The organism is Sphingomonas sp. SORGH_AS_0870, assembly GCF_031453175.1.
In the GTDB taxonomy this organism is placed as follows: domain Bacteria; phylum Pseudomonadota; class Alphaproteobacteria; order Sphingomonadales; family Sphingomonadaceae; genus Sphingomonas.
The window spans coordinates 2333324-2448666 of sequence record NZ_JAVIYW010000002.1; the positions used below are offsets into that span (position 1 = coordinate 2333324).

Consider the following 115343-nt stretch of genomic DNA (forward strand, 5'->3'; position numbering starts at 1 on the left):
GTCGGCGACCGCTTCGTGACCGATGTCAACGACGTGAAGGTGGCGGGCTATACGCTGGTCGATCTCGACGCGCAGATCGGGATGGAGTGGATCGGCTTGAAGAAGACCTATCTCCAGTTCAACATCGTCAACCTTCTCGACAAGGCCTATTTCTCGAACCTGGGAACGGTGGCCAGCAAGGGCGGCTATTTCAACTTCGGGAATCCGCGCACGGTGATCGCCAGCGTGCATTTCGAGTTCTGACGGCGGGTCGCGGCGGCGGCTGACCCGCTCGCCGCCGCGAAGGGACAAGGAGGGGCCGGGCACGATGGAGGGACACGCCATCGCGTCCGGCCTTTGATTTCGAGACGAAGGCAAAGGTCATCATGCGCAAGGTGATGCGGAATATCGGGGCGATATTGGCGATCGGGCTGGGTGCCACGGCGTCCATGGCCGGAAAGGACGGGACCCTGACACTGGAGCTGATCGGTGCGACGGCGATCTCCCATGGCACCCGCTTTCAGGGCCTGCCGATCGGCGGATTGTCGGGGCTCGACCGGCTGCCGGGCGGCGACTATCTTGCCATTTCGGATGACAAGGGGGACGGGCGGCCGCCGCGCTACTATCGGCTGGCGATCGCGCTCGACCCCGCCCATCACCGGATGCACGTGCGGATAGAGGCACAGCAGGTGCTGCGCGATGCCCATGGCCTACCATTCCCCACCGATCATCCGGTGGTCGATCCCGAGGCCATTCGCCACGCCGGTGGACATCATATCTACTGGTCGTCGGAGGGGACGTGGAACGCCGACCCCGCGCGGCGGGTCCAGCCCGCCATCTATGAGGCCGATGCCGCGGGACGCATCCTGCGCAGCTTCTCGCTGCCGCCCGCCTATCTCTATGCCGACAACCGAAGCCGGGGCGCGGCATCCAACGGGGTGATCGAGGGGCTGGCGGTCGGGCCGCACGGAACGGTCTATGCGATCAACGAGGTTCCCGCCTATGAAGACCTTGCCGTCGATGACCGACCCGGCCAGGCCACGCGGCACCGGTTGACCAGCTTCGACCCCAAGAGCGGCCGGCCGCTTCACCAATATGTCTATGACGTGCCCGACGGCCAGTATAGCGTTTCCGAGCTTCTGGCGATCGACGACCGGCATTTCCTGTCGATCGAACGGGTCGTCCCTTTCGACTCCCGGACGGGCGTGAGGGCCAGGATCATAGTGTCCGGCATCACCGATCGCACGACCGACGTCCTGTCCTGCCCGGCGCTGCCGTCCTGCCCCGCCGTTCCGATGACCCGCACGGTGCTGCTCGACCTGCCGCAGCAATATCGGGGCGTAAAGATCGACAATCTGGAGGGGATGGCCTGGGGACCGAGGCTGCCGGATGGTCGGCGGACCCTGATCGTCGAGGCGGACGACAATTTCAACAAAGATCAGATTTCGCAGTTCCTTGCTTTCGCATGGCGGGGCAGGCTGGTGACGCCCCGATCGGCGATGTAATATTATTTCCTAACGCTGCGAGTGGTTTGTGCGGAGTGTGAACCAGCTGTCATTTTGTTGATATTGACTCGCATTACTCTTGAATGGAGGGGCGCCCCCGGACTTATCACGAGGGCGGAATGACAGTCGCAAAATATTCGGCAAAGATGGTGATCGGCGCGCTTGCCTTGTCGGCAAGCGTCGCAGCCATGGCCAAAGGCAATATCATGTCAGACGCGGCGCACCCCACCGCCGCCTCGCCACGCGTGAAGAAGGACGAAGGGGCGGATCGGTCGAGCACCGGCGACATCGTCGTCACCGCGTCGCGCCTCGACATGCTGGGCAAGGGGACCACCGCCAGCGAGGGGCGGATCACGGCTGACGAAGTGGCGCTGCGGCCCATCTATCGGCCCGGTCAGTTGCTGGAAACCGTCCCCGGCCTGGTGGTGACCGCGCATTCGGGCGAGGGCAAGGCATCGCAATATCTGTTGCGCGGTTTCAACCTCGATCATGGCACCGACTTTGCCAGCTTTCTGGATGGCATGCCGATCAATCGCCCGACCAATACCCATGGACAGGGCTATGCCGATCAGAATTTCATCATGCCGATGCTGATCGCGGGGATCGACTTCACCAAGGGGCCGTATCACGCCGAGGTGGGCGATTTCGGCGCGGTCGGCTCGGCGCATATGCGACTGGTCGACCATATCCCGACGACGCTGTCGCTCAGCGCCGGGACGCTGGGCGATTATGGCGTCTCCGGCGGGACGACGATCGCGCTGGCACCCGACCACCGCCTGCTGCTGGCGGCCGAATATGGCCATCTCGACGGCCCATGGACGCATCCCGACGATTTCGACAAGGTCAATCTTGCCGCCCGCTATAGCCAGGGAACGACCAATGACGGCACCAGCCTGACCGCGCTCTATTATGCCAGCAAGGGCAATCTGACCACCGACCAGCCTCGGCGCGCGGTCCGGCAAGGGTTGATCGACCCGTACGGGACGCTCGACCCGAGCGATGGCAGCCGGTCGCATCGGTTCAGCCTGTCGGGCCGGTTCGCCAAGCCGGTCGGCGACGCCGCGATCGACGCCAGTGCCTATTATATCCGGTCGGACATGATCCTGTGGAACGACTTCACCCATTATCTCGACGATCCGGTCAATGGCGACCAGGAAAAGCAATATGAGAACCGCGATACGGCGGGCGGCCGGATCGCCTATCGCCGCAGCGACGAATGGCTGGGTCGACCCAGCGTGACGACGATCGGCCTGCAGGCGCGCTATGACCGGGCCTATGTCGCGCGGCTTCATACGAAGGATCGCGTGCCGCTATCCTATTGCTCGGTCGAGGGACCCAACGGGACGACGCAGGTGCCCGCGGCGGGCGGTATCTGCAATGCCGACGACGTGACGCTGCTCGATCTCGGCGGCTTTGTGGAGAACAGCACCGACTGGACGCCGTGGCTGCGCAGCACGATCGGGCTGCGCGAGGAATATTATGGCGCCACCGACACCAGCCGGACAACCCGCTTTTCGGGCCGTGCGCATCAGATGCTCTTCCAGCCCAAGGGCAGCATCGCGATCCGCCCCTTCGACACCACCGAATTCTATATCAGCGCCGGACGCGGCTTCCACAGCGACGATGTGCGCGGCGTCTTCGGCACCGTGCCGCAGCAAGGGGTTCCCGGTTCGGCCGGCCGGACGCCGCTGCTGGCGCGGGCGGTCGGCTATGAATTCGGGTTGCGGACGAATGCGATCCGGCGGCTTGCGGTGCAGTTCGCGCTGTTCCGGCAGGATTTCGAGTCCGAACTCGCCTATAATGCCGATGTCGGCCAGGACAGCGCCTCCGCGCCGAGCCGCCGCGTCGGGATCGAATTGTCGTCGCAATATCATCCGACGCGCTGGCTGGAGCTGAATGCCGACATCGCCTTCGCCAAGGCGCGGTATCGCGGGGATTTGAAGCCGTTCGGGCTGACCGGGCGCTTCATCGCCAACGCACCGCGCTCGACCCTGTCCTTCGGCGCATTGGTCAAGGATCTGGGGCCCTGGTTCGGCGGCTTCCAGATCCGCAATCTCGGTCCCTATCCGCTGGTCGACGGTCCGCGCGAACCGCACGACCCCGGCTATACCGAGGCCAATCTCGATGTCGGATACCATCTCGGCGCGCGAACGACGGTCCAGCTCAGCATCTTCAACATGCTGAACACCCATGCCAACGCATCGGCCTACTACTATGCCACGCGCCTGCCGGGCGAGCCGGACGACGGCGTCGAAGGCTATCAGTTTCACCCGCTGGAGCCGCGATCGGCAAGGCTCAGGCTGACCGAAACCTTCTGATCGGGTGGTGCCCATAAAAATGCTCCCCGACGGCATCGCCGTCGGGGAGCATTCCTTGCGACCCGGGTTTCACAACCCGGGATCGATCATCAGAACTTGGTCGTGACCGAGAACTGGATGTAGCGCCCGTAAATGTCATAGAAATTGACGGGCGAGTTCTGCCATCCGTTGATCGAATAGGTGTTGTTGCCGCCGCGCGCCGGAATGATCGGCGGATCCTTGTCCAGCACGTTGTTGATGATGACCCCCAGCGTCATCCGCTTGGCGATGTTCACGTTCGCCGCCAGATCGAAATAGCTGTAATCGGGGATGCGCGCGAAAGTGTTCTGCGTCGTACGGCGCAGCGTGCCGCTCTGGGTGCCCGAAATGAAGCGCCAGTTCGCCGAGATCTGGAAGAGCCCGTCCTGTCCGGTGAACGTCGTGCGCAGATTGTGGCGCCACTTCGGAATGGGGTTGCCGACGCCATCGCCGAAATAGCCGACGCTGCCCGACTGGTTCGAGACCGAGCGGGCGCTGTTCACCAGGCCACCGTTGAAGTCGGCGGCCAGGGTGCCGGTGCTGACCGGCAGGTCGTAATGCGCCTGGAAGTCATAACCGGTCGTGCCGATACGGTTCGGCACGTTCAGGACGAGCGAGCTGACATAGCCGGAATTCGGGTTGTTGATGTTGCCATACAGCGTGCCGTTGCCGTTGCGGACGAACTGCTGACACGAGATCTTGTTGAGCTCGGTCGGATCGGTGGCGTAGTTGACACAGTTCGCGACCAGAGTGTCCTGATCCAGCCCGACGATCTGGTTCGTATAGCGGATCTCATAGTGATCCACCGAGAAGCTGAAGCGTGGCAGGAAGCGCGGCGTGAGCACCAAACCATAGGTCAGCGTGTTCGCGGTCTGCGGCCCCAGCGCCGGATCGACCGCGCCGTTGCGATAGATGCAACCGGCTTCGGGACAACGGATGGACGTGCTGCCATAGCTGGCGGGATTGAACCCGGGTTGCAGCTGACACGCCGCGAGGCTGGCGAGCGGGGCACCGCCCGCAGCGGTCGACGCGCCGCAGATATCGACGAAGTTCAGGCTGCGGCTGAAGTTGATGTTCTGCGTCGCTTCGAACACGCCAGGTGCGCGCGAGGCGAAATTGCGCGCGACGCGGAACCGGATATCCCGAACGGGCGCCCAGGTTCCCTCCAGCTTCCAGGTGCTGAAGAAGGGGCGCGACGAGGTGTCGTAGTTGGACGCGCGATAGCCGCCGCTGAAGCCCAGCAAGTGGGTCCAGGACTTGTCCTGGATCAGCGGAAGCTGAAGCTCGGCGGCCAGTTCCTTGGCGGTCTGCGTACCGCGCGAGAAGGAGGACGGGTTCGGCGTACCCTGGATGATCGTGTTATAGTCGGCGCTGGTGAAGTTGTTCGCGATGTCGCGACGCAACTCCGCCCCGAAGCTTACCTGAGCGCCATCGGTCGCCAAGGGCGAGCGGATGCCATATTGGCCCAGGTCGCCGCTGATATTGGCCTGCACATCGAAGAAATAGCCGACGTTACGCCGCGGGCCATTGGGCGCATATTGGAAGATATACTGATAGACCGCCGGATCGCTCGAGTCCCCGCGGAAGATATCGAGTGGCACGCAATTCGGATCGGTGCCGTTGACCTTGGACACGCAGGTCGGCACGCCGTTAACGCTGACGACGTTCAGCGCCTTGGCGATGTTGGCGCCCGAGGGTGCCCAGTTGCGGTTGATCGCGCTTTTGACCAGGCTCTTGGCCCATACGCCGCCGACATCGTAATGCCACGCGCCGCCGAAGTCGCCGCGAACGCCAAAGGTCGCACGGTTGTAGATCTGCTGATAATCGATCGTGCGGGTCGGATAGTTCTGGAACCGATAACCGAAGTCGATCGGCACGGTCGCCGAGGTACCGGCTGCCGCGCCGCACAGCACCTGCGCCTGCTGCGCCGACATCAGCGGGTTGTTGCAGTTCAGCTGATAGCCGCCCGCGCCATTGGTCTGCTCGCCGATCGTGGCGGGCAGGTACGTCCCCTGGCTGGTGTTGCGGGTGAACATATAGCTGCCGTAGAATTCAGCCCAGTCGGTCGCCTTGAACGACAGGAAGCCACCGGCATTATAACGCTCGTTGGCGCGCAGCATCTGATAGCTGTCGTCCATGCGATTCTGACGGTCGGTGGTCGCATCCTGGGTATTGCGATACGGCCGGAAGGTGCGGCTGCCGTCGCTGGCGTTGATCTGCGCAACCCGATTGTTCAGGTTGTAGATATAGCCATAGCGCGAATAGATCGAGGTGTCGCAGCTCAGCGCGCCGTCAATGCCGGCCTGCAACAGGTGGCAGGCCTGCGAAGAGCGCGAATTGTACGGCAGATTATCGGTATGCCGATAGCTGAAATAGCCCGACAGAGACAGGCGATCGTCGAACAGCCGCTTACCGGCGGCCACGTTGATCGTCGCGCGCCCGCCATCGTTGGTCCAGCCCAGCGGGGTCGGGAAGCCACGCGACCGGGCCGTCTGGGTGACGATGTTGTCGCGATTGAGATGGTTGAAGAAGCCGTAATTGGCGTCGATCTGGAGCCCTTCGAAATCCTTCTTCAGGATGAAGTTGACCACGCCGGTCAAGGCGTCGGGGCCATAGACGGCGGCGGCGCCGCCGGTCAGCACGTCGACGCGCTGGATGAGGGCAGGGGGAATGGAGTTGACGTCGGCCGCCACCTGGCCGCCGAGGCGCTGACCGTCGAGCAGAATCAGCGCGGCATTGCCCGATCCGCCGATGTTGCGCAGATTGACGCGTGCGGTGCCGTTGCCTTCGTCATCCGCCTGCGGGGCGTAAGGCACGACCTGCGGCAACCGGTTGAGAACATCCTCGATGTTGACCGCGCCGCTGAGCTTGATTTCCTGGGCCGAAACCGCCTGGACGGGCGCCGCCGATGCCAGGTTCGGGTTGACGATCCGCGAGCCCGTCACGATCACATCGTTGGGCGACGTCTCGGCGCGATCCTCCCGATCGCCGGTATCCAAGCGGACATTCTCACGTTCCGCATTCTTGCGGCTTTCGGACTTGGCAGCGTTCGCGTCAGTGGCCGGCGTCGTTTTTTCTGACTGCGCGGCAACAGGCGCGGCCCACATCATCGCGACGCAACTGGTGGCCAGCAAAAAACCAATATGTCTCATGTACTTCCCCCCATTTCGACAACTTCGCTGCCCCCTTTTTCGACAGCGAAGCCGAATCTCATTCGATCGATGAGATGGGAATTTCAAACATGTTTCATCCTTGCGGGCAATATCAATATATGACTTTTCAATGAATGGTATTTAACAGGTTTGCTAAGCATTTCTGATGTAATGACATTTTTGTAATACGGTGCGCTGTGTTGACCGTTATTGGTCTTTACGGTGCTTTTTTAGAGGCGTTTCCAGGCCGATACGCCCGACAGGGGGCGGCGAATCCAAGAGGTGCGGATCATGCTGGCTCTGACAGCGGCAAAGCCGTGATATTGAGCAACGATGTGCAGGTAACACGCTCCCGGCAAATACCGGCGGGAAGGGCTTTCGATCCTTCCCGCCGGGAGTGACCTCAGGCCGAGGGTTGGAGCGAAGCCGCATCCAGGTCGACCGACAGCTCACGCGGCCAGAAGCGCAGCGCGCGGCACTGGTCGACAAAGCCCTTGGCGTCCTTGGGCTTGGCCAGTGCGACGAAGCCTTCGTCCCGCTCGGTCACGCCCGCCGCATCGAACAGTGCGGACGCGGCCGCGCTGTGGCCGATGAACTTGCAGTGCGCGAAGGCGTCGGCGACGAAGTCCTTGGCCGTCGCATCCTTGGCGAGTATCGCGACACCCGCCTCGGAGGGCAGCACCGCCACCGCGTCGTAAAGGACCGAGGGGCCCTCCGTCGATCTTCTGCTTGGCGGCGACCTTGGTGCCGTCGTCCAGCGTCACGCCGCCGATCTTGGGCGCCACGACTTCCCATAGCGCGCCTTCGGCCTCGAGCGCGTTCGTCACCGCCGCAAACAGCGCCGCGCTGCTGCCGTCGGTCAGCAGGATGCCCATCTTGCGCCCCTTGAAGTCCTGGGGGCCGTTGGCGAGGATGCTCAGCTTGGGCGAGGAAGGCAGGTCGAGCGTCGGTTTCGCCGCCTTTGCGGGCTCGGGCAGGTCCAGGCCGAGCCCATCGGCGACCGTCGCCGCAAGCCCTTCGTCGATCAGCCGGAGGTGGGAGACGGCACGGGCCCGGATATCGACCCGTTCGACCTTCGACAGCTCGAACACCAGCGCGTCGCCGATATGCTTTTGCTCGATCGGCTGCTGGCTGACGAAGAACTGCCGGGCCTGGCTGTAATGGTCGGCGAAGGTCTCGGCACGGATGCGCTGCTTGGTGCCCTGCACCTCGGCCGGGAAGCTGCGATAGCCGATCGTCGGATTTTCGCGCGGGCCGCCATCGGGGCCCCAGCTGTTCGGCTCGTAATTGGCGCGCCCCTTGGGGTTGCGCATCGCCATATGACCGTCCTGCTGGAAATTCATTACCGGGCAGCGCGGCGCATTGACCGGGATATGGGTGAAGTTCGGCCCGCCCAACCGCTTCAGCTGCGTGTCCAGATAGGAGAAGTTGCGGCCGTGCAGCAGCGGATCATCGGAGAAGTCGATGCCGGGCACGACATTCTGCGTACAGAAGGCGACCTGTTCGGTATTGGCGAAGAAATTGTCGACATTGCGGTTGAGCGTCAGCGTCCCGATGATGCGGACAGGGATGTCCTCCTCGGGGATCAGCTTGGTCGAATCGAGATGGTCGAAGGGCAGGCGGTCGGCCGTTTCCTGGTCGAACAGCTGGACGCCCAGATCCCATTGCGGAAAGTCGCCCGCCTCGATCGCCTGCCACAGGTCGCGACGATGGAAGTCGGGATCGGCGCCGTTGATCTTGACCGCCTCGTTCCACAGCACCGATTGCAGGCCCTGGCGCGGCTTCCAGTGGAATTTGACGAAGGTCGACTTGCCCTCGGCATTGACCAGCCGGAAGCTGTGGACGCCAAAGCCCTCCATCGTGCGGAACGAGCGTGGGATCGTCCGGTCGGACATCTGCCACATCACCATATGCCACGCCTCGGGGCTCAGGCTGGCGAAGTCCCAGTAATTGTCATGCGCGGACTGGGCCTGCGGAAAGGCGCGGTCGGGCTCCTGCTTGACGGCATGGACGAGGTCGGGAAACTTGATCGGGTCCTGGATGAAGAAGACCGGGATATTGTTGCCGACAATGTCCCAATTGCCCTGCTTCGTATAGAATTTGACAGCAAAGCCCCGGACGTCGCGCGCCAGGTCCATCGAGCCCTTGTTGCCCGTGACGGTCGAGAAGCGGACGAAGACTTCGGTCTGCTGGCCCACCTCGCTTAGTATGTCGGCGCGGGTATATTCGGCCAGGCTGTCGGTCAGCTCGAAGACGCCGTGCGCGCCATATCCACGGGCATGGACCACCCGCTCGGGAATGCGTTCATGGTCGAAGTGGAAGATCTTCTCGCGCAGGATGAAGTCTTCGAGCAGCGTCGGCCCGCGCTCCCCGGCGCGCAGGCTGTTCTGGTTGTCGGCGACGTGGACGCCCTGCTGCGTGGTCAGCGTCCGGGCCGTGTCGTCGGTGGCCTGATGCGTCTCTCCGCCATGGCCCTGGGGCTCGGCATAATGGGTCGGCATATCCGCCCCGGCGGGAAGGGAGGGCGCTTGGGCGGGCGATACGCCCTTGGCCTTGCCGCTGCCCTGCTTGCTCTTCGAACTGGCCATGATGGTGTCTTTCATCGTTGAGGGAACGTGCCCGTCCAACGCGCGGATCGGCCAATCGCCCTCCAACTAAATGCTTGATATTCATCAAGGTGTTTCCTGCCGCCTTTGGGTAAACCCATGCTAGTGATCGGGATCAGCCCTCCGTTCCCGGCCGTGCGGGGCCTCGGTGAGTTTCGGCGGCGGGAGGGAGAAGGCTTCTGTTCGACGACGCGCCCGTGGTGATGTGCATCCCCGCCCGAAATGAAGAGGCGATGCTGCCCGCGCTGTTCGCCGCGCTTGCCGCGCTGCGCGTCGATGGGGCGAAGCTGGAGGCATGCCTGTATCTGGACGACTGCCGGGATGGCAGTGTCGCGCTGGTCGATCGTCTCGGCCCGACCCTGCCGTTTCGGCTGCATGTCGCCAGGGGCGGGCGCGATGCTGTGCCCAATGCCGGGGCCGCCCGGCGCGCGGCGCTGGCGATGGGGCTGTCCGTCCTGGCGGGGCGCGAGGGCCTGCTCTTCACGACGGATGCCGACAGCACGCCGCAGCGCGACTGGATCGCGGCGGGTCGTCGGGGGCTGAGCCAGGCGGAGGTCGTCGCCGGGCGGATCCAGCGGGTCGATGCCGCATCCGATCCGCAGCAAAGCCGCATCGAGCATTATTACGACCGATTGCACCGATATCGCCGGGCCATCGACCCGGTGCCATGGGAGGCGCGGGACACGCATCACTTCGGCGGTGGCGCCAATATCGCGATACGCGCCTCCGCCTATCGCGCGCTGGGCGGGTTCCTGCCGATCCCGTCGGGAGAGGACGCCCGCCTGCTCGACGATGCCGCGCGCGCCGGGCTGCGCGTCCGTCGGGACGCGGCGATGATCGTGGAGACCTCGTCCCGCCGACAGGGGCGTATCGGCGGCGGGCTTGCCGGCCAGTTGCTGGCGCTGGATCAGGGCGAGCCGCCGCGCATGGCCGATCCGCGCGGTGCGGCCTGGCAATGGCGCGCCCAGGCGGCCGCGCGGCACAGCTTCGCCATGATCGACCGGGTCGACCGGCGCATCGCGCTCGGCGAGCGGCTGGGCCTTTCGGCGGACCATGTCCTGGGCGTCGCGCGCGATTGCCCCAATGCGGAAGCGTTCGCGATGCGGATCGTCCCGGCACCGGCCGTCCATTCCGGCCAGGTGTCGCTGTCGGACGCCGAAGATCTTCTGACCGAACTGGAGAGCCGATGGTGCGAGATCGCGGCATGACCACCATGGCCGACGAACTGCGAAGCGCGATTGCCGCCATGGGCTGGGCCGAGCATCCTCCCAGCGATCCCCGGACGGTCGAGGATTATGTCGTGCTGCTGGCCCGGCTGTATGACATCGGCCGGCGCGATCTCCCGCTCGGGCGGTTGGTCGAGGGTCATGTCGATGCGGTGCAGATCGTGCGCCGTTACGGATCGGCGGCGCAGGTGGAACGGCTGGGCGGGATACTGGCTCAGGGGGCGACATTGGGCGTCTGGAATGCCGGATTGGCGGGCGAGCCCCTGCGGCTGGACGGCGAGCGGTTGACCGGGGGCAAGAGCCATGCCTCGGGCGCCGGGGTGTTGAGCCACGCCGTGGTCACGGCGGACACGGCCGAGGGAGTGCAACTGCTGCTGCTCGATCTGGCGCGGGTCCCGCCGGTGATCGACCGCGACTGGTGGCGGGTGACGGGCATGCAGCGGTCCGAAACGCATCTGGTCCGCTGGCGGGACGGCGTCATCGCGCAGGACGACCGGATCGGCGCGCCGAACCTCTATGCGCGCGAACCCTTTTTCAGCGGCGGGGCGCTGCGGTTCGTGGCGGTCCATGCCGGGGGCGTGGCCGGGCTGTGTGACCTGACCCGCCGCCATCTGGTCGAGGCGGGGCGCGCCGACGATCCGTTCCAGTCGGCCCGGCTCGCGCGGTTGTTCGCGCTGGCGGAGCTGGCCGCGGCCATCGTGCGGCGCACGGCGCGATGCTGGTTCGGGGAGGAGGGCGAAGAGGCGCGGCTGGCGCGGGTCGCCGCTGCGCGCATGGCGGTGGCCGATACGGCCGAGCAGGCGATCGTGATCGCTCGGGAGGCGGTGGGGCTGGCGGGGCAGTTCCTCACCCATCCGCTCTCCGCGATGCTGGCCGATCTGGCGGTCTATCTGCGTCAGCCCATGCCCGACGCGCAACGCCTTCGGGTCGGGCAGGCGGTGGCGCAGGGCTTGCTGGAGCTGTCGCTATGAGGCTGGACCTCAACGGCGTCCGCCGGGCCGTCATCGTCGCGCCGCATCCCGATGACGAGATCATCGGGGCGGCGGGGCTGATCCAGGCGCTGCGGCGGCGGGGGAGCGGGGTTTGGGTCGTCGTGGTCAGCGACGGCGCCGCCTCGCATCCCGACAGCCGGACATGGCCCGCCGCGCGTCTGATCGCCGCGCGCGAGCGGGAAAGCCGCCATGCGCTGCGCCGTCTGGGCGTCCGGAGCGACCGGGTGATGTTCCTCGGGCTGCCCGATGGTGGACTGATGGCGGAGGGCGATCCTTGCCGCGAGCGGCTGCACCGGGCGCTTCGGAAACAGCGGGGCATGGACCTGCTGGTCGGGCCCGCCGCCACGGATGCCCATCCCGATCACCAGGCGGTCGCGACCGCGCTTGGCGGTTTTCGCTTCGGCGGGCGGCGTCTGACCTATCAGGTCTGGCCGCCGCAAAAGCGGCTGGCGGCGCGGAGCCGGACCGTCTCGATCCCCGGCGGCGCGGCGGCGAAGCGCGCGCTGATCCGGGTGCATCGGACCCAGCTGGGCGCGATCACCGACGATCCTCGGGGCTTTACGATCGCACGCCATGAACTGGCGGCCTTTTCCCACCCGGTCGAGCGTTTCCTTGCGGTGAGGCGATGAAGGCGATCGACCTTGGCGGCTTTGCCGAGAAGTTCGCGGCGGACGACGATCCCTGGCGGACCTTCTCCAACCGGGACGAGGCGGTGAAGCGCCGGGCGATCCTGCATGCGCTGGGCCAGGGGCCATGGGGCAGGGTCCTGGAACTGGGCAGCGGCAATGGATCGAACAGCCGCGCCATCGCCCGCCGCGCGCTTCGGCTCGACGCGACCGAGGGGACGGTCGAGGGCACCCGCCTGACGGTGCGGGCGATCGCTGCCTGGCCGCGAGCACGGGCGATAACTTTGGTCTTGCCCGCGCGGTTTCCGCGACGGGACTATGATGCGATCGTCATCGCCGAGCTGCTCTATTATCTTTCGCCCATCGCGATGCGGCATGTCGCGCGTGGCGTCGCCGCGGCCTTGCGCCCCGGCGGGCGGCTGGTCCTCGCGCATCATCGCATCGACTATTATGATTTCGCGCAGCACGCCGCCGACATCCAGGAATGCTTCCTGCGGATGACCGGCATGACCTGGCAGGTCGAAACGATGCGCCGCCGGGCGCGCTGGCATGTCCTCGTCGCGCGGCGGTGCGACGCAGGGCCCCGGACGGGTCTTTCCTCCCGCCATCGATAATCATTTGCTTACGGGCCGTAAGCGCCTAGACGACGCCATCCCCGGGGAACCGCTGATGCGCGGTCGAGAGATGGGCAGCAGCCCATGACCCGCCGAACCTGATCCGGCTGATACCGGCGTAGGGAGGGTGGCGGTTCCTTCGTCGTCCTTCCGTGTGAAGTGGACGAGAGACGATGGCTGTTCTGATTTCGCGCGATCGCAAGACGATCCGATATGGTGCCCTGCTGCTGTCCGCCGCGTGGCTGGCGCTGCCCGGCGCGGCCTCGGCGCAGCGGGCGGCCGACGCGCCTGCCGATATTCGCGTGATCGGCCACCGCGATCCCGAGGGGCTGCTGCCCGATCAGACCGAACCCAAGGCGGTCAGCGAGATTTCCTCGGACTTCATCGTCAAGCAGGCCCCGACGCTGAACGCCTTTCAGCTGGTGAGCCTGCTGCCCGGCGCCAATGTCGCGTCCAGCGATCCCTATGGCCTGTCGACCAGTTCCAGCCTGACGCTGCGCGGTCTGGGGCAGGATGAGATCGGCGTGCTGATGGAGGGCGCGCCGCAGAACGACATCGGCTATTATTACCCCTATCCGTCGCAATTCGCCGATGCAGAGAATGTGCGGGCGATCCGGCTGGCCCAGGGGGCGGTCGATCTCGCCTCGCCGACCGTCGGCGGCGCTGGCGGTCTGTTGTCGCTGTCGCTCGACGATCCCAAGGCGGCGCGCGGAATGCTGGCCGATCTGTCGCTGGGGTCGTACAACATGTACCGGGCCTTTGTCCGGGTCGATACGGGGACGATCGGAAATACCGGGCTGAAGGCGTTCCTGTCCTATTCCAACACCCGTGCGGACAATTGGCGCGGCGCGGGCTATGATCTGCGCCAGCATGTCGATGCCAAGCTGCTGGGCGAATGGGGAAACGGCAACCGTGCCAGCCTCGCCCTGTCGTACAACGACGCCAATTCCTCCAGCTATGCCAGCCCCACCCTGGCCGATTGGCGCGCGCGGGGACGCGGGTTCAATTATGATGCCGAGTATGTGTCGGGGGAAACCCGTTACTGGGAACTGTACCGCGCGCCCTTCCGCAACCTCTATGCCTCGGCCCCCGTGCATCTGGTCCTGGGCGACCGGCTGACGCTGGACGCCACGACCTATCTCCAGTTCGGCTATGGCAATTCGCCCTATGGCACCCAGCTTGCGACCACCGGCAATTTCCTGGGCAACGAAGAACTGGCGCAGCCGATCGCGCTGCCCGGCGCGGTGAATGGGGTCGCGACGGTGCTGGGCAATTATACCGGCGATCAGATGCGGGCCGGCCAGGTCGCCAGCCTGACGCTGCGCGCGGGCATCCACCGGCTGACTGCGGGGCTGTGGTTCGACTATGGCACCGACCGTGTGACCCAGACCTATACCGCCGTCGGCACCGACGGACGCCCGGCCGACCGCTGGGGCTATCGCAGCAAGGCGATCCGCACCGCCGATGGCCGCCTGCTCGCCTATGAGGACCAGCGCACCGTGACCGTAACGAAGAGCGTCTTCGTGGCCGACAGCATCGCGCTGAGCCCCAGGCTGACGGTCGATATCGGCTTCAAGGGCGTCAACCTGCTCCGCAACGGCCGCAATTACCTGCCTGGACCGCAGACCCGCGTGCGCAGCGACAGCTTCGCCGCCCTGCCGCGCGCCGCCGTCCATTATGATCTCGACGATCGCCAGCAGGCCTTTGTCAACGTCACGACCAATTTCCGGACGCCCAACGAATTCACGCTGTACGACAGCTATGATGGCGGCGTGGTCTCGACACGCGGGACGGACGCGTTGAAGAACGAATATTCGGTGTCGCAGGAACTTGGCTATCGCTATATCGGGCCCAGCCTTTCCGCCTCGGTGACCGGCTTCCACTACAAGTTCCGCAACCGCCAGCTGGCGACCGTGGTCGACAATGGCGGGGCGCTGGTCAATTCGACGCTGAACGCGGGCGGACAGACGTCCTATGGCGTCGATGCCGAGATCGATTATCGGCCCGCGAGAGGCGTCAGCGTCTATGTTTCGGGCGAATATCTGCGCGCGCGGGTCGATGACGATCTGCCGGTCGGCGGAGACTATCTGCCGACGCGGGGCAAGCGGGCGGTATCCAGCCCGACGCTCCAGTTCGGCGCCGGTGGCACCTATGACGATGGGCATCTGTTTGGCAGCATCGCGGGCAAATATGTCGGCCGCCAATATGCGACGTTCATGAACGACGAGAGCATCCGGGGATATGCCACGCTCGACCTGGCGATCGGCGTCCATCTGGCCGATTGGCTCGACGGCAAGCGGACCGACCTGCGGGTCAATGCGATCAACGTCACCGATCCGCATGTCCTGGCGGGGGTTCAGTCCGTCACGACCAACGCGCGCGATGTCGTCGGCCGCGGCGGCACGATCATCAAGGGCAATGCGCCGTCCTATTATATCGGCGGCGGATCGGCGGTCGTCGCGACGATTTCGCGCGGGTTCTGAGCATGGCTATCCCGGACGAGGCGGGCGCCGGTCACCGCGTCCATGGCATGGGGCTGGCGATGGAAGCCCCCACCTGGCCCGCGATCACGCCCGAGGAAGCGGCGGCCGTGCTGGCGCATTATCCGCAGGCGGCCCGGATCGAGGCGCTGCGCTGGCACTCGCCGCGTCCCTTTTCCGCCGCGACGCTGATCGACACGACGGAGGGCATGCTGCTCGTCAAGCGGCATGATCGCCGGGTGCGTACGGCCGCCGGACTGGCGGAGGAGCATCGCTTCATCGCGCATCTCGCCGCTGCGGGCGCGCCGGTGCCCGAGATATGGCGCACGGGGGAGGGGGAAAGCGCGGTCGCGCTGGGCGAGGCGACCTATGAGGTCCATCGCCAGGCGCCGGGCGATGATCTGTATCGCGACCGGCTGTCCTGGACGCCGTTCCGGTCGCTCGCGCATGCCCATGCCGCCGGGGTTTCGCTGGCGCGGCTGCACCTCGCGTCGCTCGGCTATGGTGCGCCGCCGCGTGCTGTCCAGCCCCTGGTCGCCAGCTTCGGCATCCTGTCTGCGACCGATCCGATGGCGGCGGCCGAAGCCTATGTCGCCGCGCGTCCGGCCCTGGCCGCGTTTCTCGCCGGGCATGCCTGGCGCCGCCGCCTGTCGTCGCTATTCGCCGCATGGGGCGAGGGGCTGGCCCGGCATATCGCAGGTCAGCCGCCCCTGTGGACCCATAATGACTGGCACCCCTCCAACCTGTTATGGGCGGCGGACGAGACGGTCCGGACCGTGTTCGACTTCGGGCTGGCCGATCGCAGCTGTGCCGCGCATGATCTGGCGATCGCGATCGAACGGACCGCCTTTGCGTGGCTGGACCTGGGGGAGGGGCACGATGACGCCATCGCCGACCCCGCATCGGCATTATCACTGATCGCGGGCTATGAGGCGATCTCCCCCATCGACCCCGCCATGATGGAAAGCATCATCGCAATGTTGCCGCTGGTCCATGTCGAGTTCGCCCTGTCGGAGATCGATTATTTCGCCGGGGTCGTGGGCGACCGGGACGCCGGCATGCTGGCCTGGGAGGGGTATCTGCTGGGTCATGCGGACTGGTTCGGATCGGCGGCGGGGCGCGATTTCCTTGCGGAGCTTCGGGCGAGGCGGAAATTGTGATGTCGACGCTCGAGATGGCGGCGGTGGCGATCAGTTTCCTGGCGATCTGGCTGACCGCGCGGCGAAGCCTGTTCTGCTGGCCGCTCAACCTCCTTGCCTGCGCGCTGTATTTCAAGCTGTTCCTCGACGTGCGGCTCTATGCCGACATGGCGTTGCAGGCGGTGTTCGGCGTGGGCATCCTCTATGGTTGGATCGTCTGGAGCCGCGAGCGCCGCGATACGGGCGCGGTCGTGGTGATGCCGCTGTCGCGTCCCAAGGCGCTGGCGGGGCTGGCGCTGGGCGCGTTCGGCGCGGTGGCGATCGGCTGGTTCACCAGCCGACATACCGATGCGGCGCTGCCCTGGATGGACGCCACGCTCAGCGCCTTCAGCCTGGTCGCCCAATATTGGACGGCGCGGCGTCACCGGGAGAATTGGCTGCTCTGGATCGTGGTCGATGTCGTCTATGTGGGAATGTTTCTCTACAAGGGATTGCTGCCCACTGCGGGCCTTTACGCCGTGATGATCGGGCTGGCGGTGATCGGCTACCGGGATTGGCGGCGGCCCTCGGCGGCATCGGAAGGGGAGCGTCCCACCCTGCCGCCGACCGCCTGGTGAAGAAAAAAAGCGCAGCGGTCAGATTTCGATTGAGCGGGGCCGATATTTGAGCGTTAGGTTCTCCTATGCGGCATGGAAGTGGATGTGGTCGATGGTTCAACGCTGGCGGTGCCATGCGGGGGACGCCTATGGTCCCTTCGGCGCTCTGGTCGCGCCCGCGATCCGACACCAGCCGCCCCGCCGTTAACACCGACGCGCCGAGTGCCGCATGACGGGCCCCAAGGTCGCGCCGCCCTGGAGCGAGGAAGCCCGTGTCGCGGCGCTGCACCGCTATGCGATATTGGATACGGCGCGCGAGGTGGAGTTTGACGATATCGTTCGGCTCGCCGCCGATATCTTCGATGCGCCGATCGCGGTCGTCAATCTGATCGCGGCGGATCGTCAGTGGTTCAAGGCGGAGGTCGGCATCGGCGCCGACGAACTCCCGCTCGAAGTGTCGCTGTGCGCCCATGCGATCCTGCAACCGGGCATCTTCGTCGTACCGGATACCACGACGGACGAACGGTTCGCCTGCAACCCGCTGGTGGTGGGAAGGCCGGGCCTGCGTTTCTATGCCGGGGCCCTGCTGGAAACCCCGGACGGGCTACCGATCGGCACGGTGTGCGTGCTCGATACCAAGCCCAGGCCAGAAGGCATCACCGAGCGTCAGCGCCTCACGCTCGAAGTCCTGGCGCGGCAGGTCATGACCCAGCTGGAGCTGCGTCGCGAGATCACGCTTCGCGACGAACGGGCGGAGCGGCTGGAGGCCGAGATCCTCAGGCGGCGCGCGGCCGACCATGCGCACCGCGAGAGCGAACGGCGGCTGAACGCGGTGCTCGACAATACCCGCATGGCGGTGTTCCTGATGGATGACCATCAGCAGTGCGTCTATGCCAATGCGGCGGCCGAGGGCCTGACCGGCTATGCGCTCGCCGAGATGCAGGGGCGCCCGCTCCACGACGTCGTCCATCACACCCATCCCGACGGATCGCATTATCCGCTCGAGGAGTGTCCGATCGACCGGGCCTTCCCGGAACGCGCGCAGATGAGCGGCGAGGAAGTGTTCGTCCGCCCGGACGGCAGCTTCTATCCGGTCGCCTTCACCGCCAGCCCGCTGCTCGGCGATGACGGCCAGCCCATCGGCACGGTGATCGAGGCACGCGACATCACCGCCGAGCGCGCCAGGGACGCGGCGCTGCGCGAGTCGGAGGAGCGGTTCCGCAACATGGCGGATCACGCCCCGGTGATGATGTGGGTGACCGACCTTGAAGGACGCTGCACCTATCTGAACCGTGCATGGTACGCCTTTACCGGCCAGGACGACCGGGTGGCCGAGGATTTCGGCTGGCTGGAGGCGGTGCATCCCGACGATCGCGACTGGTCGACCAATGTCTTCCTGGCCGCCAATGCCAGGCAGGAAGCCTTCCGGCTGGAATACCGTCTGCGTCATCGTGACGGGACCTATCGCTGGGCGATCGACGCCGCATCGCCGCGCTTCGGCACCGATGGTCTGTTCCTGGGCTATATCGGCTCGGTCATCGACATTCATGAGCGTCGTGAGGCCGAGAATGCGCTGCGTATCAGCGAGGAACGCTACCGGACGCTGTTCGAGGCGATCGATGCGGGCTTCTGCATCGTAGAGGTCGATTTCGACGGCGATCGCGCGCTGGACTATCGCTTCGTCGAGGCCAATCCGGCCTTTGAGCGGCAGACGGGGCTGGTCGACGCGGTCGGTCGCACCGCTCGCGAGCTGGTGCCGGGCCTCGAACAATTCTGGTTCGACCGCTATGGCCATGTCGCGCGGACCGGCGAGGCGATCCGTTTCGAGAACGGCTCCGACGTGATGGGTCGATGGTTCGACGTCTATGCCCTGCGGGTCGGGACGCCCGAGGCGCGCCGCGTCGCCATCCTGTTCAACGACATCAGCGCCCGTCGCCGCGCCGAACTACAGCTGCGCGAAATGAACGACACGCTGGAGCGTCGGGTGGAAGAGGCCGTCGCGGAGCGCAAGCTCTGGGCCGATGTCATCGAGAATACCGACGCACTGATCGCCGTGGTGTCGCCGGACTTCCGATTCCTGGCGTTGAATTCGGCCTATGTAGTCGAGTTCGAGCGCATCTATGGCGTCTGCCCGCATGTGGGCGACGCGCTTCCCGACCTGATGGAGCGTGTTCCGGCGCATCGCGAGGCGGTGCTCGGCATCTGGCAGCGCGCGCTGGACGGCGAGGAGTTCATGGTTGTCGAGGCATTCGGCGATCCCGATCGGACGCGCCCATATTATGAATTGCGCTTCAACGCCTTGCACGACCGCGACGGCGCTTTCGTCGGTGCGTTCCAATATGCGGTGGATGTCTCCGCCCGGCTGCGCGACCAGGCGCGTCTGGCCCAGGCCGAGGAACAGCTCCGTCAGGCGCAGAAGATGGAGGCGGTCGGCCAGCTGACCGGCGGCATCGCGCACGACTTCAACAACCTGCTGGCCGGGATCAGCGGCAGCCTGGAGGTGATCGAGCGCAGGCTTTCGGCGGGGCGGACCGACGGGATCGACCGGTTCATCAACGGCGCCCAGACCTCGGCACAGCGGGCGGCGGCGCTGACCCAGCGGCTCCTGGCCTTTTCGCGCCGCCAGACGCTCGACCCCAAGCCGATCGACGTCAACCGGCTGGTCTTCGGCATGGAGGATCTGATCCGCCGCACGGTCGGTCCGTCGATCAAGGTCGAAGTGGTCGGTGCCGGCGGGCTATGGGTCGCGAAGGTCGATGCCGCGCAGCTCGAAAGCGCGCTGCTCAATCTGGCGATCAACGCGCGGGATGCGATGCCCGGCGGCGGGCGGCTGACGATCGAGACGGCCAACAAGTGGCTGGACGATCGCGGCGCGCGCGAACGCGACCTTGCGCCGGGGCAATATCTGTCGATCTGCGTCACCGACAGCGGCACCGGCATCCCCAAGGACATTGTCGACCGCATCTTCGATCCGTTCTTCACCACCAAGCCGATCGGGCAGGGCACGGGTCTGGGCCTGTCGATGATCCATGGCTTCGTGCGCCAGTCGGGCGGGCAGGTCCGGGTCTATACCGAGGAAGGGCATGGGACGACCATGTGCCTCTACCTCCCGCGCTTCATGGGTGAGGTCGGTCAGGAGGACGAGCCCGACGAAGCGATCCCGGACGATGGCGCCGGGCGGACGGTGCTGGTGATCGATGACGAAGAGACGGTCAGGATGCTGATCGTCGAGGTTCTGCAGGACGCGGGCTATACCGCGATCGAAGCGGACGACGGGCCATCCGGCTTGCGGATCCTCCAGTCGGACATCGACATCGATCTGTTGATTACCGATGTCGGCCTGCCCGGCGGGATGAACGGCCGCCAGGTGGCCGATGCGGCCCGCGAAGGGCGCCCGGACCTCAAGATCCTGTTCGTGACGGGCTTTGCGGAAAATGCCGCGGTCGGGAACGGCCATCTGGCGCCCGGCATGGAGGTGGTCACCAAGCCGTTCGTGATGACCGAGCTGGGCAACAAGATCGCGGAGATGCTCGAACCGCGATAGGTCGGGGGCGCCGTGATCGGGACAGGCCGCGACCGATATGGACGTCCTGTGCAACACTCTGACGAACAATGGATAATCCCCAGAGGTGATCGCGCGCGGGAAGGCTATGTCGTCGGGTCGATGGCAGTTCGGCATGTCGATCAGACGCCTGTCCCGATGCCGTGACATGTTTGGAAACATTGCATGTATCGTTAATCAGATATTTCTATGGTGCTTCCCGTCGAGTGCCATGATTTCAACTTGTTGCATTCCGTAACTACAGGTCCATCATTTTTAACGAGCCGGTAACTTTGCGTGCCGTAAGCGCTCCCGCACCGCAGTGCCAGATCATGGCGAGTATCAAACTGGCGACAAAAGTCGCCGCTGCGTGAACAGGGAAGGGCTTGGTGACTTTGATGAATTCCGCATTGTGTACCCTGCGGTTTGGGATTTCGACGGTGGCTCTGCTGACCGCGATCGCTGCTCCGGCTTATGCGCAGGAAGCGGTGGCGCCACAGGCGACCGATACCGCCGAGCAGGCCGAAGCGCCGCAGACCCCGGTCGCACAGGATGCGAATATCCAGCAGCGCCCCGCCGCGCCCGTGGCAAAGCGCGAGGCACCGCAGAGCGGCACGGTCGTCGTCACCGGCACGCTGTTCCGCGATTCCAACGCCAGCTCGATCTCGCCGGTCACCGTCCTGACCTCCGCGACGCTCCAGCGCGCGAACATCACCACCGCCCAGGACGCGATCCGCTCGGTCTCGGCGGACAGCGCGGGCTCGATCTCGACTGGCTTCCGCAACGGCTTCTCGGCGGGTGGTGCGGCGGTGTCGCTGCGCGGTCTGGGCGTCTCGTCGACCGTGGTGCTGATCGACGGCCTCCGCTCGGCGAACTTCCCGCTCAACGACGATGGCCATAACGCCTATGTCGACCTGAACTCGATCCCGTTCAGCACCATCGACCGCATCGAAGTGCTGAAGGACGGCGCATCCTCGACCTATGGCGCGGACGCGATCGGCGGCGTGGTCAACCTGATCAGCAAGAAGAATGTCCAGGGCATTCAGGGCTCGGTCCAGGGCGGCACCACCGAAAAGGCCGATGGCTCGCACTATCGCGCGACGCTGACCGCCGGGTTCGGCGACTATCGCGAACAGGGCTTCAACTTCTATGTGAACGGCGAATATACCTATGACGGGTATATCACCAATCACTCGCGCGGTTACCCGTTCAACACGCTCGATCTGACCCCCAGTGGCCTGCTCGATCGTAACCGCAACGATGACTCGCTGGTCCAGCCCAATCCGCAGGCGGTCGTCACCCGCGTTCGGCAGACCGATCTCAACAATCCGCTCGCCGGTCAGGTCGGTGCGCCGCTGACCAACCAGTATCAGCTGCTGATCAATCCCAGCGCTTGCCCCTTCGGCAGCTTTACGGTCTCGTCCGGTTCGGCGCAGGGCACCGGTTGCAAGCACAACCTGCCCGACGAATATTCGATCATCCAGCCGCGCCAGGAGCGTTACTCGACCACGGCCCGCCTGAACGTACGCCTGGCCGAAGGTTGGGAAGCATTCGCGAGCGCCAGCTACTCGCATTCCGAAGTCGATATTCGCGGCACCCCGTCGGGCATCCGCCAGACCCAGCCCTTCGGCGGTTCGGCGGCGCTGGCGTCCAGCAGCCCCGGCATCGTCCTGCCGATGTATGTCTGCTCGGCGGGCGTGAACTGCGCCACGGCGGCCGATCGCCGTCTGAACCCGAACAACCCCTATGCGGTTGCCGGTGCCGATCCTACGCAGAGCGCGGCGCGCATCTATTATCTGTTCGGCGACATCCCCGCCAACAGCCATCGCTATGTCGACGTTTTCCGTGCGACCGGCGGTATCTCGGGCGATCTGGGCGGCGGGTTCAAGTTCCGTCTGAACGGCGTCTATGCGCGTGACAATTTCAGCGTGACGCAGCGCGGCTTCATCAACATCCAGGGCCTGCTGAACGCGATCAACACGGGGTCGTACAACTTCGTCAATCCGGAACAGAACACGGCGGCGGTGCGCAACCAGATCTCGCCGGATCGCACGACGCCGTCCTATTCGACGGTGGCGACAATCGGTGGTTCGCTGCTCAAGTCGCTGATGGAACTGCCGGGCGGCGAGCTCAATGTCGGCGCGGGTTTCCAGATCCGTCGCGAGACGCTGATGAACCGCAACCAGAATGCCGACCTCAGCTATTATTCGCTGAACACGTCGTCGGCACAGGGCCGTCAGACCGTGACCGCCGGGTTCTTCGAGATCGATGCGCCGTTCCTGCGGAACTTCGACCTGAACGTCTCGGGCCGTTACGACCATTATTCGCAGGGCTATAGCCACTTCTCGCCGAAGGTGGGCGCCAAGTTCACTCCGGTCGAGCAGTTCTCGCTGCGCGCGACCTATTCGCAGGGCTTCCGCGCACCGACCTTCGCGGAAAACAACCCGGCCAGCAGCTATTCGGGCTTCTCGTCCTTCACGCCGCCCGCCAGCTTCATCGCCGCGCATCCGGGCAACAGCGCCTATACGAGCACCTACAGCATCGGCAGCGGCTCGACCGGCAATGCCAATATCCTGCCCGAAGTGTCGCGCAGCTTCACCGTCGGCACGATCTTCAAGCCGGTGAACTGGTTCAACCTGACCGTCGACTATTACAACATCAAGAAGTCGAACCTGATCGTCAGCGGACCGCTCCGCGCCCAGGCGATTGCGGCCTATTACGGACAGACCAACGCGACCGCCGGATGCGCCGCGCTGGCGGCGGTGGGTCCGGGCTATCAGTGCAACGTCATCGATGCGCCGGATCCCAACAATCCGAACGCGCTGCCCCGTCTGCTGGTGTTCAACGTGCCTTACGTCAACGCCAACTATCAGATCAGCTCGGGCATCGACGTGCAGGCCAATGCCGCTTTCGAGCTCGCCAATGGCGCGCGCCTGATCAGCCGCCTCGACGTCACCCGCGTGCTTCGCCTCGATCTGGTGACCCCGGCGGGCGTGGTGCAGAAATATGCCGGTACGCTTGGGCCTTACCAGCTCTCGTCGGGTGGCGGTACGCCGCGCATCCGTGGCAACTGGCAGAACTCGCTGGAGGTGAACAACTTCTCGATCACCGCGACGACCTATTATGTGGGTCGGATCAAGCAGGTCGCGGCCGATCAGATCACCCCGGTCAACGGCGTGATCGACCTGTCGTGCAAGAACACGATGGCGCCCATCGTGCAGGGCAGCGACGTGAACAACCAGTGCTATATCCGCCCGTTCATCTACACCGACCTGAACCTGGGCGTGCGGGTGAACGATCAGTTCCGCTTCTTCTTCAACATCCAGAACCTGACCAACGCCCGCGCTCCGCTGGCGGCGGCCGCGTACACCAGCAATCCGAACTATCTGAGCAGCTGGCATTATGCGGGCCTGGTCGGCCGCAACTTCAGCGCTGGCGCGAACTTCAACTTCTAAGCCAGTACGCCTGACCCTTGCGCACCGGACGGACTTTATGTCCGGCCGGTGCGCTTTCGTTTTGGGGCCGGTTCGTCGGCGACGAAACCGGGCCCGAACGTCCGCGCAAGAATGCGTGGACCAAAGTCGATCAGCGGGAGTTTGCGTTTTCCGAAGGGAAAACAGATGAACGATCGATCGGGGCAGCAGGCGTCGGCCGCCAGCGTGACCGCCGCCAAGGTGCCCAGCCGCGACGGATTGCTCGGCCTGGCGGTGGCCGTCGTCGTGGTGGCGGGGCTGTTCCTCGCCAAGGACGTGCTGATTCCGATCACGCTGGCCGTCCTTCTGTCGTTCGTCCTGTCACCGATCGTCCTGCTGCTGCGGCGGTTGCGGATACCAAAGGGCCTTGCCGTGTTCGTCGCGGTGCTGAGCGCGCTGGGCGTGCTCGGCGGTATCGGGACCCTGGTCGGCGTCCAGGCGGCTTCGCTGTCGGACGAGGCGCCGCGCTATGTCACCAGCATCCAGTCCAAGATGGAGAATGCGACGGGTTTCCTCACCAGGTCCCTGCCGTTCCTCGGCGCCAACAGCCCGGCCCCGGCGGTGGGCGCCGATCCCCGGCTGGTACGCGGCACCCGAACCCACCCGCTGAACGTCCGCGTCGTCGAGCAGAAGGCACCGGTCCTGCAACAGGTCGGTGGCTATCTGGAGCCGGTCCTCGCCCCGTTCGAGACGTTCGTGATCGTGCTCGTCGTGGCGATCTTCATCCTGATGCAGAAGGAGGATCTGCGCGACCGGCTGATCCGGCTGTTCGGATCGTCCGACCTGCATCGCACGACCGCCGCGATGGACGATGCCGGGCGACGCCTGAGCCGCTATTTCCTGTCGCAACTGGCGGTGAATGCCAGTTTCGGCCTGACGGTCGGGATCGGCCTGTGGCTGATCGGCCTGCCGGTGCCCGCTTTATGGGGCATATTGGCGGGGGTGCTCCGCTTCGTCCCCTATATCGGTGCGCTGCTGGGGGCGGCCCTGCCGCTGGTGGTCGCGGCCGGGATCGATCCCGGCTGGTCGACCATGTTGATGGTCGCGGGACTGTTCATCGTCTTGGAGCCGGTAATCGGCTATGTGGTCGAGCCGCTTCTCTATGGCCATTCGACCGGGCTTTCGCCGCTGTCGGTGGTGCTGGCGGCGGTGTTCTGGACCTGGATATGGGGGCCGGTCGGACTGGTCCTGTCGATGCCGCTGACCTTGCTGCTCGTGGTCCTCGGGCGGCATATCCCGAGCCTGGAATTCCTCGACGTGCTGCTCGGCGATCGCCCCGCGCTGACCCCGGTCGAAAGCTTCTATCAGCGGATGCTCGCCGAAGACCCCGACGAGGCGCTGGAACAGGCCGAAAGCCAGCTCGCCGACCGGTCGCTGACCGCTTATTATGACGAAGTGGCGCTGGCCGCGCTGAAGCTGGCGGCGGCGGATGTCGAGCGTGGTGCGATCACCCGCGACCGCGCGACGCGGGTCGTGGACTCGATGCTCGTCCTCGTCGGCGAGTTGGACCATCAGGATGATACCGCAAGCCCGCTGGAACCGCGCGGCGGGTTGTTGCGGCCGCTGCCCGACGACGGTTCGGGCTTCGACGAAACGGCGCCCGCTTCGCTTCCTTCGGCGCCGTCCGGCTGGGAGCGGGGTGGCAGCGTATTGTGCATCGCGGGGCGCGGCGTGCTGGACGATGCCGTCACCGCGATGCTTCAGCAATTGCTGACGAAGCGGGGCTTCGGTGCGAACCGGGTGCCGCACGAGGCGGGCTCGCGCGCCAATATCGACCGGCTCGATGCGTCGGGCGCCCGCATGGTGTGCATCTCCTACCTGGAGATTGGCGGCTCGCCATCGCATCTGCGCTATCTGGTCCGCCGTATCCGCTCGCGCGTCGGGCCCGTCCCGATCCTCGTCGGGCTGTGGCCGGAGGGAGAGGCGGCGCTGACCGACCGCGAGATCCAGCGGACGCTGGGCGCGGACATCTATGTCGGCACGCTGGGCGCGATGGTCGAGGCCTGTCTCGACCATGCGGGGGCCGAGCGGGAGGCGGCGGCATGACCGCGGCGGACAATCGTGCAGGCGAGGGTGCCCGGACGCCGTTGCAGGTGCCGCCTCGCGGCTGGCTCGCCATTCTCCGGCGCACCTGGGCGGAGATGGGCACCGACAATATCGGGATCATCGCGGCCGGAATCGCCTTCTACGTCTTTGCCGCGATCGTGCCGACGCTGGGCGCGGTGGTCCTGAGCTATGGCCTGTTCGCCGATGCGGATACGGTTCGGCAGAATGTCGAGGGGCTGTTCGCTTCGCTGCCGCGCGATGCCGCCTCGATCATCACCGACCAGCTGCTGACGGTGGTCGAAAGCTCGAAGAACAAGCAGGGCCTAGGCCTGGTCGTCGCCCTGTTGCTGGCCTGGTACGGCGCGACCAAGGGGTCGTCGGCGATCGTCACCGGCCTGAACGTGGCCTATGATACCCAAGAGACGCGCGGCTTCGTACGGCTGAACCTGTTGCAATTTGCGATCGTGGCCGGGGGCGTCGCGTTGATCTTCGTCGCGATCGGCACGACGATGCTGCTCGCCTTTCTCAGCGGACTGATCCCCGACGCGCCGACCCCGATCCTGCTGCTCATCCGGCTGGGGGGCTATGTGCTGCTGGCCTTGCTGGTCGTCACCGCGGCGGCGATCCTGTTCCGGTTCGGCCCCGATCATCGCCATCCGCACTGGATATGGCTGTCGCCGGGGTCGGTGGGCGCGACCCTGTTGTGGCTGGCCGGAACGGCGGGGTTCGGATTTTATGTGTCCAACTTCGGCAATTATGGCGCGACCTATGGCTCGCTGAGCGCCGTCATCGTCACGCTCACCTGGCTTTGGCTGACCGCCTATGTGTTCCTGATGGGGGCGGAGCTGAACGCAGAGTTGGAACGGCAGGTGGAAGGCGAGGGGGCCGAGGCGAACACCGCAACCGATGGCCCGGTGACGCCGACAAAGCCCGATCCGAAGCAGGAACCCTTGGCCAGCACCCCGACCGCGACCCTGCTGGCCTGGGCGGGGAACGGGACCATGGCCACGATCGGTTTCGCCCTGCTGCGCCGGGGGCGGCCGGTCGGGATCGTCGCCCTCTCGCTTGCCGCGCATGCCGCATGGCGAAGCCGGTCGCCGCGCCGCCGGGTCTGATCCTTCCACCGGCGAGCACAGGCTATCCGTGCGCCGGGATGTGGCTTAAACGACGGTCGCAGACCCTGCCGCCTTGCCTCGTTCGAAGGATGTTTCATGCGTCTTCCCGTTACCCTGCTCCTTGCGTCGTCTCTCGCTTTTCCGGTGCAGGCGGCCGTCCATCGCTATGGCGGCCTGACCCTCGCGCCGTCGGGTGGTGAGGTGGCCACGATCGAGCTGGATGGCGGCACGCATCCGGCCGTCGTGCTGCGCAATGCCGGGGACGGGCGGGTGGTGCGCCGGATCGATCCCTGTGCGACGTGCAGCTATTCGGGGCTGACCTTCACGCCCAAGGGGGACGGCGTGGCCTTTCTGGCGCGCGACCGGGAGCGGGGCGTCGTGACCCTGATGATCGCGCGCGGTGACGGGGTACGCCCGGTCGCGACCGTCGAGGGGCTGGCTTCGACCCCACGCTTCTCGCCCGATGGCAAGCGCGTGGCGATGCTGATCACGCTGGGCGCGACCAAGGATGTCGGTGCGACCCAGGCCGGGGCAAGGCAGGTCGGCGAGATCGGCGTCGCCAATGACGAACAGCGTCTGGCCATCGTGCCGGTAGGAGAGGGGACGACCAAGGCGATGCCGCTGTCGCCGCAGGGCCGCTATATCTACGAATATGACTGGACGCCTGACGGGAGTGCGCTGGTCGTGACCTCGGCGCTCGGCAATGGCGATGCGAACTGGTGGGTGGCGACGCTCGACCGGGTGGATGCCACCACCGGCGCGGTCACCGCGATCGCCAAGCCGTCGACCCAGATCAACATGCCGCGCGTCTCGCCCGATGGGAAGACGGTCGCCTATATCGGCGGGCTGATGAGCGATTTCGGCTCGATCGGCGGGGATGTCTGGACGGTGCCGCTGGCCGGGGGCACGCCGACCGACCAGACCAAGGGGCAGCCGATCACCTTCACCTCGCTGGCCTGGACCAAGGGCGGGCTGCGCGCCGCGACGCTGCGCAACGACCAGATGGGGGCCGTCGCCATCGAGCCTGGTCGCGCCCCGCGCCCGCTATTCGCCCGGCCGGTGGGCCTTTCCGCCGGGGACGGCCGGATCGCCTGGGATGCGAAGGGCGAGATGGCCGCCAGCGTCGTCGAGGACTTCACCCATGCGCCCGCCATCTATGCGGGGCCTGCCACCGCCTTGCGCCAGATCACCCATGACAATGACGCCGCGCAGCCTGCCGTCCAGGCGCGCAGCGTGACCTGGACGAACGAGGGCTTCACCGTTCAGGGCTGGCTGTTGTCGCCGCTGTCCGCGCGGCCCGGCGTGAAGGCCCCGATGATCGTGCAGGTCCATGGCGGTCCGGCGGCGGCCAGCACGCCGCGCTTCATCGAGAAGGGGTTGGCCAGCGCGTTCGAGGATGCGGGCTATTACCGGTTCCTCCCCAATCCGCGAGGCTCCTATGGTCAGGGCGAGGCCTTCACCGCCGCCAACAAGCGCGACTTTGGCGGCGGCGACCTGCGCGACATCCTGGCGGGGATCGATGCGGTCGAGAAGCTGGCCCCGGTCGACGATGCGCGGCTGGGCCTGACCGGCTGTTCCTATGGCGGCTTCATGGCGATGTGGGCGAATACCCAGACCAATCGCTTCAAGGCGATCGTGGCGGGCGCGGGGCTGTCCGACTGGGTGAGCTATTACGGCACCAACGGCATCAACACCTGGATGATCCCCTATTTCGGCAAGTCGGTCTATGACGACTACAAGGCCTATGAGGACGTCTCGGCGGTCTATCACGTCAAGACCGCCCGCACCCCGACCTTCATCTATGTCGGCGAGCGCGATATCGAGGTGCCGCCGACCCAGTCGGTCGAATGGTGGAATGCGCTGAAAAGCCAGGACGTGCCGACCAGCCTCGTCATCTATCCCGACGCCGGACATTGCGTGCCGACCCAGGCGGGCGATGTGATGAACCGGCAACTGGCATGGTTCGGCAAATATCTGGGCCAGCCCCAGCGCTGACCGCCCGCCCCGCCCGCCGAGGGACGGAGCGGAGATGGCCCCCGCCTGCTGGCGGTGGCGTCGTTCAGGACGGCGTGGCCGGTATCGGCCCGGCGGGTTTCGGGGGCAGGTCCACCTTGATCTCGACGCGGCGGTTCTTGTCGCGTCCTTCGGGATCGTCCGACCCGTCGGGCTTGCGGTTGGGCGCGACGGGGTTGGCCTCGCCCATGGCGATGACGGTGATCCGGTCGGCGGCAGTGCCCTTTTCGACCAGATAGTCCCGCACCGCCTCGGCCCGGCGGCGCGAGGCGATCAGGTTGGACGCATCGGAGCCGTGGGAATCGCTATGGCCCCAGATCGTGATCGCACCGCCCATGCCGAAGACGGGTTCGGCGATCAATGCGTCTATCTGCGCAAGCCCCTTGTCATCGGGCTTGGCGCCCTTGGCGGGGAAGGCGATGGTCAGGTCGATCGGCTCGGGCGTCGGCGACGGGGTGGGGGCGGGTTCGATATCCGGGCGGATGATCGATTTGGTCTCCACCTGCTCGTTCGCCATCGCGCTATTGTCGGGCGATGCCGTATTGGCGACGGGCTCGGCCTGCGTCGTGTCGTTCGCGGGCGCCGGGCCCGCTGGCTGACAGGCGGCGATGCCCAGCGCGAGGGTCATCGCCGCGAGCGATTGCGCGGCCCGTTCGTTCAGCCTCTTGGTCGTCATGCGACAGCCTCTCCATTCTGGAATTGCAGTCTAGCCTCCGGATCCGCGTGGCGCGAGGGTCCATAGGACACGACGATGTCGCCCTTTTGCGGCATGGGCCGCGCGGCATGGGTGAAGAAGCGGATGCGGCCGTCCTTGCGCAGGACGAACAGCATGTCCGCCTCGTCGGGCAGCGCCGAGCGGGCATGGTCGAAGTTGAACTGCTCGCTGATCCGGGTGCTGCGGAAGGTCCAGCCCGCCGCCTCGCGCCGCAGAATGTCCTCGACCCCGTGCCCGGCGGTGAACATGGCCCGCCCGCGCAAGGCACCCGGCAGGCTGCGATGGTCATGATCGTCGCCGCTGCCACCCAGCTGATAGACCGAATCCCGGCCGATATGATGGGCGAACTCGCTGCAGACCAGCGCATTATAGGCCTCGTTCTCGGTGGTGGCGACCAGCACCTGGAACTGGCTGAGGTCCAGCCGTTCCTCCGTCGCTTCCGCCAGCAGTTCGCCATGATAGGTCGCGATCCCGACCTGCCGCGCGGCCGACAGCCGCTGCCAGCTCGAATCCGTGATGCTGACCGGCAGTCCCAGCGACTGGATCTGGCGGGCCAGCGCGATGCTCCATGGCGTGCTGCCGACGATCAGCAGCCCTTTCTGCATCGCGCCCGTGACCTTCAGCCAGCGCGCGACGAAGCGGATGCTGAACCCATGGGCGATGATCGTCGCGACCACGACGGCAAAGGACAAAGTGACGAGGATATTGCCATTGCCATAGCCGAGCTGGTCGAGCCGCAGCGCGAACAGCCCCGACACCGCCACCGCGACCACACCGCGCGGGGCGATCCACGCCACCAGCAGCCGCTCGTTCCAGGGGATCTTGCTGAAGGCCAGCGCGATCAGCACGGTCGCCGGACGCACCAGGAACAGCAGTGCGAGCAGGAAGGCGGCGAACCGCCATTCGAATAGCCGCAGCACCTCGAAATTCAGCGAGGCCGACAGGATGACGAACACGCCGGAGATCAGCAGGACGGTGACATTCTCCTTGAACGGGTGAATGTCGCGCAGCGAGTCCAGCCGCATATTGGCGACCGCGACGCCCATGACCGTGACCGCCAGCAGGCCCGTCTCCTGCTGGATCAGGTTGGACAGGACGAAGGTGCCGATGACCGCGACCAGCAGGACCGGCGCCTTCAGATATTCGGGCACATGGCCGCGCGGAAAGGCCCAGGCGATCGCGCGGGCCATCGCATAGCCGATCAGGCCGGACACCACGGCCGCACCGAGCAGCGCGACGACCACCGAAATCAGGGTTCCGCCCTGGTCGACGCGGCGGAGATATTCATAGGTGATGACCGCACATAGCGCACCGAACGGATCGTTGACGATCGCTTCCCATTTCAGGATCGCGCGGGGCCGCGCCGCGATGTTGCTTTGGCGAAGCAGGGGGATGACGACGGTGGGGCCGGTCACGACCAGGATGCCCGCGAACAATATCGCCACCGGCCAGACCAGCCCCGCGACATAATAGCAGGCCAGCGCCCCCAGCACCCAGCCGAGCGGGATGCCGATCATCATCAGCCGGGTCACCGCGCCCTCGGTCTTGCGCAGCTCGCGGAAATTGAGGCTGAGGCCGCCCTCGAACAGGATCAGCGCGACCGCGACCGAGATCATCGGCTCCAGCAATTCGCCGAAGATATGTTCGGGAACGATCAGCCCGGTGATCGGCCCGGCGATGACCCCCGCCGCCAGCATCAGGGCGATGGCGGGCCATCCCGTTCGCCAGGCAATCCATTGCGCACCGATCCCCAGGACACCGATCAATGCGAAGACAAGCGCGTGTTGTTCCATAGGGCCACTTAACACCCGGATACGGCAAAGGTAACCGTAGCGGCCGCCGATGCATCGCACTTGCCCCCCGGTCCGCCGGGCGGTCGCGCGTATGACGGGTCAATAGGGTGGCGCGATGCGGGCCCGATGTTCGCGCGCGGCCGCCGCCCACCAGCGCAGATCGTCGGCAAAGCGCGGAAAGGCCTTGGTCAGCGCCGTGCCGCCCTCGCCGGTCGGCTGCCCCTGGCCGTCCAGCGCATGGCCGATCCCGCCCACCGCCAGCGTGCTCGACACGACGACCATTCCCATTTCCGACAGCGTGCCGTGCCATGCGACGCTGGCATGGGCGCCCGCGAGCCGCCCCGCCGAATAGCTGGCGATGGCGGCCGGACGCCAATACCATTCCTCCAGGAAGTGATCGGTCAGGTTCTTCAGGCCCGGCTGTTGGCCCCAATTATATTCGCCGGTCACGAAGACGAACGCATCGGCGCTGCGGATTTTGGTCGCCAGCCGCTCCATCGCCTCGGGCGCTTCGCCCACGGGATATTCCTTGTACATCCGGTCGAGCATCGGCAGGCCGACCGCCTGGGCGTCGATCAGTTCGGCCTCCGCGCCCCGTTCGCCGAACGCGCGGACCAGATAGTCGGCCAGGCGGATGCCCTGCCGGTCGGACCGGTACGAACCGTAGAAGATCAGGATAGTATCCGCCATCGCGCACCTCGCGGCCCGATCATGGCCGTATGAGATGATCCCGGCAAGTCACTCTTATCCCCTGATATATCGCGTCACATTGGTGGCCAGCACGTCCAGGGGCACATTGCCGCCGTCCACCACCGCCTGATCGAAGTCGCGCAGGTCGTAGCGAGTACCGAGCGCAGCCTTGGCCCGGTCGCGCTGGGCGACGATCTCGGCGCGTCCGACCTCATAGCCACAGGCCTGGCCCGGCCATGCGCAATAGCGGTCGACCTCGCTCACCGCATTGCTGCGCGGCAGGCCGGTGGCGGCGATGAACTCGGCCAGCGCCTTGTCACGCGACCAGCCGAGCGCGTGGATGCCGGTATCGACGATCAATCGCACCGCGCGCCATGCCAGCCCCATCAGATAGCCCAGCCGCCCGGCGGGATCGTCGCGGTACATGCCCAGCTCGTCGGCGAGCTGTTCGGCATAGAGAGCCCACCCCTCCGAATAAGCGTTGAACGCCAGGATCGAGCGGATCAGCGGCAGTTCCTGGGCATATTCGCCCTGCCAGACATGGCCCGGTATCCCCTCGTGATAGACCAGATCGGGAATGGTGACGCGGTTGTGGATCGACGGGTCGCCCAGATTGACCCAGACCTTGCCCGGTTCGCGCCCGTCGATCGTGCCGGGCCCGCCATAGGCCGCCGGTGCGCCCGGTTCCTGTGCCGGGGGCATGCGGCGGATTTCCAGATGTCCCCGCGCCAGACGCCGGAACGCTTCGGGCAGGCGCGGGCGGATCGCGTCGATCCGGCCCTGCATATAGGCGATGATCTCGCGCCGTCCCGCATCGCCGTCGGGAAAGCCGATGCCGGGACGACGCTGATAGGCCATGGTACGCTCGGCGACGCTCCCCTGGGTCAGTCCCGCCTGGCGCAGGATCGCATCCATCTGTGCCTGCAGATCGGCCAGCCGTGCGCGGCCCATGGCGTGTAACTCGGTCGCGCTGCGCCGTGTCGTCGTGCCCGCACGCAGGCCCCATGCATACCATTCGGGGCCGTGAGGGCGGCTGTTCATCCCCGCCGCATCGGTCGCCACCGCCCGCTGCGCGCGCAATTCGGCGAGCTGTCGCTCCAGCGCGGGCACGATCGCGGCGCGGACGATCCGTGCCGCCTGCGCGGTCCAGTCGCCGGGGATGGCGGCCGCCTTGCGTGCCAGCGGACCGATCAGCGGGCCGTCGCTCTTCGCCGCCTCCGCGATCGTGCCGGCCATCCCCGCGATCGTCTTGTCGAGCAGGAAGGAGGGCGGCACGACGCCCTGCTGGCGCGCCTGGCGGATACGCGTCGTCTCGCCGTCCAGCTGGGCGGGCATGGCGGCGAGGCGGGCCAGATAGGCCTCCGCATCCGCCTTGTCGCGGACCGGCTGGTCGCCGTCGAGCAACTGCGGCACGTCCAGCCACGCCCCGACATTCTGGATTACGGCATAGGGCGTGTTGCGCCAGTCGCCGATGGTCGCCACGCCATAGGGCAGGGCCATGCCGTCCAGCGCGATGCGAAAGGCGGTCTCGACCACCGCCAGGCTGGTCGCGGTCGCGGCATCCAGGCCGGTTCGCGGCACCCGCGCCAGATCGCGCAGCCCTTCGCCCAGGAAACGCTGCCGCGCCGCCACGCCCGCAGGCGAGCGATCCTCCAGCCTGCGCCGCAGCCCGGCATGCACGCCTGTGTCGACACCCAGGCTGGTCGCCCGCTCCGGCGCCAGCGCCAGCAGCTGCCAGGCCAGCCGGTCGAGCAGCGCGCCTGCATCGCCGGTCGCGGCGGCCCGTCCCTGGGTCGACGCCGTGACGGAAACGGCGCCGAGCCCGATCAGCGTGTCGCGGCGGGAAATAGCTCTGTTCATTCCCGATAGATGACCGGCCCGAGGCGCGGCGTCAAATGACACCGGCCCGACAGGTCGGCAGCGCGATTCCGGCGCCTTCCGCAAAAAATTTCAGGACCTCGTCCCCTGACGATCGGTTCAGCTTGGCGTAGGGTTGCGTCGTGCATGGGGCGTTCCTGCGACGACATTGGACTGAATAGGGGCTATCACACCAACATGACCGTATCGCGTTTTTCCGTCTCCGGCCAATCGGTCGCCCGGCTTCTGGCCACCCTCGCGACCGGCACGCTGGTCGCGGCACCCGTGATGGCGCAGATCGCACCGCCGCCCGTCATGGTGCCCGCGCCCTCGACCCAGACGCCCCCCGGCGCGACCGTTCAGCCCGTGCCCCAGGCTGTGCCGCCCAGTATCGTCGCGCCGGTGTCGATGCCCAGCCTGACCGATGCCCAGGCGCACCAGCTCGCCACGCTGATCGCCAAGGGCGAGGTGACGCAGGGGCTGCGCTCCGGCGCGCAGCGCGATCTGTCGGCGTTGTCGCCCGCTGCGCTGATCCGCGTGGCGCTCGACTATGCCCATGCGGTTCATGCCGGTCGGCTCGATCCCTCGGACTTTTCCAAGGACTGGGGCATCAGGCCGCAGCCCTATGACCCGCTGCCTGGCTTTGCCGAGGCGGTACAGAAGGACCGGCTGGCGGCCTGGGTCGCCTCACTGCCGCCGCCCTATGCGGGGTATGACGCGCTGGTGACGGGGCTGGCGCGATACCGGGCCATGGCGGCGGCGGGTGGCTGGTCGCCTCTGCCGTCCACGACCATCGCTTTCGGGTCGAGCGGCCCGCTGGTCCAGCAGCTGCGCAAGCGACTGGCGATGGAGGACCCCGCCGTCAGCGCGACCGGCGCGACCTTCGACGAAAACCTGCTGGCGGCGGTGCGGCGGGCGCAGCGGCGCTACGGCCTCAACCCGGTCGGCACCGTCGGCAGCCAGACGGTCGCGGCGTTGAACGTGCCGGTCGGCCAGCGCATCCGCCAGATCATGGCCAATATGGAACGCTGGCGCTGGTTGCCGCAGCAGCTGGAGGCCAAGCGCGTTCAGGTGAACATCGCGGCCGCCGTGCTGACCGTGTTCGACGGCGACAATCCGGTCATGTCGATGAAGGCCGTGACGGGACGGCCGGGCAACGAGACGCCGATGCTGGTTTCCTCGATCCACAGCATCGTGCTCAACCCGCCCTGGAACGTGCCCAGCTCGATCGCGAACAAGGAGCTGTGGCCCAAGGAAAAGGCCAATCCGGGCTATCTGAAGCGCAACGGCTTTCGCGTGATCGACAATGGCGACGGCAGCAAGCGGTTGCAGCAGGCTTCGGAGAAGAGCGCGCTGGGGCGGTTCAAGTTCGACTTCCCCAACGACTTCGCGGTCTATCTCCACGACACCCCTGCCCAGTCGGGCTTCTCGAAATTCGACCGGCTGGCCAGCCATGGCTGCGTCCGATTGGAAAAGCCCGCCGATCTCGCCGCGCTGATGCTGAAGACGACGCCCGAATGGCAACCGGCGCAGGTCGACGCCGTTCTCGCCTCCGGCAAGACGGTGCGCGCGACGATGGCCGAGCCGGTGGCGGTCTATCTGCTATACTGGACGGCCTTTGCCGGGGCGGACGGGCAGGTGGGCTTCCGTGAGGACCCATATGGCTGGGACGCGCAACTGGCGACCAAGCTGGAGGCACGGTCCGCCGAGCGGGCGGCCGCGACTGCGAATTGATGAGTGCGAAAGGGGATAAGATGATGAAGACCAATGAGATGCGCCGCTGGGGTCTGGTGGCCGCTGCCATGCTGCTTCCCGCGCTGGCGGGCTGTTCGCAGTCCACGCCGGAGGAGCAGCCGGTGGCCGCCGCCGCCGAGAATGAGCTGACCGTGACCGACGGTGCGGCCGACGAGAATATGACGGCGGTCGCCAATATGGACGAGGTCGCGGCGCCCGCGACCAATGCCGCCGAGGAGATCCCGCCGCCGCCGCCCGAGCGGACCGTCGACCAGCAGATGCTCGACGACGCCTCGGCCACCGGCATGACGTCGCGCGTGCAGCGCGATGCGCCTGCGGCCGACGCTCCCGCGACCGAGCGCAAGGGCGGCGAGTAAGTCTGGCCCGGTGGGGGCGGACGGCACGGCCCGTCCGCCCCCCTTGCAAGGATAACACCGCATGAGCGAAGCCAGCGTCCATGCCGCAGGCGAACAGCATCTCGTCCATCGCACCGGCTGGCTCCGTGCCGCGGTGCTGGGGGCCAATGACGGGATCATCTCGGTATCCAGCCTGATCGTCGGCGTCGCGGCGGCTCCGGGGGCCACGGCGGGAACGGTGCTGCTGGCGGGGATCGCCGCGCTGGTCGGTGGTGCCTTGTCGATGGCGGCGGGCGAATATGTCTCGGTGAGTTCGCAGGCGGACACCGAACAGGCCGATCTGGCACGCGAGGCGGCGGAACTGGACCGCGCACCGCTCGCCGAAACGCGCGAGCTGGCGGCGATCTATGAGGCGCGTGGGGTCGAGGCCGGGCTGGCCCGACAGGTTGCCGAGCAGATGATGGCGCATGACGCGCTCGGCGCGCATCGCCGCGACGAACTGGGGCTGGCGGATGACGGCGGGTCCGATCCGTTGCAGGCGGCCTTTTTCTCCGCCGGGGCCTTCGCCTCGGGCGCGATCCTGCCGGTGCTCGCCGCGCTCAGTCCGCGCGCCATGGTCCTTTATGCGGTGCCGGGGACCGCGCTGCTGCTCCTGGCCGTGCTGGGGGCGCTGGGCGCGCGGGCGGGCGGTGCCCCGATCGGGCGCGGGGCGATCCGTGTCGTCCTGCTCGGTGCGCTGGCCATGGGTGTCACCGCGCTGATCGGGACGCTGACCGGCGGCATCGTCTAGATGGCCGTGTTGAGCCATTCGCGCGACCGATGCGTTGACCCGTCTCCATCAGGAGAGTGACATGCGCGACGAACTCGACACCCCGACCGAACCCCAGAGCTTTGGCGACCTGCCGATCCAGCCGACCGGATCGGGCGTCCAGGATCTGGAAATCGCCTATGAGCAGATGCGCCTGACCGAAGCGGATGCGGCCCCCGCGCCCGATGCCAACGATGCGATCGCCGAGAGCGAGGCGCATCCGAGCTGATCGTGACGGCCCCGTCGGCCGATCGCACAGGGCATTCCCATTCGGAAAATATCTCGTATTGTGTTGAACGATACCAGATAATGGATTCTCGATATGGCGGACCCAGTGCATTTCGACCGGCGGAGCCTGTTGCTATCGGCCACCGGCATGGCCGTGACGATGGGGCACACATCCGCCCCGGCCGCCACTCTCCCCATACGCGGCGAGGCCGCCAAGGGTGCCGGTGCGACCTGCTGGCTCGACGGTGTACCGCCGGACGGCCATGAGGGAATGACCTGGGGCCAGCCTTGGCCTAGGGGGACGAAATTCTCCTCCGCTTACCGCCTGGCGGGGGAAGGATCGGCTCCGCTGCAAAGTTGGCCGCTCGCTTATTGGCCCGACGGGTCGATCAAATGGACGGGCCATGCCCTGACCGCCGATGCGGGGCGCGCCACCAGCCTGCGGGTCGAGCCGGGCAGGGCGCGGCAGGCATCGCCCTCTTCCGCCACGGCGCGGAGCTTTGCCGATCGGATCGAGGTGACGGTCGGCGATACGCTCTGGTCGATCGGGCGACAGGGCGAGGCGATTATCCGCTCGGCGCGGCGAGGCGGCAAGACGGTCATGCGCGACGTCGGCCTCATCGCGACGGCGCAGGACGCGGCCGACGAGGAGGATGCAGCCACGCCCCGGCTTCTCCGCTATGCGGGGCGGATCGAGCGCGTCACGGTGGAACAGGATGGCCCCATCCGGGTCGTCGTGCGGGTCGAGGGACGTCATGCCGCGCCCGACGAACAATGGCTGCCCTTTTCGCTGCGCCTCTACTTCCATGCCGGATCGGCGTCGGTGCGGATCGTCCATAGCCTGATCTTCGACGGAGATCCCGTGCGGCGGTTCGTACGCGGGCTGGGGCTGAGCGGGCAGGTGCCGATGACCGATCCGCTGCACGATCGGCATGTCCGCTTCGCCGGGCAGGGCGATGGCCTATGGGCGGAGGCGATCCGGCCGCTGACGGGATTGCGCCGCGATCCGGGGCGCGCCTTCCGCGAGGCGCAGGTCGCCGGACGGGAAACGCCGCCACTCGCGACGATGGCGGCGGCGGTGCGCGACCGGCTGGATTACATCCCGGCCTGGGGCGAGTTCCGGTTGCGCCAGCCCAATGCCGACGGCTTCACCATCCGCAAGCGGACCGCTGGCGGTCATGGCTGGGTGCCGGTCGATGGCGCCGGACGCGCGGCGGGGCTGGGCTATGTGGGTGGCGCGCGGGGCGGTGGCGTCGCCTTCGCCATGCATGATTTCTGGCGGCGCTGCCCGGTCGGGCTCGACGTGGCCGAGGCGACCGGCGAGGCGGCGCGCTTCACCCTGTGGTATCACGCGCCCGACGCGCCCGCGATGGACCTGCGCTTCTATCACGACGAAATGGGGATGACCGATTATGCCCGGCAGAACGATGGGCTGGACATCACCTATGAGGATTATGAGCCTGGCTGGGGCGATGCGCGCGGGATCGCACGGACGACCGAATTCCGGCTCTGGGCGCTCGACACGACGCCGACCCGCGAGCGGCTGATCCGGATGGCGGCGCAGATCGAGGCGCCGCCCCGCCTGCTTGCGACCGGCGAAGCGGTTCATGCGGCGGGCGTGTTCGGTGCCTGGACTCTGGCGGGGCCACCCGGCGGCGACGCGGCGGGACGGATCGAGGCGCGGGCCTCGCGCGAGCTGGATTTTTATATCGGGCAGGTCGAGCAGCGGCGCTGGTACGGCTTTTGGGACTATGGCGACGTCATGCACAGCTATGATGCGGATCGCCATGTCTGGCGCTACGACATCGGCGGTTTCGCGTGGGATAACAGCGAGCTGTCGACCGACCTTTGGCTGTGGTACGCCTATCTGCGGACCGGGCGCGCCGATGTCTTCCGGATGGCGGAGGCGATGACGCGGCATACCGGCGAGGTCGATGTCTATCATCTCGGCCGCTTCCGGGGGCTTGGGACGCGTCACGGGGTGCAGCATTGGGGCGACAGCTCGAAACAGCCGCGCATATCCAACGCCGCCTATCGCCGCATCTATTATTACCTGACCGCCGACGAGCGGTGCGGCGACCTGATGCATGCGCTGATCGACAGCGACCAGACGCTTCGCCATGTCGAGATCGGGCGCAAGGTCGGGGCCCGCGCGCCCGGTTCGGAGCCACCCGGCGGCACCGGCGCGGTGGTCGCGGAGGGCAGGCTGCCGCCGGGACAGGTCTTCGTCCAGTTCGGCACCGTCTGGGGCCCGCTGGTGGCGGCCTGGATGACTGAGTGGGAACGGACGGGCGATCCGCGCTGGCGCGACCGGATCGTGGCGGGAATGCAGTCGCTCGCCGCTCTGCCTCGCCAATGGTTTGCGGGCGGCGCGCCCTTCGACCTCGCCACGGGATGCTTTGTCGGCGAAGGCGACCGGGTGAGCATGAGCCATCTGAACGGGGTCTTCGGCGTGTTCGAGACGATGGCCGAACTGCTCGAACTGGTCGATGTGCCCGCCTATCGCGAGGCCTGGCTGGACTATTGCGCCTATTATAATGCCCCGACCGACCTGTTCCGCGCGAAGACCGGCGATCCGGGCAAGGGGCGGGGGCTGACCCAGGCCCATTCGCGCTATACCGCCTATGCCGCCGTCCAGCGCCGCGACCCCGCTCTGGCCCGCCGGGCCTGGGCGGAGTTCATGGGGGCCGGCGACCGTGCCACGCGCGATCAGGCCAAGGGCGCGGTGCGCCTGTCCGGTCTAGCGGTGCTCAAGCCGGTCGATGAGATCCCCGACATCTCGACCAACGATGCCGCCCAATGGGGGCTAGCGGCGACCGCCAATCTGGCGCTGATCGGCCGGTGGCTGTCGTGAGGCGATGGGCCTGCGCCATGCTGGGCGTGGCGGCGCTGGCCGCGACGGGGCCGGGTGCGCGCATCGACGATTTTCGCGGCGGCCTGTCGCGTTGGTCCGTCGAGGCCGAGCCGGGCGCGCAGGTCGTCGCTCGGGACGGAGTGCTGGATATCGACGCGGCGGACGGGGTGACGATCTGGTATCGGCAAAGGCTGAAGGGGCCGGTCGCGATCGACTATGACGTGATGCCGGTGGCGGAGGGCGGGGCGCATGACGCGGTCAGCGACGTCAACGCCTTCTGGATGGCGCGCGACCCCAGGGTGAAGGGCGGTTCGGTGCTGGCCCGGCGACGCGACGGCACCTTTGCCAGCTATGACGATCTGGAGACCTATTATGTCGGGATCGGCGGCAATCGGAACAGCACGACGCGGATGCGTCGCTATGTCGGTCGCAAGGGGGATCGGCCGCTCTTGCCCCAGCATGACCGTAGCGATCCCGCCGCGATGCTGGTCCCGAACCGATGGACCCATATCCGCCTGATCGCCGATGGTCACGAGATCGCGGTCGATCGCGACGGCCAGCGGCTCTTCACGATGCACGATGCCGCCCCCTATCGCAGCGGCTGGTTCGCGCTGCGCACCACGCGCAGCCATTTGCGGGTTCGCGATGTGTGGATCACGCCGCTGGGCCGATAAGAAAGGGGCCGGATCGCGCGGACCCGGCCCCCATAGTTGAGGGAAAAGGCGAGCCCGCTGGGGCTCAGAATTTCAGGTTGAAGCCCGCGAAGAAGCGCTGGCCCGGATAGAAGACCTCGGACGTGCCGATATTCTTGATATAGGTCTTGGAAAATTCCTTGTTGATGTTCTGCATCTCCATGAACAGCTGATAATGCCATTCGGGGAAGCGGAACGTGACCTTGGCATCCAGATAGCCTTCGCCCTTGCGATAGATGGGCAGGTTTCCGTTATTGGAATCGGCCACGACCGTCAGCCAGTCCGACCGGAAGTTATAGGCCAGGCGGGCGTTCAGCCATCCCTTGTCGTAGAAGACGCTGGCATTCCAGGTCCATTTGGACAGGCCGGGATAGTCGTTCAGCGGATCGCCGGTCGCGCTGTTGGTCAGGTTGGTGCGCAGGGCGCGGGCATAGGTGACATTGCCGCTGGCGCCCAGCCCGTCGAACGGCGCGGGCAGGAAGGTGAAGGCGGTCTGCGCGCTCGCTTCGATCCCGTCGAGCAGCGCGCCGAAGCCGTTCACCGGCTGGCGCACCGTATAGGTCACGCCATCCTGGAACAGGTCGACGCCGGTGCGCAACACGTTCAGGATGACGAAGCTGCTCTCATATTTCTTGTAATAGCCCAAGCTGAACAGCGTATCCTTGTTGGGATACCAAGCCAGGTTCACCTCCCACTGGTCGGCACGATAGGGCTTGAGCGCGGGGTTTCCGGCGGTGCAGACGTCATCCGACGCGGCGACGGTCGCATCGTCCAGGCAGTTGATGTTGGGCACCAGATCGGTCGGCTTGGGCCGGGCGAGGTTCTTGGCCCAGTTGGCGCGGAACACCAGATCGGGCGTGAGCTCCAGCGCCGCGTTGAAGGCGGGGAGGATGTCGACATAGCTGTTGCGCAGCGAGAGTTGCTGTGCGCCGAGCACCACGGTCTCGGTGCCGCCCGTGGCGGTGAAGCGGGTCTGGCGGCGGATATTGGTGCCCGTGCCCACATCCCGGGTATAGACATAGCGCACGCCCGCATTGCCGGTCAGGCGCATGCCGAAGACATGGGTTTCAAGATTGCCCTGGACGTAACCGGCGGCGACCGTCTCGTCGATCTTCAACTGGGGAATCTGGGGCTGGCCGTTGGCTTCGCGTACCAGATCCTGGTCGAAGCCGGACAGGTCGTAATATTGGCTGAGCAGCGACGGCGAGAAATTGGCGAAGGCGAGGCGATTGGGGATCGAGGAGGATGCGCCTTGCAGCCCCGCGAACATCGGCGCGCCGCCGGTCGTGGTGCCCAGGGAGCGGATAAGCCCGGCATATTCGTCGCGCGTTAGATAATAGGTGCTGCCATTGACCCGCTGCGGCACGGTGGCGGCGTTCACGACCTGGGTCGTGAAGGACACATTGGCGCTCGATTGATAGACCGCCGGGGTGGTGCCGGACGCCGGGGTCAGCAGACGTGATCCGCCACCTGCATAATTATAATAGTCGGCCCAGCGAAACTGCCCGCCAAACTCAATATTCTTCAGCGGCCCCCAGTCGGCCGCCCAGGTTCCGTCGAGCTTCAGCTGGTTTTCGTTATTGCCTGAGTCGCCCGGGCGATACTGGACGCTCGGCCCCGCCTGGGCAGTGTTCCCGGCGCGGTTGTAGTCGGTGTAGATATTGGGATCGGCCGGATTGACCGAACTGGGATAGGTGAAGACCGGAATGCCCAGATCGTTGCGCCGGTCGACCTGCATCCCCGCAATGCCGGTGCTGATCGCGATCAGGTTGGTTTCACCCAGCGTCCGCGATTCGCTGCGCGAGGCCAGACCCTTCAGCCGCAGGCGATCCACCACCCAGTCGAAACCGGTGATATAGTAACGGGAATTCTGGTCATATTGGAAGTCGCGGCGCTGAACGCCTAGGATATTGGCGGACCCGCTATAGACGGGGGCGGACGCGCTGCCGATATTCGCCGCCGACAGGGCCGTGGTGTAGCTGGTGACGACATGGTTGCCGTCGACCGTCGATGTACCCAACTTGACCTGTGGCGTCGAACCCGTGCCGAGCGACGGATCGAGCTGGTAACGCTGGTAACGCCCCATATCGAGCGAATAGTTGACGTCCATCAACCGCTGGTTGCGGCTGTTGAACTGTACTTCCGCAAAGGCGCGAAAATTGTTCGAGAATTCATATTGCAGCGTGATGTCGCCCGACAAGCGCTTGTCGCGGCGAACCAGGTTGCGATAGCGGGGCACGGTCGGCGCCCAGTCGAAGAACTGATTTTCGCACGCCGCCCGGCGGGTGGCGAAGGTCTGGGTCGCGGTCGCGCCGACACCCGCGCAGCTGGCATAGGTGTTGAACGCCGAATAGGCCGGGTTGGCGACCGTCTTCTGGTCGGAATGGTCGAAATCGGCGAGGCGGCTGTAATTGGTGTTGCTGGCATAATCCTGCCGCGTCGAGACATCGCTATAGGTGACGTTGGCCAGGAGACCCAGCCCGTCGATGAAGAATTTGGGCGTGCCGATCAGCAGCGTCGCGCGGGGCTTCCAGTCCTGCGTCGTGTCGAGATGCTGTTCGGAGAAATTGAGATTGGCGATGAAATTCTTGAGCTCGAGCGGCTTGCGCGTCTCGATCTGGATCGTGCCGCCGATGCCGCCCTCGGTCAGCTTGGCCTGATAGCCCTTGTAGACGTCGATCGACTTGACGAGCTCGGAGGCGAATTCGCGGAAGTCGCCCGCGCGGGAACCCAGCGCGGAGGATTGGCCGACGCCGTTGATCTCGACGCGATTGAGGTCCGGCTCGACGCCGCGGATCGATACCTGATTGCCTTCGCCGAATTCACGGCTGAGCTGGACACCGGTGATCCGGGCCAGGCTGTCGCCGATATTCTTGTCGGGGAAGCTGGCGATATCGTCCGCAACGATCGAGTCGACGACGGTCCCCGCATTGCGCTTGCGGGCGATCGCGGATTGCAGCGAGGCGCGGGTGCCGACGACGATGATGTCCTCGGGGCTGACCCCGTCGAGCTTGTCGCCTTTCCCCTGATCAGCGGTCTTCGCGGCGTTTTGCGCAAAGGCGGGCGCGCTCAGCGCCAGTCCGGCGGCCAGCACGCCCCAGGCCGATGTGCGCAGCATCCCGCGCAGCAGGTGCCGGTCGCCCGCGTGACGCGACCCGGTGATAGCGACGAAACCCGTCATGGCATCCTCCCTCTCGCCCCCGGTGCCGCCGCTGTTTCTCGGCTGACGCTATAGGGCTGCTCCAATATGCCTTGGTGTATATAACCACAATGTGGAATGCAATCATATAGATTGGAATTTTGACTCGTTGGGCTATGGTGCTGTCAGGCAATGCGAAAGGCGGCATATGACCCGGATCGCCGTGCTTATTTGGGATAGGAGAGAGGCATGATCGGCAGGCGGCTCATCAGGGGCGGTATCGCATCATGGGTGATGATGGCGGCCGTCTGTCCGGTCCAGGCCGCGCCAGCGCCGGAGCGCCAGGCCGAAAAATGGGACCGCGGCGTCGTCGCGGTGCCCGCCATCGGGGGCGGGGTGCTGGTCAGCTGGCGCTCGCTGGCAAGCGATGCGCCAGGCGTGGGGTTCGAGGTGTTTCGCGACGGACGCAGGATTTCTGCTTCCGCCATCACCGGCTCGACCAATTTCCGCGATGCCGGGGGTAGCGCCGCCAGCCGCTATGCGGTGCGAATGATCGCGCCGGGCGCGGCGGGCGCGGTCAGCCCGGCCGTGCCGGTCTGGGCGAAGGGCTATACGTCGATTCCGCTCGACCCGCCGCCGGGCGGCGTCACTCCGGATGGCGAGGCCTATGGCTATACCGCCAATGATGTGGGGCTGGGCGATCTGGATGGGGACGGGCAGCCCGATCTGGTGTTGAAATGGGACCCCACCAATAGCCATGACAACAGCCAGAGCGGCTATACCGGACGGGTCTATCTCGACGGCTATACGCTGGCGGGCAAGCGTCTGTGGCGGATCGACCTCGGCCCCAATATCCGCGCCGGGGCGCATTATACCCAGTTTCTGGTGCAGGATTTCGACGGCGACGGTCGGACCGAGGTGGCGATGAAGACCGCCGACGGCACGGTCGATGGACAGGGGCATGTGATCGGCGATCCCAAGGCCGACTGGCGCCAGCATGACGGAGAGGTGCCGCAGGCCGACAGGACCGGCGCGCACATGACCGCCGACGGGCGCATGGTCGCCAGGCTCGCCGGACGAATCCTGACCGGGCCCGAATATCTGACGGTGTTCGACGGCATGACCGGCAAGGCGCTGGCCACCAAGGCCTATGATCCGCCGCGCGGGCCGCGCCACGATCCGGGTTTCGCCTGGATGGCCGCGCATTGGGGGGACGGCTATGGCAACCGGGTCGACCGGTTTCTGGCGGGGGTCGCCTTTCTCGACGGGCGGCGTCCCAGCATGGTCTTCGGGCGTGGCTATTATGGGCGCACGGCGATCGCCGCCTGGGACTATCGCGACGGCCAACTGACCGAGCGCTGGCTGTTCGACACCGACCAACCGGGCCATCAGGACTATGTCGATCGCGGCAACCACCAGCTGAGCATCGCCGATGTCGACGGAGACGGTCGCGACGACGTCATCTACGGCTCTATGGCGGTCGATGCGGACGGCAAGGGACTGTGGACGCAGCCGCTCTATCACGGCGATGCGATGCATGTCGGCGATCTCGATCCCGCCCGGCCGGGGCTGGAGAAGTTCGGCGTGCACGAGCAGGTCGGCAAGAATGGCGGAATCGGATCGGCGCTGCTCGATGCGCGGACCGGGCAAATTCTATGGACCAAGCCCGCCACCAGCGACACCGGACGCGGCCTGTCCGCCGATATCGACCCGCGCCATGTCGGCGAGGAGATGTGGGGATCGAACCAGCCCGATCTCTACGACGTCCACGGCGTATCGGTCGGCCCACATCCGCGCCAGACCAACTTCGCCATCTGGTGGGACGGCGATCTTCTTCGCGAACTGCTCGACGGGACGACCATCTCGAAATGGAACTGGACGACCGGCAAGGCCGAGCCGTTGCTGGTGGCGGAGGGGGCGGCATCCAATAACGGGACCAAGGCCAACCCCGCGCTACAGGCTGACCTGATCGGCGACTGGCGCGAGGAGGTGGTGTGGCGCAGCGCCGACAATCGCGAGTTGCGCATCTATACGACGCCCTGGCCGACGACGCACAGGATCACCACGCTGCTCCAGGACCCGGTCTATCGCGCCGGGATCGCCTGGCAGAACACCGCCTATAACCAGCCGCCGCACACCGGCTTCTATCTGGGCATGACCAGGCCTTCCGAACGACCGGAGTGACCCGGTCACAGCACCGGATTGCGCCCCCAGAGCTGATCGTAGCGCCAGCCCGACAGATCCTCGACCACCGCGCGGGTCCGGGGGCTGGCGGGTTCGCGCTCACCGGTGCGGAGCCGCTCGATCTCGTCCATCAGCACGGCATGGGATGCCGGGTCGAGCCGAAAGCGGAGCGACACCCCTAGCCCGAAGGCGAGCAGCGCGAGGGTGCCGCCGACCATCACCGCGACGATGGCGTGGACGGTCGCCGGGGACTGGCTGGCCGCACCGGCGACGAAGCCCGACGCCTGCAGGATCTGGCCGACCGCGATTAGCGCAACGGCCTGCGACATCTTGCGCACGAAGGTCATGACACCCGCAAACGCGCCCTCGCGGCGGCGGCCGGTGACGATCTCGTCGACATCGGCCATGTAGTTGTACGTCGCCCAGGGAATATAGTTGAGCGCGCCGCGCCCCAGTCCCGCGAACGCGACCGGCAGCACGAAGACCCAGCCGCTGGCGCCCCGGCCTGTCCACCACAGGCCGAGGAACAGCAGGACGCCCAGCGCGAAGCTGCCCCCCGCAATCTGGTACGCCCGCGCCGGAGAGGCGCGCAGCGCGAAGTTGATCGCCAGCAGGACGGCGAGGGTCTGGACCGCATAGGTCAGCCCGGCCAGGTTGGACACGGCCAGCGTCGTGCCGCCGAGCGCGAAGACGACGAAATAGGCGAAGGCGGCATTGAAGATGTCCTGGCTGATATAGCCGCCCAGATACATGCCCAGATGCAGCCGGAACGCCCGGATTCGCAGGGTCGAGAACAGGTTGCGGTACAGGTCGCGGATCGCGGCCAGCGGGGTCAACCGCTCGCGCGCCAACGCCATGGTCTCGGCCGAGCGTGGTCGCTCCCAGCTGAACAGATAGAGCATCGTCGCGGAGGCCATGAACAGCGCGGAGAATAACAGGCCCATATAGAAATAGGTGTCGGGCGAATCCTTCCCCAGATGCTCGATCAACCGGCCCGGCAGGATGGCGGCGAGGATCGCAGAAATCTGGCCGCACATGATCCGCCACCCGGCAAACTTGGCCTTGGTCCGGTAGTCGCTCGCCATCTCGGCGGCCAGCGTCTCGAACGGAATGATCTCGAGCGCATAGACCAGCTCGAACAGGACATAGGTGACGAGATAATAATAGAAGCTCTGCCCCGCGACCCACATGATCGCGAAGGAGGGGAGCAGCGGGATAGCCGCCAGGATGAAGGTCCGCCGCCTGCCGAACCGGCGGCCCGCCCAGGTGTCGCCGAACCGGTCGGAGATATAGCCGATGGTCGGGCTCGCCACCGCGTCCAGCACGCGGGCGATGCCGAAGATCAGCGTCGCCTGCGCCGCCGACAGGCCGCAAAAGCTGGTGTAGAAGAACAGCACCCAGGTGCTGATGACCGCCATCGAGCCCGCGCCCAGAATGTCGTTCGATCCATAGGCGGCGAAATTATACCAGCGAACGCGACGTGTGGGCGGGGACCCGGTGGCGGCGGGCATCAGATATAGGTCCGCAGAAATTCGCCCAGCGCGCAGATCGCCAGGCTCTGGCCATAAGGCATCGAGGTCAGCGCGATGTCCTTGTAGAACTGCATCGTGTCGCCCATCGCGGTGCCGAAGCTGACTTGCTTCAGCTCGCCATGCTCGTCGATATTGGCGAGCACGGCGCGGATCGCCTTGATCCCAACCGCTTCGTAACGGCGCGGCAGATAGCCCTTCCGCACCGCCTTCAGGATGCCATAGGCGAAGCCTGCGGTCGCCGATGCTTCGAGATAGCTGGTCGGATCGACGATCAGCGTATGCCACAGCCCGCTCTCGTCCTGATGTTCGGCCAGCGTCTTGACCTGCGCCGCCAGCGTATCGATCAGGAAGGTGCGGAAGGCATCGCCCTCGGCCAAGTCGAGCATCTCGATGATCTCGGGGATCGCGATCGTCACCCAGCAATTGCCGCGCGCCCACAGCGCACCTGCGAAATTGTGGCGGCCGTCGAAGGTCCAGCCATGATACCAGAGGCCCGTCTGGCGATCGAACAGATATTTGATGTGGACGAGGAACTGGCGCTTGGCCTCCTCGATATAATGCGGGCGGTTCAGGATCTGGCCGATGCGGGCGAGCGGCAGGACGCTCATCATCAGCGTATCGTCCCACATCTCCTGCGGGTTCTCGTCGTTGAAGACGATATGCTGGAACCCGCCTTCCTCCGTCTTGGGCAGGCCGTCATCGGCCATCAGCCATTCGGCCCAGATGTCGAGATAGGGCAGATAGGTCTGGTCGCCGGTCTGCTCATAGAGATTGGCGAGCGTCAGGAAGGGCGACATGGTGTTGATGTTCTTGGTCGGGGTGCCCGCCGCGAAACGGTCCTCGAACCATTTCAGCATCACGTCCCAAGCCTGTTCGTCGCCGGTCTGCTCCCAATAGCGGTAGAGGCCGAACAGGCCGATGCCGTGGGTCCATTCCCAATCGTTCCACCCCTTGGTGTCGATCACCCGGCCATCGTCCAGACGGAGCAGGAACTCGCCGGTCTCGTCCCGGATGTTGACGAGATTGTCGATCAGCCTGGCGATCTGCGCCGTCACCTCGGCGCGGGGTATGTCGTGCGTAAGGGCTGCCACGGGAATGCTCTCCGAAGGATCAGGGGGTGGGATAGAGGTCGCGGTAAGCCGGGGCGGCCACGTCGGTGACCGCGACGCCGCCGCGCGCATGATGGAGGGTGACGAGCCGGACCGGCTCGATCACGTTGCCGGGCGCCCCGTCGCTCGTCACGGCGAGCGCCAGCGTGTTGCGTCCGCGATGGCGCAATATGCCCTCGGGGATGGGGAAGACCCGCTGCGGCCCGACATTCGCGACGAACTGGCCCATATTCCAGCCATTGACGAAGATCAGCACCCGGTAGCGCCCCGGCGAGCGCGGCGTATCGGCATCGCCGATCTGCAGGCCCAAGGTCACATCCTCGCCGCTCGGCACCGACAGGTCGAACGTGGTGCGATACCAGTCGGTCCCGGCATGGGGCTTCGCCTCGGTCAGCGTGACCGCCTGCCACCCTTCATCGGCAAAGCCCGGCAGCGTCCAGCCCATGCGTTCGCCATAAAGGCCGCCATTGTTGCTTGGTCCGCGCGCGACATCGCGCAGGTCCTCGCCGCCCGCTCGCCCTTGGATTCGCCACGCGATCGGCACCGCGAAGCTCTTGCCGCCCGGCCGGGCCAGCGAGACGGAGATCAGCCCGCGCGGCTCCTTGTGCGCGTCATCGACGTCGAGGTCCCAGTTATGGCCGTTCACCCGCACCATGGCCGCCAGCACATGCTCGCCGGGCGCCTGGGCCCGGCGAGGCAGGATGAATTCCGCGACGCCGGTGGTGATCGGCCGGGGCAGGCCGCCTGCCAGTTCGTGCTGGCCGATCAGCGTTCCGTCGAGGAACAGCTGGACGATGCCCGCGCCGCCCGCCCCGTAATGCACGGTCGCGGTCTGCGCGTCCGCCGAGCCGGTGAAGCGACCGCGATACCACACATCGCCGTCATGAAAGCCATAGGCATCCGCCCCGAGATTGGGCTGGCCGGTCGGTGGGCGGATGGTTGCCACGTTGCGGGCGGTCCCTGCGACGGTCCAGCCGGTGTCGTCGAAGTCCATGCCCGTCTCCGGCGACCCCGGCGCATGACGCCATTTCGCGCTGGTCAGGTCGGGCAGGGTCAGGCGTTGCGGTGCGGGCAGGGGGCGCAGGGCCACCAGACTGCCGCTTGCCGAATGGCTGACGGGCACCGCCTTTCCGTTCCAGCGGACCGTGCGGATGCCCGGCGGGGCCCAGACCTCCAACGGCTCGGCGTCCTCACTATCGCCGGTCAGGTCGAGCGTGCCCCGGTTCGGCGTCGCATGACGGACGAGCGTGGGGCCGCGTTCCAGCAGACCGTCCTGTCGGAAGAAACGTTGCGCCGCCGCGACGTCGCCGATCAGCAGCAGTAGGGGCGGGCGACCGCCGCCCGTGATCCGCACTCGCGCCAGACCCCGATGCGCATAGGTCAGCCGCAGGTCCCCCTTTGCCGGATCGAAGGCGCTGGCGACCCGTCCCTCCAGGACCGTGACCTTGGGCGGGCTGGCATAGCGCAGCACCGTTTCCCCCGGCTCGTCCGTGCGACCATAGAACAGCGCGACATCCTCCGCGCCGTGGCGGATCGTCGTCTGCAATTCGGACGTCGAATAGACCAGCCGTTGCCGCTCCAGATCGACGCCCGCGACCAGTAGCTTGGCGTCACGGCCATGCAGCTCGCTGGCAAAGCTGTAGCGTCCGTCGGGCAGGTCGGCGGTGATGGTGAACCGCGCGTCGCTGGTCGCGTTGGACGGCTTGGGCGCGACGAACAACAGGCGTGCGTCGGTATCCGGATTGCGGTCGTGATAGACCTGCACCGCATCGCTGCCCGTGACGGTGACGGGCGGGGCCTTTTCCAGCCGCGCGAGATCGGGCACGGCGGCGAGGAACTGGCCGAGCTGCTTCAGCTCCAGCGCCTTGGGCCGCAGATTGCGCGCCTCGTCGATCGCCGAACCATAGTCGTAGGAGGTATAGACGACGGGCGCGGGCAACCATCCCCAGCTCGTGCCGCCATAGCCCATATAGATGCTCTGGATCGCGATGCCGTTGGCGATGTTGGTGCCGTAGAAGACCCGCTGATAGCCGGTCCCGCGCTGGACGGCGTTGCATGGATACATGCCGTTCGACCCCCAATAGTCGAACCAGCCGCCGCCGAACTCGGCGATGAAACCGGGCGTGTGCGGCGAGGCGCTCGCCCCGCCCTTGGCACCACCGGGACCGTACAGGCCCCAGTCCGGAGCGGGGGCACCTTTGGTCGGCACATTGTCGACCCCGCACACGCCGCCGGGATAGCCGTCGAACGCATAGAGCTCCTGCGGCCCTGTGACGGTCAGCGGCACGCCCGAGCTCTTGGGCACCCAATAGCCGTTGCGCCCCTGATCATTGTGGAAGATCGGTACGGTGATCCCATCGGCCCGCGCCTTGTCGTACAGATGCTGCATGTAGCGGCTCTGCGCGGGGGTGGTCAGCGCCAGCTCATTCTCGATCTGGTGGAGGATGACGGTACCGCCGCGGCCCAGCTGGTGGCGCGCGATGATCGGGTTGATCCGGTCCAGCCATTCGTCAGCCGCCGCCAGATATTCGGGATCGTCGGTCCGCGCCTTGCCCGGTTGATTGACAAGCCATCCCGGAAAGCCGCCGCGCGACAGCTCGGCGTTCACATAGGGCCCGGCGCGGGTGATGACATAGAGCCCTTCCTCGCGCGCCATGATCAGCACCCGCTCGACGTCGCGGATGCCGGTGAAGTCGTACACACCCTTTTTCGGGCTGTGGAACCCCCAGTCGATATAGATGGCGACGGTGTTGAACCCGCTCGCCTTCATCTTCTGAAGGATGTCGCGCCACAGGTCGGGAGAGGGCAGGCGAAAGGGGTGGAATTCGCTCGACCAGATCAGCGTCGGCTTTCCGTCGATCAGCAGCGAATGGCGGTCGAACGCGACGCGCGGGCGCTCGGCCAACGACAAAGCCTGCGGCGTGGCGGCGCCTGCCAGCAGCAGGGCGGCGACCAGGCTCATGCGAGGTAGAACATCGGCGTCAGCGGGGCTTCGACCGGGCGATTGTCGGGCCTTACCTCCATCAGATCGGCCATATGGTCCCACCAGCGTTGCATGACCGGCTGGCCGGGCAGCGTGTCGCGGCTATCGTCGGGATGCAGCCGCAGGACGGCGAACAACGCGTTCGTCTCTTCATCCAGAAAGATCGAATAGTCGTAAATGCCCGCCGCGCGCAGCGCCTCGGCGAGTTCGGGCCAGATCGCGTCGTGGCGACGGCGATATTCCTCGGCCATGCCGGGCTTCAGCATCATGCGAAAGGCGATGGGCCGGGTCATGCGTCGTCTCCTGGGATCTTCAGGCCGTGGCGGTGGGCGAAGGTCGCGAACCGGGCCAGCCAGGGATGCGGCGTTCCGTCGGGGGCGATCAGCCGGGGGCCGTGCCCGCCCGTTTCGACGATATGGAGTTCGGCCGGGCGGGGCAGCGCATGGACCGCCTGGAACATCGCAATGCTGTTGGCGACCGGCACGACGGGGTCATCGGCGGCATGGCCCAGAAAAGTCGGCGGCATGTCGGAGGGCAGGTCCCGTTCCGCCGAATAGCGAGCTGCCCGCCCGGCATCCGCGTCCCGGCCGAGCAGCTCGCGCTTCGACTGGGCGTGCGCGAAGGGCTGGGCCATGGTGATGACCGGGAAGAGCAACCCGACGGTGAGAAGCGTCGTCGGCTGCGCGTCCATGGCGTCGACAGGGCCATAGGTGACGAGCGCCGATCGCGCCGCCAGTCGCGCGGCCAGATGACCGCCCGCCGAAAAGCCCATCGCGGCGATGTTGGTTGGATCGATGCCCCATTCGCCCGCGCGGGCCCGGATGACCCGGAGCGCGCGCTGTGCATCCTGAAGCGGCGCGTCCGGCCCGGCGGCCCAGCCGTCGTGCGGCAGGCGATAGAGCAGGTCGAACGCCGTCACGCCCTGCGCGGCGAACCAGCGCGCGACCGGCGAAGGCTCGCGCCCCACCGCCACACGGGCATAGCCGCCACCGGGGATCAGCAGCACCGCCGCCCCGGTCGGTCGCGCGGCGGGGCAGACGGTCAGCATCGGGGTGGCGATATGCGGCCAGGCGATGTCGTCGGCGGGGCCGTTGGGCGAGCGCTGGACGAAGGCGTCCGCGACCCCAGGGCTGGGCATCCCCGGCGGTGAGCCTGGCCAGATCGGAAAGCGCCGCGGGGCAGGGGCGGCGGTCGCGAGGCGGGGCATGGCGACCAGTGACAGTCCGGCGATCAGGGTGCGGCGGTCGAGGGGCATCGTCAATTTCCCGCAGGTCGTTCGCTGCTGCGCATCCCGCTGGCCGCCAGACGAAAGGTTTCGGGGGCGGGCGGATGGCTCGGGTCGAAAGGCGGCAGATCGCTTCGGACGAAACGGGCGAGCGAGCCTATCGCCCGCATCCGCTCCGCCACGTCGCGCGCCAGGACCCAGGCGCCGTAATTGCCGTGATGGGTCGCGTCACGGCCCTGATCGTTGAAGGCCAGCGGCGCGCGATCCTTGCCCAAGGCTTCATAGAAACTGATGGAGTCCGCATTCAGGTCGATCACCGGCACCGCCGCCTCGGCCGCGACCGCGCGAACGGCGGCGGGATAGTCGCCCAAGCTGGGCCGGATATGCCCGTCCGCGCCCCATTGCCGCCGCTCGGGCGAAGTCACCAGGATCGGCGTCACCCCGCGCCGCCGCAATTCGGCGATATAGGTGCGCAAATAGGCGCGATAGGTCGTCGCGGCGTCGGCATAGGTCTGCGGCCACTGGGCTTTCTGGTCGTTATGCCCGAACTGGATCATCGCGACATCGCCGGGTCTGGCGCTCGCCAGCACCTTGTCCAGCCGAAGCTCGGTCAGGAAGGATTTGAGCGTCTCTCCCGACTCCGCATGATTGGCGACCGCGATGGTCGGCGTCAGGAAGGCGGGCAGCATCTGGCCCCAGCTCGCGGCCGGTTCGGCGGGCTGGTCGGTCACGGTGGAGTCGCCCAGCAGGAAAAGGGTCGGGACCTCGACAGGGGCGACGCTGACGCGGCGAAGCGCGGGCGCCGGGCCCAGTATCTCCAGCGTCAGCCGATCGTCCCAGGTGAACGATCCGATCTCGCGCGGCTTGAGCCGCACCGCATCGCCGCCCGGCGCGTTGGCGGGCGGGGGCGCGAGCGCGGGGGTGCGGACATTCACGATGAAGCGCCGGGTGACGAACTCGCCCGCGCGTGTCCGAACCGCCTCCAGCATCAGGCGGCGGCTCTCGGCCTTGATCGTGTTGTCGCTCGCGCGGGCAGGATCGCCCAGCGTGACGGTCACGGCATAATTGCCCGGCGGCACCGCGACCGAGAAAAGGTGCCGATCGGCCTCGAACCCGTGATCGCCATCGAAGCGGTGGTCGGCATTCGCGGCCATGACGAAGTCCCGCACCGGCGCCTGTGCCGTGGCCATCGCCGACCCCGCCAGCGCCGCCACGGCGATCAGCCGGCGCATGACGGCCCGCCTGCGGCTGTAGCGCGGGTCAGGCTTGCGCGCTTCTTCAGCACATGGCGGGCGATCGGCAAATGGGTGCCCGCCAATCCGCCCGCGACCAGATCGGCGATCCGGCGCGCGCCCAGCTCGCTGAAATGGGTGTCGTCATCCACCGCCTCGGCAAAGCCCGGCAGGCCCTCGCCCTTCGCATAATGGAGATAATAGACCCGTGATCCGTCCGGCCCGAGCCCGTCGATCCAATGTTCCGACAAGGCGGCCAGGTCGATCAGGGGCACATGCTCCTGCGCCGCCACCCGCCTGGCGGCGTCCGAATAGGTGGGGAAGCTGGGCACGACATGCCCGTCCTTGAACGCGCGACGCGTGACCGGGGTCAGCAGCACCGGTCGGGCTCCGGCGGCGTGTGCGACCGCGATGAAGCGCTTCAGATTACTCTCATATTCGGGAATGGGGGCATAGCGTTCGGGCTTCGCCTGGTTGGCGTCGTTATGCCCGAACTGGATCAGCAGCGTGTCGCCGGGCCGCAGGTCGCGGGCGATCGCGTCCAGCCGCCCTTCCGCCATGAAACTCTTGGTGCTGCGCCCCGCCATCGCATGGTTGGCGATGGAGACCTCGGGCCCGAAGGCGCAGCGGAGCATCGTGCCCCATCCCGATTGCGGATATTTGTCGGGCCGATAGTCCTGCGCGGTGGAGTCGCTGGCGATGAACAGTCGTGCCGGGGGCAGGGAAGCGGGGGAGGCGCCGACGATCAGCAACGACGCGCAGGCCGCCCCTATCCTGACAGCCGTCCGATGACGCTTCGTCATGCACCCGCTCCCTCGCCCTGTCGTGGACCTGTTTCGATCCGCTTTCCTAAACTATGTGCCTATATCCCACATAGTGCAAGAGGGTTTTGGGATTTGGAATAAGGTCAGCGGCGATCTTTTTCCCGCCACCCCAAGTCGCGGCTGATCGCATGCGCGGTCCCCAGCACATCGGCGGTCAGCGCGGTCATCCGTTCGTCCGACATATATTGCGCGGCGCTCGAGACGCTGATCGCGGCGACGATGCGACCGCTGGCGTCGCGGATCGGCGCGGCGACACAGCGTATCTGATCCTCATTCTCCTCAAGGTCATAGGCGCAGCCCAGCCCCACATAGCCGCGCATCCGCTCCAGCCAGACGTCATAGTTGGGCGCATGCGGATCGCCCGCCCGCTCGTCGTCGAAACGCTGGCGCCAGTGCTTCGCCTCGTCGTCCAGCATCAGCGCCTTGCCCAGCCCGGTGGAGGTCATCGGCTGGCGATCGCCCACGCGGCTGGAGATGTCGACCCGGCGGCGGCCGGGGATCTTGTCGAGATACAGCGCCTTGTCGCCGTCGCGGACGCCCAGATGGACCGTGTCCTCGGACGCGGCGGCCAGCGCCTCGATATGATCGCGCCCGATCTGGACGACATCGGCCTGCTGCTGCGCCAGAAAGCCCAGTTCGAGCAGCTTCGGCCCCAGGCGATAGCCCTGGCGCGGCGTGAAGATCAGGAAGCGCCGGTCGATCAGCGCGCTGGCCAGCCGATGCGTCGTGCTGCGCGTCAGCCCCAGCCGCTCGGCGAGTTCGGCCAGCGCGATCGGGCGGTCGGACACCTCGTCGATCAGGTCGAGCCCGCGCAGCAGGGTCTGGCTGCCCGTCGGGCCCTTGGTCTCGCCGGTTTCGGTCTTGGGGGATTTGGCGGATGCGGGCATGGAAACATCTTCTCCTGACGCGCCGCATTTGCTGCCAGCGCGTACCATATTGTGGAAGTGTTTGCCTTTCTCACGTCCGCATGTCGAGGGGAAAGCGCCAGCCCCCGCCCGTCCCTATTGCAGGTTCACGAATGCGCCGCCATCGACCAGCAGAGCCGCGCCGGTCACATAGCGCGCCATGTCCGAGGCCAGGAAGACGGCGGGTCCGACCATATCCTCTGGCACGCCCAACCGGCCCAGCGGCACGCGGCCCTCCATATAGCAACGCTTGGCCTCGTCGGCCAAATCCTCCTTGTTGATCTCGGTCAGGATGGTGCCGGGAAGCAGCGAGTTGCAGCGAATGGCATGGCGCCCCAGCGCGATCGCCGCCGACTGCATCAGCGAGTGCAGGCCCGCCTTGGTTGGGGTATAATGGGTCTGAAATTCGCCGCCGACCAGCGCCGAGATGGAGGAGACCGCGATGATCGATCCGCCATGCCCCTGCTCGACCATCTGCCGCGCCGCCGCCTGGCACATATAATAGCCGCCATGCAGGTTGACCCGCATCGTCCGCTCGAACGTCTCGACCGGCATGTCGAGAAAGCCGTGGAACGGACAGATGCCCGCGTTCGACACCATGACGTCGACCTTGCCCAGCGCCTTCGCCGCCCGCGCGATGAAGTCGGTCGCGGTGGCGGGATCGGCGACGTCGCCCTGGATGGCGACCGCGCGCCGTCCATGCGCCTCGATCCCCGCGACGCATTGGGCTGCGCCGTCCGAATCGCGCGCATAGTTGATCGCGACGTCCGCGCCATGTTCGGCCGCGCCGATCGCGATCGCCCGGCCGATCCCCGTGGAGGCACCGGTGACGACGACGGTCTTTCCTTCCAGCAGTTTCACGGCCTTGCTCCTCATCCTGTCCACCGGCTCCACCTTGGCCATCGGTTTTCGCAAAACAACCGATTGACGCCCGAAGTCTCAACAATTAGCATCCTATTCCATAAAGTGAGAAAGTAAAGCCGGGAGGATCGGATGCGGGGCGGTGGCCGAACGACGCAAGCCAGCGAGGGTGGGCGATGACCCTCTCGCGGATCAAGCATGTCCGCGCCTTCGTCGCGCGCGGTGCGGGCGCGGATTATCACGATCAGGGCGCGGGCCATTGGATCGACGACCACATCGCCACGCCGATGAGCCGCTATCCCGAATATCGCCAGTCCCGGCAGAGTTTCGGCATCAACGTGCTGGGCACGCTGGTCGTGGAGATCGAGGCGGAGGACGGCACGGTAGGGTTCGCGGTGACGACCGGGGGCGAGCCTGCGGCCTATATCGTCGAGAAGCACCTCGCCCGCTTCCTCGAAGGACGCTCTCCGGTCGAGGTCGAGAAGATCTGGGACCAGATGTATTTCTCGACCCAATATTATGGCCGCAAGGGGCTGGTGGTGAACGCCATCTCCGGCGTCGACCTGGCGCTTTGGGACTTGCTGGGCAAGCTGCGTGGCGAGCCTGTTTATCACATGCTGGGCGGCGCGGTGCGCGACGAGCTGCAATTCTACGCCACCGGCGCGCGACCCGATATCGCCCGCGAACTGGGCTTCATCGGCGGCAAGCTGCCGCTCCACCACGGTCCCGCCGAGGGGCTGGAGGGAATGGAGAAGAACATCGCCCTGCTCGCCGACATGCGGGCCAAGTGCGGCAACGATTTCTGGCTGATGTACGATTGCTGGATGGCGCTCGACCTCGATTATGCCACGCGGCTCGCGCATCATGCCTGGAACGAATGCGGCCTGAAGTGGATCGAGGAGGCGCTCAGCCCCGACGACTATTGGGCCTATGCCGAATTGCGCAAAAAGGCGCCGCCGGGACTGCTGGTCACGACCGGCGAGCATGAGGCGACCCGCTGGGGTTTCCGGATGCTGATCGACATGGGCTGCTGCGACATCATCCAGCCCGATGTGGGCTGGTGCGGCGGCGTGACCGAGCTGATCAAGATCGCCAACTATGCCGACAGCCGGGGCGTGATGATGATCCCGCATGGCTCATCGGTGTACAGCTATCATTTCGTCATCACCCGCCACAATTCGCCCTTCGCCGAATTCCTGATGATGCACCCGGGCCCGACCGAGGTGGTGCCGATGTTCGCGCCGCAACTGCTGGGTGAGCCGGTGCCGCAGAATGGCCGTATCCGGGCCAGTGCGCTCGACAAGCCCGGCTTCGGTGTCGAACTCAACGCCGATGTGCCGCTTCACCGCCCCTATACCCATTGAGGATCTTCGCATGAAACTCTGCCGTTATGGTCAAAAGGGCGCGGAAAAGCCCGGTCTCGTCGATGCGCAAGGTCGGATCCGCGACCTGTCTGGCGTGATCGACGACGTCACGCCCGCCACCATCACGCCCGAAGCGCTGGAACGCCTGCGCACGGTCGATCCCGAAACGCTGCCGCTGGTGGAGGGCGAGCCGCGCTACGGCGTCCCCGTCGCCGGGATTGGCAAGTTCATCGCCATCGGCCTGAACTATGCCGACCATGCCAAGGAATCGGGACTGGAGCCGCCGCCCGAGCCGATCTTCTTCACCAAGGCGATTTCCTGCCTGACCGGCCCCAACGACCCCGTGATGATCCCGAAGGATGCCCAGAAGACCGACTGGGAGGTCGAACTGGGCATCGTCATCGGCACGACCTGTCGCTATGTCGAGCAGGCCGATGCGCTGAACCACGTCGCGGGTTATGTCCTGGCGAATGACGTGTCTGAGCGTGCGTTCCAGAAAGAGCTGGGCAGTCAGTGGGATAAGGGCAAGGGTTGCGACACGTTCGGACCTGTCGGACCCTGGCTGGTCACGCCGGACGAGGTCGGCGATTGCCAGGAACTGGACATGTTCCTGGACGTGAACGGACGGCGGATGCAGACCGGCAACACGCGGACGATGATCTTCCCGGTCGCCGAATGCATCGCCTATGTCAGCCGCTTCATCACCCTCCATCCGGGCGACCTACTGATCACCGGCACGCCGCCGGGGGTGGGTGAGGGGCAGAAGCCCGACAAAATCTTCCTCAAGCCCGGCGATACCATGCATCTGGGCATCGCGAAGCTGGGCGAGCAGCGGCAGACCTGCATCCCCTTTGCGACGGAACTGCCCGCGTGACCCTCTTCGAGGGGCGCTTTGCGGGGCGGTCCGCGATCGTCACGGGGGCGGCATCGGGGCTGGGCCTAGAGGTCGCGCGGAGGATCGTCGCCGAGGGCGGATCGGTGGCGCTATGGGATGTCGACGGTGTAAAACTTGCGGAAGTGGCGGAGGATGTCGGTGCAACACATTGCCAATCCTTCGATATTTCCGATTGCCAGGCGGTCGAGCATGCCACCGTCGCCAGCGTGGCGGCGTTGGGCAAGGTCGATATCCTCATCTGTTCGGCGGGGATCACCGGCGCGACGGCCTGCGTCGAGGACTATCCGCTCGACAGCTGGCAACGGGTGGTCGAGATCAATCTGAACGGCGTCTTCTATTGCTGCCGCGCGGTCGTGCCGCATCTCCTCGCGAACGGCTATGGCCGGATCGTCAATGTCGCATCGGTCGCGGGCAAGGAGGGCAATCCCAACGCCTCGGCCTATTCTGCGACCAAGGCGGGGGTGATCGGCTTCACCAAATCGCTGGGCAAGGAACTGGCAGGCAAGGGGGTCATCGCCAACGCGATCACGCCCGCGACCTTTGAAAGCCCGATCCTCGCGCAACTGCCCAAGAGCCAGGTCGACTATATGCGCGGCAAAATCCCGATGGGGCGGCTGGGGCAGGTGAGCGAGACGGCGGCGATGGTGTGCTTCATGGCGTCGGAGGAATGCAGCTTCACCACCGCGGCGACCTTCGACACCTCGGGGGGGCGGACGACCTTCTGATGATCCCCTTCGTCGATGCGCATATCCATCTGTGGGACCTGGAGCGGCTGCGCTATCCGTGGCTGACGCCGCCCTTTGCGGATGATGGTCCCAACGGCTCGGTCGAGGCGATCGCCCGGACCTATCTCCCCGCCGATTACAGGCGCGAGATGGCGCGGTGGAATGTCGTCGGCGCGGTGCATGTCGATGCGGGCGCCCATCCCGGTGATGCGATCAGGGAAACCGAATGGCTGGACGGCTTGGCCGATGCCGAGGGGCTCCCCGATGCGATCATCGCCTTCGCCGCGCTCGACGCCCCCGATCTCGACAGGATCCTGGCGGCGCAGGCCCGGCACCCCCGCGTGCGGGGCATCCGCCATATCGTCAACTGGCATCCCGATCCCCGGCGAAGCTATACCGAGCGCGACGTGACCCGCGACGCCGCCTGGCAGAGGGGCTTTGCCAGGCTGGCCGATCATGGCTTGTCCTTCGACCTGCAATGCTATCCGGGCCAGATGACCGCGCTGGCCGAACTGTTCGCCCGGCACCCGGACATTCCGGTGATCGTCAACCATGCGGGCATGGCGGTCCTGGACGACCCGGACGGCCCGGCAGAATGGCGGCGGGGACTGGCGGCGCTGGCGGCGTGCCCGCAGGTGTCGGTCAAGCTGTCGGGCTTCGGCTTTGCCCGGCGCGACGCGACGCCTGCCTTCGTGCGTGACACGGTCCGCACCGTGATCGACCTGTTCGGCACCGATCGCGCGATGTTCGCCAGCGACCTGCCGACCGACCGGCTGTTCGGCACTATCGATGCGCAGATGGACGCCTGTCACGCCGCTGTCGCCGATTTCGGCGAGGAAGACCGCCGCGCCCTATTCGGTCGCAATGCCGACCGCATCTATCGATTGGGACTGGGCTGCTGACCGCGCCCGGCTATTCACGCAGGACCATGGGAGTTTCGAGCATGTACGACCGCACCTACTACGCCACCCATCCCGATATGATGGCAAGCGTCTCCAACGACGAATTGCGCGACCGTTATCTGATCCCGGACCTGTTCCGCACCGGCGAGTGCGTGCTGAACTATACCCATGCCGAGCGGTTCGTGATCGGCGGCGTCGCGGTGGGTGACGCCCCGGTCAAGCTGCCCGACCAGAAAGAGCCCGCATCGGCCGCCGGTCATCCTTTCCTCGAGCGCCGCGAACTCGCCATCGTCAATGTCGGCACCGCCGAGGGACGCGTGACGGTCGATGGCGAGGTCTTTGTATTGGGCAATAAGGATTGCCTATATGTCACGATGGGCGCTCGGGAAGTGCTGTTCGAAGGGCAGGGCGCCCGCTTCTATCTGGCGTCCTGTCCCGCGCATAAGGCGTTTCAGACCCGCAAGCTCGGCATCGCCGATGCCAACGCGCTGGAGCGCGGCAGCCTGGCGGAATCCAACGAGCGCACCATCTTCCAGCTCGTTATCCCGGGCGTGTGCGACAGCGCGCAGCTGGTGATGGGGCTCACCGTGCTCAAGCCGGGCAGCGTCTGGAACACCATGCCCCCGCACATTCACGAGCGCCGTAGCGAGATCTATTTCTATTTCGAGCTGGACGATCTCGCCAACGACCGCGTGATGCACTTCATGGGGGAAGGCGAGGCGACCCGGCATCTGGTCGTCAAGAATGAGGAAGCGGTGATCTCACCGCCCTGGTCGATTCATATGGGGGCGGGGACCAAGGCCTATGCGTTCATCTGGGCGATGGCGGGCGAGAACCAGGACTATACCGACATGAACGTCCTCGACATCTGCCAGCTGGCTTAAAGGTCATGGCACATCCCTTTGATCTTGCTGGCAAGGTGGCGGTCGTCACCGGCGCGAATACCGGCATAGGGCAGGCGATCGCCGTGGCCTTGGCTGCGGCCGGGGCGGAAGTTGCCTGTGTGGGGCGTACCCCCGCCGAAGAGACGGCGGAGCAGATCCGGGCGCTGGGTCGCCGGGTCGTCCTGATCCCGGCCGATCTGTCCACGATCGCCCCCGTGCAGCAGGTGGTCGACACCACCCTGGCCGAACTCGGACGGCTCGATATCCTGGTCAACAATGCCGGTATCATCCGCCGGGCTGACGCCGTCGACTTTACCGAAGAGGATTGGGATGCGGTTATCGACACCAATCTGAAAAGCGTGTTCTTCCTGTGCCAGGCCGCCGGGCGGCACATGATCGGGCAGGGGAGCGGTCGGATCATCAACATCGCCTCGATGCTGACCTTTCAGGGCGGCATCCGCGTGCCGAGCTATACGGCGTCTAAGAGCGGAGTAGGTGGGCTGACCAAGCTGCTCGCCAATGAATGGGCCGCCAAGGGGGTGACCGTCAATGCCATCGCGCCGGGCTATATCGCGACCAACAACACGGCGGCACTCCAGGCAGACGAAAGCCGGAACAAGGCGATCCTGGACCGTATCCCGGCGGGGCGCTGGGGCAACCCCGGCGATCTGGGCGGGGCGGCGGTGTTTCTGGCGAGCGACGCGGCCGCCTATGTGAACGGGCATATCCTTGCGGTCGACGGGGGCTGGCTGGCGCGCTGATCGTCGGGGTAGGGTGCCAACCCCAGGCCATGGACCGGCAACGCGACTGCCGCGTTGAAGGCTCATGACACAGGAAGACGAACGATGGATGCGCCAGGCGATCGCGGTCGCGCGGTCCAAGGGCTCCGATCCCGCCACCTCGCCGCTCGGGTCGATCATCGTCCTGGACGGGCGGGTGATCGCCGCCGAGCGCAACCAGACCCATGAGCTCCCCGATGCCACCGCCCATGCCGAGATGATGGCGATCCGTCGCGCCTGTGAGGGGACTGGCGAGATGGAACTGCGCGGCGCGACGCTCTATTCGACGCTGCAGCCCTGCGGGATGTGCACCATGGCCGCGATCTGGTCGAAGGTGGGGCGGGTCGTCTATGGTGCCGGGCGCGACGACGTGCACGCCATGTATTTCGAGGCGCGACATGTCGACACGCTGTCCTTCATCGGTGACGCCTATCGCGACGACATCATGATCGAAGGCGGCTGCCTGCGCGAGGAATGTGCGAGCCTCTATTACCCGCCCGACGCCGACCTTCCTCGTGAGGAGCAGGCGAACCTGTAGGGGAAGTGCGTCGGGATCAAATTCCCCTTGCGCGTACCGCCCCGCTTCCCCTAAGGGCGACCCCCTGTCGGGGAGTGGCGCAGTCTGGTAGCGCGCCTGCTTTGGGAGCAGGATGTCGCAGGTTCGAATCCTGTCTCCCCGACCATCCGCATCTAAGTCGTTGATTTCACGTCGCTTAACTGGCGATCGGGAACCGTTGAACCCACGGCTGTACCCATCGCTGTACCCATTGGGGGTGACGGAATGGGATTACGGAACCTGCGGCTGCGCGGCGGCAGCTATCATTGGCGACGCAAGATCACGGTGGCGGGCACGCACGTGCCCCTGTGCTTTTCCCTTCAAACGGGAAATTATAAACATGCGCGGTGTATGGCCGATCGTCTGAATGTGGCGATCGAGGGGGTGCGCATGGCCTATGGCCAATCGACGGGGATGAGGCCGGATCAACTGAAGAAGGTGTTCAGCGATGCGCTGCGCTGGCAGTTGCAGCGCATCCTGGAAGATCAGGCAGGCACCACCGCGCCGTCCGATCATCATGCGTCGATCAATAGCCTCTATGCTGAGGCCTGGGGCTTTCTGGGCCGCCGCGGGGTCGGCGCGCAATGGACGCTGGACGAGCATGACCGCCTGATCGCGGCCGGCTGGTCGCCGGCGCGCGCGAAGCAGATCGCCGATCTGGTGTTCGAATTCCAGAACAACGACCCCGTCTCCAAGGCCCAGATCGACAACTACGTCACCGCGTTCGGCATCATGCCGACGCAGGACAATGTCGCCCGTATGGGCAAGACGATCTGCGCCGCGCGGGCAGCCGCCTGCCGAGAAGCGACGGCGCTGCTGCCCGACACCGAAGACGAGACGGCCGCATGGGTCGACGACGCGTTGGCGGACGACGCGCCATTCGCCTTCGAGCAGATCGCGCCACAACGCACGCGCCCTGCGCCTACAGAACCACTCTCGGATGACATTGTCACGCCGGCTCCGCCGCCAAAGCCCGAGCGACCGAAACAACGCATCCTCGATGCGGCTGAAGACTGCATCGCCGCGTACAGCAAGGAGGGAGGCTGGGACACGGATTCGATCAAGCAGGTGCGGACTGCCATCCGCCTGTTCGATCACGCTTGCGGCGGCGACGCTTTCATCGAGGATCTGGACCAATCCCATGTTCGCGCCTTCACGACCCTGTGCCGGGCCTTGCCGAACCGCTGGGGCCGTACCCGCGAGGAACAGGCGGGTGGCATCGCCGCCAGCCTGGAGCGGGCTAACGGCATGGACCCCACGCAGATCGGCATCAGTCAGGTCACCATCAACAAACATCTGACATGGGTCGCTGCCGTCCTGGCCCATGCGGCGGGCGAAGAGGATGATCCCAAGGCGCATCGACCGGCCAAGCCGCTGTCCTTCAAGGTTGCACGGGCCGGCCTTGGCAAATCCGATCGCAAGCAGCGCAAGCGTGACCGGGACAAGCGTGCCAACTGGACCAAGCAGGAAGTCGCCACGCTGTTGTCCGCGCCGATCTGGACCGGATGCGCTGGTATCGGCGGACGTTTCAAACCCGGAACCGACATCTTCCACGACGCCTGGTACTGGCTGCCGCTGATGCTCCCGCTTTATGGCGGGCGCAGTTCAGAGCTTGCCGGACTGGGCTTGGCCGAGGTCTTCGAACAAGACCCGATCCCCTATTTTCTGATCCAATATACCGAGGATCGCTCGCTCAAGAACATCCAGTCGATTCGACGGCTGCCGATCCATCCCGAACTGATCCGCTTGGGCTTTATCGACTATGTGAAGGCGATGCGCGCCGCAGGATCCACGATGCTGTTTCCGGAAATGCAGTCGCCGAACTCCACGACATTCGCCGGGACGTTCTACAAGTCCGTGTTCAGGCCGTTGCGGGACTGGGCTTTCCCGGAAGGCACGTCATGGCGGCATCGCGTCGGCGGGGCATGGAAGGACAAGGATGTCCACAGCTTCCGCGGCTTGGCAACCACGACCATGAAAGGGCGTGTTCCCAGCGAAGTCCGGTGCGACATCTTTGGCCACGAGGGCGAGACGGAAACCGCAAGGACCTATGACGAGGAAGCTGAGCTTTCCCTCAAACTTGATGCCCTGAAGTTACTGACGCCGCTGACCGCGCACATCCCTGCGACCCGCCCTATTAGGCTAAGGCCGCCCGAGCGACGGCAGCATCGTACGCGAGCCGCCAAGGTGCGATTGAAGTGAGTGTCGGCATCTCGGCCGAGCCGCCATATTCGAGCAGGACCGCTATTATTTTCGAGCGGGTGTCCGAATTGGCTGGCTCGTCAGTATAGGGTGATAGACCCTGACGCGATCCGTCAGGCGGCCTTTGCCCAAAGCGTGCACTGCGCGTCGTCATACTGGACGCCCGGCCGCATGACCTGCCGGGTCAGCCACGCGCTGGCGCGTTCGATGCCCTCACTCAGATCGTCTGCGGGCTTGCCGTCGATATGCACGATCTCCCGCGGAGCGAGCCGGAAATGGCCGCGGACATGAGCCTGCGGCAGGATCAGCCCCCGGTTGCCCGACTTCGACACCCACAGGCGGCAGCCGCTCTGGATGTGGCAGCGGCCATCGCGCGGCAAGAACATCGTGATCCCGGTCAGCGCCGGGTTCGGTCCCGTGCGATATTCGAGGTGCAAGACGTCGGCGTCAGTCTCGACCGCGTGACGGCCCATCTTGATCTGGTCCTCGATCTCGAGCGGATCGCCGCCGGTGATGGCGACTCCGGGCTTGAGCTTGCGGGTACCGAGCAGCAGCTTCACGGCGGCGCGGGTGACGGCGGCTTCGAAGGTCGGGGTGTTCATCTCGATTTCTCCTTGTTTCATCCCCCATTCCCGGGGGCACATTCTCGTGTTCGCTGATCTCAACCCTGTTCTGTCCGCCGGCAGGCGCGGACGATCTCGGCGGCGGCGCGCTCGAGCCCGGTCCCCCGCTCCCACCCGCTGTTCCAGGGAGCGGGCATCGACACCTCCAACCCGTGCCGTGTGATCCCGACGAAGAGGTCCGGACGCGCCGGCACGAGGTGCAGGCCGCCATCGGCATCGCGGTAGAAGCTCAAATCCGGCACCAGGATCGGTCCGGTGACCGAGTGCAGCGCGACATCGGCCCGCACCGGTTCGAGGATTTCGGGGTGGAAACCATGCCGGACCAGCACGACATCACGCTTGCGGGTCGCCGCACAGCGCATCACCGCGTCGTCATAGAGACGCTCGGCGACCGGAGTCGCCACGACGATGAGGTTGTTCTCGAGCGACTCCACGCCGCCCGGCAGGCCGGTATTGCCCGCGTAGGGGCACGGCTCGTCGGGAGCGAGTGCGGTCAGAACATAGTTGAGGAGCGCGACCGAGGTCGTCGGCAGCGTGTCATGGAGAGTCGAATGCATGGGGGTACCTGTTCAACGGCGTGATCCCCGGACCGGCTGGTCCGGATCAGGCCCCTTCGATTTTCATTTCTCGTTAGGGCTTCGCTCGGCCCCGGCCGATCTTCCCCTCTTTGCGCGGCAGCGGTCGCTGCCATCGCGAAAGATGGCGTCACCGATAACGGCATAGGCCCAGCCATCGAGCGTGCGGGCGCTGTCCGCGATGGTGCCGGAGCGATGGATCGCGGCAGCCGGGCAATAGACTTCGGCCATGGCCGGCACCCAGCCGGCGATGCTGCCGACGGGCTGGCGCTGCCACCATTGCCCGGCAACCAGGGCGATGAGCAGCAGGATGGCGCTCACGCGGAAAACCAACGGAAAGCGGCGTCGCTTCATTTTCTTTCCTCCAGCAGATTGTCGCTGCTGGAGAGGGTTAAGCATCTCGAAATATGTTGGATTGTGCAGTCAGAAGCGGCCCAGCTTGCCGCATGTTGCAGCAACCCGGACGTCATTCCTGCACGGCAGGACTTGGTTCGTTAACGGGTTCCGCCTACACCAGCCACGTTCGTCAGCAGGCGGACCGAGGCGTGAGAACCTTGCTGTTAGTAGCCGTGCACCCGGCCCGAACCAGTTTCGGCCGGGAGGCGCACGCGTATGTCCAGGGCGCTTTCGGGCGCCTAAAGGCGTGCGCGCTCGTCTAACAGCGGGTTCTCAACTTCCGGCTTTCGGGTCGGCATCGCCTCGTCATCTGGGGCGATGCCGTCGGCTGGGGAAGCCAAGCATCGCCTGACACGGGGGTGCGTATGGTTGCGGGAAACAGCCGCCAGTGGCGGAAGGCTTTTCAAACGACATCGGTGATTTCGGCGGCAATCCTGCTCGCCGCCTGTGGCGGTGGAGGCGGTGGCGTCGCTTCGTCAGGGTCGATCCCGACGCCTGCACCCATGCCGACGCCCAGCTCAACACCGACGCCATCCCCCACACCGACCCCACCGCCCAGTGCTGCGGATAGCGCCGAGTACAAGGCGTCCGGTGCGGTGGTCGGCGCGAAGGCCGCCTATGCCTATGACAAGGGCATCACCGGCAAGGGTGTGACCATCGCGGTCATCGATACCGGCATTGCCACCAGCAGCGCCGAGTTCGCCGGCCGTATCTCGCCCGACAGCAAGGCGTTCGAGAACAAGATCGCACGTTGCGCCACCTGTGCGCCGGAGACGGTGACCTTCGCGCTCGCCGATGTGCAGGGCCATGGCACCGAAGTCGCCTCGGTCGCGCTGGCAGCGAGGAACGGGAACGGCATGCACGGCGTCGCCTACGACGCAACGCTGCTCGCGCTCAAGATCGCGGCGCCCGATCTCGAGAACGTCACCGCCACCTCCGTGATCAAGGAGGCCGATGGCGCTAATCCGATGAACATCGCCCCGGCCATCACCTATGCGGTGGAGAAAGGCGCCTTCGTAATCTCGCTGAGCTTGAACGGCGAAGCGGGCGGACAGGCCGCAGCAGAGCAACGTGCGGCGATGGACGGCGTCGTCAAAGCAGACCGGCTTTTGGTGCAATCCGTCTCCAATTTCGTCGACGACAAGAGTGCCAACGCCGGCACAAACACCCGCAATTTTGTCGGCAGCAATCTGGAGAACAAGGACAATTTCCTGTTCGGCATTCGTGTCGACAGCTCGCTCCGCCCGCCGAGTGGCAACGGCCTGCCCGGCGATCTTGCCGACCGCACGCTGGCCGTGGTCGCGACGAACGTCAGCGTCGTCGGCAAGGACGGACAAATCACCACGGTCACGGGCAACAGCTTCGCCGCCCCCGCGATCGCCGGGGCGGCCGCGCTGCTCAAGCAGTACTGGCCGCAACTCGGCGGCAAGGCGATCTCACGCATCCTGCTCGATACCGCCACCGACCTCGGCGACAAGGGTGCAGACCAGATCTTCGGCGTTGGCTTGCTCAACATCGAAGCGGCGATGAATGCGCAGGCGCCCGCCAGTGCCTTTGCCGCCGCCGACATGGTGCTGGCACGTTATTCCTCGCTCAGCCTGTCAGGACCGTTCGGTGGCGGTGTCCAACTAGCCGATGCCGTGACCCGCATGACGGTGTTCGACCGCTATGGCCGCGACTTCGCCATGACTGGCACCACCGGGCCACGGAGCCGGGGTTCGGGGTTGCTGGCGGCTGCGATGCTGGGAACGATCGATCCACCGTGGCTGGCCGCCACGGCCAACGACGCAAAGTTCGGTTTCACTTCCGCCGCCACCGGGCCATGGGCCGCAGCGCGTTCCGGCCGCCCGGCCACCTTCGCCTTCTCGCCTGCCGCAGGCCAGACCGTCAGCGTCAGCGCCAATGTCGGGATCGGACAAGGTGCTGGCATCGCCGGTTCTGCCTTGCGTGGTGTCGTCGCCGCGCCGGTCGGCATGTCATCGTCGTGGAGTGGTGACGGCTGGTCTGCGGCCTTTGCATCAGGCGTATCGCGCGACGGCCGCTCTGCTTTGCGCAGCGTGACCTTCGCGACGCCGCTGGGACTCGGTGTCGAACTGTCCGACCTGACCGAACGAGGTCAGGTGCTGGGTATGCGGGGGCCGGCTGGCTTTGCTCTCTTGGGCAGCCGAACGACGCTGGTTACCCTGACCGCCAGCCGAACCGTTGCTGGCGTCCTGCTGTCGGGACGGGCCACGGCCGCCGCCACTCGGGTCGCTGGCGGATCGGACCTGCTGCGCTTCACCGGACCGATGACCGGGACGGCCTTCGCGCTCGACGCCGCGCATCGCCTCGGCGGCGGTACCGTCACATTCGGACTGTCATCACCGCTCCGGCTGGAACGAGCACGGGCGGTGGTCGAGGCGCCAATCGCCTATGACCTGATGACCGGCGTGCTCGCCACCCGCCTCACCACCGTCGACCTGACACCGACCGCGCGCGAGATGGACGTCGAGCTCGGCTGGTCGGCCGCGCTGTCGCCCACCTCCTCGTTGCGGCTAGGCGTCGCCCACGCCTTCGACGCCGGCCACGTCGCCGGCGCGCAGAACACCGCAGGCTTCGTCGCGCTGGTGCTGCGATGAGGCTTGCCGTCCGGGCGCGCTCGCCACCGGCAAGCCCAGCTCACCCGTAGCGACACACCCCACGACGGACGTGCCACGCCGGGATGCATCTCGGCGAACGAACCCGCACGTCCAGAATACAAGGACATGACATGATGACGAAGCTCACCGCCACCGCCGCACTGGCGCTGCTCACGGCCTGTGGATCGGCCTCGGTTACCGAGCAGGAGGCCGCCGCGCAGACGAAGACCGCGGCCGCACCGCTGACGATCGCGGGCATCCGCATCAGCATGACCGCGCCCGAGGTGCAGGCGACGCTTGCCCGTACCGGATGGAAGGTCGAGACGTCGGCGGGCGAGGATTGGGCCGCGACCGTCGACCATGAGGCCAAGCGGCAGCAGGACGTCTTCCCGATCGAGGAGCCGAAACAGGGTGTGGCGGGGCTGAACGCCGCGAAAGGCGACGAGAGCCTGATCGTCGAATTCCAGCCGATGCCGACGGGTGACGCGGTCAAAGTCGTCAAATACGTCGCGCCTGCGGCCGGACGGACGCCCGAGCAGATCGCCGCCGAGATGGTGAAGCGCTATGGCAAGCCGGGTTTCTCGCAAATCGTTGGATCCACATACGAGGCGAGCTGGTGCACGGGCGGCGACCGGTGCCGTCAAATCTGGGGCAATCCGCACGAGGGGCTTGCGGCCAAACTCGACGTCTACGGCAAGCTGAACGTCTCCCTCTCGCAAGGCGTGGTAGCGGAGCGGGCATGGCAGAATGCGGTCAGCCGTGCGGTCGGTGGAGGTACGGCAGGGAAATCGTCATTCTGACGAGCCGTAGCCGCCGACGGTCAGTTCGATGGACGGGACGCTGGGTCGTCCCGTCCATCGCCATGAATCGATCCGGCACGCTGCATGAAGCGATACCGAAATTCCGCTCTGTTCACTGCCCCAGCGTCAGGGCCCAGCGTGCGGAGAAATCCGCCCAATCCTCTGCCCACATGGCATGCTCGCTTTCGGCAAGGTCGGGATGGGGCGGCCCCCAACCGGACGCCCGGTGGGTGCGACCAAGCACGATGGCGTGGGCATGCGGAGCTTCCTCTGCCAGCTGATCGCACGGCGCATGAGCGACCACGAGACTGGTCAGGCGACGCTCCCGACCGAACCGCAATGCCGCGTAGGACAGCACCGCTCCGAAGCCGTCATGCACGGGCACATCACGATCGAACGGAAAGGTGAAGACGGCGCCCAGAAGCTTCTGATGCGGCCGGACCGCCGCGTCATAGTCGCCAAACAGCCGCTCGATGGATGTGACGTCCGGCACGCCGGGTGCCGGGATGATCCGGTGATCGCGGGCCGTCACCGGCCAGCCGCACGCCGTTCTCGGCGTATCCCCGACAGGCTTGACGGGATTGAGCTTGGCGAAGGCGATTTGGCTCATCGTATTTTCCAGTCCGCTGCGCCGCGGCCGGACGAGGCCGAAGCCGATCGCGCGACCGGCCTCGGCACGGACATCGAAAAGCCGGTCGGCGACGGCGCCAGGCGCCAGCCATTCGGGAAGCGCGGTCACTTTGTCCCTCCCGCGAAGATGCCGGACAGAAGCGCGCGCCCATCGGCCAGTCCCGCTCGCCGATCTATCTCGCTATCCCATGGCGCGCATTCGCAACCGCGAAGCCCTACCGGCAGCAGGGCGAAGGTCGTTCTGCTCGGCTCCGGAGGCACGAAATGACATGATGCCCCGGCACCGAGGAAGAGGTTCAGTCCGGATGAGTAAACCGGATCGTTGCCAGCGAGCATGACCGCGAAGGTGATGTCGTCGACGCCATTCGGCGAGGCGAGCGCGACCAGCGCATCGGTATCATATGCCCGGACGAGGTCCTCGACGTCTCGGCGGGCGGGCGGCGCGATCGCCGGGACGATCAGCAACCGCGCCGCCGGCGCGTGAAGATAGTGCCGCAGCCGGGTGGCGGGTATTGAACCCGCATCCGGATCGACAGGAAAGCGCAGCCCGGTGAGACGCGCAGGGGTCAGGGCGGCGGCGATCGCAACCGCCTCCAGTGTCTTGATGTGCATGGTCGACTTCTATCCATGGGGGGCCGCGGGCTGTACGCGGCGATCCTCCCTGGTCATTTCACCTCTCGGCACAGCCGATCCGCTTCCCCGACCTTTCGTCATCGACCTCGCCGCCGTGCGGCGCTTGGGTGGTCTTGGCGGAGCATGCCCCCGGCCATGCGACCGGTCCCGCCTTCCGGAGGCACCGTCATCGCGGTGCCGGCGGACCTGGAGGCGACGCCTCCACCAGGAGCGCTTCGCGCTCCCGGCGCGCGCGCCGACGCAGCTAAAATGACACAAAAATGAAATGTGACATTTTAGCGGTATTGCGCCGCAGTTTATGTGCGGCCCTGCATGGGGCCGCTCTGCCTTCTTCTGTGAGGGCGCCCACTTCTTTCTGTGAGCTTTCCTCCACCTTTTGTGAGGCTGTGCACGCCGCCCTTATGGCGGCGTTTACTGCGTGTGAGGGTCTGCAAGGCTATGCCTGCATGGTGTCGCGAGCGGCGAGCGTCGGCCGTCCGCATCGATGGAGCGTCGAGGATGGATCTGAATGCCCTGCTGACCCCGGACGAATTGGCGGCGTATCGGCGTCACATGGCGGGCGGGCAGTACGGTGACGGCAGTCCCGAACAGGAGAAGGCCGCCGCCGCGAGCATTACCAGAATGCTGAAGCTTTTGGTGACGGAGGCGGGGCGCAACGCCGTTGGAGCCCTGGGCCCCGGACGCGGATCGATCCTATCGGAGCTGATCGCGGTACTGCTCGGCCCAGCCCCTGATCCGCACGCCTGGATCGAGGCCATCGCCCGTGGCAGCTTCGACCTCACCGGGTACAAGGCCTATGGCAAGCGGCCGAAGACAATCGACGGTAAGCAGCCCGCGATCGGATCGCCAGGTAATTTCCTGCCCCGTCTGCTTGAGCGATACCAGAAGGCGGCGGGCCATCGTCCGCCGAACGCACGAGAAATTGCCGATCTGCGGACCGCGCTGGGTATCCTGATCGCGACGTCGCTGCTTAAAGAACTGCACAACGTCACCAATGAACGGGCCGCACTCGGCAGTGCTTGGCCGCTCGTCAGCGCCGTCTCCGGGAGACAGCATGCGGAACTCCGTCGGTTCATCGCTGGCTATGGAGACGATCCGTCGTTTCGACATCAGCTCGCCGCTGACATCCAGCGTTCGGTGATCGACTGGGCGAAGCGCCATCCGGGCAAGGTCCTGCCGAAGAACAAGCAGGTAGACAGCCAGGCACCGCAGACCGACATCGAGCAGCATTTTGCCCATGAGGCGGAATCCGAGGAGCGACGCAAAAACGCGCTGATCGCGTTCGGCAAAATCCTGTTGTCCGGCGACAGCGAAAACGACGATCCAACGATTGATGCCGTGCTCGGCACTCTCCGTGACGAACCGGCTTACGCCTGGCTGCGCGACATGCCGGGGCACCCCGTGCCAGCAGATTACCCCGGTGGCGAGTCACCCATGCCAACCGAGCTGCTGCGGCGATTCATGCCGGTCGCCGCTGGCCCCAGCACGACCGAGCAGGTTTTGGGACGCGCTGCCATGGCGCCCATCGCGATCATGTCGCCACGCCCTCTACGGCTGACGGAAAGCGAAATGATCAACAAGCGGCTCGATGATCTGGCGCGGTCCATTCACAGTCACGTCGAGACAAAGGGCCTGCCGCCGATGGAAACCCCCATCGCGCATCTGCCGATGTTCGAGGCGAGCGTCTGTTACTGGTCGCTCAATCCGGACTGGGAAGCCCGCCAGCCTTGGGAGGCTATCGGCTTCAATCTCCATGCGCCATCCCCGGAGGATGAAGACGCGGCCTACCGATTGTGGGACATGGTCACCAGCCGTGCGGAGACAAAGCGAACCATCTGACGACGTCGTCGCGGCGCTAGGGATATTGGCGTCGCGGCTGGTGTTACCTATTGATGCCTTTTCGCTTTTTTGCCGCCGCGGCCTGCTCGGCCCTGCTTTCAACCACTGCGGCTGCCCAAACGGTGCCGTTCGGCGCCGATCTGGAGCGGTTCGCCTATCCGGCCCCCGTACACTGGTTTGAGGCCAATTCGCAGGGCCATCCGGTTCGCATGGCCTTTCTCGACTGGCCGGCGACCGCCGCGCCCAACGGCACGACGGTCGTCCTGCTCCACGGTAAGAACTTTTGCGCCGCGACCTGGGGAGACACCGCGCGCGGGTTGGCGGCGGCGGGCTACCGCGTCATCGCGCCGGACCAGATCGGCTTCTGCAAATCGTCCAAGCCGAGTGGCTATCAGTACAGCTTCCACGCCATGGCCGCGCTGACCGCCGCGCTGCTCGACCGGGCCGGGGCCGGCAAGGTCGTGCTGGTCGGTCATTCGACCGGGGGCATCCTCGCCACGCGCTTCGCGCTTCTCTATCCCGAGCGGATCGCGAAGCTGGTGCTGGTCAACCCGCTCGGCCTCAACGACACGCTGAGCGAGGGCGTGCCCTATAGCGACCTCGGCAAGCTGCGCGCCGAAGAGGCGAAGACGGATGCGGCGTCGATCAAAGCCTATCAGCTCCGCAACTATTATCATGGGGCTTGGCGGCCGGCCTATGACCGCTGGGTCGCCATGCTGGCCGGGCAATATGCCAGCCCCGATGGTGACACGGTGCGCGATGCACAGGCCCGTCTGTCCGATATGATCCAAACCCAGCCAGTTGCGGCCGAGCTGCCGCACTTAGCGGTCCCGACCACGCTCATCATCGGCCAGCGCGACTTGACGGCCTTTCGGGCCAACAGTGCGCCCGAGGGCCGGCGCGCCCGCGTCCGCACCGTGCCGCAGGCCGCCGAGGAGGCGGTGAAGCGTATCCCCGGCGCCCGCCTGATCCGCCTGGACGATCTCGGCCATTCGCCGCAGGTCGAAGCGCCCGCCGAGTTCCTGCAAACGCTTCGTTCCGCGATCACGCCGTGAAGCGATATGCCTGCGCGCTGGCGCTCCTCCTCGCCAGCGGTTGCGATGCTGCACCTGCGCCACGGCAAGCCGCCATGTCTCGCCCGGTCGAGACGCGCGGTTTGGACGGCGCCATCCTGGCCGACACCGTTGCCCAAGCCAGCCGTCTTCCCCGGCTCCGCTCGCTGCTGGTCCTCCGCGACGGACAGGTGCTGGCGGAACACCGTTTCAACGGTGGGCCGCCGCTCGACCGACCGGTCAACATCAAGTCCGCGTCCAAGTCGGTCCTGTCCGCTCTGGTCGGCATCGCGATCGCGAAAGGCGCGCTGACCGGCGTCGATCAGCCCGTGCTGTCGGTGCTCGGCAGCGATGCGCCGCCCGATCCCGACCCGCGTCTTGCCCGGCTGACCGTCGAGGACCTGCTGACGATGCGCGCGGGACTGGAGCGGACGTCGGGTGAGAATTACGGGCGCTGGGTGTCCAGTCGCAACTGGGTCCGCTTCGCCCTTGCACGCCCGTTCGTCGATGAGCCGGGCGGCGCGATGCTTTATTCCACCGGCAACACGCATCTGCTGTCGGCGATGCTGACCCGCGCATCGGGACGCGACACTTATGCCCTGATGCGCGACTGGCTGGCGGAGCCGCTCGGCATCACCATCCCGCCATGGTCGCGCGATCCGCAGGGCATCTATTTCGGCGGCAACGACATGCTGCTGTCGCCGCGTAGCCTGGCGCGGTTCGGCGAGCTCTATCGCCTGGGCGGCGTTATCGATGGACGGCGGATCGTTCCCGCCCGCTGGATCGCGGAAAGCTGGACTCCTCGCACCGTGTCACCGTGGAGCGGCGGACAATATGGCTATGGCTGGTTCGTCGGCACCAGTCGTGGCCATCCGCTGCGCTTCGCCTGGGGCTATGGCGGGCAGATGCTGTTCATCGTGCCGGACCTCAAGCTGACGGTCATCATGACCTCCGATTCCAGCGGCGCACGGGACAATGGCCATATCGCTGCGCTCCATGCGCTGCTCGACGACGGCATCGTGCCCGCCGCCGAGCAGGGTGGAGCAAGGTGACGGACGAAGACGCTCAACCGCGATGCACGACCGCGCCGATGCGGACGGCGTCCAAACCGAGCCATGCCGCCATCCGGTCCAACTCGACCTGAAGTCGGGGCAGCGTATCAGTGGGTGCTCCCGGTTCCAGCGTAATGCGGTGCGCGAGCAGCAGCCCGGCTTGCCGATCCGCCTTGAGATCGACCCGGCCGACCAGCGCCTCGTCCATTAGGAAGGGCAGCACGTAATAGCCATGCGTGCGCCGATCCTGCGGAACGTAGATCTCGATGCGATAGTGGAAGCCGAACAGGCGTTCGGTGCGGGCCCGCTCCCAGATCAACGGATCGAACGGCGCGAGCAAGGCAGCGCTGCGCACCCGGCGCGGCATGGTCGCGTCGCGATGCATCCATGCCTTCTGGCTCCAGCCCTCGACCGGAACCGGCACGAGCACGCCATCCTCCGCCAGATCGGCGATGGCGTGATCGGCTTCGATGGGCTTCAACCGGAAATAGTCGCGCAGATCGCTGGCGGTGGCGACGCCTAAGGCACGGGCGCTGCGTTCGATCAGCGCACGTTGTGCCGCCTCGACTGACGGCGTGGGCAGCGCCAGCACGGCTGGCGGGATAACCCGCTCGGTCAGGTCGTACAGGCGCGCGAAACTGCCCCGTCGGGTCGCGGTGGTGATCTGCCCGGACCAGAACAGCCATTCGAGCGCATGCTTGACGTGGCTCCATTCCCACCAGCCGCTGCGGCTGGACCCGTTCTCGAAGTCGGCCGCCGCTAGCGGGCCTTCGGCGGTGATCCGTTCGAGCACTGCGTTCGCCTCGTCCCGCCGCTCGATCGCGAAGCGGCGCAGCGCCTGATAGCCGATCTCGCCTCGCTCGGCTCGTGCCATGCGCCAGCGGAGCAGTGGATGCAGGTCGAGCGGCAGCAGCGACGCCTCATGCGCCCAGTATTCGAACAGCCGTCTCTGGCGCAGCCGGCCCCACGCGTCAGCCTCAAGCAAACTACGGTCATAGCCGCCGAGTCGCGAGAATGCGGGCAAATAATGCGCCCGCGTCAGCACGTTGACGCTATCGATCTGGAACAGGTTGAGCCGCTCGGCGGTGCTGCGCAGGTGGCGAACCGACGGAGTGACGGGGCGCGGGCAACCAAAGCCCTGCGCCGCCAGGACGATCCGACGCGCTTCGCGGTTGGAGATGCTCATGTCCGACGAACTCGACCCTGGATGGCGGCGCGTCAATCCGGCGCACCGGTGATCGCTGGAACGGCTTCGAGCGTTATCACCTTGCTTCATCCTTCGTCGTTGAACGCCGAAACCGCCATGTCGACAAAGGCGCGCAGGCCTGCCGTCATGCGGCGATCGGGCAGGCGGACGAGCGTCAGCGGACGAGGTTCGGGCGCGTAATCCGCTAGAACCGGGATCAGGCGTCCCGACGCCAGATCGCCGTCCAGCGTCACGCGGGATTGCAGGATGATGCCATAGCCCGCGACCGCCGCTCGCCGCAGGGCGGCCGCGTGGTTGATGCGCAGGCGGGGCGGGGGCAGCGGTACGACATGCGCACCACCCGGACCGACCAGTGTCCAGCGGTCGTCCGCACCGAATTGCGCGAAGCCGATCAGCCGATGTTCGCGCAAGTCGTCGGGCGTCTCCGGGTGACCGTGGCGTTCGAGATAGCCCGGCGCGGCGGCGAGCATCAGCCGATAGGGAGCGAGCGGATGGGCGACCAACCAGTCGTCCTCCAGCGCGCCGATCCGAAAGGCCAGATCGAAGCCTTCCTCGATCAGATCGACCTTGCGGTCACCCAGCACCAGTTCCGCCTGCATGTCCGGGAAGCGGTCGAGATAGGCGGCCAGCAAGGGCGCGACCCGTTCGGTGCCGAAGGCGATCGGTGCGGCGATGCGAAGCCGACCGACCGGCGTCTGCGCCACCTCGGCCCCCACCGCCTCTGCGATCGCGACATCCGCCAGCACGCGACGGCAGGATTCGGTGAAGCGTCGACCGGCCTCGGTCGGCGACAACCGCCGGGTCGTCCGGTGCAGCAGGCGGGTGTCGAGCCGCGCTTCCAACGCGTTGACATGCTTGGCCACCATCGTTGCCGAGATGTCGTGCGCCTTGGCCGCGGCGGTGAAGCTGCCGAGGTCGACGACCGATACGAAGATCGCCATGCTGGTCAATCGGTCCATTGCAAACCCCTGGTTCGAAGACGTCGCATCCTATGCGGCTGTCTCCGACTTGGTCCAGCATGCATTCTCCAGTCATTGGCAACCAAAACAAGGATGATCGGCGATGGGCGTATCGAGGATAGTGCGGTGAAGGCCTTGTTCTTCGATCGGTTCGGGGGACCCGAGGTCCTGCGCTATAGCGCTCTTCCGGACCAGGCATTGGATGCCGCTTCGGTGCTGGTGAAGACCAGCGCGGTCGGCTTGAACTTCGCCGACATCTACCGTCGTCAGGGCGTCTATGTGCTCGATGGCGAAGCACCATGGATCGGCGGCTATGAGGGGGCGGGGCGCATCGTTGCGGTCGGGACGGGCGTCGATCGCTGGCGGATCGGGCAGCGGGTCGGCTTTCTCGATGTGCCGCGCGCCCATGCCGAACGGGTCTGCGCGCCCGCCGATCGTCTGGTCGCACTGCCGGACGATATCGACGATCGCACGGCCGCCGCGCTGTTGCTGCAAGGCGTGACGGCGCAATATCTGGTCGAGGATAGCGGCAGGCTGGCCGCCGGCAACAGGGTGCTGGTCCAGGCCGCGTCTGGCGGCGTCGGGCGGCTGCTGACCCAAATGGCGGCGGCGCTGGGTGCCGAGGTCCATGCGCTGGCCTCGACCCCGTCCAAGCGCGAACAGGCGCGGTCGAACGGCGCGAGTGCGGTCTATGCTTATGATGATTGGGTGGCGCAGGTGCGGGCGACCGGAGACGGCGTCGATGTGGTCTATGATTCGATCGGCACCACGCTCCACGACAGCCTCGCCGCCTTGCGTCCCGGTGGCCGTGTGGTGATCTTCGGCAAGGCGGGCGGCCCACCGCCCGCGATCGATCCGCTGTCCCTGATGGAGCATTCCAAGGGTGTCGTCGGCGGCGATCTTTGGACCTATCTGAACCGCGCGGAAAGCCGACAGAGCCGCGCCGACCGGCTGTTCGCGGCCTTGCGGGCCGGCACCATCACTGCGCCTAAAATCACCACATTTCCGCTGAGCGAGGGGACCGCTGCCCATCGCCTGCTGGAGGATCGCAGCTTCGCGGGCAAGATCGTCCTGATCCCCGAGGGTCCACGGTAACGGCGGTTGCTGGTCGCGCATGGCGTTTCGAGGAAGCGCCTGCCATGCTTGGCCTGGACGCCCCGCGTGTCCGCTGAGGAGGAAGCATTGAAGATCGGGGTTATTGCCGACGCCCATGGAAATCTGGCTGCGCTGGAGGCTGTCCGCGACGCGATAACCGCCGCCGCGCCCGACATGGTGGTCAATCTGGGCGACCTCGTGTCCGGCCCGTTCGATCCTGGGGCAAGCGCCGAGCTTCAGATGCGTGCCGGCTATCACACCATCGCAGGGAACCATGAGCGGCAGTTGCAGGACGGCAGCGACGGGGCGTTCGACGTTCTGGCGCGCCCGCTCTTGACCCAAGAGCATTGGGCATGGATCAAGGGTCTGCCCGCGACGCTCCCCCTTTGCGATGGCGACGTCTTCGCCTGCCATGGCAGCCCGGCGGGCGGGGATCTGGTATATCTGCTCGAGGACGTGACCTCCGGCCGCGCGACACTGGATGCCGACGCCGCCATCCGGCCGCGCCTGAAGGGGATCGGGTCGGCCAGTCTGGTGCTGTGCGGACATACGCACACGCCGCGCATCGTGGCGGTCGATGGCGTGCTGATCGTCAATCCCGGCAGCGTCGGGATGCCGTGCTACCGGGATCGGGGCGCGACCCCGCATGTCATGGAGGCGGGCAGCCCGCTGGCGCGCTATGCCATCGTCGAGCGTCGCAACGCCGGATGGGCAGCCCAACTGCACGGTGTGCCCTATGACTATGAGATCGCGGCCCGTCAGGCGGAGGCTTTCGGCTTTCCGGCCTTTGCTCATGCCGCCCGGACAGGCCGTATACTGCCGGGGTGATCCGCTGCCCCCATCGGCCGAAAGGTCCGACGCGCCGGGACAGTCGAGAAACCGTCCCGCCGAATCTGCGACCGTCAGGCGCGATAGCCGCCCTGGCGCTCCAGCATCCAGCCGGGATATTCCGCTGGCAGCTTGGTCACCGCATCAAGCGCGGTGAGATCGTCCGCGTCGAGCGACACCTCGGTCGCAGCGATATTGTCGGTGAGCTGGTCGACCCGCTTGGCACCGACGATCACGCTCGTCACCACCGGCTGATGGAGCAGCCAGGCGAGCGCGACCTGCGCGACGGTGCAGCCCTTCGCCTCGGCGATGCGGCGCATCTCGGGGATCACCACCGAGCCGCGCGTCCGGTCGACCGGCGGAAAGTCGAAGTTGGCGCGCCGGCCATCCGCCGCCTGACCCTCGCCATCGTACTTGCCCGACAGATACCCGCCGGCCAGTGGGCTCCACACCATCAGCCCGATCTTCTCGGACCGCAGCATCGGCACGATCTCGCGTTCCAGGTCGCGGCCGACCAGCGTGTAATAGGCCTGGAGCGACAGGATCGGCGCGAGCCGCCGCGCTTGCGTGATGCCGACCGCCTTCACCACCTGCCACGCCGCCCAGTTGGACAGGCCAAGATAGCGGACATGACCATGACGGACGAGCGTGTCGAGCGCCTCCAGCGTCTCCTCGATCGGCGTCGTGGGATCGAAGCCATGGATCTGGTAGAGGTCGATATGGTCGAGGCCGAGCCGTTGGAGGCTTTGCTTGCACTGGCTGAGGATATGGCCGCGCGAGGCACCGCGCGCATTGGGACCATCGCCCATCGGCCCCAGCACCTTGGTCGCGATGACGACATCGTCGCGGGCGACGCCGATGTTCTTGAGCGACTGGCCGAGGATCCGCTCGCTCTCACCGCCGGCATAGACATTGGCGGTGTCGATGAAGTTGATGCCGGCATCGAGCGCGGTCCGGACCAGCGCGTCCGCCTCGTCCTGGCGAAGCTGGCCGATCTGGCCCCAGATGCCCTCGCTGCCGCCGAAGGTCATGGTGCCAAGGCAGAGTTCGGACACGAACAGGCCGCTATGGCCGAGTTGGCGCATACGCATGGGATGAGACTCCTATTGGAATGGACGAGCCGGAGATACGCCGCGAACGTTCGGCGCCGCGACGCCGATCCGATCAAAGTCCTGCCCAATCCTATCAAAGTCATTCGTAGACGGTGCTTTCGGCGCGCGGCGAAGCTACGATCTCTGCCATGACGACGCTGTCCGACCTTGCCCAACTGATCGAACGTCATTGGTTCGTCCATGGTCGCGAAACGCCGATCCCGGGCCTGCTCATTACCCGCGCGGAGGAGCCGACCGGCATCATCCGCACGGTCTATCGGCCGTCCTTCTGCCTCGTCGTGCAGGGCGCGAAGATGTCGATGCTGGGGCCGACGCCCTATCATTATGCCGAGGGCCAATGCCTGCTCGCCTCGGTCGACCTGCCGGTCACGTCACGCATCGTGCGGGCGAGCGCGGACGCGCCCTATCTGGCGCTGTCGCTGGCGATCGAGCCCATAACCGTGGCCGAACTGATGGCGGAGCAGCTGAGCGCGCCGGGCCCGGCCGCCGCCTTCAATGCGCTGGCGACCAGCGACCATGACCCGGCGTTGCGTGATCCTCTCAGGCGTCTGCTCGATCTGCTCGACCATCCGGCCGATCAAGCGGTGCTCGCCCCGCTGATCCGGCGCGAGATCGTCTGGCGATTGCTCGGCGGCACGCTGGGACCGGCGCTGCGCCAGATGGGTCTGGTCGACACCCATGCCGCGCGGATCGGCCGCGCGACGGCGTTCATCCGCGACCATTATGCCGAGACGTTGCGCGTGGCCGACCTCGCCGCGCTGGCGGGCATGAGCGTCCCCGGCTTCCACCGCCACTTCAAGGCGGTGACGACGATGACGCCGGTGCAGTTCCAGAAGCAGGTCCGCTTGCAGGAAGCACGCCGCCGCCTGGTCGCCGCCGAGGAGGTCGCGCGGGTCGGCTTCGCGATCGGTTACGAAAGCCTGTCCCAATTCAGCCGCGACTATCGCCGCCTGTTTGGGGCGCCGCCGGGGCGGGATGCGGCAGCGATGCGCGCGCAACTGGTGCCGGAGCCTGCACTGCCCTGATACTTGACTTCGTCAAGTAAACTGATCCAGCATGGCGGACATGGAAGATGCAGACGTCACCGCCATCCGCCGGTTCAACCGCTTCTACACCCAGACGATCGGCGCGCTTGATGCGCGGTTTCTGGGCACCGAAGCGAGTCTGCCCGAAGCCCGCTTGCTGTTCGAAATCGCCACGCGCGAGCCGGTTACCGCTAGCGTGTTGCAGGACGCGCTCGGCATGGACGCGGGCTATCTCAGCCGCTTGGTCGCACGCTTCGAGAAGCGCGGCTGGATCGTGCGCGTGCGTCGCGACGACGACGCCCGTGCGCGCGACCTGCGGCTGACCGAGGTGGGACGTGCGGCCTTCGGCACGCTCGACCACCGCCAGAGCCATGCCGTCGGCGATCTGCTCGCGGCGGTCGACGGACAAGCGCGGCATGATCTGGTCGAAGCCCTGACGCGCGCGCGGCTGCTGCTGGATCCCGCATCGGGTGGACCGTTCGTGATCCGGCCCTTCCGTACCGGCGAGCCCGCGCTGATCGCCGCGCGCCAGTCGCTCCTCTATGCCGAAAGCCATGGCTGGGGTCGCGAACTGGAGGTGATCGAAAGCGAGGTCACCGCGGCGTTCCTGCGCGACTTCAATCCCGAGCGCGAGCAATGCTGGGTCGCCGAAATCGACGGGGTCATGGCGGGCGCGGTGTTCGTCACCGACGAGGGCGACGGCGTCGCCCGGCTGCGCCTCCTCCATGTCGAGCCCTTCGCTCGCCGCCGGGGCATCGGCGATGCGCTGGTCGGCGCTTGCGTCACCTTCGCACGGGAAACGGGCTATCGCGAGGTGACGCTATGGACCCACACCGTGCTGGAGTCCGCGCGCCGCCTCTATGCCGCACATGGTTTCGCATGTGTCGAGACGGCGATGCATGAGCGGTTCGGCATTCCACTTCAGGGCGAGACCTGGCGGCTGGAGTTGGCGGCATGACCGGCAGCCTGACGATCCGCCTTGCGACCGAAGCCGACCTCGGGGCGCTGCGCGACCTGATGACGCTGTCGATCGATCGCGGTCAGGCGGCGGTGCTGACCCCGGCCCAGATCGTCGCGAGCCGCTCGGTGATGGGCCTCGACACGCAATTGGTGCGCGACGGCACGTACTTCGTCGTCGAGGACCATGGCGTGCCGGTCGGCTGCGGCGGATGGAGTCGGCGCGCGACGCTCTATGGCGGCGATCATAGCACCGAGTTACGCGATCCGGCGCTGCTGGATCCGGCGATCGATGCCGCCCGCATCCGCGCCATGTATACCCACCCGGATCATGTCCGGCGCGGGATCGGCCGGATGATCCTCGACGCTTGCGAACAGGCGGCGCGGGCGGATGGGTTCGCGGCGGTCGAACTGATGGGCACGGCCGGCGGCGTGCCGCTCTACGCGGCCTGCGGTTACGAACCGATCGAACGCGCCGATACCCATGTCGACGGGGTCGTCGTGCCGCTGACCCGGATGTGGAAGCGGCTGCGCGATCCGGCGTAGCGGGGCAGCGGGCGAAGATTCTGGACCGGCATGTCACACCGGTCCCCGCTGTGTCGTCATGATGCCGGACATGAAGGAGACCGACCATGACACCCCGCATCCCGAACCCACACGCTCTGGCCCCGGAAGCGATCACAGCCATGATGGCGCTGGAACAGAGCTTCACGAAAAGCGGCCTCGACCACAATCTGCTCGAACTGGTGAAATTCCGCGTGTCGCAGATCAACGGCTGCGCCTTCTGCCTGCATATGCATGCGACCGACCTGCGCCGTCGTGGCGAAAGTGAGATGCGGCTTTACATGCTGAGCGCTTGGCGGGAATCGACGCTCTATTCGGATCGCGAGCGGGCCGCGCTCGGCTGGGCGGAGGCGTTGACGCTGTTGCCCAAGACAGGTGCACCCGATGCGGACTATGATGCGCTGAAGGCGGCATTTTCCGATGCAGAGCAGGTCTGGCTGACCATGGCGATCGGGGCGATCAATATCTGGAACCGCCTGCAGGTGGCTTTTCGCGTCGCGCATCCGGTGGATGATGCCTGACGCCGCGTTGTTCGAGGCGGAGCGGCCGCGGCTCGTCCGGCTGGCCTATCGCATGACCGGCTCGCTCGCCGAAGCGGAGGATCTGGTGCAGGACGCCTGGCTGCGCTGGTCACGGGCGGACGAGATCGAGGCACCCGCCGCGTGGCTGACGCGTGTCGTCACGCGGCTCTGCCTCGATCACCTGAAGTCGGCACGGGTGCGACGCGAGACCTATGTCGGCACATGGTTGCCCGAGCCGCTGCTCGGCACGACCGATCCGGACGAGGTTGCCGACGATCTGACCGTCACGCTCATGCTGGCCATGGAGCGACTGTCGCCGTTGGAACGGGCCGCCTTCCTGCTCCACGATGTGTTCGACGTCGCGTTGCTCGAGGTGGCCAGGACGCTCGACCGCGCGCCCGCAACGGTGCGGCAACTCGCCTCCCGCGCCCGGCGGCATGTCGCGGAGGCGCGGCCGCGCTATCCGGTCGATGCGCAGGAAGCCGCCCGGATCACTCGCGCCTTTTTCGCGGCTGCGCGGGACGGCGACGCGCGTGTCTTGTCGGACCTGCTGGCGGAGGACGTCGCGATCCATTCCGATGGCGGCGGGCGCGTCCTGGCATTCCACAACATCATCCGGGGTCTGGCAAAGGCGCAGCGGTTGTTCATGGGGCTACGCCGCAAATACGCCGACGCGCCGATGGAAGTGATCCGCTTCGCCACGATCGACGGGCTGCCCGGCTATGTCAGCCGCGCGGCCGGCGTGCTCCAGACCACCGCGCTCGACATCCGCGACGGCCGGATCGCGGCGATCTACATCGTCCGCAATCCGGACAAGCTCGCTCATGCCGTAGCCGCTCTTCAGGCCGGGCAGGCCGCCGCATCGGGCTGACGCCGCTGCGCCAGCAGCATCACGAGCGCGGCCGCCGCCATCGCCGCACCGGCCAGCGACACGACCGGAAGTTCCAGCCCGGCGCCGATCACGCCCCCGCCCAGCGCCGCGCCGATCGCGTTGCCAAGGTTGAATGCGCCGATGTTCATCGCGGAGGCGAGGTTCGGCGCGTCGAAGGCCGCATCCATCACCCGCATCTGCAAGGGCGGAACGATCGCGAAACTTGCAATGCCCCAGATCAGGATCGCGATGGCGGCGGGCCATGGCCATTGCATCACGCCCGCAAATGCGATGAGCACCGTCGCCAGCACCGCGAAGCTGCCAATCAGCGTCCGCTCGATCGACCGATCGGCCAGCCGGCCACCCAGCGTGTTCCCGATCGTCAGGCCGATGCCATAGAGAACCAGCATCGCCGTCACGAACCCGGTCGAGGCGTGCGTTTCCTCGCGCAGAATCGGGACGATGTACGTGAACACGGTGAACATCGCGCTCGCCCCGACCACCGTCAGCGCCAGCGCGGCGAGCACCGGCTTGCGCGTCAGCACGCGCAGTTCGGCCCGCATGTCGCCGCCCTCCGCGGCGGGCAGCGGCGGCAGCGCGAGACGCAGCGACAGCATCGCGATCGCCCCCACGCCCGCGATCCCGGCGAAGGCGGTGCGCCAGCCGATCGCCTCGCTGACCCAGGTTGCCGCCGGCACGCCGCCGATCGTGGCGACGGTCAGCCCGGTGAACATCGCCGCCACCGCGCCCGCCCGCTTGTCCGGCGGCACGAGGTTGGCGGCGACCACAGATCCGACGCCGAAGAACGCGCCATGGTTGAACGAGGTGACGACCCGCGCCGCCATCAGCATCCAGTAGCCGCCCGCAACCGCCGACAGCGCGTTGCCGAGCGTGAAGATGCCCATCAGCGCGATCAGTAGCGTCCGCCGGTCGATCCGCCCGGTGGTAAGCGTCATCAGCGGTGCGCCGATCAGCACGCCCATCGCATAGGCGCTGACCAGCAGCCCGGCGGCGGGGATCGAAACATGCAGGTCGCCCGCGATCACCGGCAACATGCCCATCGGCGCGAACTCGGTCACACCTATGCCGAAGGCACCGACCGCCAGTGCGAGCAATCCGAGGTTAAATTTCATGATCGTGGCTCCCTCAAACCATTGGCGGCGCGAGGCGGGCGAAACCCTCCTGCTGCCGATAGGGTGTGTGTGGATAGGGCGGCAGCACGTCGCTCGCCGCATCGAGCATCGCCACCTGCTCGGGCGTCAGCGCCCAGCCGACCGCGCCCAGATTGTCGCGCAACTGTGCCTCGTCGCGGGCGCCGATGATGACCGACGAGACAGTTGGGCGCCGCAGCAGCCAGTTGATCGCGACCTGGGGCACCGTTTTGCCCACCTCGGCCGCCACCGCCTCCAGCGCGTCGACGACGCGGTAGAGATGCTCGTCCTCGACCGGCGGCGCGAACTGGGCGGTTTCGTGCAGGCGACTGCCCGCCGGGATCGGCCGTCCGCGCCCGATCTTGCCGGTCAGCCGACCCCAGCCGAGCGGGCTCCAGACCAGCGCGCCGACACCCTGATCCGCTGCCAGCGGCATGAGGTCCCATTCATAGGCCCGGCCGATCAACGAGTAATAGACCTGATGCGCGACGAGACGGGGCCAGCCGTGACGATCGGCCAGCGCTTGCGCTTTCATGATCTGCCAGCCGGGATAGTTGGAGACGCCCGCATAGCGGACCTTGCCGTCCGCGATCAGCCGGTCGAGCGTGCCCATCACCTCCTCGGTCGGCGTGGACGCGTCGAAGGCGTGAAGCTGGAGCAGGTCGATCCGGTCGGTGCCGAGCCGCCGCAATGCCGCCTCGACCGCGCCGATCAGCCGCGCCCGCGACGCGCCCCAGTCCTGCGGACCGTCGCCCATCGGCAGGCCGGTCTTGGTCGAGATCAGCACGGCATCGCGCCGCCCCTTGATTGCTTCGCCGAGAACCTGTTCGGACGCGCCGTCCGAATAGACGTCGGCGGTGTCGAACAGCGTCACGCCCGCGTCGAGGCAGATGTCGACCAGCCGCCGCGCCTCGGCGGCGTCGCTTGTGCCCCAGGCGCTGAACAGCGGTCCCTTGCCGCCGAAGGTCCCCGCGCCGAACGACAGGGCCGGAACGCGCAGGCCGGACGATCCCAATTGCCGATATTCCATGACACCTCCTTTGCGAATGTCATTGTCAGGCGCATAGATGGACGGTGAAGAAGCGCGACGGAACCGTCCGTCGGTGCAAAGGATCTATGCCTTGGACGCAAAGGTAGCTGGCAACGACGATCGCGCCCGGTCGCTTGCCTTGTTCGCGAGCGTGGTGGAGGAACGCAGCTTCTCCGCCGCCGGTCGCACGCTCGGGCTGACGCCCTCGGCGGTGGCGCGCGCGATCGACCGGATCGAGGCACGGCTCGGCGTGCGGCTGCTGCTGCGTTCCACCCGCGCGCTGACGCTGACCGCCGAAGGGCAAGCCTATCTGCTCGCCGCCCGGCGCATCCTCGCCGATCTCGATGATGCCGAGCAGCAGATCGCCGATCAGGGCGCGCCGCGCGGACGGTTGCGGATCAGTGCGGCGCTGGCGCATGGCCGGTTGTGCGTCGTGCCGCTGCTAGGCGATTTCGCGCGCGCCTATCCGCACATCCTGATCGACGTGGCGCTGACCGACACGCTGGTCGATGTGGCCGGCGGGCAGGCGGATGTCGCCGTCCGGTTCGGCCCGCTCGCGGACAGCGGGCTCACCGCGCGCAAATTGTCCGAAGGCGGGCGGGTGATTGTCGCCTCACCGGACTATCTCGCCCGGGCAGGTACGCCGCGGGTCCCGGAGGACCTGCACGCCCACAACTGCCTCAACTTCAACTTCCGCCGCGCCGAGCCCACCTGGCCGTTCCGCCGCGACGGCCGGGATTTCGCGCTGTCCGTCGAGGGCGGCATCGTCGCCAACAATGGCGAGACGCTGGGTCATCTCGCAGCTGCCGGGGTGGGCATTACCCGGGTCGGCCGCTTCAGCGTCGCGGCTGAGATCGCGGACGGGCGGCTCGTGCCGCTGCTCGAGGACTATAATCCGGGCGATGTCGAACTGATCCACGCGGTCTTCGTCGGTGGCTCGGCCACGCCCGCGCGGGTGCGGGTGTTCGTCGACTTCCTGGTCGAGCGCTTAGCCAGCCGGTTCGAGTAGCGGGCGCGACACGGTCTTTTCCAGAAAGGCGTACAGCCGGTCATCGCCGCTCATCGCGACGTTGAAGCGCATGTGATCCCGCCAGCCTCCGCTGATGCTGAACACCGGACCCGGCGCCAGGACGATCCCTGCATCGATCGCCCTGCGTGCGAGCTCAACGGCGTCGACGCCATTGGGCAATCGCGCCCACAGGAAGATGCCTGCCGCCGGGTCGGTCCATGGCTCGATCCCGATGGCCCGCAGGCGTTTCGCGACACGGGCCGTCGCTCGGGCCAGCCGGGTACGAACGCCGTCAACGTGACGCCGATAGCTGCCATCGGTCAGCACCGCGTGGAGCAGGTTGGCGGCGAGCGGACTGCCCGCCATCGACGTCGCGATGCGCAGGTCGGCCAACCCTTCGATCCAGTCGGGCCGCGCTGCGATATGGCCGCAGCGCACCGCCGCCGACAGCGACTTGGAAAAGCTGCCGATGCGGATCGTCCGGTCGAGCCCGTCGAACGCCGTCAGCCGTGGCGACGGCGTGTGCTCGAAGTCGGCGAAGATGTCGTCCTCAACGACGACCATGTCATGCGCCTCGGCGATCTTGAGCAGCCGGTGCGCGGTGGCGGCGGCAAGCGACGCGCCGGTCGGGTTATGGACGCCCGAGTTCGTCAGGTAGAAGCGGGGACGATGCGTCGCGGCGGCCTCAGCGAAGGCGGTGACGTCTGGACCCGTCGGTGTCATCGGCACGCCGACAACCGTGGCCCGGTGCGCCCGCAGAAGCGCCAGGAAGTTGAAGTAACATGGATCGTCGACCAGCACGGTATCGCCCGGCTGAAGCAGGAAGCGGCACACCAGATCAAGGGCATGGGTGCCGCTGTCGGTCAGCAAGATCTGGTCGGGGCCGGCTTCGATCCCCTGGTCCGCCATCCGCCTCGCCAGCAACGCCCTCAGCGGGGGCGAGCCCAAGGGGGAAGCATAGCCCGCCAGCGTGCCGTTCTCGTCCGACCGCGCCGCCCCGCGCATCGCTTTGCGGAGAGCATCGCCCGCCAGCCAATCATCGGGCAGCCAGCCGCATCCCGGCATCATTTCGTGCCGCCGCTCGCCCAGCGACTGGCGCAGCATCCAGAGCGGGTCGACCTCGCGCTCCTTCGTGCTGGCCAGCCGATCCAGCGTCAGCGGGGCCAAGGGCGCTGCGACATAGAACCCTGATCCCGGTCGCGAGCGAATGACGCCCTCGGCGGCGAGGCGATCATAGGCCTCGACCACCGTCGAGCGCGCCACGCCGCTCGTCTCGGCCATGGCGCGGATGGACGGTAGCCGTGCGCCCGGCGTCAGCGCGCGGGCATCGATCCGGTCGCGGATCGCGCGGACCACCATACCGCTGCGGGTTTCATCGGGGGCGCTCGCCATCGTACTGCCAATCTCACCAATACAGTTCGGCATGATCGTACCGATGTGTATCTGTCAGCGCCAGTCGCTCCGCGATAGGACCAGCCATCATCAACAGGAGACGCCCGTGACCCGCCCCTTTCGCCTCGTCGATGTATTCGGCACCGGTCCGCTGACCGGCAACCCGCTGGCCGTCATCGCCGATGCCGATGGCCTGACGACGGACGAGATGCAGGCGATCGCAAGCTGGCTGAACTTCTCGGAAACGACCTTCCTGCTGCAGCCGACCGATCCATCGGCCGATTATCGCGTCCGCATCTTCACCATGGCGCATGAACTGCCCTTCGCCGGGCACCCGACCTTGGGGAGCGCCCATGCCTGGCTCGAAGCGGGCGGGCATCCGAAGCAGGACGGCGTGATCGTGCAGGAATGCGGCGTGGGGCTGGTGACGATCCGGCGCGATGGCGACCAGCTTGCCTTTGCCGCCCCACCGCTGCTGCGCGGGGGCACACCGACCGAGGCCGAGATCGCTCAGGTCGCCGAGTTGCTGCGGATCGACCGCGCGGCGATCGTCGATGCGGCCTGGGCGGACAATGGCCCTGGCTGGATCGCGGTCATGCTGGAGTCGGCCGAGGCCGTGCTGGCGGTCGAACCGACGCGGCACCACCCCGAGCATATCGACATTGGCATCGTCGGACCACATGCGCCCGGCAGCGAGGTCGCGTTCGAACTGCGCGCGCTCTTCACCGACGCGCATGGCGGGCTGATCGAGGACCCGGTGACCGGCAGCCTCAACGCCTCGGTCGGCCAGTGGCTGTTCGCCAGCGGTCGGGCAAACGGCAGCTATCTCGCCGCACAGGGCACGCGCCTCGGGCGGAGCGGGCGTATCCATGTCTCGCAGGACGAGGCCGGACAGGTCTGGGTCGCCGGTGCGACGCGGACTTTGTTCTCCGGCCGGACGCAAGGGTGATGCAGGTCGCGGTCCTGACCTTCGACGGCTTCAACGAACTGGATTCGTTCGTCGCCGCCGCGATCATCAACCGGCTGCGCCCGCATGGGTGGGCTGCGCATATTACCGCCCCGACTGAAACGGTGACGTCGATGAACGGCGTCGTGGTCCACCGCCAACGGCCACTCGCATTCCTTGAGGAGGCGGATGCGGTGCTGATCGGTAGCGGCGTCCGCACGCGGGGGATCGCCAACGATCCGGCGATGCTCGCCCGGCTTCGTCTCGATCCGACGCGGCAGTTGATCGCGGCGCAATGTTCGGGGACGCTGCTGTTGGCCAGGCTCGGCCTGATCGGCGACCTGCCCGCCTGCACCGACCTCACCACCAAGCCATGGGTGGTGGAGGCCGGTGTCACGGTGATCGACGCACCGTTCGCCGCTCACGGCAATGTCGCGACGGCGGGCGGTTGTCTTGCCGCGCCCTATCTCGCCGCATGGCTGATCGCGCGCGGAGGCGAGCCCGAACTGGCGCGCGAGGCACTTCGCTACGTCGCGCCGGTCGGCGAGAAGGGGCGCTTCGTCGACCATGCCATGGCGATCGTCGCGGGCGAGTCGGCATTCGCCTGACCCGCCCGCGCGCTCAGTTCGTTAAGGCTCCGCTTCGAGCTTACGCCTGCTGGCTGTCCCAGCCTTCCAGGACGATCTTGCCCCGCGTGGTGGTGCTTTCGATGCGGCGGTGCGCCTCGATCAGATTGGCGGCATTGATCGGCGAGAGCGTGTCGGTCGCCGTGGTGCGAATGCGCCCCTCGTCCACCAGTCCGGCCACCGCGTCCAACAGTCGACCCTGCTCGCCGACGTCCGGTGTGTCGAAGAGCGACCGGGTGAACATCAATTCCCAATGGACCGACACCGCCTTGCGCTTGAAAGCGACGATGTCGAGGCTGGCGGGATCGTCGATCAGCGCGAAGCGCCCCTGCGGCGCAATCAACTCGGCGATGTCGGCCAGATGGCGGTCGGTGTGGGTGGTCGAGAAGACGAAGGCGGGCGCGCCGATCTCCAGCGCGCCGATCTGCGGTGCCATCGGCCGGGAATGATCGATGACATGATGCGCGCCGAGGTCGCTCACCCAGTCCTGCGTCTCGGCGCGCGAGGCGGTGGCGATCACGGTCAGGTCGGTGCGGGCCCGCGCGATCTGGATCGCCGCGGAACCGACGCCGCCCGCGCCGCCGATGATCAGGACGGCGCGGGCGCCGCCAGCCGGCAGGTCGTCGACCTTCAACCGGTCGAACAGGGTTTCCCAGGCCGTGATCGCCGTTAGCGGCAACGCCGCCGCCTCCGCGAAGCCGATGCTGCGGGGGCGATGGCCGACGATCCGCTCGTCGACCAGCTGATATTCCGCATTGCTGCCGTCGCGCATCAGGTCGCCCGCATAGAAGACCTCGTCACCCACCTTGAAGCGGGTGGCCTCCGGGCCGACCGCCTCGACCACGCCCGCCGCATCCCAGCCGAGAATGCGCTCGTCACGCCCGTCGAATGGCGCGGCGCCAGTGCGAACCTTCGCGTCGACGGGGTTCACCGAGATGGCCCGAACCGCGACCAGAATGTCGCGCCCGGTCGGAACGGGTCGTGGCAGTTCGACCTCGACAAGGGCTTCGTCCCGGTCAATCGGGCCGGGCTGGCGATAGGCTATGGCGCGCATGGGTCTTGCTCCTTTTGCTGACGCACGCGAGATAGGGACGGTGTCAGCTTATGTCGTAGGCACAAAAAACGCTCATAGTGTCGAAAAGGATACTGCTCCGATGGCGAAAGCCCGTCACTCCCGCCTCGATTGTACCCCAGGTTGTGCCGTCGAGGCGGCGGTGAGCCTGATCGACGGCAAGTGGAAGGCGGTGATCCTCTACCATCTGCAGGACGGACGGACGCGCTTCAACGAGTTGCGCCGCCGTGCCGGTGACGTGACGCCGCGCATGTTGACCAACCAGCTGCGCGAACTGGAGGCCGATGGCCTGATCGAGCGCGAGGTCTTCGCGCAGGTGCCGCCGCGCGTCGAATACAGCCTGTCGGATCGTGGACGATCCCTGTCGCCGATCATCGCGGCGCTGAAGGCTTGGGGCGATGCGAATATGGACCTCTTCGCGCGGCGGTGATTATCCGAATGATGCGTCGGCGACGTTCGCGGCATTGTTCGAACGGCGTCGTGCCCGGATGTACGCCAAGAGATGGGCATGTGGGATAAGCGACGGGTTTCCGACGTTTTTGTACAATATGTTCACATCCTGTTCTGTATGCGTTAAAAGGTGCGCATGGCGGTGCGTAAGATCATTCACGTCGACATGGACGCCTTCTTTGCGTCGGTGGAGCAGCGTGACGATCCGTCGCTGCGCGGCAAGCCGGTTGCAGTCGGCCATGCCGCCGCACGGGGCGTGGTGGCGGCGGCCAGCTACGAGGCGCGCACGTTCGGCGTTCGCTCTGCTTTGCCCTCAGTCACCGCGCTGCGCCGCTGTCCCGACCTGATCTTCGTGCCGCCCCGCTTCGAAGTGTACCGCGACGTCTCGCGCCAGATCCATGAGGTGTTCGTGCGGTACACGGACCTGATCCAGCCCTTGTCGCTCGACGAGGCCTATCTCGACGTCACCGCGAACAAGCGGGGCCTGGAAACCGCATGGCTGACCGCCAAGGCGATCCGCGCTGACATTCTCGCAGAGACCGGCCTGACCGCATCGGCGGGCATCTCGTACAATAAATTCCTGGCCAAGCTCGCCTCGGATCACCGCAAGCCCAACGGCCAATTTGCAGTCACGCCGGACATGGGCGCGGCCTGGGTCGAGACGCTGCCCGTCAGCCGCTTTCACGGCGTCGGACCAGTAACGGCGGAAAAGATGAAGCGGCTGGGGATCGAGACCGGGGCTGATCTGCGCGCCAAGTCGCTGGCGTTCCTGCAGCAGCATTTCGGCAGTTCCGCCGATTGGTATCACGCCATCGCGCGCGGGGAAGACGACCGTCCGGTCAATCCGAACCGCGTGAGAAAGTCGTCGGGGTCGGAAACGACGTTCAACCGCGACCTGACCGAACCCGGGGAGATCGAGGCCGGCGTGCTCAAGATGGCGGACGATGTCTGGGAATGGTGCGAGGGACGGCAAGCCTTCGGCCGCACCGTCACGGTGAAGGTCAAATACGCCGACTTCCATCAGATCACCCGACGCCGCAGCCAGCCCGTGGCGGTCACCAATTGCGAAGGCCTGCGCCGCGCGGCGCTCGACCTGATCCGGTCGGTTCTGCCGACCCAGAAGGGGATACGACTGGTCGGCGTAACGGTATCGAACTTCGTCGAGGCCGGGGCAGCGGCACCGGCCGAATTGCCGATCTTCGCGGATGCGGCGGCGTGATGCTTGACCTCTTTGACGCGCCGCTCCTGCCGGGGCTCGCCACGCGGGCGAACCTGATCACCGCGGACGAGGAGCGCATGCTGATCGACCGGATCGACGCGACCGACCTCGAGCCGTTCCGCTTTCAGGGCTGGACAGGCAAGCGGCTGACAACGTCCTTCGGATGGAGTTACGACTTCGAGGTCGGGCGCCCCAAGGATGCGCCACCGATGCCGGACTGGCTTCTCCCCATCCGCGATAGGGCGGCAAACTTTGCCGGGCTAGCGCCCGAGGCGCTGATCCAGGCGCTGCTCATCCGCTACGACCCCGGTGCCGGAATCGGCTGGCATCGGGACCGACCCATCTACGGCCATGTCCTCGGCATCTCCCTCGGCGAACCGGCGACGATGCGCTTCCGGCAGCGGCGCGCCGACGGCTTCGATCGAGTATCGGTGCCGCTCGACCCGCGTGGCGGCTATCACATGAGCGGACCTGCTCGGCATGAATGGGAGCACAGCATCGCACCGATGGAACGTCCGCGCTGGTCGATTACCTTCCGGAGCCTCGCAGAACATCGTACATAGGTAGGATAGGGCTTACTGCCGTTGTGCTGCTGACCGGCGATCAGGAGCGCTGTGAGCTGCACCCGTCGTCGACGCCGTGAAGCGGCTGAGATCCGCCTACGGCAGGTGTCGACCAGCCTAAGACATTCAACGCCGTTAATGTAAGCGCCGACTTTTGCTGAAACCCGCCATTCGAGTCGCGCAAACCGGCGCGTCGGCTAAGTGCTCTAATTTCCGTCATCAAGACAACCCCGACAATTCTCAAAATCCGTCGCTTGCGCCTGGAAAAGGGCTCTTTGTGATGCCTGAGTCCATTTGGTCGATAGGACTTTCGTTTTTTGCAGACGGCCTATACGGCGGTCGCATCGGTGGAACTCGCACCGATATATTGGCCCGCATCCCTGATCATGGACCTCTGGTCGCTTTAGTCGAAGCATCCAGCACAGACTTTGCAGTCATCGCCGTCCAGATGAGAATAGCATTCATGGTCAACGAGACTCATCTGGCTTTCCCAAATCCACTTCTTAGCTCATCGAGCTAAGGATGCCTTCGCCGCCTCCTCGGCACCGTAGATGGCAGCGTCCAGCAGACGCTCATACACGTCCATTGCCCGTGATCGCGTCGGACCGTCACTCCGTTGCAAGGCGATCGCCACGCAGACCAGATCCTCACCAACGCCCCAGCCCGGTCCGCCGCCAGCCGTGACGACGTCCGCCGCCTTCTCCACGATCGCCAGAACGACATCGTCGAAGCCAGGGTAGAGGAGAAGATCTTGGAGCGCATTGGCGAAGCGATTGTCGAGAGCGGCTCGGAACACTGCGTCGTTCCTGATCATGGATAGCAGGAACTCTCTCGTTCGCGCGTCGCGCAGGAAGCTAGAGCGTCGGTTGACGGCGCGGGCGAGAGCAGTTGCCCATGCACCCGCTGCCGTGGGCAGCGACGCCATAAGCATGTCATGCGCGCCAGATCGAATAATGGGGTCGTTTTCCCGCCACGCCGCGGCGGCACTGAATAGGAGGCCGGTTTCAATCGCCGGGACGGTTCGATCCAGCTGCTCGAACAGCAGGCGGTATCTGACGTTTTCAGGATCGACGAGGTGGCAGGCTGTTAGCAGTTCGCCAGCGGCCTGACGCTCCGCGTCACCTGGACCGATCATCCACCACGCCATCGTCCCGATCAACACGGTGTTGGAAATGCGTTTACGCATCCGCCACCAGAAGCGGATGAGACGGACATCCTTCCAAACCTCGGGGTAGGCACCCCAGAGACGATCGAAAATTCGGGTCACCTGTTCGTCATCAGCCCATAGCAAATATTCTCCACGCCACAGCAAGATTGCCGTCCAGATCGCGGGATCCTCAGGGCGATCGAGATGCCGCTCGAGCGCCGACGCCCAGGCAGTGCAGTCCGGCTTCTCGTGGCAAAGGAGCGCGTTAGAGATCGCGGACAGGATCGTGAAGTTGTCGTTAGGCAACACTTGCATGCCTAGGCCCCCGCCGAACAGGAGAGGCTCGAGGTCGTCGCGAGTGTCGCGGTCGCGCCTGTTGTTCGCTTCGAACTCCAGCCGCCGTTGAATCTGGGCGGAGATTGTGGTCGGGTCAATCTCAATCCAGCTCTCCAGCAATGCAACGATCGCATCATCGAGGCCTTTGAGACTGATCGCCAGCTTTTGAAGCGCATGTGCGGCATCCTGGCGCCAGTCGCACGAGCAGAAGCCGCGTCGATCGAGATCAAGGATTAGGTCGAGGACGGCATGCCGGTCGATCTCGTCGTCTTCGGCAAGCTGTTTGACCAGTTCTCCAGCCGCCTGCTGGTGGCGGTCGCTGGAAAGTCTCAGGGCCAGCGCGATCGCGCGGTCTGGGGCGGCCTTTCCGAAGGCGCCGAAAGCCCTCGCGAGCTCGCGGACGCCTCCGGACCGGCTGATTGGCCGGGTCCACCGATGCTCCCCCGAACCATCGTGGAATTCGTCCAGTTGTCGAAGAATCTCGTCGTCGCTGAGGCCTACCATCTCTTCATGGGTGACGGGTGGCCCGACCCACCCGCCCATGCCGTCGTTATCGTCGTCCGGATCGAGCTGTGGATGAGCCTCTCGCCACTGGGAGATCCCGGCGAGGCGCTCGGCTGCCAGCAGCCTAGGCGGCAGAGCCTCCAACAATGGGAACCGAGCCTCATCGCACCAACGAATTCGACGATCCGCGAGTTCGGGATCGTCTGTCACCACCTCCTGCTCAGTGTAGCAGGACCAGGCCTCGATCGAATCACGAAGCGTCGTCAGCTGAACGTCGTCTAAGGCCGGAGCGACAGCGCGAACCAGTTGTTGCGAATGCCAGCCGTTAATCGAGTCGATCACCCCATCGTGCGTGACGATGACGTGCGAGATCTGGAAACGCCGGGGGTCGGCGAGGAGATAGTCCAGCGCCTCATTTGCAAGTCGGTGGCCCGCCGCAGCGAGACCGATGGCGATCAGTTCGTGCACTTGGTCGATCTCTATAGATGCGTAGGGCTTGAGCAGCGCCCACATCGCATCAGGATACTTCTCTCCCATCAGGGCGATTGCGCGCTGCAGCGCCTCGAGCGGACTGCCCTGTTCGCGGTGGTGCACCCCCGAATTGGGCAGCGAGTGTGATCGCGGATACTGGGAAATCACGGTTTGCTCCGGCCCGATGTCCCGGGTTGCGAGCGCCATGAACCAGGGTATCAGCCTGCGCGCGAGTTCCAAAGGCGCAGCGTCTGCCAAAACATCCAGTTCATAGATGTTCGGGTGATCGCTAGGGCCAATATTCTTGGCTTCGAGCCAGATCGCCACGACCGAAGCCGCATCCTCGAAGCGCTTATCCGCTCTCAGGGTCCGGACCATGTGCGAGATCGAGTGGTCTTCGATCTGCGTGCGATTAAAGATCACGCGTAGCCGCTTCTGAACCTCCAGTCCGACGAAGTCGGCCATCTCGAGGATTTCGAAGACCAGTCGGTCGCGAGCGGGATCGTTCCAATGTCGATCGATCAGTCCGGCGACGTGAACCGCATCGACCCGGACCTCCGCGGCAAGGAGTTGGGCCGCCTGCCAGTGAAAGGCCGCGGTGGTCATCAACGTCGGGAGCTCTCGCCGCAGTCCACCCCGCCACTTGTCCCAGCGAGGGGTGATCTGGCGAAGAGCTCGCGCGGCAAGCGGAATGTCGTTGTGGATCCAGTGCTCCACCCAAGCGATCTCGAAGGGAAGTGGTGCGGCCACGGTCGCGATGATGTCGGCGATCAGATGGAGGATGTGCCGCCGCGTCCTTGCTTCACCAAGCAATGCCGCAAGCGCCGCCTCGTATCCGCGGACATCGCGAACACGGAGCCGTTCCAGGCTCCGCAGGATGCTGGCCCGAATGAAGAGGCTATCCTGACGGGACCACGCGTATTCCGCGAGATCACGCCCCGTGCGGAATGTCTTCGCCTGGAAGTCGTCCAGCCAGGACTGGTGCGAGAAGCCGATCTTGTCGCCCGAGCGGACCACAAGCCCCGCCGCTTCCGCCCGTCGAAGCGCTGCGGCGTGGGTCAAGTCGTAGGCATCGAGCGGGCGCCACAGGGTCTCGGTCGCTACCATCTCCGCGGCGAGTGCCAGGAGGAAGTCGGTCGTCTCCTGACGCTCCGAACCGACGCCGAGTTTGGCCGTGGCTAGCCAGGCTTCGAGTAGGCCCGCAGGCGTCAGATCCTTGGCTTCGCCGATGCGTGACACGATGTCAGCGTAAAGCTTGAGCGCGAATGGGCGTCGCAGTGTCTGACGCAGACCGGCATCGACCGATTCAATTGGAACCTGAAGGTGGGCGAGCATGGCCTCCACCTGATCGTCGCGAAGAAGGTCGAGTCGGAGTGCTTCCGCCTTTAGCTGGCGAAAGCGCGCGTCGTGAGCGGCCTCGAACGGACGCGACGACACGATCACGTGGATCGGCAGCGGCGTGTCGCCGGCGCGCGCGCGCGCGCCCATCCGGTGAACCAGCTGAAGAAGCAGTTGCATCCGGTGCGAATGCAAATCCATGACGTCGCTGACGGCGTCGAGCTGATCCAGCAGCAATGCGACCGGACGCTTGCCCGCAAGCGCCGCGATGCGGTCCTCCAACCCTTCATCCACGCCCAACGCGCGTGCTAGGTCATCCAGGCTTGCAATCGAGGCCGGCAGTTGGTCAGCCTTAATCGCGAAAACGGTGATGCCCTGTTCCTCGAGAGCCGGGGCGACGCGCGCAAGCAGCGCGGATTTGCCGGTTCCTGCCTCTCCGATGAGCAGTGTGCGTCCGGCAGGCTCGTCCTTCACGCGTCTGACCAGACGATCGAAGGCCGGTGTTTCCAGGCGCATCCCGTGTATCTCGCTCGGCCACGCCCGCATCTCTGCGGAGGCGATCGCGGCATCCGCCAGAGCGCGACCGACGTCGACCTTCGACGCTCGGTCAGTAGCGGCGCGCTCTTCCAGCAGCGTCGCTATTCTCGATACTTGGGCCGACATCGTCTCGGTGGTGTTGTAGTGCTGCGCCTCTCGCCAGGCCGTGGCCTCGTAGAGTTCGGACTTCAGCTTCGCCAGGAAAGCCTCGAACGCCCTTACTAGCTGAGGACGATCGGTTTGAAAGACCCGAACGAGCGTCGCGTCGGTCCCTTCGTCGCCACTGAGCTGCTCGACGAACATTTCGATGTAACGCTCCGCAAAAGTCTCAGCATCAATCAGCTTCGATGGGCTTTCGAGAAGCGCGTGCACAAGGGGAAGGACGACCCCCTCGCAGAAGCTCTCCGAGCGAAGATCCTCTCCTAGCGCAGGGACTTCGGCAGCAGCGGCCTCAATCGCGACCGCGCTTGCCGTCGCCAGTTCTTTCTGGGCGGTCCGGTCCTTGATCCGCTTCCAAAGGCCCTTGCCGCCCTCATCGAGGGCCATGTCGCCAATTTTTTCGAGGAGGAAACCGCCTAATGCGGTGGCTGCGGCTGTCAGGATCATTCGACGAAAGGTCGCATCGGCATGGGGGCCGGTCAACGGGTATCGGCTTCTATTTAGGTGCGCTTTAGGCGCAAGCCCGCCTGAGAGCCGCCGGTCGGCGGCCGGCCCAGCTTCTGACGTTCCCAGAGGCCGGTCGGACGAACGTTGAACGTCGGCTTCCGACCGATTGTGTTGAAGAAGTCGGGGTGTGGACCGGAGGCAAGCGGCGGCTGAGTTGCGCTGCACAGGGCTGACCGGCTTAGGCGGGTAGTGGCTGTGCCGGCATCGGGACGAGCTTTGCCATTTTGCGGAGGTTCTGGGCGGTGGCTGCCATATGGAACTCGTCCCTGGCACCGTTTGGACCGCGCAGTCGCAATCGGTCGAGCTTCAGGATGCGTTTGAGGTGCGCGAACAGCATCTCGACCTTCTTTCGCTGGCGCCGCGAGGTGACGTAGGCGTCGGTGGTAGCGATGTCGCGGGCGAGGTCGCGTGCCCCTTCGTGGATCGAGCGGGTAACCTTGCGCGCTGGCATGTTGGGGGTGCAGCGTTCCCGCAAGGCACAGCCGCCGCAGTCCTGCTGTCGCGCGCGATAGCGGATGAAGCCGTCTTGGCCGACATCGCCCCGGGCGGCCGCGAAGTTGCGGTTCCGGGGCTTCAGGCGCTTGCCGCCAGGACAGACGTAGCTGTCGTCGTCATGGTCGTAGGTGAAGACATCTCGCTCGAACGTGCCGTCGCGGCGGGCGGACTTGTCGAACACCGGGATGTGCGGCTGGATGTCGCGCTCGTGGACGAGCCAGGCGAGCATCTCGGCCGTGCCGTAGGCGGTGTCGGCGGCCAGCCGCTCGGGCCAGACGCCGAAGCGGTCCTGCACCCGCGCGATCATGCGCTTGCACGCGGTCACCTCGGCCTGGCGCACGGCGGTGCTCGCTTCCACGTCCATGATGACGGCGTGGTCGAGGTCGATGAGGTAGTTGGTCGAGTAGGCGTAGAAGGCCGGCCCGCGATGCGCGCTGGTCCAGCGCGATGCCGGATCGGCCGGCGCCAGATATTTAGGCACCACCGGTGTCGCGGCGCCGAACGCTGCATCATCGAGAACGGCCAGATACTCGCGCACCGCACGACTGTTGGCGTCTGGCGGCACGCCGTCGCTGCCTGGCCCACCGGTCTGACGATTGGCATCGGCGCGGATCAGGCTTGCATCGACCGCGAACCCTTCGCCACCCACCAGTCCCTCGGCCATGCAGCGTGCGACCGTCGTCTCGAACAACCGGCGCAACAGGTCGCTGTCGCGGAAGCGTCCGTGCCGGTTCTTCGAGAAGGTCGAGTGGTCGGGCACGTCGCCGTCCAGCCCCAACCGGCAGAACCAGCGATAGGCCAGGTTCAGATGCACCTCGTCGCACAGCCGCCGCTCGGACCGGATGCCCATGCAATAGCCGATGATGAGCATCCGGATCATCAACTCCGGATCGATCGAGGGACGACCCGTCTCGCTGTAGAAGGGCTTCAGCTCCTCGCGAATGCCAGACAGGTCCACGAACCGGTCGATCGAGCGCAGCAGATGGTCCGCCGGTACGTGCCGCTCCAGGCTGAAGCTGTAGAACAGCGCTTCCTGCACCACCGCCCGCTCGCCCATCATCGGCCCGTCTCCGCTCACTTGGGCACGATTGAATCAGACCATCAACACGACTGCAAGCCAGCCTTTTTCAACACAATCGCCCAGACCCGGTCGTTCACGGCAGCGGTCACAGAGGTCTGCTCCTGCCAATAGCAGACTTCCGTTGGCCATGATCAAATCATGGTGTCATCATAGTGCCGATGACACTGAAGCACGACCTTCTCGAGAAAGGGTATCTACCCGAGAACCTACCGCCGACTTTCGTGACGGCTGCTATCGGCGCGAACCTTGCGGCTCGCAACGGATGGCTCACCGACGGGAGGCATCCGGTTAGGTCGTCTCCGTTCAACGCGTCCAAACGTGGGATGACACGTCGCGAGTTTTCGTTCGTCCATCCGTCGACGGCACACGATCTTGCGCGCTTTGTCGCCGACCGCGAGGCAGAGCTGACGCAGCACTTCGCGCTTTCGGACTTCAGCCTATCCAAACCCGTCCACAGCCCAGATATGGACAGGGCAGTAACGATCGCATCGCATTCGGAACTGGAAAGCGCTCGGCTATCGCGGCTCGCGCGGTATCGCTTCGTCGCACGGACTGACATCTCGCGATTTTACCACACGATCTACACCCACTCGATTCCTTGGGCCGTACACGGGAGGGCCGCCGCAAAGGCGGACCGCAGTCCCGCCTCCGCGAACTGTTATGCCAACCGTCTCGACCTGATCGTCCGAGCGGGGCAAGACGGCCAGACGGTTGGCGTTCCAGTAGGACCTGACGCGTCAAGATACATCGCGGAGGTGATCGGCACCGCGATCGACCAAGAATTTGTCCGCCGCGGCGGGTACCAGAACTGCGACCTGATACGGCACGTCGACGACGTTTGGATCGGTGCCGACACCCACGCCGCAGCCGAGGAGGCACTGTGGCGTTACAGGGAGGCCATTCGGTTTTTTGAGCTGGATATCAACGAATCTAAGACGGCAATTTATTCCGATAACTTTTCCTTCTCCGACACATGGCCGACTGACATCGCCGCTAAGTTCGAGTTCGCGAGCAATTCGGTTGATCGACGCATTCCAGAGCGACTTCGTGCAGCGCTGGAATACGCTTTCACGATCACCTCGAGAAACAACGACGACGGGGTTCTCAAATACACCCTTCGCTACTTGGATAGGTCGAATCTCGCCGCCGCCCAGTGGCCGGTTGTGGAACCCTTTCTCAAGCGCGCCGCGGTGCATTTCGGTCATTCCATCGACTACGTCGCTCGGATGATAGTCTGGCGCCACTTGGCGTTCCGCGACCTTGTAATTGCCGACTGGTCGCCGATCCTGGGAGCGATACTGGATCGACATGGGCGCCTCGGAAACGATGGTGAGGTGTCGTGGGCTCTTTATGCCGCGATCCGGCTCGGCATCGAGATCCCCATCAGAACGGCCAACTTGATAGTTCAGAACTGCGGGCCCCTTACCGTGATAGCGCTGCTCTCCTGCGTCGAGCAGACGCTTGTCGCGCCCGCCGTATTTGAGGCTGCCGCTGAGATCGTCACGAACGAAACTGGGTCTGGACCCTATTGGCCGTTGCTTCTGGAATGGCGATCTCGACAATGGGCAGGTAACGCAAACCTAACGCTGGGAAACGAACTTATCGAAGATCTCGCTCAGCAGGGTACCACGCTATTCGAACCCAATAGACTTCCGAGCGTCTTCCAAGATCTAGACGAGAACGACTTCGGCTCAGTCGCGTTCGCTATCGAAGAGCGCTCAAGCCAATACGACGACGACAACGACGAGGAGGAAGACGAGGACGAGGATCATCCCTTCTGATTGGCCACTCGTTAAATCATCGCGTATCCCAGCCATCCAGAATCACTTGAATGACCGAGAGGACATGCTGCGAATTTCGAAGCAATTTCGTCTCGGTCGGCAGGATCAGGTGTGGTACAACTTCATAAGTAGAGGTCGGGGGAAATTATGGAATGGAAGGCGCACGGCTACCGGGTGGGTTCTTCAAATGAGACCTTCGACGACATCCCGACGGACGCTGATGAGCTCGATCAGTTCGTCGCGCTGCACCGTCGCCGGATCGAGCCTTGGCTATCTGCGGTTTTTCAGGCCGAGCATCTCAACTTGCTGCTTGGCAGCGGATTCACGACATCTGTCGCGTTCGCTGCGGGGGTAGCCGCAACGGGAATGGATGTGGCCGCTGGCACTTCGGCCCACGCCAAAGCCATCATGGATCATGCTGCCGCCAGCGCCAATAAGATGGGGCGCGGCGAAGCCAATATCGAGGATCAGCTGCGCAGCGCCATCGCTGTGCTCGACGGGCTCGACATCATTGATAAGGATGCTGCGGAATCCGTCCGTGCCGACATCAACTCTGCAATCGAGACCTTTCTCTATTCACTGCTCGCGACCGAACGGGGCATCGCCGACGCCGATAGCGCGCTAGCCTCCGCCATGCTCCAGTCCTTTCTTCTGAGCTTCGCCAGCCGTGCGGCATCACGCGAGCGCCTCCATGTATTTACGACCAATTACGACCGACTGATCGAACGCGGGTGCGACGATGCCGGCCTGCGGATCATTGATCGGTTCGTAGGCACCTTGCGCCCCTTGTTTCGCAACACTCGCATCGAGCTGGACTATCACTATAATCCGCCAGGAATCCGTGGTGAACCGCGTTTCATGGAAGGCGTTGTTCGCCTGACGAAGTTGCATGGTAGTCTCGATTGGCGCTTCGACGAGGCTACGCGGCGCATCTATCGTGCCGAGACCCCCTTTGGTGCGGCGGAGGATCATCCAAGCCTTCCGGATTCTCCCGTCGATACTGTTATGATCTATCCTAATCCGGCGAAAGACGTCGAGACGACCCAATATCCCTATGCAGAGTTGTTTCGAGATTTCGCTTCTGCGACGTGCAGGCCAAATTCCGTCGTCGTCACCTACGGCTATGGCTTTGGTGACGATCACATTAACCGGGTGCTCCTCGACATGCTGTCGGTGCCATCTGCGCATCTCGTTATCATCGCGTTCGATCTCGATGATCGCATCAAGGGGTTCCTAGCGCAGACCCGGCCAGCTCAAGTCAGCCTCCTTGCTGGCCGACATTTCGGGAGCCTTCAGCGTCTGGTCGACGACTATCTGCCAAAGCCCGCGCTCGACTATATCACCGGACGGATGTCGGAGCTCCTGAAGAACCGGGCCTTCACCGAAGGCCCGGTTGTCGTCGCGGCTCCGGCTGCGGATGCGCCGGCTGAACGGGGCGGTGCCGCATGAGCTCTCCTATCGAGCGGTTGTCCGAGCTGGTTATCGGCACGGTCGAGTCCATCTCTTCCGACGAAATCCGCGTCCTTCTCGATCTCGATGCTCCACAATCAACTGCACTCAATACAGGTACGCCGACCAGTTTTCCCCGCCTCAACAGCTATGTTCTGATACCCAATGAGGCCGGCGCGACAGTGGCCTATGTCACTTGGATCGGCATCGAGCGCTCGCCATTTCCAAAACGCTCGGGGCTGAAAGACTTCGGCCTCATCGACCTGCCGTTCCCGCTGCGAAAAATGGCGCTCACTCCGATCGGCACGCTGACCGTGCGCCGCGACCGCCGCGCAGGAACAAGCGTTTACGACCTAAGCCGCGGCGTGGTCGCTTTTCCCTCGGTCGGCGATCAGATCCTCATACCGACGCCCGAGCAGATCGCAGCGATCGTCGGTGCAAAGGACAAGGATCGCCGTGTCCGGATCGGCTCTTCGCCGCTTGCCGCAAACACCTCGATCATGGTCGATCCGGACAAGATTTTTGGGCGTCACGTCGCTGTGCTCGGTAATACCGGCAGCGGCAAGTCCTGCTCGGTTGCAGGTCTAATCCGATGGTCGCTCGACGCCGCGCAAACTGCGCTCACAAATCCGGCTGAAGGGCCGAACGCCCGGTTCATTATTCTCGACCCCAATGGAGAATACGCCAAAGCGTTCGCCGATCGCGCGGACAATGTCCGGCTGTTCCGCGTGCCACCCGTCGATGATCAGAAGGGTGAGCGAGCACTGCGCCTGCCGGCCTGGCTCTGGAACGGCCATGAATGGACGGCGGTGTCATTCGCCCGACCGGGCGCGCAGCGACCGCTGTTGCTCCAGGCCCTTCGTGACCTGAAAAGCGGCAATCTCGCCGGCGTGCCGGCGGCGGCGCTGGTTCGGCGGCACATCTACTCGTACAGGCTGCTGGTCGATGCCTTGCTCGCGCGCGGACCGGCAGCGTTTGCGGGCGATGCCGGGCCACGACGCCAATGCGGCGACCTGATGGACAACATGGCAGCGGATTGCGACGCGATGAGCGCGCGGCTCGACGGAGACCCTGCGGCAACGCTCACCGACATTGCCGCGACCATTCGAGACGTCGCCAACAATCGTCGCGGAAACAACGGTTGGTTCAACAGCTTCGCCGTCGAGGAAATCGAATCCGTTCAGGCTGCCCTGCAATCATTCCTCGATCAGGTCGAGGATGCCTTGGCGGCCGCGCAAATCACCGAGGATGCGCCGATCCCCTTCGACGTGCAGATGTTGCCGGATCACCTCGAGCGGATCGCCGCGACCGAAGGGGGCGGCCTTGCGGGCTTCATCAGCACGCTTGGCATGCGAATCCGGGGAATGATGGCAGATCCCCGGCTTGGGCAGGTTGTCGGCAGCGAACCGCAGATCAGCTTCGATACCTGGCTCGACGACCTGATCGGCAGCAACGCGTCGGCGAACGGTCAGGTGGCGATCATCGATCTTTCACTCGTTCCCTCCGAGGTCATCCATATCGTTGTCGCCGTGCTCGGCCGACTGACCTTCGAAGCATTGCAGCGCTACAGACGGCTGCATCCGGACGGAAAGCCGTTGCCCACGACGCTGGTCCTGGAAGAGGCGCATAGCTTCGTTCGCCGCGGCGGGAACGATGAGGGCGTTCCTGAGAACCCCGCGCAACTCTGCCGCGAGACATTCGAAAAGATCGCGCGCGAAGGACGAAAGTTCGGCCTGGGCCTCATGCTATCCTCCCAGCGACCGTCCGAACTGTCGCCGACCATCCTTGCCCAGTGCAACACCTTCCTGCTTCATCGGATCGTGAATGACCTTGACCAGGCGTTAGTCGCACGGCTTGTTCCGGATAATGTTGCGGGTCTGCTGAAGGAGCTTCCTAGCCTGCCATCGCGTCAGGCCGTGCTTCTCGGTTGGGCGACGCCGATCCCTTTGCTGGTTGAAATGGACGAACTGGCCGAGGAACATCGGCCGCAATCCTCAGACCCTGATTTCTGGGACGTGTGGACCGGTAAGAGTCCGCGCGTGATCGACTGGCCTGCGCTCGTGCAGGACTGGATTGGCGAGCCGCCCGCGTGACCCGAAGCGGGAAGATCGCCAATTTAACTTGGCGATCAAGCGTGAACGTCTTTCGAATTATACGTTCTGACAGCGCACCAGTTTTAGAATGTCACGGAGCAGCACGCGCTGCTAGCTCAGCATATGACCTCGTCGCCAGCGGCCGACGAGCTGATCTGTCTCTCGGATTTCGAAACCAAGCTTAGCGAACGTCCGCTTCCTGTGCCGGGTAACGGAAGGCTTCCAGTCCGCCCCCCGGCCCAGTTTATGTTGTACTGCGATGCCGGGCGGTCGGCCGCTGAACGACCGCTTCTGACAAAAGGCGCCGTTCAACATGTCGCGTGCGAACGTCGGGAATGTCCCACGAACGACCGGCGGCAGTCGACCAAAGCCTGTGGTTCAATCCACCTCCAACCAACGTCCGTTATTGACGACAGCTGCCGGTTGCACGGTTCAAAGCGCGTCCGCGACACGCCCTATTTTCGGTCGCCCGCGAGGCCGACCCTTCAGCTTGAAAACCGTCATTCCGTCAGGCCGTAGTATAGGCTAGATTCACGAGATGACTGTTCCAAAACGTCATCATTACGTCCCACAGATGATATTGAACGGCTTCACCGATGCTGATGGATGGCTGCATTGGTGTCGCCATCGAGAAGCGTCAGACAAAGTCCATCGCGCTCGCCCCGCCGAAGTCTTCCACAAAAACCACCTATACAGCACCTTGTCGGCATCGGGCATTAAGGATCCCGCGATGGAGCGGGCACTGGCAGCGCTCGAAAGTGAAGCAGTCGGGGTTATTCAGGCCATTCTTGAATCGGTCCGACAGGGCGAGGTTCCGATTTTGAGCAAAGCACAGACGCAGCTCTGGTACATGTTCTTTTTGATGCAATGGCGGCGGACGCCGGAGGCACAGCTCAGTTGCACCAGCGATGCCGAAGCAAGCCGTATGATGGACGACATTCTGGACGAGTTGCGGATCGTCGCACCCCATCGTCTGGATGAAATCGCCGCGTTCGGAACGCCCGAAGCCAAAGCGCGCACGATCCGCAACGTGCGTGTGCAATCGCTGATTGGCCTGCGCGCCAACGTCATGGGTGTGCTCGAGAGACGTGGCATTGGAATCATTCGGATAACCCGGCCGAACAAGCAGTTCATTATCGGCAGCCGCCCGGTCGTGAAGCTGACCAGCCCCGGCCAGACCGACCTTAACGATCCCAAGGTTGAGATGTGGCTTCCGATCGCGGCAGACGTTGCTGTCGGAGTTGGGCAAGGCGATGGCGGCATTTCCCTGTTCCATACCCAGAGCGACAGCCCCATTCGCCAGCTCAACCTTGCAATCGCCAAGCAAAGCGGGATGATCGCAGCTGGATCGCCGACATTGGTACGGTCGATCGCCAATGCTCGGTAAACGAACTTCGCTCGCTGCTGACCGACTCAAAATCAAGCACTTTTGCCCGCAGATACACGGTTCTGCGGCTTGCGCCGCGTCAGATCGAGTACGACAATAGACAGCCGCAGGGCCGCGTCGTCTGCCAGTTGCGTGCGTAGCATTGCCGCCAACTCGCTTGGCGATTGCGGTCGTACGCCCTCTAGCGGCACCGGGATTCGAGTGCCATCCGATGTGAATACTCCGAACCAGAATATTAGGTAGATGCCGTGACCACATGCCATGTAATCGGCCGACGCGTAAAGGCGATCAAGCTGGGCCGTGCAGGCGCTCCAGATGGCTGGGTTCCAGGCAAGCTTGGCCTCAAGCGGGATGCGCACTTCGCCTAATCGAAAGCCAGCATCCGCCCGCTTGCCGTGTGGCATTCGCTCCTCCGGCGCCCAGACGATACCAAAGGGCAGCGTTGGGCCCAGCAAATCGAGTAGCGTGTTCCGACATCGCTCCTCGTTCTTCGGAATATTTCCGTCGTAGAAGAGGTCGGCTGTATCGGTGGCAGCCCCAGCGATACGCGCCTGTAAATCCGCGATGGCGTCAAGCGCAATTGCCTTAACGTCCACCGGCGCTAATGGTGCGGCCTCTCGGACCGCAGCAGCAATCGCTGGCACGCCGGGCGAAACGTAATCCGCCTCGGCCGCCTTGGTGCGCTGCTTCGCTCTCGCAGCTCTTAGGCTTTCAGCATAGCTTTCGCTCCCGACCTCAACCAGTCGGTGAAGTATCTGCAACGCGCCAGCACTGGTGTCGTCAGCGAGGCGGAACAGCACTGCGCGGAGAAAATCGCCAGCGTCCCAGGGATGCCGAGAGCCGGTCGTCGTGCCGCGAGGCCGATCCACCTCGGGCCACCGCGCTTCGAATTGTGAAAAGATCCAAGCGAGGCGATCGGGCGGCAACACCCGGATGCGCCCACTATCGAAGCGGTGGTGACCAACGGCTTTTTGGAGCGCCCACAGGAACTCTGGCGCCTGTGCTGCCACTTCCAGCGTTTCACGGGCGCCTTCAAAGTCACGCAGAATACGGAGCGCCTGCCAATATGGCGTGCGATCCTCGCCAGAGGCACGAGGAGGCGCACATTCGATTAGGCGATCCACACATTCATTCGCCTGCGCCTGATATGGCTGCGGCACTTCTAGAAGGGCGTCGACAAGAGCCTCTAGGTCAATGGCATGGGATCCGGCGATTGGCTCGAACCATTCGAGCAGCAGTGACGCGCGAAGCGCAGCATGTACCCTACCGCCGAAAAGATAGTGCGTACCACGAAAATAGCCGTCATTCGCGTTGAGTTGTGGTTCGATCATCGCACGCAGAAAGCGCTCGAACCGCACAGCGTTCGCAAGAGCATAATTTTCGAGCGCTTCGCTAAATCCTTTCAGATGCTTATCGACGATGTTCATGACGAGCCGATGTGCGATCAGTGCTGCCAGCAGATGGTCTTCGCTGACCCCAGTAAATCCGCGCCCGTCCAGATGCCGCTGCGCGAGACCCGCCACGAGCGGCCAGATAGAGTCATGGCTGTCGTCTCGATCGAGAACACGCGCAGCAAGATCATGAAGCGTCCCATCGAAATGGCATTGCAGGGAAGCTTCAAACCCGGCCAGTACGTCTTCTCGCAAATCGTCACCAATCCATGCACCGATCCGTTCTGCAGGAGGGTGATCGCGGCCGCCGAACTTGCTATAGCCGAGAAAGCACAGCGCAAGCGGACCGGCCGGTCCTTTCCCTGCCAACAACTGCTCGCGCTTGGCGAGAACAAACTTTCGCGCGGCGCGTTTTTTTCTTTCACGCCTGCGCTCGCCTGCTCGCTCTTGAGCCGCAAACTTAGCCATGAGTTTGCGCGTCTCAGCGCTTTCCTCACACGGCGCGGGGTGCAGAACGGCTAACAACGAAGCGTCATCGGCAGCGTAGGTTTTCGCGTAAGCTGCCATGTCGGGCGTCCAATCGCCTTGGCTGTTCCAGCCGCGAACCAGCCTTTCGAACAAATCCTGCGCAAATGCATCGCGCCTGCCCTCACGGGTCAACCGCTCGAACATCGCGATGACATCCGCGTCCTGAAAATACAGACCATGCGAAATATGCCCGAGGTGCCAGCCTTTCCGCTCACGCGCCGCCGCGCCATCAGGAGTTAGATATATTATCTCCTGGATCGCCTGACGTAGCGTCGCGTTGCTAGCGAGCCAGGCGGCAATCACGGCGCGCGGGCCTGGCTCTGCCGCAGGATAATCGCTGAAAGCGTCGAGCCAGCGCCAAAGCCGGGTCGGGTCCGGCGTTTCTCCAGGAATTTGCCGCGCAAGCAACGTCCAGACGAGGTGGCCAAAACCGCGATCATGGTGAACCAGCTCGGCCCCGCGTTGCCCCGGCGCGAAATGCGTCGCCAGCGCATCGAGCAAGCCCGCGCATCGCTCCATGGGCATCGCCTGTGAGAGCGACCAATAATCATCCGAACGGCCGAGACGCCGCCGTCCTGCCTCGTCCGTGAAGCCGCCATAGCCCGCAAGAACGATCTCGGCGATCGCCGCATCGCTGAATCGGCCGACTCCGATAATTGCTAGCGCCTCATCGGCGAGCCGAGGCGCCTCGATATCCCCCTTGGTACAGAGCTGGCAAAACAGTGCCGGCCAATCGACGCTGTTCGATGTCCAGTCAGCGAGGATGCAAACGGCGTCATGCCGTTCCGAATAGGTGCGGTCGGGATCGACAATGATAGCGAGAAGCGTCTCGCGCATCTCCGACACACAGGCCCCGCCCTGCAACAGGTTCAGCGCCAGCGAACGTAGGTGAAAACTGCTACGTGGATTATTGAGCAGCTCACTCAGTCGTGAACCAAGGCCTTGCTGCACCAGACCAGCGATAGAGAAGCGCTGCCAGTCACCGCCACGGAACCAAGGGTTCTCTTCGCCATATGCGGCCAGACTGTCCCACACAAACTCCGCCATCTGTACCGAAATCGCGCCAAGATTACCGTAGCGCATAACCCCATAAGGATCTGTGGCAATCACGGTATCCGCAAAATGCGGCGATGCGTGCGCCAGCCAAGCATGCAAGCCGCGCAGTGATGCTGGCACCCGGCCACCAATATAGATTAACGCCAGCAAGCGTTTGACGAGCCGCGCCGGATCAGTACTGGCATCAACCACACGCCCAAGCCAGCGCGCACCGAGATATTCGGCGACCGTGCGATGGCAATCTTTAAAACTATCGACTTCGCCGGCTGTCCGGAACAGCCGGCTCATCAGCACCGTCGAGACAGACTCGGCAAACGGCAGCGTTGCGAGAGAAGCTGCGTGCAGGAACGGCGCTGGTGTCTGAGCTTGCAAGCCCACGAACACCCCCTCTTTGCCGCCGAGCAGCAACATCGCCATTGCAGCACCCGCCGCATCCATCGCCATCGCTGGATCGAGGCGATTGAGCTCTGATTGTACATGCTTGTCGTTGTGCTCGGCGAGCATCTTGCGTGCTGCACGATCGAACAGATCCGCTCGGCTGTCCGGTATGCCGCCATCGGCGGCTTCGATCAGTAATTTCAGGCTCTGCGGGTTGGAGAGCAGCGTTATTAGGCCATGGTGGTGCAAAGCGGCATGGAACTGCTGCGCCTGTTTTACGCCGAGTTCACCCTCCATCAGCGCCACGCTCTCCGCTAAGCTGAGCGGCTCGAGGGTCAGGATCTTTGCTGCACGGCCATAATCGTCGGCGATGGCCTGTGCGCGGCCGCTCCCTCGCCACTCAGCCGCCCGGCAGCTGAGCACAAAGTCTGGCCACCCCGCTTCCCCAAGCCGTGCTAGAACCCATTCGAGCGGATCACCCTCTTTGCCGGCACTGACCTCGTCCAGCGCGTCGAGCAACAGCACACCCTGCGGCAACGCAGAGATTGGCCGGCGTAAAAACTGCGCAGCCGTGAGATAGGAGTAGCCTCTTTCGGTTGACAGCGCGCGCAGCAATTCCGACTTTCCCATGCCGGGATCGCCAAGAATGACGACGGGTAGAGGCTGGTTGCCAAGGGCAGCCTCTGGCACGATCACGCGCCCGCCTTCCTTATCATAGTAGCTGAGCTGGCGAGGAATATAGGTCGTCATATCAGCCAGTCATGCAGCCGCGGTTAGAAGCTCAGCGTTAGGCAGTCTAATGTGTACATACGCGCGATCAAGATTGCTGTGGTTCGCCAGCCTGATAAGCTGGCACGTTAGACCGACGCTGCGTCCGCCGCGCAGGAATGTCGGCTATACTGATTTTCCTGCGGAAAGTTACCAGTCCGCTGACGCCCCACTTCAGTCATAGCGCGCCGCCGCGCGGGCAAACGCTGAACTTCGGCTTCCGGCAAGAGCTGACGCGCAAGTTGCAGCATTGGAACGACGATTTTGTCCCAAAATCGGCCACGTCGAGGGGAATACGATGATCGGGATCTACCGCTGGCCTGCTCGGGCATCACACCTCGAACAACGCCTCGGGGCATGTCGCAAAGCTATAGCTGACCCGCGATCCGCGATCCGCGAAGGTCGTCAAGCACGACTATGGCTTGAGGTATCGCCAAGTCGACAAGCCCGTTTGATGGCCTTGCCACGCTGTACCCCCTGTTGTACCCCTCGCTGTGCAACCCGCCGACAGACGGGTTGAGCGTCGACGCAAAATCAATAGCTTAGCGCGCGGTAAAATTAGGTCAGGAATCCTGTCTCCCCGACCATTTTCAAAAATCTCAGTTTTCAGTCCTTACCTGATGGCCGGGTCGACGCTCTACGTAGCACATTTACGTAGCAGTCCCAAAAGTCGCTCATCCCGGTCTCCTCGCGAATCCTGAATCAGATCGCGACGCTCACATCGATGGGGCCTAACCCTCAGCGTCTGCCGCGACGACAGTTGTCCGCGCGGCTAGGTCACACCGAAACATTGCCCGGCGTGTAGGGGGGCTTTCTTGTCGACCCAATGCGCGCTGACTGCGGCTGGTTGCTTAGAGCGCGTCGTCAGGGCCGCTCGCGTTGGTGGTCTGCTCCAGATTACAAGCAGAAGTGATGGAGATATGGCGCAGGCGCCAATGGCTCTGCGTCGTGCGAAAGGCGAACCAGCCTTGCCGATAGGGCGCCGCGTCGCGATAGGTGAAGAGCAGGCGGCCATCGCGCGTCACGGAAATCCCTCCGTGATCGGCGGTGAGCACGATCTGGGTCCAGCGATTGGGGTATAGCAGGTCGCGCGAGCGGGTGGGCGCACGCTCCCCGATCAGCGGACGGTTGCCGGGCTGACCCACATAACGCCGCATCCGAACGGTCGTATTCCGATTGCCACCGATGCCGACATAATAGGTAGCCAGGGCATCATAATCCTCGAACCTGCCATGGCGACCGGCGGCCAATACCGAACCGTCCGCGACGGCGGGGTCGGTTGCCATCCAGAAGGCGTTGAGGTCGCTCACCTGATCGTTGGGCCCGCCCGCCGCGACGGCCTTTGCCTCGAACGCGATGCGAACCGGCATCGCCAGACGGCGGGCGTACCACAGGGTCAAACCGCGCGCCGTGTCGATCTCGATTCCGTCTCCACCGAGGAAGGTGACACGCGCCGCCGGGTCCTCCGCCTCGATCCGCCATGCGGACGGCGGCGGCGTTCGGGCCCGAACACAGGCGGCAGACGCGCTCTTCGCGAGCAGCGCAAGACCGACCAGCCCGGCTGCGATCAGAACCACCCGCATATTTACAGTTTCAGCTGCGCGCCAAGGAACACGCGCCGTCCGACATCGGTGAATTCGATCGGCCGCGCATCGTCGATATAGGATCGCGTCAACTGATTGGTCAGGTTCAGCGCCTCGACAAAGACCGAATAATGGGCGCCCAGGCGAAGCTGTACCTTGGCATCGACATAGGTTTCGCCGCGTCGGTACACGGGGCTGTTGCCGTTGTTCGCGCTGGCTGCCTGATAAAGCCAACTGCTCCGCCGGTTGTAATTGATCCGGGCGTTGAGCCAGTCGCGGTCGAAGAAGATGCTGGCATTGTAGGTGAATTTGGACAGTCCGGGGAACTCGGCCAGCGGCTCGCCCGTCGCCTGATTGGTGAGGCCGCTGTTGATCGAGCGGCTATAGGTGATGTTGCCGCTGAGCCCGAACCCCGTCAAATGGCGCGGGCAGGAAGCCGAGCACGGTCTGGGCGCTCGCCTCGATCCCGTCGAGCTTCGCGCCGAAGCCGTTGAGCGGCTGGCGGACCGTGTACAGCGTGCCGTCGCGAAAAAGGTCCACGCCCGACACCGTCGCGGCGGGCAGCACGAAGCTCTGGATGTCCTTGTAGTAATAGCCGATACTGATCGCGGTATCGCGGTTGGGATACCAGGCGGCGTTCAACTCATACTGGTCGGCACGATAAGGTTTCAGATAGGGATTGCCTGCCGAGCAGGTGTCCTCACCCGCGATCGTATCCGCCGTGTCGATCACGCAGTTGATCGCGGGGGAAAGATCGCTGGGCTTGGGCCGTGCCAGGTTCTTGGCATAGCCCAGTCGGATGAAAAGGTCGGGCCGTACTTCCAGCGCGGCATTCGCGGCGGGCAACCAGTCATGATAGCGATTTTGCAGCGTGATCTGCTGAACCGCGACCGTCGCGGTTTCGATCACCGCCGGGATGGTGCCGACCCCGGTTCCCGGGCGTACGCGATTCTCGCGGCGCGTGTTGCTGCTGACCGAACGGTCGCGTGTCGCCGTATAGCGCACCCCGACATTGCCCGTCAGCGGCATGCCGAACAGGCGTGTATCGATATCGGCCTTCAGATAGCCCGCGACGATACGCTCGTTGATGACGTAATCGGGAATTTGGGGAAGGCCGTCCGCAAAGCGCACGCGATCCTGGTTGAAGCCCGACAGGTCATAGTAACGCGACAGATTGGCATAGTCGAACAATGGAATGGCCAGTCTCTGCGGCGCCCCCTCCGCTCCTGAAATCCCGGTGAACAGCGGCGCTCCGCCGGTCACCCCGCTATTGGCCGCGAGGAACTGCTGATACTGCGCCGCGGTCAGGTAATAGGTGTTGGCCGCCGCTCCGCCCGCAGGAACCGGGCCGATCACGGTCGTATAGGATATGTTGTTGTTATACTGGTAGATGGCGGGCGATGCGGCGATCCCGGCAGACGGAACCGCGGTCACGGCGGCCCTCAGCAGGCGGGCGCCGCCCGCCCCGTAGGATACCAGATCCTGGTTCCGAAACTGACCACCAAAGGCGATGGCCTTGAGCGGCCCCCAGTTGACGGCATAGGTCGCATCCAGCTTCAACTGGTCTTCCGAGGCATCGTTCTGGCCGGGGCGATATTGCAGCACGGGGCCCGTCTGGTTGAGCAACTGCCCATTCGCGCCGCGCCGTGTGGCGTCGGCATAGCTGGATATGTCGGCGGGATCGAACGCCGCCGGAAACTGAAGGATGGGCAGGCCGTCGGGGTTGCGCCGGTCGATCGTGATACCCGGTACGCCCGTGGTGATCCCCACCAGGTTCGTCTCATCGATCCGCGACGCCCTGGAGGTCGAGGCCAGGCCGATCAGGTGAAGCCGGTCCAGATCCCATTCGAACCCGGTCTGGAGATAGCGGCTTTCCTCGTCGTAGCGAAAGTCGCGGCGCTGCACCCCGACGATGCCGTTCGCGCCACGATAATTGGCGGTCGCGCCGTCGGTGGCGGCATTTACGCCGTTCAGCGCGGTCAGCACGCTGGTCAATACGTGGTTCTCGGTCGTGACCGTTCCCACCGTCGGACGCGGACGGGAAGCGCCGCCAGCGGCGTTGGTCGCCAGCG

At 65.5% G+C, this 115343-nt stretch carries 85 protein-coding genes, 1 tRNA gene, 1 pseudogene and 1 riboswitch (2 of these 88 running past the window's edge); of the genes and pseudogenes, 53 read left to right on the forward strand and 34 right to left on the reverse strand.

Features of this window, described 5'->3' with window-relative positions:
- From QE363_RS11025 to QE363_RS11035, 3 genes are all read left to right on the forward strand, one after another.
- Positions 1-243 carry the end of a TonB-dependent receptor gene (locus tag QE363_RS11025; RefSeq protein WP_309695158.1) on the forward strand. It extends 2301 nt beyond the left edge of the window, so only the last 243 of its 2544 coding nucleotides appear in the window; the start codon falls outside the window, past its left edge; its stop codon occupies positions 241-243.
- Between the two features lie 122 nt (positions 244-365).
- A complete protein-coding gene (locus tag QE363_RS11030; protein ID WP_309695160.1) occupies positions 366-1484 on the forward strand; it encodes an esterase-like activity of phytase family protein in 1119 nt (372 codons plus the stop codon).
- Between the two features lie 206 nt (positions 1485-1690).
- Positions 1691-3802: a TonB-dependent receptor domain-containing protein gene (locus QE363_RS11035; RefSeq protein WP_309695162.1), complete on the forward strand. Its 2112-nt coding sequence runs from the start codon at positions 1691-1693 to the stop codon at positions 3800-3802.
- Between the two features lie 89 nt (positions 3803-3891).
- Here QE363_RS11035 and QE363_RS11040 read toward each other — a convergent pair whose 3' ends face one another.
- Together QE363_RS11040 and QE363_RS11045 are read right to left on the reverse strand one after the other, a co-directional pair.
- Positions 3892-6819 (reverse strand): TonB-dependent receptor plug domain-containing protein, encoded by a 2928-nt coding sequence (locus QE363_RS11040; RefSeq protein WP_309695164.1) that lies wholly within the window; start codon positions 6817-6819, stop codon positions 3892-3894.
- A gap of 556 nt (positions 6820-7375) precedes the next feature.
- Positions 7376-9560 (reverse strand): annotated as a pseudogene (locus tag QE363_RS11045) (catalase).
- Positions 9561-9781: 221 nt separating this feature from the next.
- Between QE363_RS11045 and QE363_RS11050 the strand changes: the two are divergent.
- The 12 genes from QE363_RS11050 to QE363_RS11105 all read left to right on the forward strand — a co-directional run bounded on the left by QE363_RS11050 (position 9782) and on the right by QE363_RS11105 (position 29421).
- The gene (locus QE363_RS11050; RefSeq protein WP_309695166.1) at positions 9782-10786 is read left to right on the forward strand and encodes a glycosyltransferase; all 1005 of its coding nucleotides are present in this window, start codon (positions 9782-9784) and stop codon (positions 10784-10786) included.
- A complete protein-coding gene (locus tag QE363_RS11055) occupies positions 10765-11775 on the forward strand; it encodes an acyl-CoA dehydrogenase (protein WP_309695168.1) in 1011 nt (336 codons plus the stop codon). Before QE363_RS11050 ends, QE363_RS11055 begins: the two co-directional genes overlap by 22 nt.
- Positions 11772-12425: a PIG-L family deacetylase gene (locus QE363_RS11060; protein ID WP_309695170.1), complete on the forward strand. Its 654-nt coding sequence runs from the start codon at positions 11772-11774 to the stop codon at positions 12423-12425. Before QE363_RS11055 ends, QE363_RS11060 begins: the two co-directional genes overlap by 4 nt.
- Positions 12422-13036, forward strand: coding sequence for a class I SAM-dependent methyltransferase (locus QE363_RS11065; protein WP_309695172.1), 615 nt, complete (start codon positions 12422-12424; stop codon positions 13034-13036). Before QE363_RS11060 ends, QE363_RS11065 begins: the two co-directional genes overlap by 4 nt.
- Positions 13037-13068: 32 nt before the next feature.
- Positions 13069-13178, forward strand: a riboswitch (TPP riboswitch).
- 31 nt (positions 13179-13209) lie between these two features.
- On the forward strand, positions 13210-15519 hold the full coding sequence (locus tag QE363_RS11070) for a TonB-dependent receptor domain-containing protein (RefSeq protein ID WP_309695174.1): 2310 nt from the start codon (positions 13210-13212) through the stop codon (positions 15517-15519).
- Positions 15520-15521: 2 nt separating this feature from the next.
- Positions 15522-16676, forward strand: a complete 1155-nt coding sequence (locus QE363_RS11075) for a phosphotransferase (RefSeq protein WP_309695176.1) — start codon at positions 15522-15524, stop codon at positions 16674-16676.
- Positions 16676-17272, forward strand: a complete 597-nt coding sequence (pnuC, locus tag QE363_RS11080) for a nicotinamide riboside transporter PnuC (RefSeq protein WP_309695178.1) — start codon at positions 16676-16678, stop codon at positions 17270-17272. Before QE363_RS11075 ends, pnuC begins: the two co-directional genes overlap by 1 nt.
- A 208-nt stretch (positions 17273-17480) precedes the next feature.
- The gene (locus tag QE363_RS11085; protein WP_309695180.1) at positions 17481-20795 is read left to right on the forward strand and encodes a PAS domain S-box protein; all 3315 of its coding nucleotides are present in this window, start codon (positions 17481-17483) and stop codon (positions 20793-20795) included.
- A 395-nt stretch (positions 20796-21190) separates the two neighbouring features.
- Positions 21191-24247: a TonB-dependent receptor domain-containing protein gene (locus QE363_RS11090; RefSeq protein WP_405053220.1), complete on the forward strand. Its 3057-nt coding sequence runs from the start codon at positions 21191-21193 to the stop codon at positions 24245-24247.
- Between the two features lie 165 nt (positions 24248-24412).
- Positions 24413-26311, forward strand: a complete 1899-nt coding sequence (locus tag QE363_RS11095; protein ID WP_309695184.1) for an AI-2E family transporter — start codon at positions 24413-24415, stop codon at positions 26309-26311.
- Entirely contained in the window at positions 26308-27426 is a 1119-nt protein-coding gene (locus QE363_RS11100; protein ID WP_309695185.1) for a YihY/virulence factor BrkB family protein, read from the forward strand. Before QE363_RS11095 ends, QE363_RS11100 begins: the two co-directional genes overlap by 4 nt.
- 96 nt (positions 27427-27522) lie before the next feature.
- Entirely contained in the window at positions 27523-29421 is a 1899-nt protein-coding gene (locus QE363_RS11105; RefSeq protein WP_309695188.1) for a prolyl oligopeptidase family serine peptidase, read from the forward strand.
- Positions 29422-29485: 64 nt separating this feature from the next.
- On the opposite strand, the gene QE363_RS11110 is transcribed toward QE363_RS11105, so the two are convergent.
- The 4 genes from QE363_RS11110 to QE363_RS11125 all read right to left on the reverse strand — a co-directional run bounded on the left by QE363_RS11110 (position 29486) and on the right by QE363_RS11125 (position 34497).
- Positions 29486-30115, reverse strand: a complete 630-nt coding sequence (locus QE363_RS11110) for an OmpA family protein (RefSeq protein WP_309695190.1) — start codon at positions 30113-30115, stop codon at positions 29486-29488.
- Complete coding sequence (locus tag QE363_RS11115; RefSeq protein ID WP_309695192.1) at positions 30112-31947, reverse strand: sodium:proton antiporter; 1836 nt, start codon at positions 31945-31947, stop codon at positions 30112-30114. Before QE363_RS11115 ends, QE363_RS11110 begins: the two co-directional genes overlap by 4 nt.
- Before the next feature lie 99 nt (positions 31948-32046).
- The gene (locus QE363_RS11120) at positions 32047-32637 is read right to left on the reverse strand and encodes an NAD(P)H-dependent oxidoreductase (RefSeq protein ID WP_309695194.1); all 591 of its coding nucleotides are present in this window, start codon (positions 32635-32637) and stop codon (positions 32047-32049) included.
- 54 nt (positions 32638-32691) lie between these two features.
- Positions 32692-34497 carry a DUF885 domain-containing protein gene (locus QE363_RS11125; protein WP_309695196.1) on the reverse strand — a complete coding sequence of 602 codons (1806 nt, stop codon included), beginning with the start codon at positions 34495-34497 and terminating at the stop codon, positions 32692-32694.
- A 195-nt stretch (positions 34498-34692) separates the two neighbouring features.
- Between QE363_RS11125 and QE363_RS11130 the strand changes: the two genes are divergently transcribed.
- From QE363_RS11130 to QE363_RS11155, 6 genes are all read left to right on the forward strand, one after another.
- Positions 34693-36228, forward strand: coding sequence for a L,D-transpeptidase family protein (locus QE363_RS11130; RefSeq protein WP_309695198.1), 1536 nt, complete (start codon positions 34693-34695; stop codon positions 36226-36228).
- A 20-nt stretch (positions 36229-36248) separates the two neighbouring features.
- The gene (locus QE363_RS11135; RefSeq protein WP_309695200.1) at positions 36249-36605 is read left to right on the forward strand and encodes a hypothetical protein; all 357 of its coding nucleotides are present in this window, start codon (positions 36249-36251) and stop codon (positions 36603-36605) included.
- A gap of 61 nt (positions 36606-36666) precedes the next feature.
- The gene (locus QE363_RS11140; RefSeq protein WP_309695202.1) at positions 36667-37374 is read left to right on the forward strand and encodes a VIT1/CCC1 transporter family protein; all 708 of its coding nucleotides are present in this window, start codon (positions 36667-36669) and stop codon (positions 37372-37374) included.
- Between the two features lie 61 nt (positions 37375-37435).
- Positions 37436-37621 (forward strand): hypothetical protein, encoded by a 186-nt coding sequence (locus tag QE363_RS11145; protein ID WP_309695205.1) that lies wholly within the window; start codon positions 37436-37438, stop codon positions 37619-37621.
- A gap of 93 nt (positions 37622-37714) precedes the next feature.
- Positions 37715-40474, forward strand: coding sequence for a Tat pathway signal sequence domain protein (locus tag QE363_RS11150; RefSeq protein ID WP_309695206.1), 2760 nt, complete (start codon positions 37715-37717; stop codon positions 40472-40474).
- A gap of 17 nt (positions 40475-40491) precedes the next feature.
- The gene (locus QE363_RS11155; protein ID WP_309695209.1) at positions 40492-41148 is read left to right on the forward strand and encodes a DUF6250 domain-containing protein; all 657 of its coding nucleotides are present in this window, start codon (positions 40492-40494) and stop codon (positions 41146-41148) included.
- 64 nt (positions 41149-41212) lie between these two features.
- Here QE363_RS11155 and QE363_RS11160 read toward each other — a convergent pair whose 3' ends face one another.
- Positions 41213-44347 (reverse strand): TonB-dependent receptor, encoded by a 3135-nt coding sequence (locus tag QE363_RS11160; RefSeq protein WP_309695211.1) that lies wholly within the window; start codon positions 44345-44347, stop codon positions 41213-41215.
- A 207-nt stretch (positions 44348-44554) separates the two neighbouring features.
- Between QE363_RS11160 and QE363_RS11165 the strand changes: the two genes are divergently transcribed.
- Positions 44555-46489: a rhamnogalacturonan lyase gene (locus tag QE363_RS11165; protein WP_309695213.1), complete on the forward strand. Its 1935-nt coding sequence runs from the start codon at positions 44555-44557 to the stop codon at positions 46487-46489.
- 5 nt (positions 46490-46494) lie between these two features.
- Here the strand turns inward: QE363_RS11165 and QE363_RS11170 are convergent, their stop codons facing one another.
- From QE363_RS11170 to QE363_RS11210, 9 genes are all read right to left on the reverse strand, one after another.
- On the reverse strand, positions 46495-48000 hold the full coding sequence (locus QE363_RS11170) for an MFS transporter (protein WP_309695215.1): 1506 nt from the start codon (positions 47998-48000) through the stop codon (positions 46495-46497).
- Positions 48000-49112, reverse strand: a complete 1113-nt coding sequence (locus tag QE363_RS11175) for a glycoside hydrolase family 105 protein (RefSeq protein ID WP_307098567.1) — start codon at positions 49110-49112, stop codon at positions 48000-48002. Before QE363_RS11175 ends, QE363_RS11170 begins: the two co-directional genes overlap by 1 nt.
- Before the next feature lie 19 nt (positions 49113-49131).
- Positions 49132-52092 (reverse strand): beta-galactosidase, encoded by a 2961-nt coding sequence (locus QE363_RS11180; RefSeq protein ID WP_309695217.1) that lies wholly within the window; start codon positions 52090-52092, stop codon positions 49132-49134.
- On the reverse strand, positions 52089-52406 hold the full coding sequence (rhaM, locus tag QE363_RS11185; RefSeq protein WP_309695218.1) for an L-rhamnose mutarotase: 318 nt from the start codon (positions 52404-52406) through the stop codon (positions 52089-52091). Before rhaM ends, QE363_RS11180 begins: the two co-directional genes overlap by 4 nt.
- On the reverse strand, positions 52403-53368 hold the full coding sequence (locus tag QE363_RS11190) for an alpha/beta hydrolase (RefSeq protein ID WP_309695220.1): 966 nt from the start codon (positions 53366-53368) through the stop codon (positions 52403-52405). Before QE363_RS11190 ends, rhaM begins: the two co-directional genes overlap by 4 nt.
- A gap of 2 nt (positions 53369-53370) precedes the next feature.
- Positions 53371-54570 carry a rhamnogalacturonan acetylesterase gene (locus QE363_RS11195; RefSeq protein ID WP_309695221.1) on the reverse strand — a complete coding sequence of 400 codons (1200 nt, stop codon included), beginning with the start codon at positions 54568-54570 and terminating at the stop codon, positions 53371-53373.
- Positions 54558-55373, reverse strand: a complete 816-nt coding sequence (locus QE363_RS11200) for a rhamnogalacturonan acetylesterase (protein WP_309695223.1) — start codon at positions 55371-55373, stop codon at positions 54558-54560. The genes QE363_RS11195 and QE363_RS11200 overlap by 13 nt, the downstream gene beginning before the upstream one ends.
- Positions 55374-55477: 104 nt before the next feature.
- Positions 55478-56281, reverse strand: a complete 804-nt coding sequence (locus tag QE363_RS11205; protein ID WP_309695225.1) for an IclR family transcriptional regulator — start codon at positions 56279-56281, stop codon at positions 55478-55480.
- Between the two features lie 114 nt (positions 56282-56395).
- Positions 56396-57160, reverse strand: a complete 765-nt coding sequence (locus QE363_RS11210) for an SDR family NAD(P)-dependent oxidoreductase (protein WP_309695227.1) — start codon at positions 57158-57160, stop codon at positions 56396-56398.
- Between the two features lie 176 nt (positions 57161-57336).
- On the opposite strand from QE363_RS11210, the gene rhmD reads away from it, so the two are divergent.
- From rhmD to QE363_RS11255, 9 genes are all read left to right on the forward strand, one after another.
- The gene (gene rhmD / locus QE363_RS11215; protein ID WP_309695229.1) at positions 57337-58524 is read left to right on the forward strand and encodes an L-rhamnonate dehydratase; all 1188 of its coding nucleotides are present in this window, start codon (positions 57337-57339) and stop codon (positions 58522-58524) included.
- 10 nt (positions 58525-58534) lie between these two features.
- A complete protein-coding gene (locus QE363_RS11220) occupies positions 58535-59398 on the forward strand; it encodes a fumarylacetoacetate hydrolase family protein (protein WP_309695232.1) in 864 nt (287 codons plus the stop codon).
- Positions 59395-60144: an SDR family NAD(P)-dependent oxidoreductase gene (locus tag QE363_RS11225; RefSeq protein WP_309695234.1), complete on the forward strand. Its 750-nt coding sequence runs from the start codon at positions 59395-59397 to the stop codon at positions 60142-60144. Before QE363_RS11220 ends, QE363_RS11225 begins: the two co-directional genes overlap by 4 nt.
- The gene (locus tag QE363_RS11230; protein ID WP_309695236.1) at positions 60144-61046 is read left to right on the forward strand and encodes an amidohydrolase family protein; all 903 of its coding nucleotides are present in this window, start codon (positions 60144-60146) and stop codon (positions 61044-61046) included. Before QE363_RS11225 ends, QE363_RS11230 begins: the two co-directional genes overlap by 1 nt.
- A 41-nt stretch (positions 61047-61087) precedes the next feature.
- Positions 61088-61930 carry a 5-dehydro-4-deoxy-D-glucuronate isomerase gene (kduI, locus tag QE363_RS11235; RefSeq protein WP_309695238.1) on the forward strand — a complete coding sequence of 281 codons (843 nt, stop codon included), beginning with the start codon at positions 61088-61090 and terminating at the stop codon, positions 61928-61930.
- A gap of 5 nt (positions 61931-61935) precedes the next feature.
- Positions 61936-62691 carry a 2-dehydro-3-deoxy-D-gluconate 5-dehydrogenase KduD gene (kduD, locus tag QE363_RS11240; protein ID WP_309695239.1) on the forward strand — a complete coding sequence of 252 codons (756 nt, stop codon included), beginning with the start codon at positions 61936-61938 and terminating at the stop codon, positions 62689-62691.
- A 64-nt stretch (positions 62692-62755) separates the two neighbouring features.
- On the forward strand, positions 62756-63247 hold the full coding sequence (locus QE363_RS11245) for a nucleoside deaminase (RefSeq protein ID WP_309695242.1): 492 nt from the start codon (positions 62756-62758) through the stop codon (positions 63245-63247).
- A gap of 68 nt (positions 63248-63315) precedes the next feature.
- Positions 63316-63392 (forward strand) — tRNA-Pro (locus tag QE363_RS11250).
- Between the two features lie 224 nt (positions 63393-63616).
- Complete coding sequence (locus QE363_RS11255) at positions 63617-65467, forward strand: hypothetical protein (RefSeq protein WP_309695244.1); 1851 nt, start codon at positions 63617-63619, stop codon at positions 65465-65467.
- Between the two features lie 113 nt (positions 65468-65580).
- Here the strand turns inward: QE363_RS11255 and QE363_RS11260 are convergent, their stop codons facing one another.
- From QE363_RS11260 to QE363_RS11270, 3 genes are all read right to left on the reverse strand, one after another.
- Positions 65581-66069, reverse strand: coding sequence for a hypothetical protein (locus tag QE363_RS11260; protein ID WP_309695245.1), 489 nt, complete (start codon positions 66067-66069; stop codon positions 65581-65583).
- Between the two features lie 59 nt (positions 66070-66128).
- Complete coding sequence (locus tag QE363_RS11265) at positions 66129-66647, reverse strand: hypothetical protein (RefSeq protein ID WP_309695247.1); 519 nt, start codon at positions 66645-66647, stop codon at positions 66129-66131.
- Between the two features lie 63 nt (positions 66648-66710).
- The gene (locus QE363_RS11270; RefSeq protein ID WP_309695249.1) at positions 66711-67019 is read right to left on the reverse strand and encodes a hypothetical protein; all 309 of its coding nucleotides are present in this window, start codon (positions 67017-67019) and stop codon (positions 66711-66713) included.
- 407 nt (positions 67020-67426) lie between these two features.
- Here QE363_RS11270 and QE363_RS11275 point away from each other — a divergent pair, with 407 nt between their 5' ends.
- Positions 67427-69679 (forward strand): S8 family serine peptidase, encoded by a 2253-nt coding sequence (locus QE363_RS11275; protein ID WP_309695251.1) that lies wholly within the window; start codon positions 67427-67429, stop codon positions 69677-69679.
- A gap of 131 nt (positions 69680-69810) precedes the next feature.
- Positions 69811-70479 carry a hypothetical protein gene (locus tag QE363_RS11280; protein ID WP_309695253.1) on the forward strand — a complete coding sequence of 223 codons (669 nt, stop codon included), beginning with the start codon at positions 69811-69813 and terminating at the stop codon, positions 70477-70479.
- A 112-nt stretch (positions 70480-70591) separates the two neighbouring features.
- Here the strand turns inward: QE363_RS11280 and QE363_RS11285 are convergent, their stop codons facing one another.
- On the reverse strand, positions 70592-71218 hold the full coding sequence (locus QE363_RS11285; protein ID WP_309695255.1) for a hypothetical protein: 627 nt from the start codon (positions 71216-71218) through the stop codon (positions 70592-70594).
- The gene (locus QE363_RS11290; RefSeq protein ID WP_309695258.1) at positions 71215-71721 is read right to left on the reverse strand and encodes a hypothetical protein; all 507 of its coding nucleotides are present in this window, start codon (positions 71719-71721) and stop codon (positions 71215-71217) included. The genes QE363_RS11285 and QE363_RS11290 overlap by 4 nt, the downstream gene beginning before the upstream one ends.
- A gap of 519 nt (positions 71722-72240) precedes the next feature.
- Between QE363_RS11290 and QE363_RS11295 the strand changes: the two genes are divergently transcribed.
- The 3 genes from QE363_RS11295 (at position 72241) to QE363_RS11305 (ending at position 75685) form a co-directional block, all read left to right on the forward strand.
- Positions 72241-73581 carry a hypothetical protein gene (locus QE363_RS11295; protein ID WP_309695260.1) on the forward strand — a complete coding sequence of 447 codons (1341 nt, stop codon included), beginning with the start codon at positions 72241-72243 and terminating at the stop codon, positions 73579-73581.
- Between the two features lie 122 nt (positions 73582-73703).
- Positions 73704-74636 carry an alpha/beta fold hydrolase gene (locus QE363_RS11300; RefSeq protein ID WP_245613532.1) on the forward strand — a complete coding sequence of 311 codons (933 nt, stop codon included), beginning with the start codon at positions 73704-73706 and terminating at the stop codon, positions 74634-74636.
- 74 nt (positions 74637-74710) lie between these two features.
- On the forward strand, positions 74711-75685 hold the full coding sequence (locus QE363_RS11305) for a serine hydrolase (RefSeq protein ID WP_309695264.1): 975 nt from the start codon (positions 74711-74713) through the stop codon (positions 75683-75685).
- Between the two features lie 13 nt (positions 75686-75698).
- Here the strand turns inward: QE363_RS11305 and QE363_RS11310 are convergent, their stop codons facing one another.
- The gene (locus QE363_RS11310) at positions 75699-76871 is read right to left on the reverse strand and encodes a DNA glycosylase AlkZ-like family protein (protein ID WP_309695266.1); all 1173 of its coding nucleotides are present in this window, start codon (positions 76869-76871) and stop codon (positions 75699-75701) included.
- Positions 76872-76957: 86 nt separating this feature from the next.
- Complete coding sequence (locus tag QE363_RS11315; RefSeq protein WP_309695269.1) at positions 76958-77851, reverse strand: LysR family transcriptional regulator; 894 nt, start codon at positions 77849-77851, stop codon at positions 76958-76960.
- A gap of 93 nt (positions 77852-77944) precedes the next feature.
- Between QE363_RS11315 and QE363_RS11320 the strand changes: the two genes are divergently transcribed.
- Together QE363_RS11320 and QE363_RS11325 are read left to right on the forward strand one after the other, a co-directional pair.
- Positions 77945-78946 (forward strand): quinone oxidoreductase, encoded by a 1002-nt coding sequence (locus QE363_RS11320; RefSeq protein WP_309695271.1) that lies wholly within the window; start codon positions 77945-77947, stop codon positions 78944-78946.
- A gap of 87 nt (positions 78947-79033) precedes the next feature.
- Positions 79034-79774, forward strand: coding sequence for a metallophosphoesterase family protein (locus tag QE363_RS11325; RefSeq protein ID WP_309695273.1), 741 nt, complete (start codon positions 79034-79036; stop codon positions 79772-79774).
- Positions 79775-79848: 74 nt separating this feature from the next.
- Here QE363_RS11325 and QE363_RS11330 read toward each other — a convergent pair whose 3' ends face one another.
- On the reverse strand, positions 79849-80865 hold the full coding sequence (locus QE363_RS11330; protein WP_309695274.1) for an aldo/keto reductase: 1017 nt from the start codon (positions 80863-80865) through the stop codon (positions 79849-79851).
- 149 nt (positions 80866-81014) lie between these two features.
- Between QE363_RS11330 and QE363_RS11335 the strand changes: the two genes are divergently transcribed.
- The 5 genes from QE363_RS11335 to QE363_RS11355 all read left to right on the forward strand — a co-directional run bounded on the left by QE363_RS11335 (position 81015) and on the right by QE363_RS11355 (position 84824).
- Positions 81015-81911, forward strand: coding sequence for an AraC family transcriptional regulator (locus QE363_RS11335; RefSeq protein WP_309695276.1), 897 nt, complete (start codon positions 81015-81017; stop codon positions 81909-81911).
- Positions 81912-81951: 40 nt separating this feature from the next.
- Positions 81952-82869: a GNAT family N-acetyltransferase gene (locus QE363_RS11340; protein WP_309695278.1), complete on the forward strand. Its 918-nt coding sequence runs from the start codon at positions 81952-81954 to the stop codon at positions 82867-82869.
- Entirely contained in the window at positions 82866-83414 is a 549-nt protein-coding gene (locus QE363_RS11345) for a GNAT family N-acetyltransferase (protein WP_309695280.1), read from the forward strand. Before QE363_RS11340 ends, QE363_RS11345 begins: the two co-directional genes overlap by 4 nt.
- An 86-nt stretch (positions 83415-83500) precedes the next feature.
- Entirely contained in the window at positions 83501-83953 is a 453-nt protein-coding gene (locus QE363_RS11350) for a carboxymuconolactone decarboxylase family protein (protein ID WP_309695282.1), read from the forward strand.
- Positions 83946-84824 carry a sigma-70 family RNA polymerase sigma factor gene (locus tag QE363_RS11355; RefSeq protein ID WP_309698183.1) on the forward strand — a complete coding sequence of 293 codons (879 nt, stop codon included), beginning with the start codon at positions 83946-83948 and terminating at the stop codon, positions 84822-84824. The genes QE363_RS11350 and QE363_RS11355 overlap by 8 nt, the downstream gene beginning before the upstream one ends.
- Here QE363_RS11355 and QE363_RS11360 read toward each other — a convergent pair.
- Both QE363_RS11360 and QE363_RS11365 read right to left on the reverse strand, forming a co-directional pair.
- Positions 84794-85957, reverse strand: a complete 1164-nt coding sequence (locus QE363_RS11360) for an MFS transporter (protein ID WP_309695284.1) — start codon at positions 85955-85957, stop codon at positions 84794-84796. The genes QE363_RS11355 and QE363_RS11360 overlap by 31 nt on opposite strands.
- Positions 85958-85970: 13 nt before the next feature.
- On the reverse strand, positions 85971-87005 hold the full coding sequence (locus QE363_RS11365; protein WP_309695286.1) for an aldo/keto reductase: 1035 nt from the start codon (positions 87003-87005) through the stop codon (positions 85971-85973).
- Positions 87006-87096: 91 nt separating this feature from the next.
- Here QE363_RS11365 and QE363_RS11370 point away from each other — a divergent pair, with 91 nt between their 5' ends.
- Positions 87097-88014, forward strand: a complete 918-nt coding sequence (locus QE363_RS11370) for a LysR family transcriptional regulator (RefSeq protein WP_309695289.1) — start codon at positions 87097-87099, stop codon at positions 88012-88014.
- Here QE363_RS11370 and QE363_RS11375 read toward each other — a convergent pair.
- Positions 87994-89439, reverse strand: a complete 1446-nt coding sequence (locus QE363_RS11375; RefSeq protein WP_405053178.1) for a PLP-dependent aminotransferase family protein — start codon at positions 89437-89439, stop codon at positions 87994-87996. The genes QE363_RS11370 and QE363_RS11375 overlap by 21 nt on opposite strands.
- 73 nt (positions 89440-89512) lie before the next feature.
- Between QE363_RS11375 and QE363_RS11380 the strand changes: the two genes are divergently transcribed.
- Positions 89513-90355 carry a PhzF family phenazine biosynthesis protein gene (locus QE363_RS11380; RefSeq protein WP_309695290.1) on the forward strand — a complete coding sequence of 281 codons (843 nt, stop codon included), beginning with the start codon at positions 89513-89515 and terminating at the stop codon, positions 90353-90355.
- Positions 90355-90960, forward strand: a complete 606-nt coding sequence (locus QE363_RS11385) for a DJ-1/PfpI family protein (protein ID WP_309695292.1) — start codon at positions 90355-90357, stop codon at positions 90958-90960. Before QE363_RS11380 ends, QE363_RS11385 begins: the two co-directional genes overlap by 1 nt.
- A 40-nt stretch (positions 90961-91000) precedes the next feature.
- On the opposite strand, the gene QE363_RS11390 is transcribed toward QE363_RS11385, so the two are convergent.
- Positions 91001-92032 (reverse strand): zinc-binding alcohol dehydrogenase family protein, encoded by a 1032-nt coding sequence (locus tag QE363_RS11390; RefSeq protein WP_309695294.1) that lies wholly within the window; start codon positions 92030-92032, stop codon positions 91001-91003.
- A gap of 160 nt (positions 92033-92192) precedes the next feature.
- Between QE363_RS11390 and QE363_RS11395 the strand changes: the two genes are divergently transcribed.
- The 3 genes from QE363_RS11395 to QE363_RS11405 all read left to right on the forward strand — a co-directional run bounded on the left by QE363_RS11395 (position 92193) and on the right by QE363_RS11405 (position 94282).
- Positions 92193-92480, forward strand: a complete 288-nt coding sequence (locus tag QE363_RS11395; RefSeq protein ID WP_309695296.1) for a winged helix-turn-helix transcriptional regulator — start codon at positions 92193-92195, stop codon at positions 92478-92480.
- A 156-nt stretch (positions 92481-92636) separates the two neighbouring features.
- A complete protein-coding gene (dinB, locus tag QE363_RS11400) occupies positions 92637-93719 on the forward strand; it encodes a DNA polymerase IV (RefSeq protein WP_309695298.1) in 1083 nt (360 codons plus the stop codon).
- Positions 93719-94282, forward strand: a complete 564-nt coding sequence (locus QE363_RS11405) for an alpha-ketoglutarate-dependent dioxygenase AlkB (RefSeq protein WP_309695300.1) — start codon at positions 93719-93721, stop codon at positions 94280-94282. Before dinB ends, QE363_RS11405 begins: the two co-directional genes overlap by 1 nt.
- A gap of 508 nt (positions 94283-94790) precedes the next feature.
- On the opposite strand, the gene QE363_RS11410 is transcribed toward QE363_RS11405, so the two are convergent.
- Positions 94791-99257 carry an ATP-binding protein gene (locus QE363_RS11410; RefSeq protein WP_309695302.1) on the reverse strand — a complete coding sequence of 1489 codons (4467 nt, stop codon included), beginning with the start codon at positions 99255-99257 and terminating at the stop codon, positions 94791-94793.
- 202 nt (positions 99258-99459) lie between these two features.
- On the reverse strand, positions 99460-100836 hold the full coding sequence (locus tag QE363_RS11415) for an IS1182 family transposase (protein ID WP_309695304.1): 1377 nt from the start codon (positions 100834-100836) through the stop codon (positions 99460-99462).
- A 179-nt stretch (positions 100837-101015) separates the two neighbouring features.
- On the opposite strand from QE363_RS11415, the gene QE363_RS11420 reads away from it, so the two are divergent.
- The 4 genes from QE363_RS11420 (at position 101016) to QE363_RS11435 (ending at position 107567) form a co-directional block, all read left to right on the forward strand.
- Positions 101016-102638, forward strand: a complete 1623-nt coding sequence (locus tag QE363_RS11420) for an RNA-directed DNA polymerase (RefSeq protein WP_405053221.1) — start codon at positions 101016-101018, stop codon at positions 102636-102638.
- Positions 102639-102785: 147 nt separating this feature from the next.
- Positions 102786-104087, forward strand: a complete 1302-nt coding sequence (locus QE363_RS11425) for an SIR2 family protein (RefSeq protein ID WP_309695308.1) — start codon at positions 102786-102788, stop codon at positions 104085-104087.
- Positions 104084-106180, forward strand: a complete 2097-nt coding sequence (locus QE363_RS11430; RefSeq protein ID WP_309695310.1) for a helicase HerA domain-containing protein — start codon at positions 104084-104086, stop codon at positions 106178-106180. The genes QE363_RS11425 and QE363_RS11430 overlap by 4 nt, the downstream gene beginning before the upstream one ends.
- A gap of 538 nt (positions 106181-106718) precedes the next feature.
- A complete protein-coding gene (locus QE363_RS11435) occupies positions 106719-107567 on the forward strand; it encodes a DUF4238 domain-containing protein (RefSeq protein WP_309695312.1) in 849 nt (282 codons plus the stop codon).
- 32 nt (positions 107568-107599) lie between these two features.
- Here QE363_RS11435 and QE363_RS11440 read toward each other — a convergent pair whose 3' ends face one another.
- From QE363_RS11440 to QE363_RS11455, 4 genes are all read right to left on the reverse strand, one after another.
- On the reverse strand, positions 107600-111670 hold the full coding sequence (locus QE363_RS11440) for a hypothetical protein (RefSeq protein WP_309695316.1): 4071 nt from the start codon (positions 111668-111670) through the stop codon (positions 107600-107602).
- Positions 111671-112539: 869 nt separating this feature from the next.
- Positions 112540-113271, reverse strand: a complete 732-nt coding sequence (locus QE363_RS11445; protein WP_309695318.1) for a DUF6250 domain-containing protein — start codon at positions 113269-113271, stop codon at positions 112540-112542.
- Between the two features lie 2 nt (positions 113272-113273).
- Complete coding sequence (locus QE363_RS11450; protein WP_309695319.1) at positions 113274-113690, reverse strand: TonB-dependent receptor; 417 nt, start codon at positions 113688-113690, stop codon at positions 113274-113276.
- Positions 113653-115343 carry the 3' portion of a TonB-dependent receptor gene (locus tag QE363_RS11455; RefSeq protein WP_309695321.1) on the reverse strand. Its footprint extends 1117 nt past the window's final position, so only the last 1691 of its 2808 coding nucleotides appear in the window; its start codon lies beyond the right edge, outside the window — the gene reads right to left on this strand; the stop codon is at positions 113653-113655. Before QE363_RS11455 ends, QE363_RS11450 begins: the two co-directional genes overlap by 38 nt.

Excerpts from the sequence above, each read along its gene's own strand:
- QE363_RS11030 (WP_309695160.1), top strand. The coding sequence starts at position 366 with ATGCGCAAGGTGATGCGGAATATCGGGGCGATATTGGCGATCGGGCTG.
- QE363_RS11035 (WP_309695162.1), top strand. The coding sequence starts at position 1,691 with ATGTCAGACGCGGCGCACCCCACCGCCGCCTCGCCACGCGTGAAGAAG.
- QE363_RS11050 (WP_309695166.1), top strand. The coding sequence starts at position 9,782 with ATGTGCATCCCCGCCCGAAATGAAGAGGCGATGCTGCCCGCGCTGTTC.
- QE363_RS11055 (WP_309695168.1), top strand. The coding sequence starts at position 10,765 with ATGGTGCGAGATCGCGGCATGACCACCATGGCCGACGAACTGCGAAGC.
- QE363_RS11060 (WP_309695170.1), top strand. The coding sequence starts at position 11,772 with ATGAGGCTGGACCTCAACGGCGTCCGCCGGGCCGTCATCGTCGCGCCG.
- QE363_RS11065 (WP_309695172.1), top strand. The coding sequence starts at position 12,422 with ATGAAGGCGATCGACCTTGGCGGCTTTGCCGAGAAGTTCGCGGCGGAC.
- QE363_RS11070 (WP_309695174.1), top strand. The coding sequence starts at position 13,210 with ATGGCTGTTCTGATTTCGCGCGATCGCAAGACGATCCGATATGGTGCC.
- QE363_RS11075 (WP_309695176.1), top strand. The coding sequence starts at position 15,522 with ATGGCTATCCCGGACGAGGCGGGCGCCGGTCACCGCGTCCATGGCATG.
- pnuC (WP_309695178.1), top strand. The coding sequence starts at position 16,676 with ATGTCGACGCTCGAGATGGCGGCGGTGGCGATCAGTTTCCTGGCGATC.
- QE363_RS11085 (WP_309695180.1), top strand. The coding sequence starts at position 17,481 with ATGACGGGCCCCAAGGTCGCGCCGCCCTGGAGCGAGGAAGCCCGTGTC.
- QE363_RS11090 (WP_405053220.1), top strand. The coding sequence starts at position 21,191 with ATGAATTCCGCATTGTGTACCCTGCGGTTTGGGATTTCGACGGTGGCT.
- QE363_RS11095 (WP_309695184.1), top strand. The coding sequence starts at position 24,413 with ATGAACGATCGATCGGGGCAGCAGGCGTCGGCCGCCAGCGTGACCGCC.
- QE363_RS11100 (WP_309695185.1), top strand. The coding sequence starts at position 26,308 with ATGACCGCGGCGGACAATCGTGCAGGCGAGGGTGCCCGGACGCCGTTG.
- QE363_RS11105 (WP_309695188.1), top strand. The coding sequence starts at position 27,523 with ATGCGTCTTCCCGTTACCCTGCTCCTTGCGTCGTCTCTCGCTTTTCCG.
- QE363_RS11110 (WP_309695190.1), bottom strand. The coding sequence starts at position 30,115 with ATGACGACCAAGAGGCTGAACGAACGGGCCGCGCAATCGCTCGCGGCG.
- QE363_RS11115 (WP_309695192.1), bottom strand. The coding sequence starts at position 31,947 with ATGGAACAACACGCGCTTGTCTTCGCATTGATCGGTGTCCTGGGGATC.
- QE363_RS11120 (WP_309695194.1), bottom strand. The coding sequence starts at position 32,637 with ATGGCGGATACTATCCTGATCTTCTACGGTTCGTACCGGTCCGACCGG.
- QE363_RS11125 (WP_309695196.1), bottom strand. The coding sequence starts at position 34,497 with ATGAACAGAGCTATTTCCCGCCGCGACACGCTGATCGGGCTCGGCGCC.
- QE363_RS11130 (WP_309695198.1), top strand. The coding sequence starts at position 34,693 with ATGACCGTATCGCGTTTTTCCGTCTCCGGCCAATCGGTCGCCCGGCTT.
- QE363_RS11135 (WP_309695200.1), top strand. The coding sequence starts at position 36,249 with ATGATGAAGACCAATGAGATGCGCCGCTGGGGTCTGGTGGCCGCTGCC.
- QE363_RS11140 (WP_309695202.1), top strand. The coding sequence starts at position 36,667 with ATGAGCGAAGCCAGCGTCCATGCCGCAGGCGAACAGCATCTCGTCCAT.
- QE363_RS11145 (WP_309695205.1), top strand. The coding sequence starts at position 37,436 with ATGCGCGACGAACTCGACACCCCGACCGAACCCCAGAGCTTTGGCGAC.
- QE363_RS11150 (WP_309695206.1), top strand. The coding sequence starts at position 37,715 with ATGGCGGACCCAGTGCATTTCGACCGGCGGAGCCTGTTGCTATCGGCC.
- QE363_RS11155 (WP_309695209.1), top strand. The coding sequence starts at position 40,492 with ATGCTGGGCGTGGCGGCGCTGGCCGCGACGGGGCCGGGTGCGCGCATC.
- QE363_RS11160 (WP_309695211.1), bottom strand. The coding sequence starts at position 44,347 with ATGACGGGTTTCGTCGCTATCACCGGGTCGCGTCACGCGGGCGACCGG.
- QE363_RS11165 (WP_309695213.1), top strand. The coding sequence starts at position 44,555 with ATGATCGGCAGGCGGCTCATCAGGGGCGGTATCGCATCATGGGTGATG.
- QE363_RS11170 (WP_309695215.1), bottom strand. The coding sequence starts at position 48,000 with ATGCCCGCCGCCACCGGGTCCCCGCCCACACGTCGCGTTCGCTGGTAT.
- QE363_RS11180 (WP_309695217.1), bottom strand. The coding sequence starts at position 52,092 with ATGAGCCTGGTCGCCGCCCTGCTGCTGGCAGGCGCCGCCACGCCGCAG.
- rhaM (WP_309695218.1), bottom strand. The coding sequence starts at position 52,406 with ATGACCCGGCCCATCGCCTTTCGCATGATGCTGAAGCCCGGCATGGCC.
- QE363_RS11190 (WP_309695220.1), bottom strand. The coding sequence starts at position 53,368 with ATGCCCCTCGACCGCCGCACCCTGATCGCCGGACTGTCACTGGTCGCC.
- QE363_RS11195 (WP_309695221.1), bottom strand. The coding sequence starts at position 54,570 with ATGCGCCGGCTGATCGCCGTGGCGGCGCTGGCGGGGTCGGCGATGGCC.
- QE363_RS11200 (WP_309695223.1), bottom strand. The coding sequence starts at position 55,373 with ATGACGAAGCGTCATCGGACGGCTGTCAGGATAGGGGCGGCCTGCGCG.
- QE363_RS11205 (WP_309695225.1), bottom strand. The coding sequence starts at position 56,281 with ATGCCCGCATCCGCCAAATCCCCCAAGACCGAAACCGGCGAGACCAAG.
- rhmD (WP_309695229.1), top strand. The coding sequence starts at position 57,337 with ATGACCCTCTCGCGGATCAAGCATGTCCGCGCCTTCGTCGCGCGCGGT.
- QE363_RS11220 (WP_309695232.1), top strand. The coding sequence starts at position 58,535 with ATGAAACTCTGCCGTTATGGTCAAAAGGGCGCGGAAAAGCCCGGTCTC.
- QE363_RS11230 (WP_309695236.1), top strand. The coding sequence starts at position 60,144 with ATGATCCCCTTCGTCGATGCGCATATCCATCTGTGGGACCTGGAGCGG.
- kduI (WP_309695238.1), top strand. The coding sequence starts at position 61,088 with ATGTACGACCGCACCTACTACGCCACCCATCCCGATATGATGGCAAGC.
- kduD (WP_309695239.1), top strand. The coding sequence starts at position 61,936 with ATGGCACATCCCTTTGATCTTGCTGGCAAGGTGGCGGTCGTCACCGGC.
- QE363_RS11245 (WP_309695242.1), top strand. The coding sequence starts at position 62,756 with ATGACACAGGAAGACGAACGATGGATGCGCCAGGCGATCGCGGTCGCG.
- QE363_RS11255 (WP_309695244.1), top strand. The coding sequence starts at position 63,617 with ATGGCCGATCGTCTGAATGTGGCGATCGAGGGGGTGCGCATGGCCTAT.
- QE363_RS11260 (WP_309695245.1), bottom strand. The coding sequence starts at position 66,069 with ATGAACACCCCGACCTTCGAAGCCGCCGTCACCCGCGCCGCCGTGAAG.
- QE363_RS11265 (WP_309695247.1), bottom strand. The coding sequence starts at position 66,647 with ATGCATTCGACTCTCCATGACACGCTGCCGACGACCTCGGTCGCGCTC.
- QE363_RS11270 (WP_309695249.1), bottom strand. The coding sequence starts at position 67,019 with ATGAAGCGACGCCGCTTTCCGTTGGTTTTCCGCGTGAGCGCCATCCTG.
- QE363_RS11275 (WP_309695251.1), top strand. The coding sequence starts at position 67,427 with ATGGTTGCGGGAAACAGCCGCCAGTGGCGGAAGGCTTTTCAAACGACA.
- QE363_RS11280 (WP_309695253.1), top strand. The coding sequence starts at position 69,811 with ATGATGACGAAGCTCACCGCCACCGCCGCACTGGCGCTGCTCACGGCC.
- QE363_RS11290 (WP_309695258.1), bottom strand. The coding sequence starts at position 71,721 with ATGCACATCAAGACACTGGAGGCGGTTGCGATCGCCGCCGCCCTGACC.
- QE363_RS11295 (WP_309695260.1), top strand. The coding sequence starts at position 72,241 with ATGGATCTGAATGCCCTGCTGACCCCGGACGAATTGGCGGCGTATCGG.
- QE363_RS11305 (WP_309695264.1), top strand. The coding sequence starts at position 74,711 with ATGTCTCGCCCGGTCGAGACGCGCGGTTTGGACGGCGCCATCCTGGCC.
- QE363_RS11310 (WP_309695266.1), bottom strand. The coding sequence starts at position 76,871 with ATGAGCATCTCCAACCGCGAAGCGCGTCGGATCGTCCTGGCGGCGCAG.
- QE363_RS11315 (WP_309695269.1), bottom strand. The coding sequence starts at position 77,851 with ATGGACCGATTGACCAGCATGGCGATCTTCGTATCGGTCGTCGACCTC.
- QE363_RS11320 (WP_309695271.1), top strand. The coding sequence starts at position 77,945 with ATGATCGGCGATGGGCGTATCGAGGATAGTGCGGTGAAGGCCTTGTTC.
- QE363_RS11330 (WP_309695274.1), bottom strand. The coding sequence starts at position 80,865 with ATGCGTATGCGCCAACTCGGCCATAGCGGCCTGTTCGTGTCCGAACTC.
- QE363_RS11335 (WP_309695276.1), top strand. The coding sequence starts at position 81,015 with ATGACGACGCTGTCCGACCTTGCCCAACTGATCGAACGTCATTGGTTC.
- QE363_RS11340 (WP_309695278.1), top strand. The coding sequence starts at position 81,952 with ATGGAAGATGCAGACGTCACCGCCATCCGCCGGTTCAACCGCTTCTAC.
- QE363_RS11345 (WP_309695280.1), top strand. The coding sequence starts at position 82,866 with ATGACCGGCAGCCTGACGATCCGCCTTGCGACCGAAGCCGACCTCGGG.
- QE363_RS11350 (WP_309695282.1), top strand. The coding sequence starts at position 83,501 with ATGACACCCCGCATCCCGAACCCACACGCTCTGGCCCCGGAAGCGATC.
- QE363_RS11355 (WP_309698183.1), top strand. The coding sequence starts at position 83,946 with ATGCCTGACGCCGCGTTGTTCGAGGCGGAGCGGCCGCGGCTCGTCCGG.
- QE363_RS11360 (WP_309695284.1), bottom strand. The coding sequence starts at position 85,957 with ATGAAATTTAACCTCGGATTGCTCGCACTGGCGGTCGGTGCCTTCGGC.
- QE363_RS11365 (WP_309695286.1), bottom strand. The coding sequence starts at position 87,005 with ATGGAATATCGGCAATTGGGATCGTCCGGCCTGCGCGTTCCGGCCCTG.
- QE363_RS11375 (WP_405053178.1), bottom strand. The coding sequence starts at position 89,439 with ATGCCGAACTGTATTGGTGAGATTGGCAGTACGATGGCGAGCGCCCCC.
- QE363_RS11385 (WP_309695292.1), top strand. The coding sequence starts at position 90,355 with ATGCAGGTCGCGGTCCTGACCTTCGACGGCTTCAACGAACTGGATTCG.
- QE363_RS11390 (WP_309695294.1), bottom strand. The coding sequence starts at position 92,032 with ATGCGCGCCATAGCCTATCGCCAGCCCGGCCCGATTGACCGGGACGAA.
- dinB (WP_309695298.1), top strand. The coding sequence starts at position 92,637 with ATGGCGGTGCGTAAGATCATTCACGTCGACATGGACGCCTTCTTTGCG.
- QE363_RS11405 (WP_309695300.1), top strand. The coding sequence starts at position 93,719 with ATGCTTGACCTCTTTGACGCGCCGCTCCTGCCGGGGCTCGCCACGCGG.
- QE363_RS11415 (WP_309695304.1), bottom strand. The coding sequence starts at position 100,836 with ATGATGGGCGAGCGGGCGGTGGTGCAGGAAGCGCTGTTCTACAGCTTC.
- QE363_RS11420 (WP_405053221.1), top strand. The coding sequence starts at position 101,016 with ATGACACTGAAGCACGACCTTCTCGAGAAAGGGTATCTACCCGAGAAC.
- QE363_RS11425 (WP_309695308.1), top strand. The coding sequence starts at position 102,786 with ATGGAATGGAAGGCGCACGGCTACCGGGTGGGTTCTTCAAATGAGACC.
- QE363_RS11430 (WP_309695310.1), top strand. The coding sequence starts at position 104,084 with ATGAGCTCTCCTATCGAGCGGTTGTCCGAGCTGGTTATCGGCACGGTC.
- QE363_RS11435 (WP_309695312.1), top strand. The coding sequence starts at position 106,719 with ATGACTGTTCCAAAACGTCATCATTACGTCCCACAGATGATATTGAAC.
- QE363_RS11440 (WP_309695316.1), bottom strand. The coding sequence starts at position 111,670 with ATGACGACCTATATTCCTCGCCAGCTCAGCTACTATGATAAGGAAGGC.
- QE363_RS11445 (WP_309695318.1), bottom strand. The coding sequence starts at position 113,271 with ATGCGGGTGGTTCTGATCGCAGCCGGGCTGGTCGGTCTTGCGCTGCTC.